Origin of the sequence: Gordonia sp. NPDC127522, assembly GCF_042672305.1 — a bacterium.
Classification (GTDB): Bacteria; Actinomycetota; Actinomycetes; order Mycobacteriales; family Mycobacteriaceae; genus Gordonia; species Gordonia hongkongensis.
Map to the genome: position 1 here is coordinate 57,672 of NZ_JBHXVK010000003.1, position 114,919 is coordinate 172,590.

Genomic DNA, 114,919 nt, shown 5'->3' on the forward strand with positions numbered 1-114,919 from the left:
ATGCGTCCGCAGTGGCCGTCGATCGATGCCCGACCCGAGGACCTCGTGGTCATCGTGGGTGCCGGCGAGCTCGGTCCGTTCGGTTCGGCCCGCACCCGCTTCGAGATGGAGGTCGACGAGAAGCTGTCGGCCGCAGGCGTTCTCGAGCTTGCCTGGAACACCGGACTGGTGCACTGGGATTCGGCGCCGAAGCCGGGCTGGTACGACACCGCGTCCGGAGACCCGGTGCCGGAGAGCGAGATCGCCGAGCGATACCACGACGAGGTCGTCGCCCGCTGCGGTATCCGCCGCTACGCCGACGACGGGGCGATGGTCGACAACACCTCTCCGCTGCTGACCTCGGTCTTCGTCGACGAAGACCTGACCTTCACGGTCAACTCCGAGGCCGAGGCGCGAGCATTCGCCAGTGCCAACCCGGAGAAGACCCGGGTGACGCAGAACGCCGACGGCGACTGGCAGGTCACCCGGTTGGCGGGCACCGAGATCCGCGTCCCGCGTCAGTTCGCGCTGACCCGGACCGTGGGCGGGCAGATCCCGACCGGATTCGACCCGACCCGCTGGGGCGTCAGCCCCGACATGGTCGAGTCGATCGATCGGGTCGCCCTGTGGAACCTGGTGGCCACGGTCGACGCCTTCCTGTCGTCGGGCTTCACGCCGAGCGAACTGATGCGCTGGGTGCACCCCGGTCTGGTCGCCAACACGCAGGGCACCGGTATGGGCGGCATGACCTCCATGCGCGACCTGTACGTCAACACCCTGCTGGGCGAGGCCAACGCCAACGACATCCTGCAGGAGGCCCTGCCGAACATCGTTGCGGCACACGTGGTCCAGTCGTATGTCGGTAGCTACGGCGCGATGATCCACCCGGTGGCGGCATGTGCGACCGCAGCGGTGTCGGTCGAGGAGGGCGTCGACAAGATCCGCCTCGGCAAGGCGCTGTTCGCGGTGGCGGGCGGCTTCGACGACCTGGGTATCGAGGGCATCGTCGGCTTCGGCGCGATGTCGGCGACCGCCGACTCGGCGAAGATGACCGCGCGCGGCATCGACGATCGCCGGTTCTCGCGTGCCAACGATCGCCGACGCGGCGGGTTCGTCGAGTCGGCCGGCGGCGGCACGATCCTGCTCGCCCGCGGCGATGTGGCTTCCGAGATGGGTCTGCCGGTGCTCGGTGTGGTCGCGTGGGCGCAGAGCTTCGGCGACGGTGTGCACACCTCGATCCCGGCTCCGGGTCTCGGTGCCCTGGGCGCGGCTCGCGGGTCGCTGTCCTCGCCGCTGGCACGCGCGCTCGGTTCGCTCGGCGTCAGCGCCGACGACGTGGCGGTCGTGTCCAAGCACGACACCTCTACGAAGGCGAACGATCCGAACGAGTCCGAACTGCACGAACGGCTCGCCGCGGCCATCGGCCGCGGCAAGGGCGCACCGCTGTTCGTGGTGTCGCAGAAGTCGCTGACCGGTCACGCCAAGGGAGGCGCGGCGGCCTTCCAGCTCATCGGCCTGTGCCAGATCCTGCGTGACGGCGTGATCCCGCCCAACCGCAGCCTCGACTGTGTCGACGACAAGATGGCGGAGTACCCGCACCTGGTCTGGCCGCGGGAGACCCTGCAGCTCGGCGAGCGGTTCCCGCTCAAGGCGGGCCTGCTGACCAGCCTCGGCTTCGGTCACGTGTCCGGACTGATCGCGGTCGTGCACCCGGAGGCGTTCATCGCCTCGCTGGACCCGGAGGAGCGCGACGCCTATCGTCAGCGCGCCGACGAGCGGACCCGCCAGGGCAGTCAGCGCTTCCTGCAGTCGATCTGCGGTGGCGAGCCTGCCTACCAGCGTCCGCCGAACCGTCGCTTCGACGAGTCGGTCGACGAGCACGACGCCGAGGCGGGCATGCTCCTCGATCCGCAGACCCGTCTGGACGGCGCCGACGTCTACGTCGCCGGTGAGCCGGTGGCGGGTGGTCGGTGACACCCGGTGACGCGAATGGCGCGAGCAATTCCCCAGGGATGAGCGTGCTCGGTGTGGGCATCGACATCGTGTCGATCCCGGAGTTCGGCGAGCAGCTCCGGCAGCCGGGTACGACGTTCGCCGACCGGTTCACGGTCGGCGAGCGTCGGGACTCGGCCGCCGGGACCGGCGACGACGCCCGGCATCTGGCCGCCCGCTGGGCGGCGAAGGAGGCAGTCGTGAAGGCGTGGTCGGTGAGCCGTTTCTCGCGGTCGCCGCTGCTGCCGCTGATCCGGCACAGCGACATCGAGGTCGTCACCGACACGTGGGGACGCCCGGCCATCCGGCTGTCCGGCGAGATCGGCGAGCATCTGCGCGACACGACCGTGCATGTGTCGCTGACCCACGACGGGGACACCGCTGCGGCGGTGGCCATCCTCGAGGGCAGGTAGCCCCGCACGGCTCTCAGACCGTCGTCGACTCCTCGAGCAGCAGATAGCCCGCGAGCATCCGCTTGAGTTCGGCGACGGTCTCGTCGTGGTCGTGGCCGTCCTGTACGGAGAAGCTCAGGAGCGAGTAGGCCGTGTGGACGAGCACCTGGGACATCATCTCGCGGCGTTCGCGCTGTGACGGCGTGAGCGGCGCGATGATCCGCGCGACCTGTTCGGCGAGCACCCGTTCGTTCAGCGATGCCGTGGCGCGGGTCGCCGGCGTCGACTGGACCGCCAGCCACACCGCCCGCCGCGACGGATCGGTGCGCCACAGCGCCGCGAGGTGGTCGAGGAATTTCTCGAGCAGGCTCGGCCACTCCAGGGACGGCACCTCTGAGGAGAAGGCCGTGAGTTCCTCGCGGACGTCGACGGTGTCCTGGCGGTCCAGCTCGCACACGATGACGTACTTGTTCGCGAAGTACTGATAGAGGGTGCCGATGGGGACCTCGGCCCGGGTCGCGATCTCTTCGCAGGTCAGCGACTCGAACCCGACGTCGATCAACAGCTCGCGGGCCGCTTCGAGCATCGCCTGGAACTTGCGCTTGCTGCGCTCCTGGGTGGGCCGCTTACGCGGCACCAGCGGTTCGGCGGACTCGGGCATCGGGGCCGGGCTCAGACGGACAGGTCGCGGCGCAGCTTGGCGACGTGTCCGGTGGCCCGGACGTTGTACTGCGCGAGTTCGATCGTGCCGTCGGCGTCGACCAGGAATGTCGACCGGATGACGCCGGTGACGGTCTTGCCGTACATCTTCTTCTCCCCGAATGCGCCCCACTCGGTGAGCACCTTCTTCTCCGGGTCGCTGAGCAGCGGGAACGTCAGGCCCTCGGTCTCGACGAACTTCGCCAGCTTCGCGGGCTTGTCGGGGGAGATGCCGAGGACCGCGATCCCGGCCTCGTTCAGCTCGTCGAGGTTGTCGCGGAAATCGCACGCCTGCTTGGTGCACCCGGGGGTGGCCGCCGCGGGATAGAAGTAGACGACGACCTTGCGGCCGGCGTAGTCCGACAACGAGACCGGGTCGCCGTTCGCGTCGGGCAGCGTGAACGACGGCGCCGTGTCGCCCACGGACAGTCGGGTGGTGGTCTCAGCCATGAGAGCCAGGCTAGTGCATGGCGACATGCCCGGATGCCGGGATGTCGTAGCATCGAGACGCTGCCATCTGGCGGTTCGTCCCCGGCGCCGAGAGGTCGTGCGGCGGCCGGGAAGTGAGAAGACCAACGAGAAGCGCCGGAAGGATGCAACGTGGCCGGAGATACCGAACGTATCGAGCAGGACATCGCCAAGGCCCGTGAGGACCTCGCCAGCACGCTCGACGCGCTGGCCGAGCGTGCCAACCCCCAGCGGCTCGCCGACGACGCCAAGTCGAAGGCCCTGGCGACACTGCAGACGCCCGCGGTGAAGTACGCACTTGCCGGGGTCGGCGCACTGGTCCTGCTCGTCGTCGTCCGCAAGGTCGCCTCGAGATGACCCGCTGATGCAGCAACCGGCGGCGCGAGCTCGTCCGCGCGGGCCCGTCGATCGGCAGAAGCCGCTCCGACCAGGCGATTTCACTTCTGCCGCGGGGGTCCTGTAAGGTTCCTTCTCGCACCGCCAAGCGCCATTAGCTCAATTGGCAGAGCAGCTGACTCTTAATCAGCGGGTTCGGGGTTCGAGTCCCTGATGGCGCACAGAGTACTCAAGACGCCTCGCGTGGAGCGAGGCGTCTTGTGGCGTCTCAGACGGTTTCGACCGCGGCCGGTGGTCGATGAACGGCAGATGAACGTTCGGCGTTTCGGGTGCGCAACACGCCGCTCGAATGGATGACGGCGGAAGCGTTCGGTCCGATTTCTCGTACACTGGTCCGCGACATCGGGGTTCGGAATGTCCGTTTCGGATTCGGGGTGTGCAGTGTTCTCAAGGTTGCGGGGCAGCGTGACCGACCGGTTCGGGGTCGGGGCGTCGACAGGCGGGAGTGAGATGGGGATCGGTCGTACTCGGCGGATGCCGCTGATCGTCAGCGGTGTGATGTTGGCAATCGTCGCGCTGGTGACGTCGTGCACGCAGGAGGCGTCGTACTCCGACAACGTCAGCAGTTCGAGTCTCTTCGACGACCTGCTCAAGCCGGGTCTCGAGATCACCGAGTGGGCCGAACGTCCCCTGAACGACAACGCCGTCGGCGTGCAGCCCGGTGCGCCCATCAAGGTGAAGACCAGCGAGGGCACCATCAGCCGGGTGCTGATCAAGAAGTCCGACGGCACCCCCGTGAAGGGCACCCTCGCCGACAACGACACGGTGTGGGTCAGCAACGAGGCCCTCGGTTACAACCGCACCTACACTCTCGAGACCGACGCGGTGGGCATCGGTGGTGCGGTCACCAAGAAGGTCACCTTCACCACGAGCAGCCCCAACAACCTGACGCAGGCATACCTGACACCGAGTCCCGGCGAGACCGTCGGCATCGGACAGCCGGTCGCGGTGAAGTTCGACGAGCCGATCGCGGATCGTCGTGCGGCGCAGCGCGCCATCCGGATCACCACCGACCCTCCGGTCGAAGGTGCCTTCTACTGGATCAGCCCGAGCGAGGTCCGGTGGCGGCCGGCGGAGTACTGGAAGCCGGGCACCAAGGTGCGGGTCGCGGTCAACACCTACGGCATCGACCTGGGTGACGGCCTCTTCGGCCAGGAGAACGTGCGGACCAACTTCACCGTCGGACGCTCGATGATCGTCACGGCCGACGACAACACCAAGCAGGTCGTCTTCGAACGCGACGGCAAGGTCATCCGGACCATGCCGACGTCGATGGGCAAGGCCGGCGACGAGACCGACAACGGTATCTACCTGGTCTCGGACAAGCACGACCACATCATCATGGACTCGTCGACCTACGGCGTGCCGGTCAATTCGTCGAACGGCTACCGCACCCCGGTCGACTACGCCACCCGGATGTCCTACAGCGGCATCTTCTTCCACTCCGCACCGTGGTCGATGTGGGCGCAGGGCAACACCAACACGAGCCATGGCTGCCTGAACCTGAGCCCTCAGGACGCGCTGTGGGTCATGGAGAACACCCTTCGGGGCGATCCGGTGGTCGTGAAGAACACCACGGGCGGAACTCTGTCGGGGACCGACGGTCTCGGTGACTGGAACATCCCGTGGTCCGTCTGGCGTAAGGGCAACGCCGACAACACCTGACGATCTCCAGGCATCCGGACGCCACCGAACCGCAGCGCGGTCGGTGGCGTCCGTGCGTCAGCGGGCCCCGACGCGGAACGTGCGACTCGTACCGGTGATGGGTCTCGTCGAGCCGCTCGCCTCCCTGCGGTCCCCGAAGTAGCGGATCCTGTACACCCCGGATGTGCTCGCGGGCGGCCGCCACGTGACCGTGATCCGCGACGTGTCCGGGCTGCCCGCCGGCCGCGCCCATCGGAACTCCGTGGACCAGTCGTTGTCGTCGGCGACCGTCGTCCACTCGTTTCCGGTACGGCGCTGCACCGCGAGGTAGGTCCGGCCGTGCCGGAAGTCGTTGTTGGGATGCGCGCCGACGAACTCGACGGTCACCGTCGCACCGGGCCGGTACGCGGGGTCGGGCTGGCGAAGGACATCGCCGTAGCGTCGGCCCGGCATCGGACGGTCGGCGGCGACGGGGGGCACCAGGTCGGGTTGCAGTCCGGACTTGTCGACGGGCGCCGGACCGCGGCCGACCTTCCGGCCCGACGACATCGCGGCCGCGAGCGATGCGAATTCCTGGAGATAGGCCGACAGCGTGTAGCGGCCGTACTGGGTCTCGCCGCCCTCGTAGTGCTGCAGGTCGTATTCCTCGGGCGTGGTGACGTACTGGGTATAGGCGTTGGCGAAGCCCTGCACCACCACGTTGTCGATGTCGGTGCGTAGTTCGTCGGCGACCACCTGACGAAGCCGACGTCCCGCGACGACGGTGACCTCGGCGGGCACGCCGATGAGGACGAGTTCGCCGATGCGCATGAGCTGCAGCGGCACCACCGACGGAATCCAGCCCGAGGGCGGCAGCAGGCCGAGTGGGAACGCGATCAGCTTGGGTGCCTGCATGTCTCGCATCCACGGTGCGATCGGTGGAATGCGGTCACCGCCGAGTGCGGTCACGAGGGGGTTGGTCATCCCCTCGACGAGGAAGGGGAGTGGCTGCTCGTAGTTGTCCTCGCTGCTGGTCGCGACCGCGCCCGCACCCATCATCGCGGGAGTGGTCGAGGCGGGCCGGCCGTCGGGCGTGTACGTGCCGGAGATCTTGACAGAGGACATGTCGACATACTTGACGATCGAATCGACGCCTCCTCGTGTCATCGGCCGGGCTGCATCGAATCCGCGGCGGCCCGCGACATACTGGCGCTCGCCGATCAGTTCGCAGTTCCGTCTGTTGTTCGACGTCGGGCCGCTCGGATCGAACGCCGCCAGCGCGAGATTCGGCGTCATGTCGCCGGAGTTGGTCTGTGGGAACGCGGCCACGAATCCGGGCTGGGTGCGCTCCCACAGGTGGCTCGCGTAACCCTTGTTGTCGCCGGCGATGAGGTCGTTGCGGTCGGTGAGGGACGTGCCGTGTGTCGGGAACCAGGTGATGGCACCGACGTCCCGGCCGCCGGAGGTGTCGTGCTGCCGCAGTCGTAGCACCGTGACCTGTGGGTCGATCGCATCGGGGAAGTGCCGCTTGTCCGACAACGGGTTCGCGTCGAAGGCGACCCGGGATCGATTCCGGCTGGCGTCGTGCAGCTCCTCGCGGCCGATCGTGATGGTGCCGGGTGCGAGATTCTCGTGCGCGCGGACGATCGCGGCGAACATGCCGTCGACCTCGGCGTCGTAGGAGTTCTTCTTGAATCCGAACGCGGCAAGCGAGTAGGCGTAGTCCCAGGAGGTGCCGCCGCAGGAGGCGTGCGTGTGCTGTGCGTTCAGATTCACGTTCGACTCGGTGTACAGGGTGCCGAATCGGTTGCGCAGCTTGGCCATCAGACCCATGTGGTGCGACTGGAACAGGCACGCGAGGTCGGCGGTCAGGAAGACGACGCGCTGACCGGTGGCGGGATCGACGATGATGTAGGCCCGCGCCCAGCAACGCTGGAGGAGTCCGGCCGCGACCTGCTCGGGATTCGAATAGCCCATCATGCCCTGGCCGGCGACCGCGCCGGTGACATCCCCGATGCCGCAGCCGACGAGGTACTTCATCGATTCTGCCGGCAACGCGCCGGCCGGGGCGGCAGCAAAGGCGGAGCCGAGTCCTACCGTGGCGGCGCTCGCCGCGGCTCCGGCCATCAACTGTCTGCGCGTGAGGTCCACGTGCCGTCCTTCCGGGCGTCGGACGACGCCGGCAGATGTGCGGTGTTATCGCGGCACACACCCTGACGGCGCGGCCGTGTGGTCGAGATCAGTTCAGGGCGTCGAACTCAGTCGTTGTCGTCGCTGCCCGGGATCCCGATGATGAACCCGATCCCGATGATGATGCACGAGATCAGGGCAACGGCAGGCATGACCCAGTAGGAAGGCATGTGGTGAACGTTACTGCGAGGCACGCCCATGCGCCCGGCTTCGAGGACTTTCGGGTACGAAGGTCCCCCGGTCTCTGATCGGCTGACGGGCCGGTTCACGGTGACGGGCGGTCAGTCGGCGTCGTCTGCCCGAGCAAACGCGCCGGAGAACTCGCTGACATCGATCTCCTCGGACACCACGGTCTTCTTGTCGTTGTAGACGTCGCGGTCGATCTCGTCGTCGGCGTTGGCCACGAGCATCGCGACGAACGTGTCCCCGTTGACGTTGAGGAAGGTCCGGAGGATGCCGGCGAACCAGTCCACGGCGATCAGAATGCCCACGGCCTCGAGCGGGAGATCGAGGGAGGTCGCGAGAAACGTTGCGATGACCGGGAATCCGCCGGGGACCGTGATCGTGCCCATGTTGAGCAGAATGGCCAGACCCATACCCAGTGCGATGTCGCCGACGGAGAGTTCGACGTTGCCGGCCTGGGCCAGGAACATCACCACGATCATGTAGTTCAGCACGGCGCCGTACGAGCCCATCGTGAGGCCGATCGAGAGGGTGAAGTTCGCGATCTTCTGACTCACGCCCACCTTTTCGACCGTGTTCTTGAGAACGGTGGGGAAGGTGACCGCCGAACTCGTGGTGGTGATCGCGATGGTGGTCTGTTCGGCGAGCTTGCCCGGCAGCTTGGCCGGGTTGAGGCGTGTCCGTGCGCTGACCACCACCACGAACAGCACGAACAAGATCGCGACGCCGAGCGCCGTGGTGCCCAGATACTTGGCACCAGTGGTGACCACCGAGAAGCCGACGTCACCGGCGAGTGAGGCGAGCAGGCAGAACACCCCGACGGGTGCGATGTGCATGACCAGTCGGATCATCGTCAGGACGATCTGTTGGACCTGGTCGATGAACGTCAGGACGCGATCATCGCCGGACTTGGTGATCTGCATCCGAAGTGCGATCCCGAACAGCAACGCGAAGATGATGATGGGCACCATCGTGGCCGTGGACATCGCTTCGAAGATGTTCTTGGACACGAAGTTCAGCAGGGTATCCTGCCAGCCCGTGGTCTCCCCGGCCTCGTCTTCGAGGGTGGGGTCGAGCTCGCCGTCGAACACCATCCCGGCGCCGGGCCTGATGAGCGCGCTCAGTGCCCAGGCCAGCACGGCCGCCACGACCGAGAACCCGAGCATCCACTTGACGGTCCGGAAGGCGATCCGGCCGGTCCCGGCGCCCGACATCGACGCCGTCGCGACGATGACCGACGCGAGAACCAGTGGGACGATGGACATCTGGATCAACCGGATGAACATGTCGCCGACGAACTTCAGGTTGGCCGCCCATTCGCCGACGGCCAACCCGAACAGCACACCGGCGATCGCACCGATCCCAATCTGTAACGCCGGGTGTTTCAACGCTTTCATTGGCTCTCTCCTCGCACGCAGGATGCGGCCGGGAGCCGCATTCATGCTCCTCGCAGAACTGGGGCGAGACGCTAATGCGGTCGCGCGGCGCCGGTGTGACCTCGGAATTACGGCCCGATTTCGTCGCAGGTCATGGCGTGGAGAGGGGTTGGTTCCCGGGGTCGTCTGCATCGGGACGCGGCGGGTCGGTGACGAGTCCGGACAGTGCGTCGGCAAGATAGTCGTCCTCGGCGCCGTTGCCGGGCAGTTCGAGCGCGCGACGGTACGCGATCGCCGCGCCGCTGTCGTCGCCCAGTTCGCTCAGCGTGAGGGCACGGGCGATGTGAAAGGGCCGGAACCGGTCGAGTTGTGTGTCCGACTGCAACCGATCGAGCATCGCGATACCGCGCGCCGGACCGTATGCGCGTCCGATGGCGACCGCGCGACCGACGCGCACCACAGGTCCGGGATCGTGCACTTCGAGTAGTCGATACAGGACGGCGATCTGGGTCCAGTCGGTCTCGCCCGCGTTGGCTGCCTCGGCGTGGACGGCCGCGATCGCCGCCTGGATCGTGTACAGACCGGCGTCTGCTTGCGCCGCAGCGTGTTCGGCGAGCGCGATGCCCTCGGCGACGAGGGCCCGGTCCCAGAGCCGGCGATCCTGGTCATCCAGCGGAACCGGCCGGCCGTCGGAGTCGAGCCGAGCCGGCCGGCGCGACTGGGTGAGCAACAGAAGGGCGAGCAGTCCGGTCGTCTCGGCGTTGGGGAGCAGTGCGCGCAGTGTCCGAGCGAGGGCGACGGCCTCGTCGGTGAGGTCGTCGCGGATGTGCGCGTCCCCGGTCGAGCGCGCGAACCCCTCGGAGAACAGTAGGTAGATGACCCGCAGGACCCCGCCGAGCCGACGGGGGAGATCGCCCTCGCGCGGCGGCGCGAACGGGACGCCCAGCGCGCCGATCCGCTTCTTGGCGCGCACGATTCGCTGCTGGGTCGTCGGTACCGGGATCAGCAGCGCATGCGCGACCTCCGCGGTGGTCAGCCCGGCGACGAATCGTAGGGTGAGCGCGATCCGGTCCTCGGCGCGTAGCACGGGATGGGTGCAGGCGAAGAACATGCCGAGGCGTTCATCGGGCAACCCCGGTGGCGGTGCCTCGGCCGGGTCTGCGAACTCCGCAGGGGTGGAGGCACGTTCGGTCTCGGTGTGCAGCCGGGCCAGTTTCCCGGCGAGGACGGATTCACGCCGCACCACGTCGAGCGCCTTGCGTTTGGCCGTCGTCGTCAGCCACGCCTCCGGTGAATCCGGGACTCCGGTACGCGACCAGGTGATCAGGGCCTGCGCGATCGCGTCCTGCAACGCGTCCTCCGCGAGGTCGAGATCGCCGAACTTCTTCGTGAGCGTGGCGAGTACACGAGAACGGACGTCGCGATCGACGGCCGACACCGCCCGGCGGGCCACGGACTCCGCGGAATCCGTGGCCGCCGGACGGTGCGCGTTGTTCGTCATCGCTCAGTACGGTGCGAGCGGCCGGATCTCGACATGGCCGCCGGGCGCCGAACCGGGGCTGCGGCGGGCCCACTCGATCGCCTCGTCGACGTCGGCGACGTCGATCACATAGACACCGCCGACGAACTCCCGGACTTCCGCGAACGGCCCGGACGACGCGACCACCCGCTCGCCGCTGTCGTCGGTGTGCACCACCGCGCGCTCGTCCTCCAGCGCGAACGAGCTGACCACGACGCCGGCCTTGGTGATCTCCTCGTCGAAGGCGAAGAACTCCTCGGGGCTGGCGCCGCCGTCCTCACCACACGCCGGATCGTTGACATGTCCCATGAGCAGCAGTGCGTATTTCATCGTTCCTCCAGTTCTCGGCCGTCTGCACGGCTGTGCCGATGTGCCCATCGTGCCGAACCGGATCGGTCCGACACCATGGTGACGTACGGGGATTCCGGATATCGACAGCAAGCCGGGGAAGAGACCGCGGCCACGAGAAAGCCCCGCCTGCGGATCGCAGACGGGGCTTCGTCGGGGTGGATGACGGGACTCGAACCCGCGACAGCCAGGATCACAACCTGGTGCTCTACCAACTGAACTACATCCACCATCGGCGTCGGAAACCTGGGCGTCAGCGCCGGGTCTCAGAGCCATCAACACTCTAGCGGGTCGGTGCCGCAGAACTCCAATCGGTTACCCGACCTGCGTGTTCAGGCGGGGCCGAGGTCTTTGACGATCTCGGCGAGGGCATCGGTGTCCGGGCCGGGGGCGGGCACGAACGCCGCGGCGCGGTAGTAGCGGAGTTCCCGGATCGACTCGCGGATGTCCGCGAGGGCCCGGTGCGCAAGCCCCTTCTCGGGCTGGCCGAAATAGACCTTGGGGTACCAGCGCCGGCACAGCTCTTTGATCGAGCTGACGTCGACCATGCGGTAGTGCAGGTAGGCGTCGAGTTCGGGCATGTCCCGAGTGATGAATCCGCGGTCGGTACCGATCGAATTGCCCGCGAGGGGGACCGCGCCGGCGGTGGTCACATGCTTGCGGATGTAGTCGAGCACCAGCTTCTCGGCTTCGGCGAGGGTGACGGTGGACGCCCGCACCTCCTCGGTGAGACCCGAGGCCGCGTGCATCTTGGTCACCACGTCGGGCATCGACGCCAGCGCCTCGTCGTCGGCGTGGATCACGACGTCGACACCGTCGCCGAGGATGTTGAGGTCGCCGTCGGTCACCAGGGCCGCGATCTCGATGAGTTTGTCCGACTCGAGGCGGAGTCCGGTCATCTCGCAGTCGATCCACACCAATTTGTCCTGCACCCGACAACCTTAGCCAACCTCGCGCGCGAATCCGCGGGACATCGGCCCGGAGGTCTATCGTGTGCTCGTGACCGAAGGCTCCAGTCCTGCGCAGCACATCGCCGCCGCGTACGCGTTCAGCACCGCACTCGAACCGGGCGCAGTCTCGACAACGGGGCCGATGTCGGAGGAGACGGGGCTCCTGACCGAGGTGCTCACGAGCAAGCCGATGTAGAAGTTCCTGCGATCGGCGGCGCGCGCGGCCGGACGCGAGTTCAGTCGCGCGATCTTCGGCACGGGGCGTCGCCGGCGGCGCTGAACGGCGCCCAGACGACTCCTACTCTGCGCTGAACTTGCGGTAGAACCCACCGACGATCGGGGCCACCACCCCGCGCGGTGTGTACCCGCCGGCCACCGACATCGCCTTGGACAGGGTGCCGGGCACGACGCGCATCTTGTTGTGCGCCAAGGCATCCAAGCTCATTTCGGCGACCTTGGCCGAGGAGTGCCACAGGAAGTCCGGGACGACCTTGTCGATGATGGACGCCTCGTCCGGGGTAGGTGTGTGCGTGCGCACCGGGCCGGGCGCGAGCAGGGTGACGTGCACGCCCTGCCCGGACACCTCGCCGCGTAGCGACTCGCTGAAGCTGTTCACGAAGGCTTTCGATGCCGCGTACGTCGCGTTGTTCGGGATCGGCATGTTTCCGGCGGCCGACCCGACCATCAGGATGCCACCCGAGCCGCGCCGCACCATCTGCGGGAGCACCGCCAGGGTGAGGTCGTGGACGGCGTTGACGTTGAGCCGGACCTGCGCGCGTTCGTGGTCGGCGTCGAGGTTTGCAACCGGTCCGAAGGTCGCGATGCCCGCGTTGTTGCAGAGGATCGAGATCTCACGGCCGGCGAACTCGGCGGCGAGCACTTCCACCTTCGTCGGGTCCGACAGGTCGACCGCGCGGACCTCGACCGAGACCTCGTGTGCCGTGCGGAGTTCGCCGGCGAGTTCCTCGAGAAGATCGCCCCGGCGGGCGACGAGGATGACCGAATGACCCCGGGCGGCCAGCGCGCGTGCGAGTTCCCGTCCGATCCCGGACGAGGCGCCGGTGACGACGGCACGGGCGGTGGCGGAGGGCGGCGGTACCGGCATGTCGCAATGGTAGCCGCCGCCCCTCGCGCCGAGACCGAGCGTCAGTCGATGCCGGCGGCGACCTCGGTGCCCTGCCGGATCGCGCGCTTGGCGTCGAGTTCGCCGGCGTAATCGGCCCCGCCGATCACGTGCGTCGTGACCCCGGCCAAGGTCAGCGGATCGACCAGATCGCGTACCGACTCCTGGCCCGCGCAGATCACCACGTTGTCGACCTCGAGCACGCGGGTGTCGGTGACGTTGCCCTCGTCGTCGCGGAAGCTCAGATGCAGGCCCTGGTCGTCGATCTTGTCGTAGGTGGCGCCGCTGATCTGCTCGACGCCCTTCATCTTCATCGTCGCGCGATGGACCCAGCCGGTGGTCTTGCCGAGGGACTTGCCCTGCTTACCGACCTTGCGCTGGACCAGGTAGACCTGACGCACCGGCGGAAGCGGCCGCGGCTTGGTGACGAAGCCGGGCTTCTCCGGGTCCTCCGTCACGCCCCATTCCTGTTCCCACTCTTTGAGATTCATCGTCGGCGACTCGTCGGTGGTGAGGAACTCGCTGACGTCGAAACCGATGCCGCCGGCACCGATCACGGCCACGCGCTTGCCGATCTCCCGATGTCCGAGCACGGCGTCGGCGTACGACATCGCCATCGGGTGATCGACGCCGGGGAAGCTCGGGATGCGCGGCACGACACCGGTCGCGACGATCACGTCGTCGAACTTCTCGGCGATGATCTGCTCGGCGTCGGCGCGGGTGTTCAGTCGGACCTCGATACCGAGCACCTCGATCTGACGGGTGAAGTAGCGGATCGTCTCGCTGAACTCCTCCTTGCCGGGAATGCGTGCGGCGATGGAGAACTGGCCGCCGATGGAGTCGCCGCCCTCGAACAGGGTGACCTTGTGGCCGCGCTTGGCGCCGGCGACGGCGGCCGACAGGCCGGCCGGGCCCGCGCCGATCACGGCCAGGCGCTTGGCCTTTCGCGTCGGACCCAGGATGAGCGTGGTCTCGCGTCCCGCGATCGGATTCACCAGGCACGACACGTGCTTGCCGACGAAAGCGTGGTCGAGGCAGGCCTGGTTGCAGCCGATGCAGGTGTTGATCTCGTCGGAGCGGCCCTCGCGGGCCTTGTTCGCCAGGTGGGGATCGGCGAGGAAGGGCCGGGCCATCTGGATGGCGTCGACGCGTCCGTTCGCGAGGATCTCCTCGCCGAGTTCCGGGGTGTTGATGCGGTTGGCCGCGATCAGCGGGATCGACACTTCGTCGCGGAGCCGTTCGGTGAACTTCACGAATGCGCCGCGCGGCACCGAGGTGACGATGGTGGGGACCTGGGCCTCATGCCAGCCGATGTCGGTGTTGATGGCGTCGACGCCGTACTGCTCGGCCTTGCGGGCCATCAGCGCGACCTCGTCCCAGGTCTGTCCCTTGCGGATCAGGTCGGCGATCGACTGACGCAGGATCACCGGGTAGTCGCGGGGTACCTGACGGCGGATCTCCTTGATGACCTCGACCAGAAAACGCTGGCGGTTCTCGGTGTTGCCGCCCCATTTGTCGGTGCGGTCGTTGGTGTGGGGGCAGAGGAACTGGTTGATGAGGTAGCCCTCGCCGCCCATGATCTCGATGGCGTCGTAGCCGGCCTTGCGTGCCAGCTTGGCGGACTGCCCGAACGACCTGATGACGTGGCGGATGATCGGCTCGGTCATCTTCAGATGCTTGAACGGGTGGATCGGCGACGGATCGGTGCCGGGAGCGACTTTGAACGGCGTGTATCCGTAGCGGCCGGCGTGGATCAGCTGCATCGCGATCTTGCCGCCCTCGTCGTGCACGGCCTTGGTCACGCGCTTGTGGCGGGTCATGTCGACGACGTTGGTCATCTTGCCGCCGGCGAAGGCGAGCAAACCCGTCCGGCTGGTGCCGAAGCCGCCGGTGATGATCAGTCCCGCACCGCCTTTGGCGCGTTCGGCGAAGTACGCGGCCAGCTTGTCGGTGTCCCAGAACCGGTCCTCGAGACCGGTGTGCATCGAACCCATGACCAGTCGGTTCTCGATGGTCATGCCGCCGATCTGCAGGGGCGTGAACAGGTGCGGATAGTGCTGGTTCGGTTGTGCCGTCGGGGCTGACATGGCGCGACCTTTCATCTCGGTGAACCTGGGTGGACGGATTGGCGGTATCGAAGGTGTTGCGGGACCGGCGAACTCAGCTCTCGGTCAATTCCCGTTCGAGTCCGTGGATGACCTCGTCGCACCATTCGATGTATCCCTGCTCGTGGCGGATACCGCCGCGGAGGACGAGGTACTGGTGCAGCTTGCGGCCGGTGAGCGTGTCGGGATCGGGGTAGTAGTCGGCCTGGAAACCGGTGTAGAGCTTCAGCTGCGCGAGGTGCTCGTCGCGGTGGGCCTTGAGTTCGCCGATGATGGCGGCGAGGTCGCCGAACTCCGCGGCCCGCAGCTTCACGCCGATGTCGCTGCGGAGCGGTTGCAGTGGGGTCGGACTCATCGCCCAGTCGGCCAGGGCGTCGCGCCCGGCATCGGAGATCGTGTAGACCTTCTTGTCCGGACGGCCGTCCTGGCTGATCGACTCGACGCTGACCAGTTCGTCGTCGAGGAGCTTCTTCAGCGTCCGGTAGATCTGCTGGTGCGTGGCCGACCAGAAGTAGCCGATGCTGCGGTCGAATTGCTGACCGATCTCATAGCCCGTTCCCGGTCGCTCGGCCAGCGACACCAGAATCGCGTGTTCGAGCGCCATGAGAGCAAGCTAACACTGCAACAACGCACTATGCAACAAGGTGTATATGAGTCGAGTTGCATATGCCGTCCGTGCAGCATCGGCGGAGGAGACCCGAAGTGAGGCGTCGTCAGCATCCGTGCCGCAGACTGTTCGGCATGGGTGAACCGGAGACGAGGTCTCGGAATCTGCTGTCCTGGAAGCTGACCGACAACGCGGTCGTGGCACCGGAGGAACGGCTGACCTGGCCTCGGACGGTCAGCATCGGCCTGCAACACGTGGTCGCCATGTTCGGCGCGACCTTCCTCGTCCCGGTGCTGACCGGGTTCCCACCGTCGACGACGCTGTTCTTCTCCGGCGTCGGCACGATCCTGTTCCTGCTGATCACCCGCAACCGCCTGCCCAGTTACCTGGGTTCGAGTTTCGCCATCATCGCGCCGGTGACGGCCGCCGTCGCCTCCGACGGGGCGTCGTCGGCGCTCGGCGGGCTCGTGGCGGTCGGCGCTCTGCTCGTCGTCATCGGGCTCATCAGTCATTTCGCGGGTGTGCGATGGATCGAGACCCTGATGCCACCCGTCGTGACCGGCGCGATCGTTGCGTTGATCGGGCTCAATCTGGCGCCGGCGGCCAAGAACAACTTCGTCGCCGATCCCGTCCTGGCGACGATCGTGCTGGTGCTGCTGGTGGCCTCCGCGGTGCTGTTCCGCGGGCTGCTCGGGCGCCTGGCGATCTTCCTGAGCGTCGTGGCCGGATATGTCCTCGCGCTGATCCTCGACCGGATCGACAGCGACAACGACTACATCGACACCTCCGCCATCGGTGACGCCGCCTGGATCGGACTGCCCGACTTCCAGACGCCCACGTTCGACCTGGGTGTCCTGCCGTTGTTCCTCCCCGTGGTGTTGGTCCTCGTCGTCGAGAACATCGGCCACGTGAAGTCGGTCGCGATGATGACCGGGAAGGATTACGACGCCACCATGGGTCGCGCGCTGGCCGCGGACGGCGTGGCCACGATGCTGGCCGGCAGCGGCGGCGGGTCGGCCACGACGACCTACGCCGAGAACATCGGCGTGATGTCGGCGACCAAGGTGTACTCGACGGCGGCCTACTGGGTGGCCGGCGGCGCGGCGATCCTGCTCGGACTGTCGCCCAAGGTCGGCGCCGTGATCGCCGCGATCCCGCCTGGCGTGCTCGGCGGTGTCACGACCGCGCTCTACGGTCTGGTCGGTGTCATCGGTGTCCAGATCTGGGTGACCAACAAGGTCGACTTCTCCAAGCCGATCAACCAGTTCACCGCGGCGATCCCGCTCATCATCGGCATCGCCGACTACACCTGGCAGGTCGGCGACCTCGTGTTCGCCGGCATCTCGCTGGGCTCGGTCGCGGCACTGGTCATCTATCACTCCATGCGCCTCATCGGCGGGTGGCGGGGGACGGTCGACGTCGGCCGGACGGGCACTCACCACGGCGACGCATAGGCGTCCGACCGACGAACCTCAACTCGACTGATGGACTTCGATCGAGGTCCAGGAGTCGAGTTGAGGTTCGCAGGTGGACGGTCGCGAGGGGACCGAGATGGAACAGACGACTACTCGAAAGCCTGGCGTGTGTGCGAGTCGTGGCTCACCAGGGCAGCCTTAGCGGGATGTCGGGAATCGGCCCCGGCAGGTCGATGTCCCCGTCGGCGCGATCGTTGAACAGATAGAGCCACCACAGCGGAACGGGTGCGCCGACCGGTGGTGGGAGTTCGGCGACGTCGGGCTTGCGAGGGACGTAGAGGTCGGGTTCGGCGCCGACGACGACCTTCACCATGTTTTGGAAGGCCGTGGATTCCGGGTCGTTCCAATAAGCACCGTGGGTGACCAGACCCCCGTCGACTGTGCGTCGATCTGCGTCGACTGTGCGCTCGTCGAGGTCGACTGTGCCGGTGTCGAGCCTGATCACGCCGGGCGCGGTGTCGGGGTCGTGGCCGTGCGGGTTCCCGGGGAAGGATTGGACGTAGTGGATCGGGTCGCCCGGGAAGGTCAGCGAGTATCGATCCACGCCGTCGGGATGCGGGGTGTCGTAGATGCCGGTGCCCGCCGACGACGCGTAGATGACGCGGTCGGGCGCGAGACCGAGTTGTTCGGCCGAGCCCACGACCGACCCGCCGTAGCTGTGACCGATGTAGGTGGTGGTCGCGCCGGGTGCGAGGTGCGCGATCTCGGCGTCGAGTTCTGCTCCGAACAGCGCCAGGCGGTGCGCCATGGCTGCGGCGAAACTCGGACTCGCCGCCGAGCGGAGGTCGGGCGGGAGGTCGCCGTCGAGGTAGAGGAACACCGGACCGCCGGTGCGTACCGCGAGTTCGGTTGCGGCCGTGCGGTTGTGGCCGACAGCGGTGTCGAGGTCCGTGCCGGTCCCGGGCACGTAGGTCGCCGTGTTCGGGGTACCGGGCCGCAACGATCCGATCATCTCGACCAGGCGTCCGCGTGGAGTGTTGACGAAGGTGATGAAGGTTCGCTCGACGAGTCCGTCGTCACCGCGGGGTGTCTCGCCGGCCATGGGGTCGGGGATGGGCGCGAGGAGTCCGCGCAGGGTCCGAGCTCGACGGCCGTGCCCGCGACCGGCCGCGATCTCGTCGAGAAGTGCGTTGCGGATGTTGATCTCGTTGGCCTGGGCGCGGATCGCGAACGGGACGCCCGGTAGGTTCCCGATGACGTGCGGGTCGGCCTGCACCAGACGTCGGACGTCGTCGGCACCCATCTGTTCGATGACGTCGCGGACCTGGGTCGGCGTGAGCGTCTCCAGCATGCGGACGGCCTGATCCGCGTCCATCTCGGCGCCCCCGGGCAGTGTGACGTCGGGTTGACCCGCCGTCATCGACGCGAGGTCGGCCGCGAAGGTCTCGAGTCGTGCACCGTAGCGCTCGTCGAGGGCGTCGACGGTGTCGAGAGCCTCGGCGATGGATTCCGCGAGAAGGGCGGCCTGACCGTCGAATTCGTGCTCTGGATGTGTCACCTCGCCGTCGTCGAAGACGGTGAAGCCCAGCCCCTCGGCTCCCCGGACGACACCAAGTGCGAAGTCGCGGGCGTAGCCGAGGTCGGCGGCGGCATCGGTGGCCTCGTCGGCGATCATCTGCACCACGTTGCGGACCTCGCCGGCATGATCGTGTTCCGCCCAGATGGCTTGGTGCGCAGCATCGTGCGTGCCGCCCGACCACCTCGAGGCGTTGTCGAAGGCACGCACTGCGCGACCGATGCCGGTGTCGATGCGCTCGGCGAGCGTCGAGGCAGCGGACCCGGCGACGGCGATCGACTGCGGATCCCACGCGCGCAACTGCGAGAGGGTGGGTCGCATCAGCGGTTCCGAAGCGAGCGGAACCGGGTGCCCGACCGCGCGTCGGCGTCTGCCGTCGTCGCGTCGAACGCCCGCAGCATCTGACTCATTGTCGTCAGGCGTTCACCGATGGAGTCCACCGCCGACCGTGCGGGCCCGATCGTGGCGGCGAGGGCACGCACGACGCGACTCGAGGGTCCGAGCGCCGCTCCGACGGCCTCGACATCCGCGGCGTGGATCGCGATCGCGGCGGCCCGCCAGGTGCGCGCGATGCCCTCGACCTCGGCGGGATCGACACCGAACAGCGATGCTTCTGAACCCTTCTGGTCTCGTCGACCAGATGAGAGGGGCGGAAAACCGGACAGAGAGCGGGGGAGCGTCATGATCCTCCAGGGAGTCGCGACCCACCGAGGTGTGGGGCAGGACTATGACGCACGGCGTGCCCTGAACGGTTCCCGATCCGCTTTGAGCGGTCGGCGACAGGCAAATGACGTGCCCCCGGCAGGACTCGAACCTGCGACCTAGGGATTAGAAGGCCCTTGCTCTATCCACCTGAGCTACGGAGGCTGACCGGCGAGCGTGACGTGGCGCACGAGCGGCCGGGCAGAGAGAGTCTACGACACCGTCGTCGCTATGCCGTGCGCCACGGCGGGCCAGGTCGAATTGGGATCACGTCAGTGGCCGGTCCTACAGTTGGAGGATGACCCGCACGTCGACGCCCGCCTCCGCGGAGCAGCATCGCGACGCGATGAACGAACCGCGCGGCGTCGTCACCGCGATCCTGTGGGCATCGGGTTGGCTCGCCGCGATCGTCGCCGTCGCCGTCACCGCGATCTCCGCGGCGTCGGCGCTCCGGTTGACCGGTGTGCCCGATCCGGGGCCGCTGACCACCTACGGCGCACCTGCTCTGACCGCGATCGGCGAGTTCGCCGCGGCGATCGCGCTCGGGTCGGCCGTGTTCGCCGCGTTCTTCGTGCCGCCCCAGGCGAGCGGCGTCCTCGACGTCGGGGGTTACCGCGCCATCCGGATCGCGGCGGCGAGCGCGCTGACGTGGTCGGTGTCCGCGCTGCTGTTGATGCCGTTCTCGGCGTCGGAGGTCAGCGGGGCGCCGCTGGCGGAGGCGATCCGCCCGGCGAACCTGCTGACCGCCTACGGCCAGGTCGCGGAGGTGCGCACCTGGTTCTGGACCGCTGTGTTCGCACTGGTCGCGGCCATCATCGCCCGGATGACCCTGCACTGGGGCCCGACGATCGCGGTCATCGCGTTCTCCGTGTTCAGCCTGATGCCGTCCGCGCTCGCGGGCCACTCCTCGTCGGGTGGCAACCACGACGTCGCCACCAACAGCCTGATCCTGCACATCATCGGCGCGACCCTGTGGCTCGGCGGTCTCGCCGCGGTCGTGGTCTACGCCCTCGCCGACGGACGATGGCGCGCCCTGGCGGTGCGCCGGTTCTCGCGCGTCGCGTTCTGGTGCATCCTCGTCGTGGGCGCCAGCGGTGTCGTCAACGCCCTGGTGCGGGTGCCGCTCGGCGACCTGTTCACCGACACCTACGGCCGTCTGATCGTGGCCAAGGTGGCGGCCCTGGTCGTGCTCGGCGGACTCGGCGCGTGGCATCGTCGTGTCACCATCGCCCAACTGGACGCCGACGACAAGCCGTCGCTGTTCGTCCGCTTCGGACTGGTCGAACTCGCCGTGTTCGCCGCGACCTTCGGCCTGGCCGTCGGCCTGAGCCGTACGCCGCCTCCACTCGTGGACACCACCCAGATCTCGGCGACCGAGAACGCGATCGGTTACGACCTCGACGGGCCGCCGACGTTCGTCCGCCTTCTCACCGAGTGGCGCTTCGACCTGATCTTCGGGCTCGCGGCGATCGTGCTCGCCGTCGTGTATCTCCGGGGAGTCATCCGCCTGAGGCGCCGGGGTGATGCCTGGCCGGTCGGTCGCACCGTCGCGTGGCTCCTCGGGTGTCTGCTGCTGTTGCTGGCGACGTCATCGGGATTGGGCCGCTACGCCCCGGCGATGTTCAGCATCCACATGATCGCGCACATGCTGCTGTCGATGATGGTGCCGGTCCTGCTGGTGCTCGGTGGCCCGGTCACGCTCGCCCTGCGGGCACTGCCGCCGGCCGGTCGGGGCAATCCGCCGGGCCCGCGCGAGTGGATTCAGCTGGGCGTGCACTCGGCGCCGTCCCGGATCCTGACGCATCCGCTGATCGCCGCGGTCATGTTCGTCGGCAGCTTCTACGTTCTCTATCTCGGCGGTCTCTACGAGTCCGTGGTCCAGTACCACGCGGCGCACCTGTTGATGAATCTGCACTTCCTGATCAGCGGCTACCTCTTCTACTGGCTGGTGATCGGCATCGACCCGGCCCCGCGTCAGGTGTCACCCGTGGCAAAGCTGGGCCTCGTGATGGCCTCGATTCCGTTCCACGCGTTCTTCGGCATCGCCCTCATGATGACGACCGCGGTCATCGCCGAGACCTACTACCGCGGGCTCAATCTCCCGTGGAACTACGGCCTCTTCGACGACCAACGTGTCGGGGGCGGAATAGCTTGGGCCGCAGGCGAGATCCCCCTGGTGGTGGTCTTACTGGCGCTGTTCGTGCAGTGGCAGCGCAGCGACACGAAGCAGGCGCGACGCTTCGACCGCAACGCGGACCGCGACCACGATGCGGACCTCGGCAGCTACAACGAGATGCTGAAGGAACTCAACAAGCGCGGTTGAGCGGCAACAGGTCTCAGCCGGACCCCGTCGACACCGTGCAGACCGACGACCCGGCCTGGATCAAGGCGCCGGTGTGCAGGGGATCGAAGCCGAAATCGGCAGCGGTGCGGCCGGTCGCAGTGATCAGCTCTGGAGGACACCGGAAGCTCGTCACGAGTTCGCCTGCGGCGGCAAGCTGGTCGACGATGGCCACGGTGAACTCGTTGATCGCGGTCCGGACCGGACCGAGATCGGACGTCGCAGGTGGAGCAGTCTGCCCAGGCAGCCGCCACTGCGCAAACAGTCCGCGTTGGACGGTCTTGCTAGCCTCGATCTGATCGCGGAACACACCGCGTACGTAGGCGGGGTCGAGACCGCGGTCGGTGGCCAGCTGCGACACGGTGTCGAGGACCACCTGTTCGCGCGCCGGGTCGTCGATGGCCGCGCCGGACGCCCATTTCGTCGCGGCGACGGTGTCGGCCAGTGCGAGCCGGCCCGCGATCGCCTCGGTCAGACCGGTCAAGGTCGGCGAAGCGACCGGCGCAGCGCCTGCGAGGGGCGGGGCAACCAGCATCGTTGCCGCTGCGATGAGACCTACCAGGAGCCTTCGGATGCGCACCCTGCGAAGTCTATGGGCGGCGAGCGTCAGGTGCATCGCGATCTGTGGGTAACACGTCGAGTTCTCCACAGCGGCACGAGGCCGGCTCTTCCAGTCCCCGCTGCGGGTGATGCTGGTGCGGCCACATCTTCCCGTGGCCGACAACCGTAGGAGACGACCATGTTTGAGACGTACACGACCGTCATCGGAACCGTAGTGTCCGATCCCCGTCGGCGGCAGACGACCACCGGGGAGGACGTGATCTCCTTCCGCGTGGCGTGCACGTCGCGCCGTATCGACAAGAGCACCGGCGAGTGGTCGGACGGACCCACGTTGTATCTCACGGTCAGCTGCTGGCGGCGTCTGCTGACCGGCGTCGGCCTGGCGATCGCGAAGGGGCGGCCGGTGATCGCGCACGGTCAGATCAAGACCAACGAGTACCCATCGGCGGACGGCTCACGTCGCTCCGATCTCGAGATGACGGCCGTGGCCGTCGGACTCGACCTGAGTCGCTGCGTCGTCACGTATCGGGGCACGCCCGCCCAGGGGCGCGCGGCCGACGCACCGGTCGTCGCGACCGCGCCCGAGACCCGCGAGTCGGCGGCGTGAACGCACGATCGTGGGGTTGAGCCGACTACAACTCAATCCGAACGGTTCCGGACCAGTCGCCAGTGGTTCTTGCCGTCGGCACGACGATAGGCGAGTTCGTCGAGGACGTTGATCGCGATGGCCAGGCCGCGGCCACGCTCGGCGAAGTCGTCGGGCAGGCTCACGGCGTCGAGATCGACGCGGGCGGGACTGCCGTCGTCGGAGTAGCGGGCTTCGATCCGGTCCGGTGCGACCTCCAGCTCGAGGCGCAGGGTGACGGTTGTGCCGTCCCCGGCGTGTTCGATGATGTTGGCGCCGATCTCGGCGACTGCGAGCTCGAACTGCATCGCGTCCATGTCGTCGATGGGGCACTCCGCGAGGAGATCGGCGAGGAGTGCGTGGATGTGGTCCATGGTCTCGAGGGAGGTGATCTCCTCGAGGGTGCGGGTCGCGGTGTTCTCGGTCATCGCCGGGTCCTCGATCTCTGGGTGAGTGGGACGGTTCCCGTCAGGCCCCGTCGAAGGCGTCGTCGGCCGACGGGTGGACGCGCAGAACGCGATTGAGATTGGTCAACTCCAGGACGGTGACCACCTGCGGCGTCGGGGCCGCAATCCGGAGGTCGCCGCCGGCCTGGCGTGCCACCTTCAACCCGGAGACGAGTGCGCCCAGGCCCGAGGAATCGATGAAGTCGGTGCCGGACAGGTCGACGACGATCCGGGCCGAACCGGACCCGACCAACTCGTGCAACTGGTCTCGGAGTCGCGGGGCGACAACCATGTTGAGCCGGCCCTCGGGCCGGATCGCCACGGCGCCGCCGTCGACGCTACGTGTTGCGAAATTCGCCATCACTGCCCTTCCTCATCGGGACCGCGGTACCGCACCGCGGTGATGACAACGCTCAGGATCACCAGATCGAACACTACCCAGAACAGGTTCACGCCGACGCCGAGAACGGAGACGGCGCCCCGGTACAGCTGCACGATACCGATGACCGAGGCCACCACGAGCAACGCCATCGCGATCAGCTGTGGCCGAACGATGTGCCAGGGCAACGCATCCTGCGACTGCTTGGTCTTCGGGGTCACCGCGAAACCGAGCGGACGGTTCATGTAGACGTTGCGAAATGCGGTGTTGCACGCCTTGATCCAGACGGGGAACAGAGCGAGGCTGTACTGCTGGCCGCGCCACGTCGGCGTGCCTCGTGCCACCACCAGGAACAGTATCTGGTTGACCACCAGGAACGGGATCAGCCGCAGGAAGAAGTCCCAGCTGTAGGCCTCGACCGGCAGGATGCCCAGCACCAGGTAGACCACCGGTGCCGCGATGTAGGCGATGGCCGCGAAACCGGCGAGGTAGCTCCACATCGTCGCCCAGTACATGAGTCGCTGAGTGAGGGTGAGGCCCTTCTGTACCAGCGGGTTCTCCCGCAGCATCACCTGGATCGTGCCCTGCGCCCACCTAAGCCGTTGCGTCACCATGGTTTTCAGGTCCTCCGGCGCCAGGCCGAAGGCAAGATTCTCGTGATGGTAGGCGGAGTTCCAGCCGAGGGCGTGCAACCGCATACAGGTCGCCATGTCCTCGGTCACCGAGATGGTGGCCAGGGGCAGCATGGGCTGGGCCTCGTCGGATCGCCCGACGTCGACCGCCGCGACCATGGCGCGGATGGATTCGATGGCGCCGAGCGGCGACCACTCCCGCTCGGCGAGGACCGCGAGCGCGTCGTAGTCGACGGCGCCGGCACCGGCTTCCTGCTCGCTCAGCTCGGTGAGCGCCTCGATGGCCTCGAGGTCGGCGCGCATGGCCTCGACGTCGGCGTCGACGAGCCCGCGTGCCGCCTCGTCGACGCGAGCCTGGAAGCGATAGGTGATCTCGGCCAGTGGTTCTTTCTTCTTCAGCTGCGCGCGTGCGTCTTTCACGGCCTCGTCGACGGCGTCGAGCGCGGCCGAGGCGGTGGGGTTGTCCTTCCCGACCTGCTTGCGCGTCGACTTGAGGACAGAACGTGCGGTGCGCAGGGCGCGATCGATGCCGTCGGAGACGGCGGAGACATACTGGGTGATGCCGAGCTGCATCAGCGCCTCCCGGCGCAGCACGGCGTTGGATCCGCAGAAGAACGCGGCGTTCCACCCGTCCTTGCCCTGCTGGATCGGTCCGTAGAACAGCGGGGCCTGGCTGCCGAGCGGGTCGCCGGGCGGCACGTTCACGAAATACTGCGGCGTCTGGACGAGGGCCATCTTGTCGTCGTGGAAATAGCCGAGCGTGCGGTCGAGGATCTGCGGTTCGGGGATCTGATCGGCGTCGAGGATGAGCAGGAACTCGCCGTCGGTCTGCATCAGGGCGTTGTTCAGGTTGCCGGCCTTGGCGTGCCGCGGTTTGTCGAGCCAGTTCGACGATCGCGTGATGTACTCGATGCCCGCCCGGGCCGCGGCCTCGGCGAGCTCGGCTCGATCACCGTCGTCGAGGATCCACGTGGTGTGCGGGTAGGTGATCGCCTTCGCGGCGACCGCAGTCTTCATCACCAGATCCAGGGGTTCGTTGTAGGTGGTGATGAAGACATCGACGGTGGCGCCCTCGGGCGGGGGAGGCGGATCGGGGCGGTGTTGCAGCCGCCACATCGTCAGCCCGAACAGCAGCGAGTCGATCAGGCTGTAGGTCTCGGCGACGACCAGGGGAACCGCGATCCACCAGGCGTCCCAGTTCACCGAGGCCAGCCAGCGCCACACGATGTAGTTGATCCCGAGGATCGCGGCGGCGACGATCACCAGCCGCAGCCACGGCGACGGGGCCGTGCGTGCGAGGGTGGCCTCCTCGACGCTCTCGCTCATCCCGCATCGTCTCGACGAATGGCCACGACGGTCACATCGTCGATCGGCGGCCGTGAGGCGACCAGTTCGCTCACCATCGAGCACACCTCCGACGGGGTCGAGGTGTCGGCGAAGAGCGCCTGCAACGCCGACTCGTCACCAGACGGCAAGAGGTCCAGCAGCCCGTCGGAGGTGATGACGACCATGTCGCCGGGATCGAGGTGGACCCGGGCGGAGTCCCAGGTGTCGTCGCGCAGGATGCCGATCGGCAGACCGCCCCCGGGGAGCGACTCCACACCTCCGGCGGCCCGGCGGACGATCGACAGACCGTGGCCGGCGTCCACGTACTCGAGCTGCCCCTCGTCGGTGTGCAGGCGTGCATGGAACGCGGTCGCGAACGTCTCGGTGCCGGCGAAGTCGTCGGCGAGCTGATCGGCCACCGTCTCGACCACCTTCGCGAGGTCGGCGTCGGCCGCACCATGTCCGGCGGCGTCGAGTGCGCGGGATGCGGCTCGGATCGCCGACCGGACCGTCGCCGTGAGGATCGCCGCGCCGAGTCCCTTCCCCATGACGTCGGCGACGGTGAACACCAGGCCGTCGCTCCAGGGGTAGTGATCGTAGAAGTCCCCGCCGACCGCGAAGGCGGGCAGGCACATCGCCGCGATCGACCAGCCGGGGACGACTCCGAGAGGCGGCGGCAGCAATTGACGCTGCACCAGTGCCGCGCGTTCCAGGTCGTCGCTGTTCGCGATCTCCCGCTGCGCCCATGCGGCGAGCTCGCGGAACGCCGCCTCCTGATCGGTGGTGAGTTCCCGCGGCCGGGTGTCATAGAGACAGAAGGTCCCCACGGGATGTCCGCCGGGGCCGTACAGCGGATATCCCGCGTAGAAGCGGATTCCGTCGTCGGCGGCGATCTGCGGGATCGCGGCGAAGGCCGGGACCTTCGACACGTCGGGGATGATCAGCGCTGGATCGTCGGGGTGGTCGTAGGCGCGCGCGACCGTCACCTGGCACACCGTCTGTTCCCGCGGCAGGTTCTGCAGCTCGATGCCGTCGACCGCCTTGAACCACTGCCGGTCTCGGTCGAGCAGCGACACCGTCGACATCGGTACGCCGAACACGGCTTTCGCCATCCGGGTGATCTGCGCGAACCGATCCTCCGGGGGCGAGTCGAGTACGTTCAACTGCTGCATCGAATGCAGTCGTGCCTCTTCGATGTCGGCATCGATGTGCGCGTCCACCAGGGTCACCTCAGTCCCGCTTTCTCGAGTGCGTGCGCCATCGCGGTGCCCGCTGCTGCCGTGCTGCCCAATCTCCAGTCCGCTTCTTTGTCGTGGTCGAACCAGACGAAGCCGGTGACGTCGTCGGCGTCGTCGAGGTAGGTCACCAGGTCGGCGATCCAGTCGGCTTTGGAACCACCGGCTTCTGCCGACCCGACCTCTGTGACGAGTATCGGTGTGTCGGAGGACAAGTTACGAAGCTGTGCAAACGAATCGGCGAACAACTCCGCCGGCGGAGTCCATCGGTGGCCGGGCACCGCGCCCCAGTTGTAGCCGTCGATCCCCAGGACGTCGACGTAGGTGTCGCCCGGGTACCAGCGTGACAGCGGAGCGTCGTCGGAAAGGGGGACATTCGGGGCCCACACCCACTTCACGTTGGTCGCGTTCTTGGACGCGAAGAGGGCGTGGACATGGCGCCACGCGGCGATGTACAGCTCGGGGGAGGTCCCGCCGGCGGGGCTCCACGGGTACCAGTCGCCGTTCGGCTCGTGCGCGAACCGGAGGTAGACGATCCCGCCCCAGGCGACGAGTTCGTCGGCCCAGCGGTACAGGTAGTCGTCGTGGGCTCCGGCCACGATCGACGACATCGTGAACGCGCCCCAGTCGTAGTCGTCACCACCGAGGTGGCGCCACGGCTCCCAGGTGACCACCGGTTCGGCACCCGAGGCGACCACGGCGTCGAGTGCGGCGATCGGGGGGATCGCGGTGAAGTCCTCGAAGAACAGGTTGACGGTCGGCCGGACCCCGACGAGGTCGGTGACCGCGGCGACCTCGGCCGGGCGGAGCGGGCCGCTCGGGGTGCTGACACCGAACCGCAGGCACTCCCCGGCCGGGCCGTCCAGGGGAGAGATGGTCGGCGGACACTCGCGCGGCGCCGGCTCGCAGGCGACGAGGCCCATCGACCCGACCATGACACCCAGGACCACGGACACGATCGTCCATCTGGGTACCGCACCCATCGACCGCTCCCATCGCCTCGCCGCCGCACACCGGCACGGCGCTCACCCATTCCCCCGTTCTTGTCCCCACGACATTCTCTCGGCAAACCTGCCCACCCGCGCGTCAACCCGCGAAAGACGGTGCACCGAACCGGCGCAGACGCACCGGACCGTCGCCCGGCATGCGACGGCGACTAGGCTGGTCCCCATTGTGTGTGCGCCCGCGCGCGCACCCCCCGCGTCCGCGGCAGACAGATCACACAGCATCGAGCAGGTCCGAAGGAGTTTTCACGTGGCTGAGTTCATCTACACGATGAAGAAGGTTCGCAAGGCGCACGGCGACAAGGTCATCCTCGACGACGTCACCATGTCCTTCTACCCCGGCGCCAAGATCGGCGTCGTGGGACCCAACGGCGCGGGTAAGTCGTCGATCCTGAAGATCATGGCCGGCCTGGACCAGCCGTCGAACGGCGAGGCGTTCCTCGACCCCGACGCGACCGTCGGCATTCTCCTGCAGGAACCGCCCCTCAACGAGGAGAAGACGGTCAAGGAGAACGTCGAAGAGGGCATGGGCGAGATCAAGGTCAAGCTCGACCGCTTCAACGAGATCGCCGAACAGCTCGCGACGGACTACTCCGACGAGCTGATGGAAGAGATGGGCAAGCTCCAGGAAGACCTGGACAACAACGACGCCTGGGACCTCGACTCCCAGCTCGAGCAGGCGATGGATGCGCTGCGCTGCCCGCCGGCCGATTCGCCGGTCACCCACCTGTCCGGTGGTGAACGTCGCCGCGTCGCACTGTGCAAGCTGCTGCTGCAGAAGCCCGACCTCCTGCTGCTCGACGAGCCGACCAACCACCTCGACGCCGAGTCGGTGCTGTGGCTGGAGCAGTTCCTCGCGAACTACTCGGGCGCCGTGCTGGCCGTGACCCACGACCGGTACTTCCTCGATCACGTCGCGCAGTGGATCTGTGAGGTCGACCGCGGCAAGCTGCACCCCTACGAGGGCAACTACTCGACCTACCTGGAGAAGAAGGCCGAGCGTCTCGAGGTCCAGGGCAAGAAGGACCAGAAGCTGCAGAAGCGGCTCAAGGAAGAGCTCGCCTGGGTCCGCTCCGGCGCCAAGGCCCGCCAGACCAAGAACAAGGCCCGCCTCGCCCGCTACGAGGAGATGGCGGCCGAAGCGGAGAAGACCCGCAAGCTCGACTTCGAGGAGATCCAGATCCCGACGCCGCCGCGCCTGGGCGACGTCGTGGTCGAGGTCTCGCACCTGGACAAGGGCTTCGAGGGCCGGGTTCTCATCAAGGACCTGTCGTTCACCCTGCCGCGCAACGGCATCGTCGGTGTGATCGGTCCGAACGGCGTCGGCAAGACGACCCTGTTCAAGACGATCGTCGGCCTCGAGCAGCCCGATTCGGGCACCGTGAAGGTCGGCGAGACGGTCAAGTTGAGTTACGTCGACCAGAGCCGCGCCAACATCGACCCCAAGAAGACGGTGTGGGAGGTCGTCTCCGACGGGCTCGACTACATCGAGGTCGGCCAGAACGAGATGCCCTCGCGCGCCTACGTCAGCGCCTTCGGTTTCAAGGGCCCTGACCAGCAGAAGCGCTCGGAGGTGCTCTCCGGTGGTGAGCGCAACCGCCTGAACCTCGCGCTCACCCTGAAAGAGGGCGGCAACCTGATCCTGCTCGACGAGCCGACCAACGACCTCGACGTCGAGACCCTGGGCTCGCTGGAGAACGCGCTGGAGCAGTTCCCCGGATGTGCCGTGGTCATCAGCCACGACCGCTGGTTCCTCGACCGCACCTGTACCCACATCTTGGCGTGGGAAGGCAACGTCGAAGAGGGGCAGTGGTTCTGGTTCGAGGGCAACTTCGAGGCCTACGAGGCCAACAAGGTCGATCGCCTCGGCGCCGATGCCGCCCGCCCGCATCGGGTCACGCACCGCAAACTGACTCGCGATTAATCCCGGTTCCGCCCGGCGCGGGTGACTAGCATCGGCAGATGTGACGTCACTCGTTCCGGACGCGGTGGACCACTACTTCAAGTCGCGGACCGACGGGTCGGCAGGTGAGTCGGCCGCCGACCGGGTACGCAGACATCTCGATGACGCGCGGGTCCGCCGGCGCGGAGAGGCGCTCGTCGGGGTGACCGCGGGCGAGGGCGGCACCGTCGAGATCCTCGTCGTCAACGACGACATGCCGATGCTCGTCGAAGCCGTCCTGGCCACGGTCGAGGCGCACGACCTCACCGTCGACCGTATAGACCACCCGGTGATACCCGTCCAGCGGGATCCCGACGGCACACTCGTCGCCGTCGATTCCGGCGAGACGACCCCGGAGTCCTGGATCGCGGTCTGCGGTCTCGCACGTCATCCGGGCATCGATCCGGAGCCGCTGCGCGACGATCTCCGCGAGGTCGTCTCGCGGGTCATCGACGTCGACGCCGATGCGTCGGCGATGCGTTCGCGGATGGCGGAGTGCGCCGCCGGGATGGCCGACGCACCGCTGCCGGGAGCCGGAGTCTCCGACGCCGACCGTGGTGAGTACGCCGCGCTGCTCGAGTGGTTCGCCGGCAACCACTTCCACCCGCTGGGCCATGTGCGGGTGGGCGGGGACGGGCCCGCCGGGGGCGCCGACCGCCTCGGTGTGTGGCGAACCGACTCCATCGACCGCGACTTCCCGTCGGTGACTGATCGTCCGCTGGTGCCGCGGGTCAGCCGGGTGTTCGTGGCGACCGGCATCCAGCGCACCAATTTCCCTGTGCTCGTGCAGGTTCCGACGTTCGATGCGAATGGCGAACACGACGGCGAGCATCGTTTCCTGGGTACCCTCACCTCCGCCGGCAATCATCAGGCGGTGCTCGACGTCCCGGTCCTGCGCGCCAAGGTGCACGACGTCCTCGCGCAGGCGGGCGTCGAGGAGGATTCCTTCGCCGGTCAGTCCATGATCGAGCTGCTGCAGAACTATCCGCTGGTGGAGATGTTCTCGTCTACTGACGACGAGCTCGAACGCCGTCTGACCGAGATGCTGGACGCGGTGGCGACGCGGTCGCTGCGGCTGTTCCTGCGCACCAACTTCGACGGACGCACCGCCGTCGCCCTCATCTACCTGCCCCGGGACCGCTACAACACGTCCACCCGGCTCGCCCTCGAGCGCGCGCTCGTCGCCGAGGTGGACGGAACCGGGCTGGAGTACACGGCGCGTGTCAGCGAGATGCCGTTGGCACTGTTGCAGGTGCTGGTCTGTATCGACCCGACGACGGCGGCCGAACTCGGCTCGGTCGACACCGGATCGCCGGCCCACGCACGCGTGCAGGCGGCGCTGGTCGCCGCCATCCGGGGTTGGGACGAGCGGGTGCGCGAACTGGCTGTCGCAGAGGACATCCCGGGACTCGACGGCGGCCCGGACGTGCTGCTGCGCCAGTTGTCCTCGTTGTCAGAGGACTACAAGGAGCTCCGCGAGCCGCACGCCGCCCTCGCCGACCTCATCCGCGTCGTCGGTCTGGAACCGGGTGAGATCGACGTGACCCTCGACGCCGCCGAGACGGCGACCGACGGGCGAGAGCCGGACCGGTGGATCTTCACGCTGTACCTCTGCGGTGCGTCGGCGACACTGACCGATGTCCTGCCGGTGTTGCACAGTCTCGGTCTCGACGTCCTCGAGGAGCACCCGTACGAGATCCACCGGCTCGACGACACCGTCTGCTGGGCCTACGAATTCAGCGTCCAACTCGCGGCCGGGATGACCGTCGACCTCGACCACGCCGACGACCTCGCCGACCGGTTCACCGAGGCGTTCCGCCGGATCTGGCTCGCCGGTGCGGACGTCGACGCCTACAACGAACTCGTCATCAGGTCGGGCCTGAACTGGCGGTCGGCGGCGATGCTGCGCGCCTACGGGCAGTACCTGCGCCAATGCGGGTTCTCGTACAGTTCGGCCCACGTCGCCAGCGTCCTCGGCCAACACCTCGCCATCACCCGCGGCCTCGTCGACCTGTTCGTCGCGTCGTTCGATCCCGACACCGCCGACGAACAGCGCCGAAAGCGGGTACGCGACAAGCTCGACGAGGAGATCGGACTCGTCTTGAGCCTCGACGCCGACCGCATCGTCTCCGCGTTCGCGGCGGTGCTTTCGGCGACCGACCGCACGAACTACTTCGTCGACGGCGGGTCGTCGGACTCCGATCACTGTCCGGTCATCTCGTTCAAACTCCGTCCGCGCGACATCCCGCAGACCCCTAAACCCCGTCCGCTGCACGAGATCTTCGTCTACTCACCGCGCGTGGAGGGGGTGCACCTCCGATTCGGCTCGGTCGCCCGTGGCGGCCTGCGATGGTCGGACCGCCGGGAGGATTTCCGCACCGAGATCCTCGGCCTGGTCAAGGCGCAGGCAGTGAAGAACGCGGTGATCGTGCCGCTCGGCGCCAAGGGCGGCTTCGTCGTCAAACGGCCGCCGCCGCCGACCGGTGACGCCGCGCGGGACCGGGAGGCGCAGCGGGAGGAAGGGATCGCGTGCTACCGGCAGTTCATCGCCGGCCTGCTCGACATCACCGACAACATCGACCTCGCGACCGGTGAGGTCATCCCCGCCCGCGGGGTCGTCCGGCTCGACTCCGACGACACCTACCTGGTGGTGGCGGCCGACAAGGGCACCGCGTCGTTCTCCGACATCGCCAATGACGTGTCGAAGTCGTACGGGTTCTGGCTCGGCGACGCCTTCGCCTCCGGCGGGTCGGCCGGATACGACCACAAGGCCATGGGTATCACTGCCCGGGGCGCGTGGGAGTCGGTCAAGCGGCATTTCCGCGAGATGGGGACCGACACACAGTCGCAGGACTTCACCGTCGTCGGGATCGGCGACATGAGCGGCGACGTGTTCGGCAACGGCATGCTGCTCAGCGAGCACATCCGGCTCGTCGCCGCGTTCGATCACCGGCACATCTTCGTCGACCCCGATCCGGAGGCGGCGGCGTCGTTCACCGAACGGAAGCGGTTGTTCGGCCTACCGCGGTCGTCGTGGGCGGACTACGACACCGACCTCATCAGTGCCGGCGGCGGGGTGTGGGAGCGCGACCGCAAGTCGATCCCGATCACCCCCGAGATGGTGGACGCGCTGGGTATGGAGGACGGCACGACAGAACTCTCACCACCCGAATTGATTCGCGCGATCCTGCTCGCTCCCGTCGACCTTTTGTGGAACGGCGGCATCGGGACCTACGTGAAGGCGTCGACCGAATCACATGCGAGTGTCGGCGACAAGTCCAACGACATGATCCGCGTCGACGGAAACGAGTTGCGTGCCAAGGTGATCGGGGAGGGCGGCAACCTCGGGGTCACCGAACGTGGGCGCATCGAGTTCGACCTCGCCGGGGGCCGGATCAACACCGACGCCCTCGACAACTCGGCCGGGGTCGACTGTTCCGACCACGAGGTGAACATCAAGATCCTGCTCGACGCGGCGGTCTCGGCGGGCGGCCTCGACGCCGACGAACGCGACCCCCTGCTGGAGTCGATGACCGACGAGGTCGCCGAACTCGTTCTCGCCGACAACATCTCGCAGAACTCCGAGCTCGGGTTCTGCCGCACATTCGAGCTGCTGCGGGTGGAGGTGCACGCCCGCATGCTCGAACACCTCGCCGCCAAACGGGGCGTCGACCTACGCCTGGAAGCACTGCCCGAGCCACGCGAGCTGCGCAAACGGGTCGGCGGCGAGCTCCACCGCGGTCTCACCTCACCCGAGTTCGCGACGCTCATGGCGCACGTCAAGCTCGAGTCCAAATCCGACCTGCTCGCCACCGACCTCCCCGACAACGACGTGTTCGCACCCCGCGTCGCGCGCTACTTCCCGGACGCGGTGCGCACCGAATACTCCGACGCGATCAGCGGACACCGATTGCGGCGTCAGATCGTGGCGACGACCCTCGTCAACGACGTGATCGACCACGCCGGGATGACCCACCTGTTCCGGTTGAGCGAGGGGAGCAGCTGTAGCACCGAGGAGGGCGTTCGCGCCTATGTGGTGTCCAACAAGGTGTTCGGCATGAACGAGGTGTTCGAGGGTATCCGGCATGCACCGGCTCCGGTCGAGGCCGTCGACGAGATGATGTTGTACGCACGCCGTCTGCTGTTCCGCGCCTCGCGATGGTTGCTCGCCTTCCGGCCGCAACCATTGGCCATGGCCGCCGAGATCACCCGTTACGGCGAGCGGGTGGCAGCACTGTCCGAGGTCATCGACGACTGGTACGGGCCGAGCTCGGCACGCGACGTCGCCGAGCGCGCCGACACCTACGTCGAACACGGCGTTCCCGAGGACCTCGCCCACACCGTCGCGGCGAGCCTGCACCGCTTCTGTCTGCTCGACATCATCGACGCGGCCGAGATCGCCGACCGGGACGCTGATGAGGTCGGCGACCTCTACTTCGGGGTGATGGAGCACTTCGGTCTCGAACAGTTGCTCACGGCGGTGTCGGGACTCGAATTCGGCGATCGATGGCATGCGCTGGCCCGGTTGGCCGTGCGTGACGACATGCACGGTGCGCTCCGTGCGCTGACCCTGCGGATCCTGGAGGTCAGCGAACCCGGGGAGAGCACGGCCGACAAGATCGCCGAGTGGGAGTCGTCGCGGTCGAACCGGCTGAGCCGGGTACGTAGCGTGCTCCGGGAGATCGAGGAGACCGGGACCGCGGACCTGGCCACCCTCTCCGTCGCGGCCCGGCAGCTGCGGAGCGTGATCCGCTGATGCGCAAGCGACGGCTGCCGTCACCGAATCCGTCGCAGTCAGGTGTTCCGAGCGCCTAGCCTGAGCACATGACCCGAACCGCACCGCGCATCTGCCCGCTCTGCGAGGCCACCTGCGGTCTGACCCTCATCATCGGCCGGGACCGCTCGACCGGCGGCGAGATCGTCACCGCCGCGCGCGGTGACGCCGCCGACGTGTTCAGTGCCGGCTACCTGTGTCCGAAGGGTGCGAGTTTCGCCCAGCTCGACAACGACCCCGATCGTCTTGACCATCCGCTCATCCGGCGCGATGGTCGGCTCGTCGAAACCGATTGGGACACAGCGCTCACCGTTGCGGTCGACGGGCTGCGTGAGGTGATCTCGACCTCCGGCGGCGAGTCGATCGGCTTCTACCTCGGCAATCCGTCCGCGCACACCGTCGCCGGCACGATGTACGCGCCCTTGCTCATCCGGGCACTCGGTACCCGCAACGTGTTCAGCGCCAGCACCCTCGACCAGATGCCGAAGCAGGCGGCCACCGGTTACCTCGTCGGTCATGCCGGGACCTTCGCCGTTCCGGACCTCGACCGCACCGATCATCTCGTGATCATCGGAGCGAACCCGGTGGTCTCCAACGGCAGTGTGACCACCGCCGCCGACTTCCCCGGGAAACTGACCGCGCTACGCCGCCGGGGCGGGCGCCTGACCGTCATCGACCCGGCACGCACCCGCACGGCGAAGCTCGCGGACACCCACATCGCGCCGCGGCCCGGGACGGATGCGGCGCTGCTGTGCGCGGTGGTGCAGTGCCTGTTCGACGAGGATCTCGTCGCCGCCGACCTCGGCGGAATCGCCGCGCATGTCACCGGCGTGGAGGCGCTGCGCGACGAGCTGAGCGGCTTCACTCCCGAACGGGTCGCCTCGTTCTGTGGTGTGACGGCCGCCGACATACGGGCGCTCGCCCGGTCGATCGCCGCGTCGGAATCGGCCGCCGTCTACGGCCGGATGGGCACCACCACAGTGCAATTCGGGACCATCGGCAGTTGGCTCATCGACGTGGTGAACATCTTCACCGGCAACTTCGACCGGCCCGGGGGAGTGATGTTCCCGCTCGCACCGACCGCTCCATCGCCCCGCCCGGCCCGTGCGGGCCGGGGTTTCCGTACCGGGCGGTGGCGCAGCCGGGTGTCCGGTCACGCGGAGGTCGGCGGCGAGCTCCCCGCCGTCGCGATGGCCGAGGAGTTCGAGACGCCCGGCGAGGGGCGGCTGCGGGCGCTGGTGACGGTCTCGGGTAACCCCGTCCTGTCCGCACCCAACGGCGCGCGACTGGGACGCGCACTCGACGACGCACAGTTCGTGGTCTGCGTCGACCCCTATCTGAACGAGACGACGCGGCACGCACACGTCGTGCTGCCGCCGCCGCGCCCGTCGCAGAGTCCGCATTTCGACGCCATCCTGAACAACCTGGCGGTCCGCGCCTCTGCCCGCTACTCGCCGCCCGTGCTGCCGCTCCCAGCAGGGCGTCCCGACGAGATCGAGATCGTCTGCCGGCTGATCCTGGGCCTGTCCGGAGCCGGGGTCGACGCCGACCCGGGCCTCGTCGACGAACAGGTCATCGCGGCCACGCTGTCGAAGGAGGTCACCGACCCCTGTTCGCCCGTCGCCGGCCGTGACGTCGCCTCGCTCGTCGCGATGTTGCCCGACGCGCCCGGACACCAGCGTCGTCTGGACATGCTCTTCCGCCTCGGGGCGTACGGCGACGCCTTCGGCTCCCGCGACGGCCTCACGTTCGCGGATGTGCTGGCCGCGCCACACGGCATCGACCTGGGACCGATGCGGCCGCGACTGCCCGGGGTGCTCCGCACGGCGTCCGGCAAGATCGAACTCGCTCCCGACCCGCTCATCGGCGACCTCGCGCGCCTGAGCGCAGCGGTGGACGCCGGGGGCGACCCGGCCCCGGCCGCCGACGGCAGCCTGCTGCTGGTCGGTCGCCGCCACCTGCGGTCCAACAACAGCTGGATGCACAATCTCCCGGCCCTCACCGGCGGTACCAATCGATGCACCCTGCTCATGCATCCCGACGATGCCGACCGACTCGGCATCTCCGACGTCGCCAAAGTCCGTGGTGCGGGCGGTTCGCTGACCGTGCCCGTCGAGATCACCACCGACATCCGGCCCGGGGTCGCGTCGCTGCCGCACGGGTGGGGTCATGATGTCGAGGGCATCAGACTGGGCGTCGCCGCCGCCGATCCGGGTGTGAACGTGAACGACCTGAACGACGGGGCCATGCTGGACCCGCTCTCGGGGACCGTCGTCCTCAACGGTCTGCCGGTGGAGATCGCGCCCGCCTGACCCCACCGGGGAGTGCGTAGGGTTGGGCCGGGGTGGCCGCGAGGGCTGCACGCCGACGCCGATCAGACAGGGGATGACGCACGTGCTCAACGAGGACGCCGGGACCACGACCGCTGACGGATACCTGGTCAAGGTGCCGGTGCGCTGGTCGGACATGGATGTCTACGCGCACATCAATCACGCCCGGATGGTGACGTTGCTCGAAGAGGCGCGCATTCCCTGGCTCTTCTACGACGGCCGACCGACCGCGCCCCTGCGCGACGGCTGCCTCGTCGCCGACCTACACGTGAGATATCAAGCGCAGCTGCGTCATTCCGAGGGGCCGATCGAGGTCACCATGTTCGTCGAACGCCTGCGGGCCGTCGACTTCACCGTCGGCTACGAAGTGCGCGCGGCGGGTGCCGACCCCGCCTCTCGCCCCGCCGTGGTCGCCAGCACACAGCTCGTCGCCTTCGACGTGGCGGCCCAGCGCATCGCCCGGCTCACCCCGGAACAGAAGGACTACCTCGCCGGATTCCGCCGCCCCGCCGGGGAATCGGCCACACGCGGCGGGCCGAGTTGATGGAGCGGTTCATCGAGTTCGCGTCCTCGGACCGATCGAACGCCCTCGCGTTCCTCTCGCACGCAGTACGTCTCGACGATGCCGCCGTCGTCCGGGTGGTCGCGCGTTCGGACGGTCTGGTGGCCTTGTGGGCACATACCGGGTTCGACGTCCTCGCCACCCGGTCGGTGACCGGACGAATCGCGCCGACCGACATCGTGTGCGACGCTTCGACACTGCGTGCGACCGTCGAATCGGCCGGCCCGGGCACCGCGGTCGATCCCGGCTTCTCACTCGACAGTGCCTGGCGCGGAGCGCTTCCCGCTGCGGTCGGGTTCCGGCACATCGACGACGTACCCGCCCGCAGCGTGGTCGAACTGTCCCGGGAAGGCGCCCGGGTGGCGCGCGAGGAGGGGAGCGGACACGGTCCCGCAACGGGTTTGCTCGATCAGGATGTCCTCGAGGTCACGTCGGAGGAGGGTGCGCTGCGGGCCGCGGTGAGCATGCGATCGGTCTTCGCCCTGACCGGCATGGGATTCATCCGCGACGCGGACGGACGGGCGGTCACCGAGACGTCCGACACCGGGGCTATCGCAGCCGACGAACCGGTACGAATCCGGATGTCGGCGGCGTGGATCCGGATCGACGCACGCTTCGGCTCGGTGTACCAGCGCCGACACCGCGATCTCGCGGTGACCGTCCTGAACTAGTCGGTGTGTCCTGGTGATTCGCACTGGCCGCCACGCAGACACGCTCACCTCGAAGTCGGAGGCCTGTCAGTACGTCGTGGTCCGATTTGTAGCACGTCCGGGACTTGGAAGAATCAACCCTTGACTCGAACGTATGTTCGAGTACTCTGGTGTCATGTCATCGGGGGCGGGGGACGGATCCACTACATCGGTGGACCCATCACAGCATTCGGTAGAACCACGACTGCGCCCTGACCATGAACTCTCCGCTTCTGAACTCGTCGAGGTCCTCAACCATTGCGCGGGCCTGGCGGCGGCGTCCGCGCATCGAATGATGGTCGTGGCCAGTCTCATCCACGACGAACGCGAGATGGACTACGCGCAGCGGCGCGCCGAGACGCACAGCGGCGAACTCGACTCCATCGAAGCCTTCGAGCACCTGTCCGCGCGAGTGGCCGCGGGCGAGAACCCCTACGAGCAGTTCGGGCCCAACGGCCTCGAACAGGCCATCGCCGAAGTCGGCGCCACCCTCACCGTGACACCGGCCGAGGCGAAAGACCTCATCGAAGCCGGCGACGCACTGCGCTACCGACTCTCCTTCACCGGACACGCACTGGCGTGCGGGCGAATCGACAAACGCCGCTTCCTCATCGCCCTCAAGCACACCGACCTCATCACCGACGACGAAGAGATGCAGACCGTCGACGCCCATCTCGCCGAAGCGATCTTCGCCCGCGCACCGATGTCGACGGCACGATTCACCGCCATGGTCGATTCCATCGTCGCCAAGTGGGCACCCGACGCGATCCGCCGCCGCAAGGAACGGGTCAAGTCCGACCGCAAGGTGACCGTCACCCCCGACCGCTTCACCCCCGGGCAGTCCCGGATCTCCGGCACGCTACCCGCCGCTGATGCCGCCGAGTTCGACGCACGCCTGACGGCGATCGCCACCGCCGTCCACGCCGGTGACCCTCGAAAGTTGGCCAACCGCCGGGTCGATGCTCTGAAAGCGCTCGCGCGGGGCGAAGCTTCTATCGCGTGTGAATGCGACGACTGCCGACCTGCCGCAATGGACATTGACGCCGACACCACCGCCGACGTCGACGCAGCGACAGTGGACACCGCCGACCACACGACTGAGGCACCCGCGCGCCACTCCGGAAGCGATGACACCGACACCCCGGACATCGACACCGTTGTCGCCGACCCTCCGGGTCCGGACGCGTCGCCCTCGTCATCGCCGGCGCCGCGCGCGACCTTCCACATCGTGGTGAACCTGTCGACCCTGATCGGTCTCGACGACGACCCTGCCTTCCTCGACCGACACGGCATCATCGACGCCGACACCGCCCGAACACTCCTCGCCGAAGCCCGCCGCACCTACATCCAGCCCGTACCTACCGCACCCGACGGTTCACCGGCTCCCGGCGCGGACAGTTCGACAACGCGGTACACCCCGTCGAAGAAGCTGCAGGCGCTGGTTCGTGCCGGTGAACTGTGCTGCACCTTCCCGGGCTGCAACGCGCCGGTCTGGCAGATCGATCTCGACCACACCGAACCCTTCGATCACACCGACCCGCGGCGCGGCGGCCCGACCGATGCGCGCAACCTCAAACCGCTGTGCCGGTTCCATCACCGCATCAAGACCTTCACCAGCTGGCAGGACCACCAAGACGAATTCCAGACCGCGTGGTTCACCACACCCACCGGACACATGTTCGTCGGCAACGCCTTCAGCGGACGCGACCTGTTCAACAAGCTCTTCCCCAGACGGTCAACCGATCACCCCGCCCGCGACCGACTCACCACGCAGCGCGACAACGACTTCCGACGCCACCAACGCGCCGAGAAGCGCTGGAACGACGCCAACCCACCGCCCTTCTAGCAGCGTTTCACGATCGTCTTGCCTGCTTGCGGCGGCGGTGAGGTGCCTGCGTGCCCCTCACCTGGGTCGCGGTCGGCTGCCCGAGTTCAGTCACACCAGCCAGGCAGCTGCGTCCGGCGCCAGCATCCCGTCGACGAGAGGCGAACTGACGAGCAGCAATTCGCCGGGCGGAAGAGGCACCGGCTCATCGCCGGCGTTCAGCGCACAGACCAGCTGACCCTCGGAACGACGGAACGCCAGGCATCCCTCCGGCGCGCCGTACCACTCGAGGTGCTCACCGGTGAACTCCGGACGGATCACCCTCAGGTCGATGGCGGCCCGGTAGAGCGACAACATCGACCCCACGTCCTCGAGCTGGGCCTCGACGGTGAGCGCGCGCCACGACTCCGGGATCGGCAGCCAGGTCTCGGACGTCGCACTGAATCCGAAGGGCGGCTCGGTCCCCTCCCAGGGGATCGGGACGCGGCAGCCGTCCCGCCCGCGTTCGGTGCGTCCGGACCGTTCCCATACCGGGTCCTGGAGTGCGTCGTCGGGCAGGTCGTCGACGTTCGGCAGTCCCAGTTCGCTGCCGTTGTAGAGGAAAACCGTTCCGGGCAGGGCCATCTCGACGACGAGCATCGCTCGTGCGCGCCTCGTGCCGCGCTCGAGGTCGAGTGCCCCGGTCTCCGGGTCGGCGACGGCGTATCGCGTGACCTCGCGGGCGACATCGTGATTGGACAGCGTCCACGTCGGAGTACCCGACACCGACAACACCGCGTCGAGTGAGTTCTCGATGGCCTCCCTGATCGCGCCGGATTCGAACGGCGCCTTGGCGAGCCGGAAGTTGAACCCGAGGTGCAGTTCGTCGGGCCGCAGGTACTCGGCGAATCGCTCGTTGTCGCTGACCCAGATCTCACCGACGTTGGCTGCCCCGGGGTACTCGTCGAGGACCTTGCGGATCTTGCGGTGGATCTCGTGCACTGCATAGTTGTTGAAACGCGGGTCGTCGTCGGAGTTCTGCAGCAGTTTGGTCGCCGACAGATCCATGTCGGGCAGGTCCGCGGGTTTGGCCATGCCGTGCGCGACGTCGATGCGGAAGCCGTCGACACCCCGATCGAGCCAGAAACGCAGCGTCTTCTCGAGATCGGCGAAGACGTCCGGGTTCTCCCAGTTCAGGTCCGGCTGCTCCTTGGCGAAGATGTGCAGGTACCACTGACCCGGCGAGCCGTCGGCCTCGGTGACGCGGGTCCAGGCGGGTCCGCCGAAGATACTGTGCCAGTTGTTCGGCGGCTCGTCGCCGTCGTCACCGAGGCCGTCCCGGAAGATGTACCGCTCGCGTTCGGGACTGCCGGGGGCCGCGGCCAGCGCGGCCCGGAACCACTCGTGCTGGTCACTCGTGTGGTTGGGGACGAGGTCCATCGTCACCCGGATGTCGCGTTCGTGGGCCTCGGCGATGAGCTCGTCGAAGACGTCGAGGTCGCCGAAGAGGGGATCGACGTCCCGGGGATCGGAGACGTCGTAACCGTGATCTGCCATGGGAGAGGCCATGATCGGACTGAGCCAGATCGCATCGATCCCGAGGAGTTCGAGATAGCCGAGCTTGTCGATGACACCGGCGAGATCGCCGACGCCGTCACCGCTGACATCGGAGAACGAGCGCGGATAGATCTGATAGAACACCGCGGACTTCCACCACGTGGTGTCGGCCGGATCCAGCTGCGAGACAACGGGTGGTGCGACCGGTGCGTCGGCGGCGACGACGGCCTCGCCGGCAGCCGGCTCCTCGAGCGCATCGACGTCGGACTCGATCGCTCCGTCGTCGAACGCGACGTCGTCGGGCTGACCCCCGTCGGATGGCTCGGCGGGGACGACCTCTGGTGTCTCATCGCTCACCGTGGTCATTGTGCCCTACCTGAGTTTTCTCGGAGAAATCCAGGTCAGTCGGCGAGTCGGGCGGCGTGACGGGACAGAAAACGCTCTCAGATGGGTGAATTCATCATCGATTGCGCCGCCATCTCCATGTAGTCGATCAGCGCCTGGCGGTGGGGTGCGTCGAGCGTGTCGTCGTCGATGGAGGCGATTGCGGTGTGCATACAGCGCAGCCACGCGTCCCGCTCGATCGGCCCGACGCGGAAGGGGTTGTGACGCATGCGGAGTCGGGGGTGGCCGCGCTCATCGGAGTAGGTTCGCGGACCGCCCCAGTACTGTTCGAGGAACATCCGCATCCGACGCTCGGCCGGACCCAGGTCCTCCTCGGGATACAGCGGGCGCAGCACCTCGTCGCGCGCCACCTCGCGATAGAACACAGCCGTGAGTCGCCGGAACGTCTCGGCACCGCCGACCTCGTCGTAGAAGGTCCGCGCGGGGGTTGCCGGCGTCGGTGGGGTCGGAGGGGATGTGTTGGGTTCGCCAGTCACCCTCGCCATTGTCCTCACCCGGGCGCGGTGTCTCAACGCCGACGCCGGGTCGACCCCGTGAGCTGGCCGGACACCGTGAAACACCTGTCACGGGGACCGTCACCGTGGTGGACTTGTGCTGTCGGGTGGCGGGAGGCGAGATGACGCACAGATCACACGCGAAGACGGGACGCGGGCAGATCCGGCCCGCTCGCTCCGCTCCCGGCGCCGGTGACATTCGGCCCGCTCGCTCCGCTCCCGGCGCCGGTGACATTCGGCCCGCTCGCTCCGCTCCCGGCGCCGGGACCTGGACACGACGGCGAGTGCTGCTCCTCAACGCCACGTACGAGCCGCTGACGGCCGTGACGGTCCGGCGTGCGGTCGTCCTCATCCTCCGTGATCGCGCCGATCTGGTGCACGCCGACGAACAGGGCGAGGCGGTGCACTCCGTGGGTGGTGCGGTCCCGGTTCCGACCGTGATCCGGCTCCGCAGATACGTCCACGTGCCGTACCGGGCGACCGTGCCGATGACCCGGGCCGCTCTGATGCGTCGTGACCTGGCCCGGTGCGGCTACTGCGGTGCGCGGGCGACGACGATCGACCACGTGGTCCCGCGGAGCCGGGGCGGAACGCACACCTGGGAGAACTGCGTGGCGTGCTGTGCCTCGTGCAACCACCGGAAGGCGGATCGTCTGCTCGGGGAGCTGGGGTGGACGCTGCGGACGGTTCCGACCGTGCCGAAGGGCAGGCACTGGCGTCTGCTGGCCACCATCAAGGACATCGATCCGGCATGGCTGCAGTACCTCGATGCCGGCGCCGCGTGAGGGGCATGATCCGGTCGCACGGGATCGCCTCACACGTCTACGACGCGCTGTAGGCCCCCGTGGGCCGGGCGGCGGCCAGTGGGTTAGATTGATCAACGATGACCTGCGCCGACAACCGGGCGGGTCCGGCGCGACCATCGAAAGGGTGACATGGACGTCGACAGCCTGATCGTCCCCATCGGAGTGCCAGTCACGATTCTCACGGTGCTTGCTGTTCTGCTCTGTGTTGTCGCGATGGTGTTCTCCTCCGGGGTCAAGTACCCGAAGGTCGAGGAGTACACCCTCGACCAGCAGTGGGAGCACGCACCGCTTCTCTTCAGTGCCACCGACATCGAACCGATGGCACTTCCGCGGCATGCGGAACCCGGCGACGTCGATGGGAGCTCGGCCAGTGGCAAATGGTGAGGTTACGCACGCAAATGTGAGCGCCGAGGTCGCGGCCCGGTCGGCCGCCGAACTGCCGCTGGGCGCCGTCTTCACCAACAGCGGTCGCATCTCTGCGGCACGCTACCCGGCCGACGCTCCGACCACGCCGCCGTTCAGCAAGAAGGATCTGATCGCGCTCGACGAGACGCTCAAGGCCGCCAGCGAGAAGGCCCTCGTGCGCTTCTCGGTCTACATCGGCGACCTCGACGGTGAGCCCGAGACCAGCGCCCGTGCGATCCTCGCGAAGTCGCCCGAGCCCGCGTACGGCACCCTCATCGCCGTCTCGCCGAACTCGCGTGATGTGGTCATCGTCTCCGGCAACAAGGTGTCCACCCGCGTGAACGATCGCGTCGCGGCTCTCGGTGTCACCGCCGCGGTCACCGGCTTCCGTCAGGGCAACCTGATCGACGGGCTGATCGCCTCACTGCGCGTGATGGCCACCGCCGCTGCCGGCGGTTGATCGCTCGCACACCCCGGACGTACGAAGGCCGCCCCACCATTCCGGTGGGGCGGCCTTCGTCGTCGCGGGTCGTCAGTGAGTGAGGACCTTCTCGTGGGCTCCGCGAACGGTGGTGTCGTCATCGAGTTCGTCGTCGACCATGTTGCTCTCGTCGAACGGATCCCGGCCGGACAGCACGTCGTCGACGCGCTGCTTGTCGATGGTGCTGGTCCACGAGCCGACGAGCAGCGTCGCGACCGCGTTGCCGGAGAAGTTGGTGACCGCGCGGGCCTCCGACATGAACCGGTCGATGCCGACGATGAGGCCGACGCCGTCGAGCATGTCGGGGCGATGGGCCTGGAGTCCACCGGCGAGCGTGGCCAATCCCGCACCGCTGACGCCGGCGGCGCCCTTGGACGCGATGATCATGAACGCGAGCAGGCCGATCTGCTCACCGACCGACAGCGGGTCGCCCATCGCGTCGGCGATGAAGATCGACGCCATCGTGAGGTAGATGGCGGTGCCGTCGAGATTGAACGAGTACCCGGTCGGCACCACGACGCCGACGGTCGTCTTCTCCACGCCGAGGTGCTCCATCTTCGCGATCAGGCGAGGCAGCGCGGACTCCGAGGACGAGGTCGCGAAGATCAGGATGTACTCGCGGGTGAGGTACTTGACGAGTTTGAAGATCGAGACGCCCGACACGGTGCGCAGCAGCACTCCGAGCACGCCGAACACGAACACCAGGCAGGTCAGGTAGAACGCGAGCATCAGCGTCAGCAGCTGTTGGACCGCGGCCCAGCCGGTCTGTCCCACGACGCTGGCGATGGCGCCGAACGCGCCGATCGGGGCCACCCAGAGCACCATGGTGAGCACCTTGAAGACGAGCTTCTGGAAGTAGGAGACCGCGGTGAGGATCGGTTCGCCGGTGCGCCCCATCGCCTGGATCGCGAACCCCACGAGCAGCGCGACGAACAACGCCTGCAGGACGCTGCCCTCGGTCAGCGCGGACAGCATCGATTCCGGGATGATGCCCTGGATGAAGTCGAGGGTCCCGCCGGACTCGTGTGCGTCCTCGGCGAGTTCCTGGCCCTTGCCCGACACCGAGTCGATGTTCAGTCCGTCGCCCGGCTGGATGATGTTGCCGACGACCAGGCCGATGGCCAGCGCGACCGTCGACATCGCCAGGAAGTAGACGAACGCGAGTCCGCCGACCTTGCCGACCGTCGCCGCCTTGCGAACCGAGCCGATGCCCAACACGATCGTGCAGAAGATGACCGGGGCGATCATCATCTTGATGAGGCTGACGAACATGGTCCCCAGCACTCCGAGGTCCTTGCCGACGCCCGGCGCGACGAGCCCGACCACGACGCCCGCGATCACCGCGATGATGACACCGATGTACAGCCAGTGGGTGCGGTCGCGCTTGGCCTTGGATGGCGTGTCGGCCGTATCGTCGGGCGTGGTCGCGATGGGATCGGAACCGTCCCCGGCCGGTGAGTCGCCGGACCTACCTCGAATGTTCATCGGTGATTCTCTCCTCGTACACCTCGGACAACAGTGATTAGGATTGTGGCCCGATGTGGTGACGCGGGTCACGATTGTGTTCATTACGTTCATACCCAGCACGTCCGGAGTCATCACTTCGGACAGGAACGAGGTCGGCAGGGATGCGGTGGTACCCGCGAACGCTCGCCGGACAGGTCGCCGCGCTCGCACTGGCGGTCTTCGCGGTGGTCGTCGTCGCCGAGAGCGTTCTGGCGGCCGTCGACGCCCGCATCGACGCGGACCGCGCGGCGAGGGCCGAGGTGACAGCGGTGGCGGTCAGTCTGGCGGAGTCGCCGTCGACCGTCGCCGCCCTCACGTCTCCGGATCCCAGCGCGGTGCTGCAGCCGGTCACCGAGCGGGTGCGCGCGGCAACCGGGATCGCGTTCATCACCGTGCTGGCGCCCGACCGGACCCGCTACACCCACACCGACCCTGCGCGAATCGGCGAACCGTATCTGGGGAGCATCGACGCGGCACTGCGCGGGCAGACCGTGACCGAGAACTACACCGGCACGCTGGGCCCGTCGATCCGGACGATCGTCCCCGTCCGTGATGCCGACGGCCGGGTGGTGGGGATGGTCGCCGCCGGGATCACCCAGCGCTCGCTGACGTCGGCGTGGCGTGGCCAGCTGCCGATGATCGCCCTCGCCGCGTTCGCGGCACTGCTCACCGCCGTAGGCGGCGTGTGGTGGATCCGTCGACGACTGCTGCGGCAGACCGGTGGACTCGCGCCCGACGAGTTGCGGCTGATGTACGACCACCACGACGCCGTGTTGCGTTCCGTACGCGAGGGACTGGTCGTCGTAGAGGACGGGCGACCCGCCCTGGTCAACGCCGAGGCGCAGCGACTGCTCGAGATCGGACCCGACACGGCCCCGGCGGACCTGCCTGCTTTCCTCACAGACGGTGACGAGGAGACGGACGTGACCTACGCCGACCGCGGCCGGGTGCTGCTGGTGAGTCGTTCCCCGGTGGCCGGCCGACGCGCGTCGTCGGTGGTCACCATCCGCGACCGCACCGAGCTCTCGGAGGCGATGGGCGAACTCGACTCCATGACGCGGTTTGCCGAGGCCCTCCGATCGCAGGCGCACGAGGCCGCCAACCGGTTGCACACGATCGTCGCCCTCGTGGAGATGGGCCGGCCCGACGAGGCGATCCGGCTGGCGACGACCGAGTTCGAGCTGTCCCAGCAGCTCATCGACAGGATGGCCCAGGCGGTGGCCGAGCCCGCGCTGGTCGCCCTCCTGCTGGGGAAGACCGCGCAGGCGGCCGAACGCGGGATTCCGCTGTCCCTGACCGAGGATTCGCAGGTGAGCGACGCCGCCACCGGGCTCCTCACGCCCGGTGAGATGATCACGGTCGTGGGCAACCTGATCGACAACGCCCTGGACGCCTGCGACCCCGCGGACCCGTGGGTGGAGGTGACGGTCGTCGGGGACGACCGCGTGCTCGACATCGTCGTCGCCGACAGCGGCAGCGGCATGGATGCCGACCTGCTCGCCCTGGCGACCACTCGGGGCTACACGACGAAGCCGGGAGGTGACGCCGCCGGGCGCGGCCTCGGTCTCGCCCTCGTCGCCCAGGTCGTCGCCCGCCGGCACGGGACGATGAGCGCCGAGAACACCTACGGCTCGGTCATCTCGGTACGCGTGCGCGCCGACACGGGGGAGCGCGCACGATGATCCGCGTCCTGATCGTCGAGGACGAACCCGTGATCGCCGAGGCGCATCGCGATTATCTCGTCCGGCTGGGCGGATTCGAGGTCGTCGGTGCCGTGTCCACCGCGCAGGAGGCGCTGCGGATGGCCACCGCCGGACCGGTGGACCTGGTGCTGCTCGACCTGGGTCTGCCCGACGCGCGTGGCGTGGACCTCGCCTCGGCGCTGTCGGGTGTCCGCCCGGCGCCCGACGTCATCGCGATCACCGCCCAGCGCGACCTCGCCACCGTCCGCAGCGCGATGTCGCGCGGGGTGCTGCTCTACCTGCTGAAACCCTTCACCTTCGCCGCGTTCCGGGAGAAGATCGAGCAGTACCTGCGCTACCGCGAAGCCCTCACCGGCGACGCCGACGCGGTCAGTCAGCGCGACGTCGACCGGGCGCTCGCCGAGCTGCGCACGAGCGACACCCGTCGATCGGCGAAGAAGGGCGCGGCGCCGCAGACCGAGGACGCGGTCAGCCGGGCGGTCCGTGACAGCCCCGACGGGCTGACCGCCTCGGAAGTGGCGCGCGCCCTCGGGTCGTCGCGGGTCACCGCATGGCGCTACCTCGAGCGGCTCGCCGACGACCACGTACTCGAACGCGAGACCGAGTACGGCTCGGCGGGCCGGCCGCAGGTGCGCTACCGGTGGCGACGGCGCTGACGATCGGCGGGCCGGGATGCCTTCCGCCGCGGGGCGTTCGCGCGCGTGGTCGATGCCCGCGGCTAGCGGTAGGTCCGAACCAGCGGACAGGTGAATGGATCGCGCTCGCCGATACCCACCTGGTTCAGGTAGCGGATCACGATGCCGTAGGACGCGAGGAGTGACGTCTCGGTGTAGGTCACGCCGTGCCGGGCGCAGTGGGCGCGGACAAGGGGCTGCAACTTGGACAGATTGGGTCGCGGCATACTCGGGAAAAGGTGGTGTTCGATCTGATAGTTCAACCCGCCCATCATGAAATCGGTGAGCCTTCCACCCCTGATGTTGCGGGACATCAGGACCTGGCGCCGGAGAAAGTCAACGCGTAAGTCCTTCGGCACCAACGGCATTCCTTTGTGGTTCGGGGCGAAGGCGCCGCCGAGCAGCATACCGAAGACGCCGAGTTGAATGCCGATGAAGCACACGGCCTGGACCGGCGACATCACCGCGAACGGCACCGCCACGCCGAGAGAGATGCGCGCCACGATGAGGCAGATCTCCAAGGCGCGGTGGGGTACCGATGTGCGCTCGGCGAGCCCCCTCAGGCTGGCGACGTGCAGCGACAGGCCCTCGAGAGTGAGCAGCGGAATGAAAAGCCATCCCTGGCGTCGCGCGAACCAGCGGGAGAAACCGGTGCGTGCCGCGGCGTACTCGGGCACGAACGCAATCGCGCCGTCGGCGATGTCGGGGTCCACCCCGATCTGATTGGGCGCCTTGTGATGCTTGTTGTGTTTGCCCCGCCACCAGTGCAGCGACAGCCCCGCTCCCGACGCGGCGATGAGTCGCGCCGCCCACTCGTTGGCACCTGCGGAGCTGAACATCTGCCGGTGAGCGCCGTCGTGGCCGAGGAAACCGAAATGCGTACTGATCACGCCGAGGGCGACGGCGAGGACGAGTTGCCACCAGGTGTCGCCGAGCACGACGACCAGAGTCCAGGCACCGAGGAACGCGAGGACGGTGATGACGATCCGGTGGATGTAGAAGATCTGTCGGCGGTCGAGGAGTCCGGATTCGCGGACCTCTGCGGCCAGGTCCGTGTACGAACTCACGAACTTTCGGTTGACGGCGGGCGTGTCGATCGGGGACATGACGGTCCTCGTGGCCTTCTGTGGGGGCCTGGTGCACCTTCGGTATCGGAAACCGGAGCGCTTCACGAAATTCATGAACCGGACAGCTGTGGTCACGGCGGCCTCTTCAGTATGCCAAAGATCGGCAGATGCGGCGGGTGGAGGTACTTCGCGATCTCGGATGAGGCGTACAGTGGTGGCCCAGGACCGGAACGAGTTCGGCGGAATCACCGCCCGCAGCATCGGTCCTCCGCTCGCGTTTTCCGCGGCGGAGTCAGGAAATCACATGATGACCACTTCCCGGGTGCGCACCACCATTCCCACGAGCCGTGTCGATGAAGACGAGCATGACGACCCCCGTGCGGCGTCCGACATCGTCGAACAGGGTGGGACTTTCTCAGATGTGCCTCTCGAACAGCATGAGCAGGCGCAGTGATTCAAGCGCACCCGATCCCGGGTAGTAGACGGAACGACCGGGCTTCGAGGTAGGCGCCACCACACCTCGAAACCCGGTGCTGTTCTCCGCTTTCTCTCGCGGTCGGTGTCGACGACGTCCCGGACGTCAGCTCTGCCGGGCGTCGTAGGCGCGCGCCCGCAGCGAGCGGGCCACGCCGTCGCGGCCTTCGGAGATCAGCCGCTTCAGCGCGGACGGATGGTCCCCGGCCAGGAAGTCCTCGGCGAGGTCGAGAGCATGCTGCGACATCGCCCAACTCGGGTACAGGCCGATGACGACGGTCTGCGCGACCTCGCTCGACCGGCGTGCCCACACCTTCGGAACCGCCTCGAAGTACTTCTCCACGTAGGGCTCGAGGAGTTCGCCCTGGCCGGGACGGGCGAATCCGCCGATCATGGTGCGGGTGTACACGTTCGAGAGCGTGTCGTCCTCGATGGCGCGAGTCCAGGTGTCCGCCTTGGCCTCTGCCAGCGGACGCGCCGCCCGCGCCAGCGCCGCCGAACGCGTGCCGGTGGCGGTGTTGTCCCGCTCGGCCTCGGCGTCGATGACCGGGGTCGACTCCGGATCGGTGTCGATCGCCCCGGCGGTGGCCAGTGCGGTCACCAGCTTCCACCGCAGGTCCGTGTCGACGGCGAGACCCTCGAGCCCGTGGTCGGCGGGATCAGCGCCCTCGAGCAGCGCCCGGGCCACCTCGATCTGGTCGTCGTTGATCCGGCCGCCGAGCCAGGTGTTGACGAACGCCAGCTGATGGTCGGAACCCGGGTCGGCCGCGCGGGCGAGTTCGAGCATCCGCGAGCCGAACCCGGGACGGCCCGTGGTGGCCGCCCACTCCGGGTCGGCGTAGGACTCGATGGCGGTCGTCGCCTGTAGCAGAACTCGTTGCACCACACCGATTTCCGACTCCCCGGCGATGCCCTGCCGAACGAGTTCGACGAAGTCACGGGCGCGCATCTCGGCCTGGCGGGTCATCTCCCACGCCGCCGACCAGACGAGGGTGCGTGGCATCGGATCGCTGATGTCGCCGATCCGGGCGGTCGCCGTCGCCAGCGACTCCGGATCGAGCCGGACCGAAGCGTAGGTGAGGTCACCGTCGTTGAGCAGCACCAGATCTCCACGATGCACACCGACGAGGTCGGCGACGTCGGTGCGTTCACCCTCGATGTCGAGTTCGACGCTGTGCGTCTGCTCGATGGCACCGGATCCGTTGTCGGCGTAGACACCGACGCGCAGTCGGTGCACCCGGGTCTCGCCGGCGCCCGGGGCAGCGCCGTCCTGGACGATGGTGAACCGCGTGAAGGCGCCGGAGTCGTCGATCTCGAAATCGGGCCGGATGACGTTGATGCCCGTGGTGCGCAACCACTGGTCGCCCCAGTCCGACAGGTCCCGGCCCGACGATTTCTCCAGTGCGCCGAGGAGGTCGGCGAAGGTGGCATTGCCGAACTGGTGGGCGGCGAAGTAGCTCCGCAGCCCGGCGAGGAAGTCCTCGAGACCCACGTACGCGACCAGCTGCTTGAGAACCGATGCGCCCTTGGCGTAGGTGATGCCGTCGAAGTTGACCTCGACGGCCGCGATGTCGGGGATGTCGGCCGCGACCGGGTGGGTCGAGGGCAGCTGGTCCTGCCGGTAGGCCCAGGACTTCTCGACGTTGGCGAAAGTCGTCCAGGCGCTGGTGTACTCGGTCGCCTCGGCCTGGCACAGCACGGAAGCGAAGGTCGCGAACGACTCGTTGAGCCACAGGTCATCCCACCACTGCATGGTGACCAGGTCGCCGAACCACATGTGGGCCATCTCGTGCAGGACGGTCTCCGCGCGACGCTCGTAGAGGTACTTGGTCACGCGGGACCGGAAGACGTAGTCCTCCAGGAAGGTCACGGCGCCGGCGTTCTCCATCGCGCCGGCGTTGAACTCGGGGACGAACAGCTGGTCGTATTTGCCGAAGGCGTACGGGATCCCGAAGTTCTGGTGATAGAAGCCGAAGCCCTGTTTGGTCTCGGTGAACAGGCGCTCGGCGTCCATGTGCTCGGCGAGCGATGCGCGGCAGTAGATGCCGAGCGGGATGTCGCCGTGCTCGTCGGAGTAGATGTCGGTCCACTCCGCATACGGCCCCGCGATGAGTGCGACGAGATAGGTGCTCATCGGTACTGTTTCCCGGAAGCGGTGCACCACAGCGGATGTGGAGCCGTCCGGTTCGCCAGGAGCCTCCGCGTGCGCGGCGTTGGAGATGACCTTCCAGTCCGCGGGAGCGGTGACGGTCATCGTGTAGGTCGCCTTGAGATCGGGCTGATCGAAGCAGGCGAACATCCGCTTGGCGTCGGCCGTCTCGAACTGTGAGTACAGGTACACCGAATCGTCGGACTGGTCGACGAACCGGTGCAGTCCTTCGCCGGTGTTGGAGTACGCGCAGTCGGCGACCACGGTGAGCGTGTTCTCGGCGGCCAGGCCCGACAGCGGGATACCCACTGATTCGTCGAAACCGGAGACGTCGAGGTCGGCTCCGTTGAGCGTGGCCGAGATCAGGGTGGGTGCCACGAGATCGACGAACGTCTCGCTGCCCTCCGTCGCGGTGAACCGCACCGTCGTCGTCGAGCGGAAGGTCTCGGTCCCGGGCGCCCCGGAACCGTCGGTGAGGTCGAGGTCGATCTGGTAGTTCGACACGTCGAGAATCGCAGCGCGGTCGCGGGCCTGGTCTCTGGTGAGGTTCGGAGCAGTCACGCAGGCCAGCTTATCCAGGTCAGGACTCCGGCGGTGCTCCATGCAGTCCGGCGGGGTTCAGGATCGCCCGCGCGATCGTCTCGAGTTCGGCGGTGACCCCGGGCCGGGACCGCAGCTGCGGCGACTCGATGATCTCGCACGTGTACCCGAACAACGCCTGGGCGAGCGCATTCGCGTCAGCCGCGGTCAGCAGTGGGTTACGGGACCGGATCGCGTCGATCCATTCGGCCCGGTAATCCATCTGCGCGTTCCGGAGCTGCGTCTGCTCGGTGTCCGGGAGATACATGAGGTCGCTGGTGAAGACGGGCAGGATGCGGCCGTGGACGTCGAGTGAGTACTCGACGAACACGGGGATGAGCACGTCCAGCGGGTCGTCGGAACCGGCGCGGCTCAACGCATGGGCGGTGACGTAGAGGATGCCCTGCACACCGCGCCACAGCACCGCCCGCAGGAGATCGGATTTGCCGGAGACCTCCTGATAGAGCGTCGCGATCGAGACATCGGCGGTACGGGCGATCTCGTCGATGCGGACGTCGGTGAAGCCCCGCTCGGAGAACAACTGGGTGGCGGCGTCGAGAATCCGCTCGCGACGGGAGGCGGGGCGACGGTGCGCGGGCGCGCGCTCGGCATCGGGGTCCGGCTCCGGTGGCCCCGGCAGCCGGCACGCGAGGATCGAGTCCGCCACGGCGCGCTGGACCTCCATGAGGCGGGCGGGCGACAACGAGCCCCGCATCCCGGAGGTGTTGGAGTACACGCTGAGTGCAGCGGCACCCAGCATCGCCGCCTCCGACGGCGCGACGTCGGGACGCGCCGCGACGATGAGTGAGGCGAAGTGTTCGCTCAGCTGGCCGAAATAGCCTCTCATCACATCGAGTTCGGCCGGCTGCAGATGGCGTTGCTCGCGACGCCACAGCGTCGACACGTCCCGATGGGCAGTGAGGTCACCGAGCCCGTCGAGCAGAAGTGCGAGCTGCTCGACCGGCGAGCGGCCGTGCTCCTCGGCGTCGGCCATGAGTGTCGCGACGAGCTCCACCTGCGTCGTCAGCGCTTGCGAGAGGATGTCGTGTTTGCCGGGGAAGTGTCGGTACACCGCCGGCCCGGTGAGACCGACCGCGGCGCCGATCTGCTCGATGCTGACGTTTCGGAATCCCGCGTCCTGGAACAGCTTCGTGGCGGCCCGGACGATCTGTGCCGAGCGCTGTCCGAGAGATCGGGGTTCGAGCGGCCGGAGACGCGCGACCACCCGGGCGGGTTCGTCCGGATCGGACGGTGGCGACGACGACATCCCGGGTCCTCTTCCTCGGCGGTTCTTGCACCATCTCACACCGTGCTCGGACCGGGCCCCGCGAATCCACAGCGCCGGCGACTGCTCCGCGCATCGGGAACAGTTCGAACCGCCGGGGTGTTGAGCCGTCCGACGGCGCCACCGGCCGATCGTCGGCGGCCCGTGCTCATTGTCGACTCTCGAGAGGATGTTCCATGTCAGAGCAGGCCCAGCCCACCGATCGCGTCGACTTCTGGTTCGACCCGCTCTGCCCGTGGTGCTGGATCACCTCACGCTGGATCTTGGAGGCCGAGAAGGTCCGGCCGATCGAGGTCGACTTCCACATCATGAGCCTCGCCGTCCTCAATGAGGGCAAGGACGTCCCCGAGGAGTACCGCGAGGGCCTCAAGCACGCCTGGCGTCCGGTTCGGGTCATCGCCGCCGCCGCGGCGCAGAAGGGTGACGAGATCCTGGCGCCGCTCTACACGGCGATGGGGACCCGCATCCACAACCAGGGCATCAAGGATTTCGACGAGGTCATCGCGGGCGCGCTCGAGGAGGTCGGCCTCGACGCCTCGCTCGCCGAGGCCGCCGACGCTACCGAGTTCGACGAGGTCATCCGCGAGAGCCACCACGCCGGAATGGACAAGGTGGGCGACGATGTCGGGACGCCCACCATCCACGTCAACGACGTCGCCTTCTTCGGCCCCGTGTTGTCGCGGATCCCGCGCGGTGAGGACGCCGGGACGGTGTGGGACGGTGCGCGCGCGCTCGCGTCCTACCCCCACTTCTTCGAGCTCAAGCGCACGCGCAACGAGGATCCGCAGTTCGACTGATCGGGTTCGATTGCGCGACAGCGGTTCCGTACGTCAGAAGCGTGGTGGCGGTTCGATGCCGTTGGGCAGTCCGTCGGGCGCGAGCGTCGCCGGATGGGGAGGCGGCGGCACCGCCACCACGTTTCCGCTCCCGACGCCCCGGACGATCTGGCTCGGACGCAGCAGCATCGCCCCCGCGCGGGTCCGGTCGCGAAGTGCGGCTGCCCGCCAGGTCAGCACCGGATGCGACGACATCGCGTTGGTCAGAAAAGTGAAGAATCCGCGCTCGTGGGTCGCCCGGTCGGCGAACTGGTCGAAGTCCACCGCCGAGAGCATGTACTTGCCGGCGGCCAGGACGCCCATCGCGCCGGGCGCCCCGCCGGGTCTGGCGTAGTACCCGTAGTTGTCCGCGCTGTACTCCTGCGCGCGGGACAGGGCGGCGCCGAGCACCGGGATGTTCATGCCGACGATCGTCGAGAGCTGTCGCCAGTACGAGGTGTGCCCGGCGGCGATGTGCCCGACCTCGTGGCCGATGATGAACTCGAGCGCCTGCGGGTCCCGGGCGGCGCCGCCCACCTCGAACAGGTCGGAGTACACGACGACGAATCGCCGGAACCCGTGCCCGGAGGCGAATGCGTTGATCGCGCCGTTGCCGAGGACGACGTAGGCATCCGGCACGTACTCCAGTCCGAAGCGGGCTGCGGCTTCGACGACCATCCGGTGTCCGTCGGGGAACTGGGTCGGCGTCATCTGTACGCCGTTGACCCGCGGTGATGCATAGGTCAGGCCGCGGATCACGAACAGCAGGAGCGGGAACAGCAACGCGCCCAACAGGAGTTGGTCGAGGGTGCCCAGCGCGACGAGGACGATGATCGCCGCGTACCCGACGACCGTCGCGAGGATCACCAGCACGAGGGTGGGGATCTCCCAGGGGTGCAGCCGCGGCCGCGCGGCGTAGTGCGCCGGGCGCAGCCACCGTCGACCGGGATCGGCGGACGCGGGTGGCGGCGGGTCGGCGACGCCGGGCACGTTGGGAATCGGCGTCCCGGAGGCGGGGGTGCCGGCGGCCGGCTCGCGGGGGACGGGCAGGGGCGTGTCCACGCCCTCAATCTATAGTGACGCCATGCGTGTCTACCTCGGTGCCGACCATGCCGGATTCGAACTCAAGAACCAGATCGCAGACCACCTCGAGGCCACCGGCCACGAGGTCGTGGACTGCGGTGCCCACGAGATGGACCCCGCCGACGACTACCCGGCGTTCTGCATCGCCGCCGCGACCAAGACCGTCGCCGACCCCGGCAGCCTGGGAATCGTCCTCGGCGGCAGCGGCAACGGCGAACAGATCGCCGCGAACAAGGTCCCCGGCGCGCGCTGCGCACTCGCCTGGAGCGTCGAGACCGCCCAGCTCGCCCGTCAGCACAACAACGCACAGCTCATCGGCATCGGCGGCCGGATGCACAGCACCGCCGAGGCGCTGGCCATCGTCGACGCGTTCCTGGCCACCCCGTGGTCGGAAGAGGCGCGGCACCAGCGGCGCATCGACATCCTCGCGGAGTACGAGCGCACCGGCGAGGCTCCCGAGGTGCCGGGGGCCCCGGCCCAGTAGGTCTCGGCCGAGTCCGTGCCCGAGGGCCACACTCTCCATCGACTGGCCCGCCGGCAGCAGCGACTGTTCGGCGGGCAGCGGGTCCGCGTCAGCAGCCCGCAGGGTCGCTTCGCCGACGGTGCGGCGATGGTGGACGGACTCACCTTCCACGCGGCCGAGGCCTGGGGCAAGCATCTCGTCCATCGTTACCGGGACGGGCGTACCGAACGAATGGTGCACATCCACCTCGGGCTGTACGGCTCGTTCACCGAACTCGCGGTGCCCGTGCCGGAACCGGTCGGGCAGGTTCGACTCCGCATCGCGACCGAGACCGCCGGAACGGACCTTCGGGGTCCGACGGCGTGTGAGATCTACCACCCCGCCGACCTCGAGGCGTTGGTCGCCCGACTCGGCCCGGACCCGCTCCGACGTGACGCCGATCCCGACCGGGCATGGTCGGCGATCTCGCGGTCCGCGCGGCCCGTCGGCGCCCTGCTGATGGACCAGAAAGTCATCGCCGGGATCGGCAACGTGTATCGCGCCGAGATCCTCTTCCGCGCCGGCATCGATCCGATGAGACCCGGAAAGCGTGTTCTCCGAGACGAATTCGACGCTCTGTGGTCCGACCTGGTGACTCTCATGAAGATCGGCGTGCGTCGTGGACGCATCCACGTGATCCGGCCCGAAGACGATTCCGGGGCGCCGTCCTACGCCCCGAACCGTCCGCGGACCTACGTGTACCGGCGGGCGGGCGAGCCATGCCGGATCTGTGGGACACCCGTCCTCATCGCCGACCTGGAGGCCCGAAAACTGTATTGGTGCCCCGTCTGCCAGACCTGACAGGTTACCGCCCAGTCGGTGTGGATAGCCGAACCTTAGTAGCATGTGCGGAGCCGTGAGGTTCTTACTCATGCGAACAGTCGGGAGACAAGAGGGGGCAGTGTGACAATCAGCGAAAGCATCCGGTCTCATGCCGGACTGATCTCGCGGGGCGAGGTGTCCCCACTCCGAGACGTTCCGTTCCACGGCGCGGCCGACGCGCCGATCACCCGTCGTGTGCTGGCCGGGGGGGACCTTTTCCCGGAAGCGGAGAAACGCGTCGTGGCACACGAGATGAGGGCCGTCTCGGCGGCTTCACGTGACTACTGCGAGCCGCACGTTCACGACTGCCCGGAGATCAACATCCTGCTGTCGCTCGACCGCCTGGTCTACGAGATCACGCTCGGGGACGAGGTCTACGAGGTCGAGGCGCCCGCGAGCATCTACATACCGGCCGGCCTGGTGCACAGCGCCAACGTGATCGAGGGCAGCGGTTTCTTCGTGGCGATCATCGAGACCGCCGACTACGTCGCCAAACCGCCACCGGCGCAAGCGTCCTGATCGGTCACGGCTGCGGCATACGGGCCGCGGCCCCGTGACGCGGTCGACGTAGGAATCTCAGGGAGCCCTCAGCGCACCTGCGGGCGGTTCACACAACCGGGACCCACCATGGGTGAGGTGCAGCAGGTCAGAACCCGGCGGCCCCGGCCCGGCAGGACGCCGACGATCACCGTCTTCGTGGTCGGCGGGACGGGGGAGTCGTACCCGGGTGATCCACGGACCGAGGTGTCCGGGCTCCTCACCGGAGTGGCCGACGAACTCGATGACCGCTTCGACTGTCGGTGGATCGGATACCCGGCGAGCTATGGTCCCGCGCCGCGTCCGGGCGGGATGAGTTTCGTCGAGAGCGTCGAGATCGGCGCGCGCCGACTGCGGGCGGCCATCCGCGCCACGGCAGGACCGATCGCGCTGGTGGGTTACTCGCAGGGGGCCGTGGTCATCCGATCCGCGGTCGCCGATCTGACGACCGGGGATGCCGAGAGTGCATCCGACCTGGACCGGGTACTCGGTGTCGGGCTGGTCGCCGACCCGCACCAGCCGCCGGGCGTGGTGCCCGGTTGCGACGGGTGGGGAGTCGCGGGCCCGGGAGCGGATCTGCCGACCGGGCTGCCGGTGTACTGGGTGGGCGCGTCCGAGGACGTGATCTGCAACGCCGACGCGGACTCGCTTGTCCGCGACGTCGCCGACCTCACCGGCTCGATGGCGCTGGCCGGGCTCGGCCGATGGGGGAGAAGTGCGTGGGATGTGTTGCGCGCCAACGAATTGCAGAACGCGCGGCGGACGTCGGTCCGGCCGGCGCAGTGGCGGCGCGACCCCGGGCGGATGCTGGCGGCCTGGCGTGAGGTCAGGTGCTACCTCCCGTCGCGCATCCGGGTAGGTGGTCTGTGGCTGACCAACGCCGTGGGTGGTCGGCACACGTCGTACCGGACCGACCCCTATCGGCGGACCTCGGTCACCGATCCGGCGTCCACCGGTTGTCAGGTCATCGCCCAGTGGCTTCAGGTCCAGGCGACGTTCGCCGACCCGGCCGCCACCTGGTCACACGACAGAGGGCCGGTCACCTGGAGGTGACCGGCCCTCTGTCGTCTGCTCGAGACTACGTGTTCTGGTACTTCCCACCGATGGTGTTGCGCACCACGATCGGGGTGTTGCGCGGGACGTTGTCGTAGACCCACTTGGCGTGATCGTTGGTGACGTTGATGCAGCCGTGGCTCACGTTGCTGCGACCCTGCTGATTGACCGACCAGGGGGCGCCGTGGATGAAGATGCCGTCCCACGACATCCGGGTCGCGTACTCGACGTAGGTGCGGTATCCCTCCGCGGAGTCGACCGGGACGCCGTACGTGGACGAGTCCATGTACATGTCGCGGTACTTCTCCTTGGTGTAGTACACGCCGTTCGAGGTGGGGTTCTTGTCCGAACCCATCGAGATCGGCATCGTCCGGACGACCTTGCCGTTGTGCCACCAGGTGATGGTGTGGGTGTTGTCGTCGGCCAGGGCGATGTAACCGGTCTCGGTCTTGACGTTCGGGATGACCGGCCCGGCCGGCTTCTCCTCGGTCGTCGACGGCGGCGGCTGCGGAGCTTCGGGGGTGGTCGGCGCCGGCGGGGTCGGCAGACCGGGGACCGCGGGGATCTCGACCGGCGGCAGGCCGGGGATCACGGTGACCGGGACGGCGTTCGCCACGCCGGGAAGTGCGAGGGCCATGGCCAGGACGCCGAAGACGACAGCCGTGAGTCGTCGAGCCGAACGGCGGCGCGAGGCGCGCGGGGTCGGCAGGTGAGAGTTCAACACAGGTCGTACCTTCGGTTCGATGATTCGTTCGCGCATCGGCCTGAGCGCGGAACCATCGTTACACAACCGTTGCCTTGGGTCCAAGGAGCGGGTCACGCCGAATGACGCCGCCATCGCGAACCCTCAGTACGACGTGGCAAAACCCGAGGTAGCGTCGTTGTCGACTCCGCGTGTGACGGTCGTCACATTCTAGGTCGCGCATGCGCAGCGGGTTCCTGGGTGGGACTCATTGTGGCCGCTGGACCCACGTTCGCAACAGGATCGTTTGTCCCACTGGGACTGCTCGCTCGGGGCGCGCCGTGTTCCCGCTCAGGCGGGTTGTGGATGCTCGGTGCGAAGGTGTTGCGCAGGTTGCGAACACGCCTCGTCTCGGCAGACGAGCATCACGTCGACGCGACCGATGCCGGCCTCGGACTCGGTCACGTCTCGGCGGACGTACAGGGGGGCGCCGCAGGATTCGCACCGGCGTTGGGTTTTCGTGTGGCTGGAGGACATGGGTCAACGGTACGCCTGGTGTGGCGTGGATCACAGGGCGAGTCGAGACCGGCGGGATGTGGTCCGGTCGGGTGACTTGGGCGGGGATCTGTGACATCGCCGACCCGAATCGCATGCCGTTGCCGTGGAACAAGCCGCCGGAGCCGCCGGAGTAGGCGCACGCCCTGTCCGGCATCGACGAAAAAGGCTCGGAGACAAGGCCTCCGAGCTGGTGGAGCGGGTGACGGGAATCGAACCCGCGTAGCTAGTTTGGAAGACTAGGGCTCTACCATTGAGCTACACCCGCGTTGCTTGCGGCGACCGTCGAGAACCCGGCATCGCGTGCGATGAGTGACTGTACCGGCAGCGGCGCCGGAACCGAAATCGGGGTGGATGCGACGAGGTGGCATCCGACGGACGACCATCGGTTCCGGCGTGCCGCGGCACCCGTGCGCGGGCCCGGCCGCGGTGGCACGTACTATCTCTTGTTGGCCCTGATGCGCGGTCGCCCTCCGGGGTCTGCTCGCGTGTTCGGACCCCGGGATGTGGCGCAGCTTGGTAGCGCATCCGCTTTGGGAGCGGAGGGTCGCAGGTTCAAATCCTGTCATCCCGACTTGATCGATGTGGCCCGACCGGTCACCCGGTGCACGGCCCGCGACCGACCGAACTTCCCACCACCGTAGATATAAGGAGTATTCAGGCGTGAAGAGCACTGTCGAGCAACTCACCCCGACCCGGGTCAAGCTCAACGTCGAGGTCCCGTTCGAGGAGCTGTCGGCAGACTTCGACCGGGCCTACCGGTCGTTGGCCCAGCAGATCCGGATCCCCGGATTCCGTCCGGGCAAGGCGCCCGCGAAGCTGATCGAGGCCCGTGTCGGCCGTGATTCGATCCTTGCGCAGGTCGTGAACGACGCCATCCCGGCCAAGTACTCCGAGGCCGTCGCCGAGACCGAGACCAAGGCCATCGGCCAGCCCGAGATCGACCTGTCCGAGCTGAAGTACGGCGAGTCGGTCACCTTCACGGCCGAGGTCGACGTCCGTCCCGAGATCACCCTGCCCGACTATTCGACCCTGTCGGTCGAGGTCGACGCGATCGCAGTCGACGAGGCGGCGGTCGACGAGCAGCTCGAAGGCCTGCGGGCCCGCTTCGGCACCCTCAAGGGCGTCGAGCGCGGCGTGGAGAACGGCGACTTTGTCTCGATCGACCTGGCCGCGACCGTCGACGGGGAGGCCGTCGAGGAGGCCACCACCGAGGGGCTGTCCCATGAGGTCGGCTCCGGCCAGCTCATCGACGGTCTCGACGAGGCGCTCATCGGCCTGAAGGCCGGCGAGGACAAAGAGTTCACGACCAAGCTCGTCGCCGGCGATCACGCGGGCGAGGAGGCCCTCGTGAAGGTGACCGTGCAGTCGGTCAAGGAGCGCGAGCTGCCCGAGGTCGACGATGAGTTCGCCCAGATGGCCAGCGAGTTCGACACCGTCGAGGAGCTGCGCGCCAGCCTCGCCGAGCGGGTCGAGCAGTCCGCGAAGCTGGAGCAGGCCAACAAGATCCGCGACGCGGTGCTCGACAAGCTCCTCGAGACCGTCGAGATCCCGCTGCCGGAGAAGGTCGTCGACGAAGAGGTCGAGGGCCAGCAGCACCAGGTCATCCACGCGCTCGGGCACGACGACGAGCAGGTCGCCAAATTCCTCGAGGCGCAGGGTAAGACCCGCGAGGAGTGGGATGCCGAGTCCCGTGCCGAGGCGGAGAAGTCGGTCAAGCAGCAGCTGCTGCTCGACGCGATCGCAGATCAGCAGGACACCGAGGTCAGCCAGGACGAGCTGACCCAGCAGATCATCTTCACCGCCCAGCGCTACGGCATGCAGCCGCAGGAGTTCATCCAGCAGCTGACGCAGGCCAACCAGGTCGGTGCCGTCTACGCCGACGTCCGGCGCGGCAAGTCGCTGGCGAGCATCGTCGGCGACGTGACCGTCACCGACACCAACGGCGCCACCGTCGACACCGCCGAGTACTTCGGCGGCAATGACGACGCCGACGAGTCCGCTGCGGACGAGTCCGACTCCGACAACTGATCGGGCTCCCGCGGTCCAGCACAGCCGCACCTCTTCTCCGCGATCGCCGGTCCTCGAAGTACGGGGGCCGGCGATCGCCGTCGGTCCACCATCACGCACGGGCCGTTCACGGTGCCGAAGGCCGTTCTGCTCTCAGCGAAGAGGCGTGTCCTCGGGAGTGTCCGCGGGTGTCGATTGGTTAGTGTCGGTGAGGACGTCATCAGAGAAGCATTCGATGTGCGTGCGCGTCACCCGCGGGTGACGCGCAGGTCATGACAACAAGGCAAAGGTAGGAACCCGTGAGTGAGCCGACCATCCACACACCCACGATGAGTTCGGGTGTGGCTGGGTTGAACCTGACCGATTCGGTGTTCGAGCGTCTGCTGCGCGAGCGCATCATCTTCCTGGGCACCCAGGTCGACGACGACATCGCGAACCGGCTGTGCGCGCAGATCCTGCTGCTCTCGGCCGAGGACCCGCAGAAGGACATCCACCTCTACATCAATTCGCCCGGCGGATCGGTGACCGCCGGAATGGCGATCTTCGACACCATGCAGCTCGCGGAATGCGACGTCGCGACCTACGCGATGGGTATGGCGGCGTCGATGGGCCAGTTCCTGCTCGCCGCCGGCGCCAAGGGCAAGCGACATGCACTGCCGCACGCGCGCATCATGATGCATCAGCCGTCCGCCGGCATCGGTGGTACCGCCGCCGACATCGCCATCCAGGCAGAGCAATTCGCGCTCACCAAGAAGGAGATGAACCGGCTCAACGCCGAGTTCAGCGGTCAGCCGCTCGAGAAGATCGAGGCCGACGCCGACCGCGACAAGTGGTTCACCGCGGAAGAGGCCAAGGAGTACGGCTTCGTCGACAAGGTGATCGCGCGCCCGGGTCGGTGAGACCCCGGTCCGACGACCGCTCCCGTACCCACCGCCGAGCCACCTCTACCCAATGGAGCAACAGATGACCAACTCCCTTTCCTTCGACGGCATGCCCGCCGAGGTCGCCGCCGGCATCCCCGCGTCGGCCTTGGCGCTGAAGAACATCGAAGCGCGGTACATCCTGCCGTCGTTCATCGAGCACACCCCGAACGGCCAGCGACAGTACGACCCGTACGCGAAGCTGTTCGAAGAGCGGATCGTGTTCGTCGGCACGCCGATCGACCAGGTCGTGTCCAACGACGTCATGGCGCAGCTGCTCGTGCTCGAATCGCAGGACCCCGACCGCGACATCACGATGTACATCAACTCGCCCGGCGGCAGCGTGCCCGACATGCTCGCCATCTACGACACGATGCAGTACGTGCACTGTGACATCGTGACCGTCTGCCTCGGTGAGGCGGCCTCGGCGGCGGCGATCCTCCTCGCCGGCGGAACCCCGGGCAAGCGTGCGGCGTTGCCGAACGCCACGGTCCTGATCCACCAGCCGCGCACCGGCGGCGCCTACCAGGGTCAGGTCTCCGACCTCGAGATCCAGGCCGCCGAGATCGAGCGCATCCGCGATCGCCTCGACGAGATCCTGGCCGGCCACACCGGTCAGGACAAGGAGAAGATCCGCAAGGACACCGACCGCGACAACATCCTGACCGCGGCCGCGGCCAAGGAATACGGCATCGTCGACGAGGTCTTCGAGTACCGCAAGAAGTCGATGAAGAAGTAGTCCTGGCCAAGAAGTAGTTGTGGCAGTGCAGAAGTCCCGGTGATTTTCTGCCGCGACATTTGGCCTTATCGGTCGAAGTTCGAGCGGCACGCGGGTACCGTCGGGTTACTGGGCATTCGAGTGTCGATCAAATGACCCATGCCCGGCTGCGTGCGACGCGACGGACCAGACACGACAGTCCGGCAACGAGGAAGTAGGTACAGCGCGAGATGGCACGAATCGGAGACGGCGGCGACCTGCTCAAGTGCTCTTTTTGCGGCAAGAGCCAGAAGCAGGTGAAGAAGCTCATCGCCGGCCCCGGCGTGTACATCTGCGATGAGTGCATCGACCTGTGCAACGAGATCATCGAAGAGGAACTGGCCGAGAACGGCGACGTCAAACTCGACGAGCTGCCGAAGCCGACGGAGATCCGTGACTTCCTCGAGAAGTACGTCATCGGCCAGGACACGGCGAAGCGGACGCTCGCGGTGGCGGTCTACAACCACTACAAGCGCATCCAGGCGGGCGAGAAGAAGGACGCCCGGACGGGTGAGACCGTCGAGCTGATGAAGTCGAACATCCTGATGCTCGGCCCCACCGGATGCGGCAAGACGTACCTGGCGCAGACCCTCGCGAAGATGCTCAACGTGCCGTTCGCGATCGCCGACGCCACCGCGCTCACCGAGGCCGGATATGTCGGCGAGGATGTCGAGAACATCCTGCTCAAGCTGATCCAGGCCGCCGACTACGACGTCAAGCGCGCCGAGACCGGAATCATCTACATCGACGAGGTCGACAAGATCGCCCGCAAGAGCGAGAACCCGTCGATCACGCGCGATGTGTCCGGTGAGGGAGTCCAGCAGGCGCTGCTGAAGATCCTCGAGGGCACGCAGGCGTCGGTGCCGCCGCAGGGTGGACGCAAGCATCCGCATCAGGAGTTCATCCAGATCGACACGACGAACGTGCTGTTCATCGTGGCCGGCGCGTTCGCCGGCCTGGAGAAGATCGTGTCCGAGCGGATCGGCAAGCGCGGTCTCGGCTTCGGCAACGAGGTGGCGAGCAAGGACGAGGTCGACACCTCGGATCAGTTCGCCGACGTCATGCCGGAGGACCTGATCAAGTTCGGCCTGATCCCGGAGTTCATCGGCCGTCTGCCGGTCGTCGCCTCGGTGACGAACCTGGACAAGGACTCGCTGGTGAGCATCCTGTCGGAGCCGAAGAATGCGCTGGTGAAGCAGTACACCCGGCTGTTCGACATGGACAATGTCGAGCTGGAGTTCACCAGGGACGCCCTCGAGGCGGTCGCCGATCAGGCCATCCACCGCGGCACCGGGGCCCGCGGCCTGCGGGCCATCATGGAAGAGGTCCTGCTGCCGGTGATGTACGACATCCCGAGCCGCGACGACGTCGAGAAGGTCGTCGTGACCGGGGAGACCGTCCGCGACAACGTCCTCCCGACGATCGTGCCCCGCAAGGCTTCCAGCGACGAGCGTCGCGACAAGAGCGCCTGACGCCCAGCACGACGGACGTCGAGAAAGCCCCGCCCGGGTCGACCCGGGCGGGGCTTTCTCTTGTCCATCTCGCCCCGCGGCGGTGTCGCATCGAGCACACTGAGCGATGTGACTCAACACGGATCGGATACCTCGGTGCTCGCCGGCCTGGTGCTGGCGGGCGGACGTTCGCGACGGATGGGCAGCGACAAGGCCGCGCTCGACTGGGACGGTGAACCCATGCTCGCGCGAGTGGTGCGGGTGGTGTCCCAGCGCTGCGATCCGGTGCTGGTCGTCGCGGGCGAGACGTCTGCGGCATTCCGCGGCGTCGACGACATCCGCGACCGGGCGGCGCCGGGGATCGATTCGTCGAAGGTGCACTGGGTGACCGACGAACAGGAGGGGACGGGTCCGCTCGGCGGGCTCGTCGCAGGCCTGTCCGCGGCGGCTGCCGCGGGTGCCGAGTTCGCGTTCGTCTGTGCCACGGACATGCCGCTGATCGCACCGGAGCTGATCGACGAGCTGCGGCTGGGGCTGACCGACTCGACGCAGGCGGTCATCGCCCACGACGCCCAGCGGGATCATCCGATGGCGGGGATCTACCGCACGGATGCCGCGGCGATGATCGCGGATGTCGTCGCCGGCGGTGAACGGCGCATGCTGGGCGCGATCGAGACGCTCAACACCCATCGGGTGGGGATCTCCGATCCGGACTGGCTGGTCAACGTCAACGCGCCCGAGGACCTGCACAGACTGCGGGTGTCGGCGGGTTAGCGGGGGGCCACGATCCCGAGTTCTCCGGCGGCTGTCATCCATTCGCCGAACTCACCGAGGACATCGGCGTACAACTGGTCGTCCGAGCGCTCGTCGATGTCCTCGACCTGAAAGAAGCCGGCGTTGTCGACGACCCTGCCGGTCATCGTGTCCAGCGACGTGAGCGTCCCGAAGTTGTTGTCACCCAACCCGATGAACTGCCAGAACACAGGCCGGGTCGCCGCTTCGGCGATCAGCGCTCGAATGGCGGCGACCCTGGAGTGGAACCCGCCGTCGGTGAAGAACAGGACCAGGACGGGCTGGTCGCCGTGCAGATCGTCGAGGATGGCCCGCATGATGGGCAGTTCTTCGTTGGCACCGCCGATGGTCTTGTCGTAGTCGATGTCGGGGCACAGCGGCGCCCCGTGTCGTCCGCGGAGGTGGACGAAGGTGTCGATCCACAACTCGGCATTCGCGACGGTCACATCGGGCAGCTTCGCGAATCGGCGGGCGTAGAGGTAGGTTTCGAGATTCCCGTCGCTGTCCAGTTGGGTGGCGACGGGAATCATCCGCTCGACGACCCGGTGCACCGTGCGGCGGCGGTACAAGGCGCTCATCGAGAGCGTCTTGTCGATGACCATGATCACCCGAGCGTCCCGGCCCGCGACCCCTTTCGTCAGCAGAACCCGGTGCACGGCTTTCTTGCGTAGGTCCAGAATCTGGCGCTTCTCCAGTGAGAGCCTGTCCTCGCCGTGAACCTTTCGGATCGTTGGATCCCGGTCGGGAGTTCCCGGCTGTTCGGCGGGGGAGACGTCGGGCTCGTCGTCCACGGCGACTCCGAGCGAGCGGACGAGTGCCGGAAGCCCGGCGTCCCAGCCGGCAGATTCGCTGCGTGCCTTCCACGAACCGTTCCGGCGGTAGATCTCGACCAACACGGCGGCGTGCTCGGTGGTGAGGCCGTCGGCGGGCGCATCGATCACGACGTCAGCTGCCCGGATCTGAGCGGTGGGAGTCGCCGCGCCGAGCGGACGATCCGATGCGACGGCGACCGCGATGCGTTCGACGTCTTCGGGCACGGCGTGAAGCCGGATCTCGATCTCACCGCCGTCGGCGAGTCGGACCGCACCTTCGGGCGATGAACGCTGGTTGTAGAAGACGAAGTCGTGGTCGTCGCGGACCCGGTTGCCGGTCGTGAGCTGGAACGCGAGCAGATCGAGCCCGGTCCCGGAGAACGACACCGTGACGAGATCCGTCGGGGGGAGGCCGACGTTCTGACCGCGGGCCAGGGTGAGAGTCGCCACAGGGTCCTTCGGTGCCGTCGATGAGGGAGGACCGCCGGCGAGGTCCGGCCCGGCGAAAACATAGAATAGCGGCCGTGACATCACCCGACCAGACATCCGCGTTGCCCGAGACAGCGTCGCCCCGGACTGCCGTACCCGAGACCGGGTTGCCGAAGTCCTGGGACCCCGCTGAGCACGAGGCGTCGCTCTACCAGGGCTGGGTGGACGCCGGGTACTTCACCGCGGACGCGGCGAGTGACAAGCCGCCGTTCTCCATCGTGATCCCGCCGCCGAATGTCAACGGCTCGCTGCACATGGGCCACGCCTACGAGCACGTCCTGATGGACGCGCTCTCGCGCCGCCGTCGGATGCAGGGCTACGAGGTGCTGTGGCTCCCCGGCATGGACCACGCGGCGATCGCGATGCAGACGATGGTCGAGCGCAAACTCGCCGCCGAGGGCAAGACGCGCGACGACCTCGGCCGGGAGGCGTTCATCGACCGGGTGTGGGCCGAGAAGGCCGAGATCAGCGGCAACATCGGCGAGCAGATGCGCCGCCTCGGCGACAGTGTCGACTGGACGCGCGAACGCTTCACGATGGACGAGGGCCTGTCGCGCGCGGTGCACACCGTCTTCAAGAAGATGTTCGACGACGGGCTGATCTATCAGGCCGAGCGCCTCGTCAACTGGTCGCCGGTCCTCAAGACCGCCGTCAGCGACATCGAGGTGAGTTACGCCGACGTCGAGGGCGAACTCGTCAGCTTCCGCTACGGGTCACTCGACGACACCGAGCCCCACATCGTCGTCGCGACGACCCGACTCGAGACGATGCTCGGCGACACCGCGATCGCGGTGCACCCCGACGACGAACGGTATGCCCACCTGGTCGGCACCGCACTGCCGCACCCCTTTGTCGACCGGATGATCCCGATCGTCGCCGACGATTACGTCGACCCCGAATTCGGTAGTGGCGCAGTCAAGATCACGCCGGCACACGACCCCAACGACTTCGCGCTCGGGCAGCGGCACAACCTGCCGATGCCGACGATCATGGACGAATCCGCCCGGATCGCCGACACCGGAACCGAATTCGACGGCATGGACCGCTTCGAGGCGCGCGTCAAGGTGCGCGAGGCGCTGGCCGAACAGGGCCGGATCGTGAAAGAGGTGCGTCCGTACCTGCACAGCGTCGGGCATTCGGAGCGCACCGGCGAGCCGATCGAACCGCGCCTGTCGATGCAGTGGTGGGTGGCGGTCTCCACGCTGGCCGCGGCGGCCGGCGACGCGGTGCGGGACGGGTCCACGGTGATCCACCCGAACTCGATGGAGCCGCGCTGGTTCAGCTGGGTCGACGACATGCACGACTGGTGTATCTCCCGTCAGCTGTGGTGGGGTCACCGCATCCCGATCTGGTACGGACCCGACGGCGAGGTGGTGTGCGTCGGACCCGACGAGCAGGCCCCCGAGGGCTACGTCCAGGAGACCGACGTCCTCGACACCTGGTTCTCCTCCGGGCTGTGGCCGTTCTCCACGATGGGCTGGCCCGATCAGACCGCGGATCTCGAGAAGTTCTATCCCACCTCGGTTCTCGTCACCGGGTACGACATCCTGTTCTTCTGGGTGGCCCGCATGATGATGTTCGGCACGTACGTGGGCAAGGATCTGGGTCCGGGCAACGAGATCCCGTTCCACAACCTGTTCCTGCACGGCCTGGTGCGCGACGAACACGGTCGCAAGATGTCGAAGTCGAAGGGCAACGGCATCGACCCGCTCGACTGGGTGGAGCGCTTCGGTGCCGACGCCCTGCGCTTCACGCTCGCCCGCGGTGCCAACCCCGGTTCGGACATCTCGGTCGGCGAGGACCACGCCCAGTCGTCGCGCAACTTCGCCACCAAGCTCTACAACGCCACCAAGTTCGCGTTGATGAACGGCGCGAAGGTCGGGGAGCTCCCCGACGCCGAGACGCTGACCGACGCCGACCGGTGGATCCTCGGCCGGCTCGACGAGGTGCTCGCCGAGATCGACGCCGGGTTCGAGTCCTACGAGTTCTCGAAGGCCTGCGAGGCGCTCTACCACTTCGCGTGGGACGAGGTCTGCGACTGGTACCTCGAACTCGCGAAGGTGCAGTTCGCCGAGAACGACGAGAAGCGTTCGGAAGCAACGTCGCTCGTGCTGGGCGCGGTCCTCGAGCCATTGTTGCGCGCGCTGTCGCCGGTGATGCCGTTCGTCACCGAGGTGCTGTGGAAGGCGCTCACCGGGGGTGAATCGCTCGTGGTCGCCCCCTGGCCGACCACTTCCGGACGCGATTGGTCGTCGGACTCGGCCGCTCGTGTGGACGATCTGCAGCGGCTGATCACCGAGGTCCGGCGTTTCCGCAGCGATCAGGGCCTCCGTCCGGGCCAGCGCGTCGCCGTGCAGTTCGACGGACTCGGCGAAGCCGGGCTCGAACACCTGCTGCCGTACGTGACGTCCCTCGCGCGTCTGGACCCGGCCGGGCCCGACTTCGGCGCGACCGCGACCATCGAGGTCCGCCTGAGCGTGGCCACCGTGGTCGTCGCGATCGACACCTCGGGCACCGTCGACGTCGAAGCCGAACGCAAGCGGCTCGTCAAGGACCTGGCGGTGGCCGAGAAGGAACTGTCGACGACCTCGGCGAAACTGGGCAACGAACAGTTCCTGTCCAAAGCTCCCGACCACGTGGTCGCCAAGATCCGGGACCGTCAGCGGATCGCGACCGAAGAGGTCGAACGGTTGAACGCGAAGCTGGCGAGTCTGGCCGGCGCGTGAGCGACGACACCGGTTTCCCCGAAGAGGATCCAGCCGTCCTGGGAATGGATGCGGCGGGCGACCCCCTGGGTCTGTCGGCGATCCTGGGGGAGGACGAACCCGATCCGGATGCCGAGCCGGCGCGGCTGCGCGTCACCGACAGTGCCGACGATCTCGCCGAACTCGCTGAGGTCGAGGCCGAGCTCGACACCCGGTGGCCCGAGACGAAGATCGAGCCGTCGCTGACCCGCATCGCGACGCTCATGGATCTGCTCGGATCCCCCCAGCACGGATACCCCGCGATCCACATCGCCGGGACCAACGGCAAGACGTCGGTCACCAGGATGGTCGACGCGCTGCTGTCCGCGCTGCACCGGCGCACGGGCCGGATCACGAGTCCGCACCTGCAGCGCGTCACCGAGCGGATCTCGGTCGACGGCAAGCCGATTCCGGCACGCACCTACATCGACACCTATCGGGAACTCGAGCCGTACATCACCATGGTCGACGATTCGTCGACGGCGGCGGGTGGACCCCGGATGAGCAAGTTCGAGGTGCTGACCGCGATGGCGTATGCGGTCTTCGCCGAGGCGCCGGTGGACGTCGCCGTCGTCGAGACGGGCATGGGCGGTCGATGGGATGCGACCAACGTCATCGACGGCACGGTCTCGGTCATCACACCGATCGCGATGGACCACGCCGACTATCTCGGCGACACCCTGACCGCCATCGCGGGGGAGAAGGCCGGCATCATCAAGCCCGCCGAACCCGACGGTTCTGAACCCGATTGGGCCGACACCGTCGATCCCGTCACGGTGATCGCCGAACAGAGCCCCGAGGTCATGGACGTCCTACTGCGCGCGGCCGTCGATGCGGGCACCATCGTCGCCCGCCAGGGATCGGAGTTCGCGGTCCTCGACTCGGTCATCGCCGTCGGTGGGCAGATGCTCACCATCCAGGGGCTCGGCGGTGTCTACGACGAGATCTTCGTGCCGCTGCACGGTGCACATCAGGCGGCCAACGCCGCGCTGGCCCTCGCGGCGGTGGAGGCGTTCTTCGGTGCGGGGGCCGATCGTCAGCTCGACATCGACGCGGTGCGTACGGGTTTCGCGTCCGTCGCCAACCCCGGACGGCTCGAGCGACTGCGCAGCGCCCCGACGGTGTTCGCCGACGCGGCGCACAATCCCCACGGCGCCGCGGCGCTGGCCCAGGCGCTGGCCGAGGAGTTCGACTTCCGTCGGCTCGTCGGCGTCATCGGCGTGCTGGGTGACAAGGACGCCCGCGGAGTCCTCGAAGCCCTCGAGCCGGTGCTCGACGCGGTCGTCGTCACCGACAACGGGTCGCCACGGGCCCTGGAACCCGAGACGCTCGCGGAGTACGCGCGCGAGGTGTTCGGCGAGGACCGCGTGGTCGTCAAACCCTTCCTGCCCGACGCCGTCGAGGAGGCCATCGCATTGGCCGAGGAGGCCGACGGCGAGCGCGTGTCCGGTGCGGGCGTGGTCATCACCGGGTCCGTCGTGACCGCCGGTGCCGCGCGAACACTCTTCGGTAAGGAACCCTCATGACCCGGTACACCCCACCCACGACCGATCCGTGGAAGGGGCTCCGCGGCGTGATGGCCGGCACGATGATCCTGGAGGTCATCGTCGTGATCCTGGCGTTCCCGATCGTGTGGCGCCTCGGCGACGGGCTGACCTGGTTGTCCGGCGGATACCTCACGCTCGTCGTCATCGCGATGATCCTGGCCGCCGGGATGCAGGGCCGGCCGTACGCGATCAACCTCGATCTCGGCCTGCAGGTCGTCCTGATCGTCGGCGGTCTCTTCCACTGGTCGATCGCGGTGGTGGGAGTGGTCTTCGGGTCGGTCTGGCTGTACATCCGCTACATCAAGGCCGACGTCGAGAAACGGGTCGAACGCGGGATGCTGCCCGGCCAGGAGCCGATCGAGTAATCGGACCGGCGGCCCCGTCGTCTCGCCGCCGGCTGCCCACCAGCGGTGTTCTCGTTGCTCAGGGCGGGGTTTGGTGGCCGCAAGACCTGTGGCCGGACCGTTATCGCCGAACCCGGGCGGCCAGGTGGGCTTGCTGTAACAATGGCCCATGCCGCGGGGGGCGACAAGTCGATCCTCGCAGCTTGTCGAAACCCTTCCCGAGACACCCGATGTGAGGACATACGTGCAGTTCCAGCTCTTCCGGACCACCTCCGCCCGAACCCGACGCCCCGTGCTCCCCGTCGTCGTCCTCGCGGGCGCGGCGCTCGCACTGACCGTCCCGGCCACGGCGGCTGCCGATCCGGAGCAGGACCAGGCACCGATCGGGATCGCGAACCTCGTGGGGATACCCGCCGCGGACGCGCCCGTTCCCGTCGGGCCGGGGGAGTACAGCTATGTCGCCACCCACGAGATCACCCAGCGTGCCGCGACCATGAAGGCCCCCGAGGCCATCGCCAGCCTCCCGGTGCCCGCCCAGTACCGGCCCGCGAATCTCGGTCTGGCGCAACAGTTCGATCTCGCGCTCGCCGGCGCGCTCGCCTCGCCGGGCGGCTGTCTGCAGGTGGTCGTCGATCCGCGTTCGCGCACCGGCAGCCTCTTCGACTACGGCTTCTTCCCGGTCGCAGGTGAGTACTGCTCCTGACCGGTACGTGACCGTGGCCGGTCGATAGGGTGTCAGTCGTGACTGAACGCACTCTCGTACTCATCAAGCCGGACGGCGTCGAACGCAACCTCGTCGGCGACATCATCAGCCGTATCGAGCGCAAGGGGCTGACCCTGGTGGCTCTCGAACTCAAGACCGCGAGCGACGAGGTCGCTCGCGGGCACTACGCCGAGCACGAGGGCAAGCCGTTCCATCCCTCGCTGCTCGAGTTCATCACGTCCGGCCCGCTGGTAGCGGCCGTTCTCGAGGGGCCCCGCGCGGTGGCCGCGTTCCGCCAGATCGCCGGCGGTACCGACCCGGTCGAGAAGGCCGTGCCCGGAACGATCCGTGCCGACTTCGCGCTCGACACCCAGTACAACCTGGTCCACGGGTCCGATTCGCCCGAATCGGCACAGCGCGAGATCGCTCTCTGGTTCCCCGGACTCGAGGGCTGAACGCGAGCGCCTCGGCTCGACGCGCAACGTCAAACGCTCATCCTTTGCGGTCATCCGACCGCGGTGTGGGATACTTGCACAGTTATCGCCGACACACTTTGTCGACGACGACCGGATGACGCGCCCCGGTACCGGCGCGTCGCGGTGCGGCACCGATGCACCGCGACGCCACGGAACCGCAGCTGACCCCACCGAGTTCGCCCTGCTGCCAGCGGGCGAACACTCAGGTTTCCGCCTGTGCCCGGTGGCGTGGAAGGCGATCAGGGACGCGGTCATCGACACAGCAAGAGCGTCGTCGGACGATCCGTGAGACGGACCGCAGCGACGACGCGCAGACCACACAACACCGGTCCGACGAGGACCGGGACACAGAGCAGACCCTCGCGTGGCCGCGTCAGCCCGACGCGCCCGGGGGTTCGAGGAGACTGAGTGACCGACAACGGGTCGCCGGCTGACGCGAACGCAGCGTCGGAATCGGCGGAAGAATTTCCCAGCAAACTTCGTGTGCACGCCCTGGCCCGCTTCCTGGGCCTGACGAGTCGACAGGTACTGGCTCACCTGGCGAATCTCGGCGTGCAGACCCGCAGCCCGCAGTCCAGCGTCGATCGTGAACTGGCGAAAGCCGTGGCCGAACGGGTGCGTTCCGGCGTCGACGAGACCGGCGAGACGCCCCCGCAGGCCGCCCCGGCCGACGACGCGGCTCTGCCTGACGCCGCTGCCGACACGACCCCGGCCGAGGCCCCTGCCGATACCGCGCCGACAGACGCAGCCCACACCGAGGCGGCATCGGTCGAAGCCGCACCGACCGAGGCGGTGTCCGCCGAAGCGGCGCCCGCCGACGACGCACCGACGGCCGAAGCCGCATCGACCGAGGACGCTGCACAGACCACCGCCCAAGACTCGCCCGCGGGATCGACCGCGCCCGAGGCCCCGACGTTGTTCTCGGCCGCCCAGTACGACGCACCGGTGGCGACCCCGGCCGCGGAGACCGACGCCTCGACCGGCGCGCAGCCGCTGTTCCTGCAGCCTCAGGCCCCGGCCGACAAGCCCCGCGCCGCCCGCTCGGCTCGTGCGAAGACCCGCGCTGAGACGGGCGCGAAGGACGAGTCGGCGGACACTCCGGCAGACGAGTCCGCCGCTGGCGAGACCGCGACCTCAGCGGACGCGCCCGCCCGCTCGGACAGGTCGAGAGCCGATGGTTCGACCACAGCTGACCGAGACGCCGACGTCTCGACCCCGGACGAATCCGGCGCCGACGACGCTGATGATTCCAACGCTGATGATTCCAACGCTGATGATTCCAACGCTGATGATTCCAACGCTGATGATTCCAACGCTGATGATTCCAACGCTGATGATTCCGGGTCGGGTCGGAGTCGCCGACGTCGACGCGGACGTCGTGGACGCGGGCGCGGTCGGGGTGATCAGGGCGGCGACGGAGATTCGGACACAGACGACTCCGACGCCGAGGCGTCCGATGCCGATGAGTCGACCGGTGACGGGGCAACCGATGCCGGCACGGACTCGGAGGACACCACGTCCGAGGAGTCGGCCGAGGACTCGCGCTCGGAGGAGGGCCGTCCGTCGGGCAAACGCACCCGCCGCCGCAGCCGTCGTTCGGGTGCGGACAAGGCGGAGGACTCCGAGGCGTCCGGCGCCGCGGGCGACCGCGCCGACGAGTCCGGCGACGATGCCGACACGGCCGACGCCGAAGACGCATCCGATGACGACGACTCCGGTGACTCCTCGTCGACTCGCCGCCGCCGTCGTCGTCGTCGTCGCAAAGGTGGCGGCGAACCCGATGAGGCGTCGCCCGACGATCCGCCGAACACGGTGGTGCACGAGCGCGAGCCGCGCAGCAAGCGCGCCCGCGACGAGGTGCAGGGCATCTCGGGATCGACCCGACTCGAAGCCAAGCGTCAGCGCCGGCGCGACGGGCGCGATGCCGGCCGGCGTCGTCCGCCGATCCTGACCGAGTCGGAGTTCCTGGCGCGGCGCGAGGCGGTCGACCGTGTCATGGTCGTCCGGGAGCGCAGCGCGAACAGCCGCATCTCCGGCAACGACGGGCACGAGCACGCCGCGGTCGAGGACTACACGCAGGTCGCGGTCCTCGAGGACGGTGTCCTCGTCGAGCATTTCGTGACGACCGCGACGTCGTCGTCGATGGTCGGCAACATCTACCTCGGACGCGTCCAGAACGTCCTCCCGGGTATGGAAGCCGCGTTCGTCGACATCGGTCGTGGACGCAACGGGGTGCTCTACGCCGGTGAGGTCAACTGGGACGCTGCCGGACTCGACGGCGGTTCGCGCAAGATCGAGCAGGCGCTCAAGCCCGGCGACAACGTGCTCGTCCAGGTCAGCAAGGACCCGGTGGGTCACAAGGGCGCCCGTCTGACCACGCAGATCTCCCTCGCCGGCCGCTACCTGGTGTACGTGCCCGGCGGTTCGTCGACCGGGATCAGCCGCAAGCTGCCCGACGTCGAGCGCAAACGTCTCAAGCAGATCCTGGCGAAGCTCGTCCCCGACGAGGCCGGGGTCATCATCCGCACCGCGTCGGAGGGAGTCAGCGCCGAGGAACTCGGTGCCGACATCGCCCGCCTCGAGTCGCAGTGGAAGTCCATCGACGAGGCGGTGGCCCAGGCCAAGAAGGGCGGGTCATCGAGCCCGAAGCCGCTGTACGAGGAGCCCGACCTCCTGGTTCGCGTCGTCCGTGACCTGTTCAACGAGGACTTCAAGAAGCTCGTCGTCGAAGGTGACAAGGCCTGGAACCTGGTCGAGGGTTACGTCAGCTCGGTGGCCTCGGATCTCATGGAGCGGGTTGAGAAGTTCGACAAGCCGCACGCCGACGCGCCGGATTCGTTCGTCGTGCACCGCATCGACGAGCAGCTCGCGAAGGCGCTCGACCGCAAGGTGTGGTTGCCCTCCGGCGGCACGCTGATCATCGAGCACACCGAGGCGATGACCGTTGTCGACGTCAACACCGGCAAGTTCACCGGCTCGGGTGGCAACCTCGAGGAGACGGTGACGCGCAACAACCTCGAAGCCGCCGAGGAGATCGTGCGGCAGATGCGGTTGCGCGACATCGGCGGGATGATCATCGTCGACTTCATCGACATGGTGCTGGAGTCGAACCGGGATCTGGTGCTCCGTAGGCTCACCGAGGCGCTCGCCCGTGATCGCACCCGTCACCAGGTGTCCGAGGTGACCTCGCTGGGTCTCGTCCAGATGACGCGTAAACGTCTGGGAACCGGTCTGCTGGAAGCGTTCTCGACCACCTGTACCGCCTGCAGCGGCCGAGGCATCATCGTGCACGCGAATCCCGTCGAGGTGAAGACCGACGACTCTTCGCGCGGCGACGGTGCCGGCTCGAAGCGGTCCCGTCGAGGCAAGAAGAAGGCCGACGCGCAGCCGGAGGCAGCCGCACCGACCGCCGCGCCCGCTCACAAGCCGGCCGAGCACCCGATGTTCCGGGCGATGGCGGCGCACGCGCACGACGACGAACACGGCGAGGAGTCCGGTTCGACCACCGACGGTGACACCACGGGTCGGGCCGAGGATGCGCCGGAGCCCGTCGTCGAGGCGTCGTCGCCGCAGCACACGGCCGACAGCCGGGCGGACACCGCTGTTGCCGAGCCGGCCGAGACCCTGCCGTATCCGGTGGCGACGGAACCCGCCGCGACGGAGGCGGCTGAGACCGAACCCCCGGCGGTCGAGACGGTGCCCGAGCCGGCCGGCTCGGCCACCGACGGACAGGCTCCGGCGGCCGCACGGCGTCGTCGGCGGGTCGTCCGGCGTCCGGCGCAGACGACCACACCGCCCGACTCCGTGGTGATGACTGCGGCGGACACGACCACGGACACCCCGATGACCACCTCGGGTCCGGTCTCCACCGGGACCTCGGAGGCGGCGGTCGCGGTCCGGCGCCGGCCGCGCAAGCGCAGCGCGGGCCGTCCCGCGGGACCGCCACCGGCCGACGACTGACCTGGGTGACCGGGCCGCGCTGGGCCCGGGTCGGGCGAGTTTGACCCGACCGCCGACGTTCCCGTAACCTTGGAAAGTCGCCTCCCGCGGAGGGTCTGCGCTGTTCTGCCCGCTTCGGCACAGCAACGGTGCGTAGTCCGTCGGCAGGCCCTCTGGTGCGAACCGCAGCTTCCCCGGCCACATGCCCGGGTGCCCTGCGGCCCGCCCCGGCACGCACAACACAAACGCCCCAGGAGCGCTCGCGCCCCCAGGGTCCGAGTAGACGAGTAAGAGGAATACTTCGATGGCAACGTACGCGATCGTCAAGACCGGCGGTAAGCAGTACAAGGTCGCTGAAGGCGACACTGTGAAGGTCGAGAAGATCGACGGAGAGATCGGCAGCACGGTGAGCCTGCCGGTCGCGTTGGTCGTCGACGGGTCGAACCTGACCACAGATGCCGACAAGCTGGCCAAGATCTCGGTCACCGGCGAGGTCGTCGACCACGTCAAGGGCCCCAAGATCCGCATCCACAAGTTCAAGAACAAGACCGGCTACCACAAGCGCCAGGGTCACCGTCAGAAGCTGACGGTCCTCAAGGTCACCGGCATCAAGTAGTTCGACCCGCTTCGAGAAGACCTCAGGAGGACTGACACATGGCACACAAGAAGGGCGCGTCCAGCTCGCGCAACGGTCGCGATTCCAATGCGCAGCGACTCGGCGTGAAGCGCTTCGGCGGCCAGCAGGTGAGCGCAGGTGAGATCCTGGTCCGCCAGCGCGGCACCAAGTTCCATCCCGGCGTCAACGTCGGTCGCGGTGGCGACGACACCCTGTTCGCGCTGGCCGCGGGCGCGGTGGAGTTCGGCTCCAAGCGTGGCCGCAAGACGGTCAACATCGTCCCGGAAACTGCTTCGGTCTGACCTGAGCAACCGGCACGACAAGCTCTTACACAGGGCGGGCAGGGTCATCGCGTACCCCGCCCGCCCTGTTCTTTTTTGACGGAAGAAGGATTTCGATGTCTCGGTTCGTCGACCGCGTGACCATCCACGTCGCCGCGGGGAACGGCGGCCACGGCTGCGCGTCGGTCCATCGCGAGAAGTTCAAGCCTCTCGGCGGACCCGACGGCGGCAACGGCGGCAACGGCGGGTCCGTGCGGCTCGTCGTCGACCCCCAGGTGCACACGCTCCTCGACTTCCACTTCCACCCGCACGCGAAGGCCTCCAACGGCAAGCCCGGGGCCGGCGACAACCGCGACGGCGCCACCGGCGGCGACCTCGTCCTCAAGGTTCCCGACGGCACGGTCGTCCTCGACGAGCGCGGCACGATCCTCGCCGATCTGGTCGGCGAGGGGACGGTCTTCGAGGCCGCGCAGGGCGGCCGCGGCGGGCTGGGGAATGCGGCGCTCGCGTCGAAGGCGCGCAAGGCCCCCGGCTTCGCCCTGCTGGGCGAAGAGGGGCAGCAGCGTTCCCTCGTCCTCGAACTCAAGTCGGTCGCCGACGTCGGGCTCGTCGGTTTCCCGTCGGCAGGCAAGTCGTCCCTGGTGTCGGTGCTCTCGGCCGCCAAGCCGAAGATCGCGGACTACCCGTTCACCACGCTGGTCCCCAACCTCGGGGTCGTGCAGACCGCGGGCGACGTGTTCACCATCGCCGACGTCCCCGGTCTGATCCCGGGCGCCTCGACCGGCCGCGGGCTCGGACTCGAATTCCTCCGCCACCTCGAGCGCTGCGCGGTGCTCGCGCATGTCGTCGACTGCGCCACACTGGAACCCGGGCGCGACCCGATCTCCGACATCGATGCGCTCGAAGCCGAGCTGGCCGCGTACGTCCCGGCACTCGACGACGACCACGGACTGGGCGACCTCGCCTCCCGCCCCCGCGTGGTGATCCTCAACAAGCTGGACGTACCCGACGCCGCCGAGCTCGCCGACCTCGTCGAACCTGAACTGGCCGAACGTGGTTGGCCGGTGTTCCGGATCTCGGCGGTCTCCCACGAGGGTCTGCGCGAGCTCACCTTCGCACTGGCGCGGATGGTGCGCGAATACCGAGAGGCCCAGCCCGCCAAGGTCGCTCGGCGCGCGATCATCCGCCCCAAGGCCGTCGACGACACCGGCTTCACGATCGAGACCGACCCGGACAACGAGGGCGGCTTCATCGTCCGCGGTTCCCGCCCGGAGCGGTGGATCGCGCAGACGCAGTTCGACAACGACGAGGCCGTCGGTTACCTCGCCGATCGGCTCAACCGGCTCGGCGTCGAAGACGAACTGGTGAAGCGCGGTGCACAGCCTGGCGCGCCCGTCACCATCGGTGCGGTCACGTTCGACTGGGAACCGTCTACGCCGATGGGCGACGACGTCCCGATCACCGGGCGCGGCACCGACATCCGGCTCGATCGCTCCGATCGCGTCGGCGCCGCCGAACGCAAACAGGCTCGTCGTCTGCGGCGCGGGCTGCCGGACGAGGACGGCGGGGAGCGGGACCTCCCGTGAGCACCGGTTCCGCCGACCGCGTTCACGAGGGGTCGGTACGCGACCGGATCGCGCACGCGCGCAGCGTGGTCGTGAAGATCGGGTCGTCGGCACTCACCGACCTCACCGAGGGACTCGACCGCAACCGCCTCGACGCACTGGCCGACGCCCTCGAGGCCCGGATGCGGGCCGGGTCGGATGTGATCGTCGTGTCCTCGGGGGCCATCGGGGCCGGGATCGCCCCGCTCGGACTCAAGAAGCGACCCACGGATCTCGCCACCAAGCAGGCGGCGGCAAGCGTCGGACAGCTCGCTCTCGCGCATGCGTGGGGTACGTCGTTCGCGCGCTACGGCCGCACGGTGGGTCAGGTCCTGCTCACCGCCGACGACATCTCCAACCGCGGTCACCACGCGAATGCCCAACGGACACTTGACCGTCTGCGTTCACTCGGCGCCGTGGCGGTGGTGAACGAGAACGACACCGTGGCCACCAACGAGATCCGTTTCGGGGACAACGACCGGCTGGCCGCGCTCGTCGCCCACCTGTCGGGTGCCGATGCGCTCATCCTGCTCTCCGACGTCGACGGGCTCTACGACGGTGATCCGCGCCGGGTCGACGTCGACGGCCGTCGCGCCCGGTTGATACCCGAGGTCAACGGCCCCGAGGACCTCGACGGGGTGATCGCCGGCTCCGGCGGCGCGCTGGGTACGGGTGGTATGGCGTCGAAACTCGCCGCGGCCCGGTTGTCGGCGGATGCGGGCGTGCCCGTACTGCTGGCGGCCGCCTCGTCGGCGGCGCAGGCGCTGGCCGACGCCTCGGTGGGCACGGTGTTCGCCGCCCGGCCCGAGCGGCTGTCCGCGCGTCGGTTCTGGGTGCGACACGCCGCCGACGCGCGGGGTCGGATCGTGCTCGACGACGGCGCCGTGGACGCGGTGTCGCGCAAGCGGCGTTCACTGCTCGCCGCGGGGATCGTCGGCGTCACCGGCAGGTTCTACGAGGGCGACGTCGTCGAACTCGTCGACCAGTACGACACGGTGCGGGCCCGGGGCGTCGCGGCCTACGGCGTTGACGACATCGCGTCGATGGTCGGCCGCTCCACCGGCGACCTCCCTCCCGAACTGCAGCGTCCGGTGGTGCACGCCGACGATCTGGTGGTCGTGGGTCGCTGACCAGTGGTCAGAACGTCGTCAGCGCCGGGATCACGAAGCCGGCCTCGTGATCGATCTTCAGGGTCGCGATCTCGTCGGCGCGGGTGACCCCGCGGTTCACGATGATCAGCGGCTTGCCGGCGCGGTGTGCGCGCCGGGCGAAGCGCAGGCCGGACATGACGGTGAGCGACGACCCCACGACCATCAGTGCGTCGGCCTCGTCGACCACCGAATAGGACTCGTCCACAACGTCTTTCGTGACCGTCTCGCCGAAGTAGACGATGTCGGGCTTCAGGATGCCGCCGCAGTTCGGGCAGTCGATCATCACGAAGTCGGACGTGTCGGACAGCGTCGCGTCGGCGTCCGGCGCGACCTCGATGGCACCGCGGCCGCTGACCCGACGCGCGAACTCGGTGTTGATCTCCTCGAGTCGTCCGGCGAGCCGGTGACGGGAGATACGCCAGTCGCAGTTCAGGCAGCGGACACGGCCGTAGCATCCGTGGAGTTCGATGACTCCGCGGGTGCCGGCCTTGGTGTGCAGCATGTCGACGTTCTGGGTGAGCACCCGCGACATCCACCCGCGCTGCTGGAGTTCGGTGAGCGCCAAGTGGGCTCGGTTGGGGACCGCGGCGTCCATGTGCCGCCAGCCGAGGTGGTTGCGTGCCCAGTAGTGGCGTCGGAAGTCCGCCGACGACAGGAACATCTCGAGGGTCATCGGCGTCCGCGGCGGGGAGCCGGGACTCCGGTAGTCGGGGATGCCGGAGTCAGTGGAGATGCCGGCGCCGGTCAGAACCGCGAAACGGCGTCCGGCGAGGATGTCGGCGGCCAGCGCGATCCGATCCGCGACGTCATCGTCGAGGGGCGTGTGTTCGGCCGGGGCGGAGCCGAGCTGGAGACGAGTACGCACCCTGCCCAGGATAGGCAGGGTGCGTACTCGAGGTGTCTGCAGAGCCGTCAGGTGACGGGGGTCTCCGCGTGCTTGCCGGCCGGCTGCGGCACGGTCACCAGCGGATACACGCCGTTCTCGTCGTGGACTTCGGTGCCCACGACAGGCGGGTTGAACACACACAGCATGCGCATCTCGGTGTCGGCGGTGACGGTGTGCCGCTCGTGGCCGTTCAACAGGTACATCGTCCCCGGCGCGAGCGGATAGGTCTCGCCGGTCTCCCGGTCGAGGAGCGTACCGGTGCCTTCCACGAGCCAGACGGCCTCGACATGGTTGGCGTAGTGGAACTCGTTGACCGAGCCGGCCTTGATCGTGGTCTCGTGGAACGAGAAGCCCACATTGTCGCCGCCGAGGATGATGCGCTTGGAGACCCAGTTGCCCTTGGGGTCGGCGACGTCGCGGTCGGTCCCGGTGATTTCTTGAGTGGTTCGGACGATCATCCGATCACCTCCTTGACTGCATCGGACAGGATGGACAGGCCGCGGTCGAGGTCCTCGCGCGAGATGGTCAGCGGCGGGAGCAGCTTCACCACCTCGTCGGACGGGCCCGACGTCTCGGCCAGGAGTCCCGCGCCGAAGGCCTGCGCGCAGACCTTGCCCGCGGCGGTATGGTCCTCGAACGCGAGTCCGCGCACCATGCCACGCCCACGGGTGGAGATGCCGTCGTAGCGGTTGCACAGGTCGGTGAAGACCTCGTGGATCCGCTCGCCCTTGGCATGGACGTCGCGGGTCAGCGCGTCGTCGGCCCAGTAGGTCTCGATCGCCTTGGCGGCGGTCACGAAGGCCGGGTTGTTCCCGCGGAAGGTGCCGTTGTGCTCGCCGGGGGTCCATACGTCGAGCTCGGGCTTGAACAGGGTCAGCGCGAATGGCAGCCCGTAGCCACTGATCGACTTCGAGAGGGTGACGATGTCGGGCTTGATGCCCGCTTCCTCGAACGAGAAGAACTCGCCGGTGCGGCCGCAGCCCATCTGGACATCGTCGACGATCAGCAGGATGTCGCGTCGCTCGCAGAGATCCGACAGTGCCCGCAGCCACTCGGCACGAGCGACGTTCACGCCGCCCTCGCCCTGGACGGTCTCGACGATCACCGCGGCCGGGCGGTTCAATCCGCTGCCGGAGTCGTCGAGCACACGCTCGAACCAGGCGAAGTCCTCCATGACGCCGCCGAAGTAGTTGTCGAAGGGCATGGGCGTCGCGTGGACGAGCGGGATACCAGCGCCGGCACGCTTCATCGAGTTACCGGTCACCGACAGCGATCCGAGCGTCATGCCGTGGAAGGCGTTGGTGAAGCTGATGATCGACTCGCGACCGGTCACCTTGCGCGCCAGCTTGAGTGCCGACTCGACGGCATTGGTACCCGTCGGGCCGGGGAACTGGATCTTGTAGTCGAGTCCGCGCGGCTCGAGGATGTGGCTGGTGAACTTCTCGATGAAGTTCCCCTTGGCGACGGTCGCCATGTCGAGACCGTGGGTGATGCCGTCGGCCTCGATGTACTCGAGGAGGGCCTTCTTCAGAACCGGGTTGTTGTGGCCGTAGTTCAGGGACCCGGCGCCGGCGAAGAAGTCGAGGTATTCGCGGCCGTCCTGATCGGTGATGTAGGAGCCCTTGGCGGTGGTGAACACAGCCGGCCAGTTACGGCAGTAGCTGCGCACCTCCGATTCGTGGGCGGTGAAGACGGAGTCGTCCATGTGGGTGTCGAGAAGTGGCATGTCGTGTGCTTCCTTCTGGTGTGACAACGTGGGGCTTCTGTGCCCGGCTCAGATTCGCCTGTTCGCGATGGCCGGGAGTGGCTGGGCCCCACGGTCTGGGGTCGGCCTTTGGTCGGGATGTCATGCGGGACAACCGATTACGGTGTCGGCAGGATGGAAACGCTGCGCGCGTGCCGCATCTGAGGCGTCGGTCCTGGGTCCAAGACGACGATCGGAGTCGCGCAGGACTCAGGGTTCGGGGATCTCCGGCTCGAGCATGTAGAGATCTTCCGGCTCGTGGGAGTCGGGAAATGTGTTCGCCGCGAACAGGTCCCGACGTTCGAAACGAAGTCCGCGGGCCTTGGCCACCGAGGCGAACAGGCGTTGGGATGGGACGTTGTCCGGGCTGATCGTCGTGTGCATGGCGACCATGCCCTGACGGTTGACGCGGTCGAACAGCTCGTGCAGCATGGTCGCCGCGATGCCGTGTCCGCGCACCTCGTCATCGACGGCGACCTGCCAGACCATCAGGGTGGAGGGGTCGCTCTGACGCCGGTAACCGGTGACGAAACCGACTGCGCGACCATCGACTTCGGCGACGATAGAGGTGGTGGCGAAATCGTGGCACCACAAAACGTAGGAGTAACTCGAGTTGACGTCGAGAACCTGTGAGTCCGAAGCGATTTCCCAGAGGCGGATGCCGTCGTCGACCGTGGGAACCCGGTAGTCGACGGCAAGGGTGGTTGTCGGGGCCGTTCTTGTTTGGGAAGGGCTCATAACGCACTCGACGTTAACAACGCGTGTCGGGGAAGTCATGTACCTGCGGAAATTGGTCCGCGGAACGCCTACCTTGTCCCTGTTCAGACACACAATGTGAAGCGGGTCACAAAGACGTGATTCCGGATTGGTTCGGGCGGCTTCCGGGGTTGCAGAATGGCCTCATGACGAGGATCATCGCCGGCCGGCTGGGCGGGCGCCGACTGCGTGTCCCGGGTGAGGGCACCCGGCCCACCTCTGACCGGGTTCGCGAATCGTTGTTCAACATCTTGGCCGCCCGATCCGATCTGGACGGACTCTGGGTGCTCGACCTGTACGCGGGATCGGGGGCGCTGGGGCTCGAGGCCATCTCGCGTGGTGCCGCGGGGGTGACGTTCGTCGACTCCGGGCGCCGGGCCGCCGTCACGATAGCCGCCAACGTGCGCGCCTGTGGGGTGACCCCGATCGCCACCGTACATACGCGCACGGTGTCCGCCTACCTCGCCGGCGCCGCGGAACGGCGGTTCGGCCTCGTCTTCTCCGATCCGCCGTACGACCTCCGGGCCGACCGGATCACCGCGGACCTGGAGATGCTGCGGTCACACCTGGACGACGACGCGCTGATCGTCGTCGAACGCTCGACGCGGTCCACCGGCGAGATCTGGCCATCCGAGTACGAGGTGGTCGTCGACAAGTCCTATGGCGACACCCGGGTGGAGATCGCCCGCCTGGTCTGACCGGTAAGTTCGGGCCATGACGACGGCAGTGTGTCCCGGTTCCTTCGATCCCTTCACCCTCGGCCACCGATACGTGGTGGAACGCGCGGCGGCGTGTTTCGACGAGGTCGTGATCACCGTGGTGGTCAACCCCAACAAGCGCGGCATGTTCGCTGTGGACGAGCGGATCGAACTCATCGAAGAGGACTGTGCGGACCTGGCGAACGTGCGGGTGGACCGGTGGGAGGGCCTGCTCGTCGACTACCTGCGGCAGGAGTCCATCCACACCATCGTGAAGGGGCTTCGCTCCGCCGTCGACTTCGACTACGAGGTGCCGATGGCCCAGATGAACCGTGAGCTCGCCGATGTCGAGACGATCTTCCTGCTCACCGACCCGCGATTCGCCCATGTCTCGAGCTCGCTGGTGAAGGAGGTGGCGAAGTTGGGCGGAGACGTGACGCCCTTCCTGTCCGAGCACGTCCACACGAGCCTGATGAGCCGGTTGTCCGGCGAACTCTCGGCCTGACCCCTCGGTCGGGCGCGACACACCCCACGCGCTTCACGAGTCACAAGCGCAACATTCGGCACAATAGTCACAGAATCACCAACTGTTGCAACCAGGCAAGCGCCGGATTGGGGTGGCTGTGTACCGGGTATTTGAGGCTCTCGACGAGCTGGTCGCGATCGTCGAAGAGGCACGGAGTGTGCCGATGACCGCCGGGTGCGTCGTGCCGCGCGGCGACGTGCTGGAACTCCTCGACGACATCAAGGACTCCATCCCGGGCGAGCTCGACGACGCACAGGACGTCCTCGATCAGCGTGACACGCTGATCGGTGATGCCCGCGAGCACGCCGAGACGACGGTGTCCAAGGCGGATTCGGAGTCCGAGGCGGTTCTCGCGCACGCTCGCGCCGAGGCCGACCGGATCCTCTCCGAGGCGAAGGCGCAGGCCGACCGTATGGTCGACGAGGCGAGCGCGCACTCCAGTTCGCTGGTGGAGGACGCCGCAGAGGAGGCGCACCGCCTGCAGACCAGCGCGGCGCGCGAGTTCGAGGCCGTCACCGGCCGGGCGCGGGCCGAGGCGCAGCGCACCATCGACGCCGCCAACAACTCCTACGACAAGTCGGTGGCCGACGGTATCGCCGAGCAGCAGCGCCTCGTCTCCGAGACCGAGGTCGTCGGCGCGGCGAAGTCCGAGGCCGAGCGGATCATCGACGCCGCGCACGCCGAGGCCGACCGCCTGCGCGGTGACTGTGACGTCTACGTGGACGAGAAGCTCGCCCAGTTCGAGGAGATCCTGACCGGCACGCTGCGATCGGTGAACCGGGGCCGGCACCAGCTGCGGACCGGCGCCGGCATGCACGACTATGTCGAGTACCCCCGCGGTGTCGACGAGTCCGGGCGTGGCGACGGTGCGCGGTCGCGCGAGTCCCGTGGCGACGATCCGCGCTCGCGCGAGACCTCGGCCCGCCACACCTACGACCGCGACCACGGTTCGCCGCTCGCGGTGTGACACGCACGTCGACCCGGCTGTCCACACGCCGCCGGCGTCGGTCGATCATTCCCGAGTGCGAGCGTATGGTGGGCGTTTGTGGCTGATCATGCTGTGACATCAGAGCCGTCGCACGGTCCCGGTTCTACTCCCAGGCGCGAGCCCTTCGTGCTGGATGTGCGTTCGATGGGACGCCGCCCGGGCACGATGTCCGAGGTGCACCGTACTGTCCGGACCCCCGACCGGCTGGGCGTCGAGATGGTCGGGATCCCAGCGGATTCCGATGTCGACCTCGACCTTCGTCTGGAGGCGGTGTCCGAGGGAATCCTGGTGACCGGGACGGTGTGCGGTGAAACCGTCGGTCAGTGCTCGCGCTGCCTCGAGCCGATCGACGGCACGGTGACGGTCTTCCTCACTGAGTTGTTCGCCTACCCGGACAGCGCGACCGAGCAGACCACCGACGCCGACGACATCCATCGCATCGCCGACGACCGAATCGACCTCGAACAGTCGATCATCGACGCCGTGGCACTCGAACTGCCGATGTCGCCCCTCTGCTCGTCGGACTGCGAGGGTCTGTGCCAGACCTGCGGGGTGCGTCTGGCCATCGCCGAACCGGGTCACTCCCACGAGGTCATCGACCCGCGCTGGGCCGGACTCGCCGACAAGTTCGCCGACCTCGGGAAGGACGATTCGCCGACGGACGGTGCCGCAACCGACCCCGACCGGGAACGACATCGTGACTGAGGCCGTGCGTGCCGACGGTCCGCGTGCGGCCCTGCTCGACGCGCTGGACACCGACATTCCCGACGACCTGCTGACGCTGGCACTGACCCATCGTTCCTACGCCTATGAACACGGCGGTCTGCCGACCAACGAGCGCCTGGAGTTCCTCGGGGACTCGGTGCTCGGTGTCGTCATCACCCAGCGTCTCTACCTGCGTTATCCCGATCGCCCCGAGGGCGAACTGGCGAAGATCCGGGCCAGCGTCGTCAACATGCACGCGCTCGCCGACGTCGCGCGTGGTCTCGGGGACGAGGGCGGTCTGGGCAAGTACCTGTTCCTCGGCCGCGGCGAGGAGATGACCGGCGGACGCGACAAGGACTCGATCCTGGCCGATGGTCTGGAGTCGCTGTTCGGCGCGGTCTTCCTCAGTCACGGACTCGAGACCTCGCAGCGCGTCATCCTGCGTCTGTTCGACGAGCGTCTCGAACGTGCCGGCAACCTCGGCGCGGGGCTGGACTGGAAGACGTCGCTGCAGGAGTTGAGTTCGGAGCGCGGGTTCGGTCCGCCGCAGTATCAGATCAGCGCGACCGGTCCCGACCACAACAAGGAGTTCACCGCGACCGCGCTGGTCGCCGGCGAGAGCCTCGGCGAGGGTGTCGGCCGGACCAAGAAGGAAGCGGAGCAGCAGGCCGCCGCACACGCCTGGAAAGTGCTGACCGAGCGCGCGTCAGCGTCGTGAACCCTTCTCCCGACCGGCTTTTCGCGATCCGACATGCCTGAACTCCCCGAGGTCGAGACCGTCCGCATCGGTCTCGAGGCCCATCTCGTCGGTCGGGTGGTGGCCTCGACCGAGGTCCTTCATCCGCGCGCGGTCCGTCGTCACGCCGGCGGTGAGCCGGATCTGATCGGTCGGCTCGCCGGCAAGCAGGTGATCGGCGTCCGGCGCCGCGGCAAGTACCTGTGGATCGATGTCGCCGACTCCGCCGACCGGGCGGCGCTCGTGGTCCACCTCGGGATGAGTGGCCAGATGCTCATCGCCCGGACCGGAACCCCCGACCACACGCACTTGCGGATCCGCGCGGTCCTCGACGACGAGAACGAACTCCGCTTCGTCGATCAGCGGACCTTCGGTGGCTGGCATCTCGACGACTACACACCCGATGTGTACGCGCTCGAGAACGACCCGTCGCCGGCCGACATCCCGGTCTCGGTGGCGCACATCGCAACCGATCCGTTCGACCCGGCCTTCGATCCCGTCCGCGTGGTGGATCGCATGCGCGCCAAACACTCCGAGATCAAACGGGTCCTCCTGGACCAGACGGTGATCTCCGGCGTCGGCAACATCTACGCCGACGAAGCGCTGTGGCGCGCACGTCTGCACGGCTCGCGGATCGCCGAGACGATCAGTCGCAAGAAACTGCGCGAACTCATCGATGCCGTCACCGAGGTGATGGCGGATGCGCTGACGGTCGGCGGTACCTCGTTCGACGCGCTGTACGTGAACGTCAACGGACAGTCCGGCTATTTCGAGCGGTCCCTGAACGCCTACGGGCGGGCGGGGGAGCCGTGTCGCCGGTGCGGCGCGATCATGCGCCGCGAGCAGTTCATGAACCGTGGCTCGTTCTCGTGCCCGCGGTGCCAGCGCCGACCACGGTGATCTGTACGCTCAAACAACCGTTCGATTCAAACGGCCCGCTCACACGGACACTCTGGCGTTGCCTTGCAGCGTGCGAACTGAGATCTGCTGAACATCTGGGAACGATTCGCGCCGAGGTCTCAGGTCCCAACTGGACGTGTCACGACCGCTTATGTAAGCCATGCGCTTCACGGCCCTCGCTCACCGGCTCGGCGGTGTCTATCCTCAGGCCGTGATCGAACGCGTACTCATCACCGCAGAGACCACCACGATCAACTACGCCGCCCGATTCGGCTACCCTGGCCGGACCCTCGCCGGCTATCTCGACCAGCTCGGCGGATGGGACGGCTACATCGACGACCCGTTCGGCACACGGCCGTGGATCTCCCTGCGCGCCTTCGACGGAGCCGATCCGAGCTTGTTCCTTAAACTCATGTTCTCCGTCCCCCAGATCCCCGGCGATGACTTCCCACCCGTCTACGGCGACGCGATGATCCTCTCGGAGTACGAGCTACCGCCAGGGGTTGTGGTGCCTCGGTAGCTACGCCGGTGGCGTAGCTACCGAGGCCGGGCTGGCAGCGCGTCTAATCGTTGAGGACTGTGGTCACCCAGGGATCTCGCTGCGTTGCTGACCTCTGTCGAGGGCTGTCATATGCTCTCGGACAGCGGCCTCAGCAGCGGCTGCGTCGGTCTCCGAAACGAGCAGCCAGCTCAGTTCGAGTGCATGCCGCGATCGATCGGGTGCGCGGTCCGGGTTCTCGGCCCCCCACTGCGCCATCGAAGTGTCGGCCGCTACCGCCCTCGACGTCGTGATGGTGGGAAGTTCTATCGGTCGGTCCAATCGCCGACGTCAGAGCGGCCGCCAGACGGTCGGCCACCGGGGGCCGTCGTGTACAGGTCGACTGGTGTCGGCCTCGCAGTCAGCGACCGCCGGACAGCGCGGCAGGGATCACTTGCTCGACTCGATCAAAGGATCACAGGCCCGCATTGCTGGCTGAAGCCGAACCGACCCGATCCACGTCCGTCTTACCTCCCTGACTCTTGGCGCCTGCGTCTGAGCATGACGTCGCCCGCAAGGCGACTAGCGCCGGCAGACCAAAGCGCGGCCGAACCCGCCGCATCGCCGAGCCCGTCGCTGCTTATCCCGCTCTCCTAATGGCGTTCCGTCGACGGCGCAGGTTCGCTGACCCGTCACGTTTGGCGTCATGGCTCCGGTTGCAGTCGAACTGACACTGGACGGATTGTGGATCGCTGCCTCGATCACAGTCGATCAGCGGCCTTGCTTGCGATAGGCCGACAACGAGCGCGGCTTACCGGCCACGCGTGGTGGGCGCCTTATAGTCTAGCGAGTCGTTGCTCTCCTCGGACTGACATGCAGCGTCTGAGTGCAGCGCGCCACGATATCGCCGGATTCGCAGTAGATTTCAGCGGTGTGCTCGGTCGTTGAATGCCCTTGGGTTTTCGCCGTCGCGGCAATCGCCGCAGCCACGTCTGCGGAAAGCCGCATTTCACAGGACATCACGCGTCTGCCCGGGCGGATAAACTCGATCTCGGCACGCGTGTTCGCAGCAAAATACGCCTCTCCGAGTTGTCCCAGCGCCATCAAAGCGAAGAACGGATCAGTCATGGAGAACAACGAGCCGCCGAAAGCTTTACCATTCATGTTCCCGTTCCATCGTCGGACGTGCATGCGGACCCGAACGAAGGTCCAATCGTCGGAGATGGTGTCGATATGAATTCCGGAGAACGAGAACGGCGGCCAGATATTCATCAATGTTCGCGCATGCCGCGCCGATGTGATCACATATCTCCCGGGGATCGTTGTCAGAACTGCGGTGCAAAGTACCTCGCTACCGGGGGAGTCGCTTGCCCGGGTCGTAGATCGGACAATGGGCGACTGCGCGGATCGTTGTTGCCGCGTCGTCGGGGGTGACCGCAGTTATATCGATGACGCAGTTTTGGATGATCGGGCGTTGAAAGACCTCGCGAGTTGTCATTCGGTCACCGAGCACGCGGGCGCAGGCGGCGAGCGGGAACTGTGCGATGAAGTTCAAGCCGAGGCGGAATTCCTTGTAGAAGAATCGTTTTCACCCCCCGCTGGGGTTGATCGCAGCGAGGGATCGCGCGCGGCCCCGGCGTTCGAGTTCGAACCCGATCTCCCCGCCCAGTGAGGTCCCGGCTATATGACAGGTTTCCCAACCGAGTTTGTCGAGTTCGCGTTCGATGCCTTCAGTGATGCCGCGTACCCCGACATCGCGGAGGCGCAGTCGTGGTCCGCCCCAGTGTCCTGGCATGGTCATAGCGATGACGTCGTAGTCGCGCGAGAGGTTGTCGACAACTCGGTGCCATGAATGATGGGACAGGGTGTATCCGTGGAGCAGCAGTTCAGGCTCACCTGATCCAGCCCGGTTCATTGGCGTCACAACGCCCCCTTCGTTGACACCGTGAACACTACCGCCGTCGGGGCCGGCCCCGCCCTGGGCGCGTGACGGGTTGCGGGTATGGGCAGGTATGCGGGTGTGCAGCTCGTGGGGTAGCAGTCCGGCCGGCAGCAGGATCTGGGCTTTCGGGCCGGTGATGGTGAGCACGGCGATCCCGCGACGCACTCGCACGGCGGCGATCCGGTGCCAGGGGACGACAACGCGGTTCAGGTCGGATTCGATGATCAGCCCGTAATCGTTACTGCGGGTGGCCATGTGCTGACTACATGCACGTAGGACCGCCTAATCGACCAGTAGCTCAATGCCGTCATCACGATGAGATCTGCGGGTACCAGCGCCACCGCCGCCACGATCATCAACGCCGTGACGACGACCACCGCCACCACACCCCCCGGGTTGACATTCGCAGCCGCACTGCTTCGGCGGTGTAGCGGTGCACATCCCCAGGACGAAACACCGCCCGGTAGGTCGCCGCAGACGATTGTGGCTGTCCTGCACTGTCGTTGGTTGACATCGCTGATCGCTCTCTCGAGCGGTATGTGCTGTCTGGCGTCGATGAGCGCCCGTCATCAACCACGGTTTGCGCGAGGCATCACGCCGAGTCGCCGCCAGCGGCCGGACCACTATACTGTGACCGCCCGGGGCCGTCGGCAAATTGAGTACCAGATGCGCGTAGTTTACTGCCCGCCAGGGGATCTCGGTGTCGACGCGCAATCTGCTCGAAAGAGTAACAACCTCGTCGATACTCGTCGCTGCGATTCGACACCTACACGTTGATCGGAGGTCCGTCGTTTGCAGTCGCGGCGAGCTGGAGCTATGCGCAGGCGTAGAGAGGGCACCTCTGCAATCGTCATGGCGGCAACTATCAACATGAATGTCAAATACTGCGGTTTGTCCGGCTACTTCGAGCGGTCCCTGAACGCCTACGGACGGGCGGGGGAGCCGTGTCGCCGGTGCGGCGCGATCATGCGCCGCGAGCAGTTCATGAACCGTGGCTCGTTCTCGTGTCCGCGATGCCAGCGGCCGCCGAAGGCGAACCCGGGCTGACCGTCCCGGTATTCGCGGCGATGCTGCAATTGGAGTATCAGGCCTGCTGCTCGAGGCGGTAGTGCAGGCGAAGAGCGCGGAATCGTCCGACCCTCAACTCATGATCGGTGCGGAGTACGCCTTCCTCGTCGACATACACCCGGAAGGACTCCCGCAGCGGCGGCTGCGCCGAATACCACTGGTCGCCGAACCGCACCGACACGTAAGCGCCGTCCGCCCCGAATCGCCGAGATCGCGACGTCAGTGTGAGCGCCCCGTCGGCCTCGGCTCGCGGTGCGAGGAAGACGTGGATGTTGCCGAGTTCGAGGGGAAACGCTACGGCGACGTGCGGCTGCCGTTGCCCTGGAAGCAAAGCCGATCGATAGAACCCGCTGTACACCGGGGAATCGTCCAGGCGGAGCCGTCGCAGCCACGCCGCGCCCACTGTGCGTCCTGACTGGTCGGTGACGATCCGGATCTCGCTGGACATGCCACGGCTGACCGACAGCGGTTCGGTCGGTAGAGCGAGCTGTTCGACGCGCCGCCCGAACAGCGCTGCGACAGCCACTCCACCGGGGGCGAACAGGGGGTTCCACTGCGACCACACCTCCATCCGCCACGATCCGGTCTGTTCGTAGAAGTCGCGCACAGTGGGGTGCAGTGCTGCTGCCCGGAAGTCTGGCCCGTCGAGCACTGCCATGTCTTCGAACAGGCCGGCGGTCGGCGACGGCGGCGCGACCGCACCCTGCTCCTCGTACTGGCGCAGCCAGGCGTCGCCGACCTCGTGCCGGCCGTTGTGCGGCGCGCCCAGGAACGCGAACTCAGGCGTCGACATGTCGACCCGCCGGCCGACCGCTCGCCACCACCGACGGCTCAACGGATCCAGCACGTGCATCGTCGGTCGGTGAGTCCTCGTGACTGCGGTTCTGCGACGCATGCGGAAGACCTTAGCCACCAGGCCGACTCACCTCGGCAGACATGCGCTGGGAACAATCGATGTGCCGGGGCTCCTACTATTGGTCGCGATGCCGGCGGCGCCGGCCGACAACATCTCGAGAGGACCCGCCTTCGATGACCACCGAAGCAACTGCCCCCGCGTCCGGGGTTCCCGCCGACCAGGCCCACACCGACCTGTGGGTCGAGCGAACCGGCACGCGCAGGTACACCGGTCGCAGTTCGCGCGGCGCGGAGGTGCTGATCGGCTCGCAGGACGTCGAGGGCGTCTTCACCCCGGGTGAGCTGCTCAAGATCGCGCTGGCCGCCTGCACCGGCATGTCGTCGGACCGGCCGCTGGCGCGACGCCTCGGTGACGACTACGACGCGACCATCCGGGTCAGCGGTGACGCCGACCGCGAGAACGAGGTGTACCCGCGCATCGAGGAGATCCTCGAGATCGACCTGTCCGAACTCGAACCCGACGCCGCGGCCCGGTTGCTCGTCGTCGTCGAACGCGCCATCGACGCGGTGTGCACGGTCGGGCGCACGGTGAAGGCCGGCGCCGAGGTGAATCTGCGGATCGAGACGGAGTGACCGCATGAGCGAGGACGGCACCGACCACGCCCGGCTCACCGCGCATGTCCACGGGCACGTGCAAGGTGTGGGCTTCCGCTGGTGGACCCGAACGCGTGCGCTCGAACTCGGGCTCGTCGGCTATGCGTCGAACCAGGCCGACGGCCGGGTGCTGGTCGTCGCCGAGGGGCCGCGGGACAAGGTCGTCGCCCTGCTCGACGCGCTCCGGTCCGGAACCACGCCCGGACAAGTGGACCTGGTGGTCGAGCGTGTCGATGAACCGCGCGGGGACCTCGACGGCTTCGTCGAACGGTGAGGAGAACCGAAACACGTCGCGATGGTGAGTAGTCTGTACCGTCGTGCACCTCAAAAGCCTGACCCTGAAGGGCTTCAAGTCGTTCGCCTCGGCGACGACCCTGCGCTTCGAGCCGGGTATCACGTGCGTCGTCGGCCCCAACGGCTCCGGTAAGTCGAACGTCGTCGACGCCCTGACCTGGGTGATGGGCGAGCAGGGAGCCAAAGCGCTGCGCGGGGGGAAGATGCAGGACGTCATCTTCGCCGGCACCTCGGGCCGTCCGCCGCTGGGTCGCGCCGAGGTCACCCTCACCATCGACAACGCCGACGGTGCGCTGCCGATCGAGTACTCCGAGGTGTCCATCACGCGCCGGATGTTCCGCGACGGCGCCGGTGAGTACGAGATCAACGGCAGCTCGTGCCGATTGATGGACGTGCAGGAGCTGCTGTCGGACTCCGGTATCGGTCGCGAGATGCACGTGATCGTCGGCCAGGGACGGTTGTCGGCGATCCTCGAGTCCCGGCCCGAGGACCGCCGCGCGTTCATCGAGGAGGCGGCCGGAGTCCTCAAACACCGCAAGCGCAAGGAAAAAGCGGTCCGCAAGCTCGACGCGATGCAGGCCAACCTGGCGCGTCTGAACGATCTGACGGCCGAACTCCGTCGTCAGCTCAAACCACTGGGACGCCAGGCCGAGGTCGCCCGCCGGGCCCAGACCGTCCAGGCCGATCTCCGCGACGCCCGGTTGCGCCTGGCCGCCGACGACCTCGTCACCCGCCGCGCCGAGATGGCCGAACACGCCGCCGTCGAGGACGAGGTCCGGCGTCGGCAGGACGAGGTGGCCGCCGAACTCGACCGTGCGAACGCGGAAGTGACCGAACACGAACAGCATCTCGCCGAGATCACGCCCGCCGCGGCCGCGGCCAACCGCGCCTGGTTCCGGTTGTCGGCGCTCGCCGAGCGCGTCGACGCGACCCGCCGGGTGGCCGCCGAACGCAGCCGGTACCTCAGCGAGCCGTCGAGCGAGGCGTCCGGGCCCGACCCGGAGGAGCTCGACGAGCAGGCCCTCGAGGCCGCCGAACTCGAAGCCGAGCTGACCGAGGGTGTCGAGATCGCCGCCGAACAGCTCGAGAGCGCCCGCGAGGTGCTCGGCGAACGCGAGTCGATCGCGGAGGCCGCGGAGGCGGCTCACCTCGCGGCTGTCCGGGCCATCGCCGACCGTCGCGAGGGTCTGGCGCGCCTCGAAGGGCAGGTGGACAACCTGCGGACGCGCTCGGAGTCGGTCGACGCCGAGGCGCAGCGCCTCACCGCGGCCATCTCGGCCGCCACTGAACGCGCCGAAGTCGCAGTCACGCAACAGGATTCGGCGGCAAGCGAGCTGGCGCAGTTGGAAGCCGCCGAACAGGCGCTCGACGAACACCACGAACGATGCGTGGCCGCGCTGAACCTGTCCAACGAGCGCGTGGCCACCTTGCAGGCCGCACACCGCGACGCCGAGCACGCCATCGCCTCCTTGTCGGCCCGGGTGGACGCACTCGCCATGGGACTCGAGCGCGGCGACGGCGGCGCGTGGCTCCTGGAGAACGCGCCCGACGGCCTGCTCGGACCGATGTCGGAGCTGGTCACGGTCGAAGCGGGTTTCGAGACGGCCATCGCCGGGGCGCTCGGACCCGCCGTGGACGGCATCGTCACGGTCGACGGATTCGCCGCGGTGCGGGCGCTGGCGGCCCTGAAGTCGGGCGACGGGGGACGGGCCGCATTGATCTGCGGCGGACTCACCGGGCCGGACCGATCGAGCGACGTCGCGCTGCCCGACGGGGCGAGGTGGGCGGCCTCGGTGGTCGACACCCGCCCGGAGATCCGCGGTGCGATCGACACCGTTCTGGCCGACACCGTCATCGTCGACGATCCCGCGCAGGGGCTCGAACTCGTCCGCCGTCTCGGGGTGCGCGCGGTGACGCCCGCCGGCGACCGCATCTCGGCGGCGTCGGTCGAGGGCGGTTCGTCGCGCCGCCCCTCCACGCTGGAGGTCCAGTCGGCGATCGATGCCGCGACCGCCGAACTCGCCTCGACCCGCCGGCGCGTCGAGGAACTCGAGGCGGCGCTCGCCGGTGCGCTCACCGAGCAGCACGATCGGCGGGAGGCGGCCGAGGAGGCGCTCGCCGCGCTGCACGAGTCCGACGCCGGCGTCGGCGCCGCGTATGAGCAGATGGCCCGGCTGGGCCAGGAGATCAGAGCCTCGCGTGCCGAGGCCGACAAGCTGACCCGACAGCGGAATCTGCTCGAGAAGGGCCGCGAGGAGACCCTCGAGAACCTGCAGGAACTCACCGAGCGATTGCGTCTCGCCCGCGATGAGTCCGAGGTGGGAACCGAGATGTCCGCCGATGACACCGACCGCGCGAACGCCGCGACCGCCGTCGGCGTGGCACGCAGTGCCGAGATGGAGGCGCGCCTGACCTTGCGGACAGCCGAAGAACGCCTGGCGTCGGTCCGGGGCAAGGCGGACTCGCTGCGGCGGGCCGCCCAGCGCGAGCGCGAAGCACGCGAGCGGGCCCGTCGGCAGGACGAGATCCGACGCCAGGCCGCCGGCGTGGCGGCAGCCGTCGAACGCGCCGGTGCACAGGTCAGTGAGCGTCTCGCCGCGGCGGTGGCCTCGGCGCAGGCCGGGCGCGACGAACTCGAGGAGATCCGGACCGCCCGCACCGCGACCCTCGACGCGCTCCGGGTCCGGGCGGGCGAACTGACGACCACGCTCAATTCGCTGCGCGACACCGTTCACCGCGACGAGGTGGCGCGGGCCCAGGTCGCGTTGCGGATCGAACAGCTCGAGGAGCAGGTCCTCGAGACCTTCGCGATGGCGCCCGACGATCTGATCGCCGAGTACGGTCCCGACGTGCCGATGCCCCCCTCGGCGCTGGAGATGGCCGAGTACGAGCAGGCCCGGGAACGCGGCGAGCAGGTCGTCGCACCGGCCCCGATGCCCTACAACCGGGCGACGCAGGAGGCCCGCGCCAAGAAGGCGCAGAAGGATCTCAACACGCTCGGCAAGGTGAACCCGCTCGCGCTCGAGGAGTTCGCCGCTCTCGAAGAGCGGTACAACTTCCTGTCGTCGCAGCTCGAGGACGTCAAGGCGGCCCGCAAGGACCTCCTCGACGTCGTAGAAGAGGTCGACGCCCGGATTCTGCAGGTGTTCACCGAGGCGTACGCCGACGTGGAACGCGAGTTCGGCCAGGTCTTCCAGACCCTGTTCCCCGGCGGGGAGGGCCGGCTCGTCCTGACCGAACCCGGCGACATGCTCACGACGGGCATCGAGGTCGAGGCGCGTCCGCCCGGTAAGAAGGTCAAGAGGCTCTCGCTGCTGTCGGGCGGAGAGAAGTCGCTGACCGCGGTCGCCATGCTGGTGGCGATCTTCCGCGCCCGCCCGTCGCCGTTCTACGTCATGGACGAGGTCGAGGCCGCGCTCGACGACACCAACCTGCGGCGACTGATCACGTTGTTCGCCCAGCTGCGGGAGAAGTCCCAGCTCATCGTCATCACCCACCAGAAGCCCACGATGGAGGTCGCGGATGCGCTCTACGGAGTCAGCATGCGCGGCGACGGCATCACGACGGTCATCTCGCAACGCATGCGCGGAGTGAACATGCCCGTCGGTCAACAGGAGGACACCAGCCAGTGAACACCGGAATCATCATCGGCATCGTCGTCGCGGTGCTCGTCGTGATCGCGCTGATCGTGCTCGGGCTGGTGCTCTCGCGCCGCCGGCGCATCTCGCTGACCGACGAGCGGCAACCGGAGATCGTCGACGGGACGACCCGCCAGGTCGACCGGTCCGGGGGCTACCAGGCCGGATCGGGGTTCAGCTTCAGTCGCGGGGAGGCCGCGGGTGACACCGCCCTCGCGGAACCGCCCCGACGGAGGCCGGAACCCTCGGCTCCGGAGTCCGCGACGCCGGCACCCGAGGTGGTCCGGCCGCCCGGAGAGCGCACCGATGTCGACGGTCAGCCGGGCGTCGGTGACGACTCCGCGGTGCCGCGGGATTCGATCCGGCGCGGCGTCACCGAGGTGTCGCTGCCCGAGCCGGACACCACCGAACCCGAGGCCGCAGAACCCGCGACCGCCCGCCCCGAAACCGTCGAGCCGGAAACCGTCGAGCCCGAGACGGCGAAGCCCGACGTCGCCGAGCCCGCGTCCGCCACAGCCGCAACCGCGCAACCCGAGGTCGCCGAACCCGAACCGGCCACCGCCGAGCCGGCAACTACCGAGCCCGGGACCCGGGTACCCGACGATGTCGCGGAGGCGACCACCGCGCCGCCGCTGGACGAGATCGCACCGACGGCGGGCCGGATCGGTCGTCTGCGCGGCCGGCTGTCCCGGTCACAGGGCGCGATCGGCAAGGGCGTGCTGGGCCTGCTCGGCGCCGGCGATCTCGACGAGGACAGCTGGGAGGAGATCGAGGACACGCTGGTGATGGCCGATCTCGGTGCGTCCACGACGGCCACCGTCGTCGAGACGCTGCGCACCGAGCTCGCGGCCAACCCGGTCCGCACCGCGGGCGAGGCCCGGGCGTTGCTCAAGCGGGTCCTGGTCGAGCAACTCGACCCAACGCTCGACCGGTCGATCCGGGCGCTGCCACACGCGGGCCGTCCCGCGGTCGTCCTCGTCGTCGGCGTCAACGGCACCGGCAAGACCACCACGACCGGCAAGCTGGCACGCGTCCTGGTCGCCGACGGGCGTCGTGTCCTGCTCGGCGCGGCGGACACGTTCCGCGCGGCTGCCGCCGACCAACTGCAGACGTGGGGCGAGCGGGTCGGCGCCGAGATCGTGCGCGGCAAGGAACAGGCAGATCCCGCCGCCGTCGCATTCGACGCCGTCGACCGGGGCATCGAGAGCGGCGTCGACGTGGTCATGATCGACACCGCCGGCCGGCTGCACACCAAGACCGGCCTGATGGACGAATTGGGCAAGGTCAAGCGCGTCGTGGAGAAGAAGGCGCCGGTCGACGAGGTACTGCTGGTGCTCGATGCGACCGTCGGACAGAACGGACTGATGCAGGCCCGGGTGTTCGCCGAGGTCGTCAACATCACCGGCGTGGTGCTGACCAAGCTGGACGGCACCGCCAAGGGCGGCATCGTGTTCCACGTACAGAAGGAACTCGGCGTGCCGGTCAAGCTCGTCGGATTGGGGGAGGGCGCGGACGACCTCGCGCCCTTCGAACCGGACGCATTCGTCGACGCCCTGCTCTGACGCTGGCGGACGCTGCCGTGAAGTCGGGATCTGTGATCGAAAATGTCGGGTCTGACATCGGCCGCGGAGTCTGAGAGACAGCTCAGAGCCGAACTGGGATGTTACGTGGGCGAAATACAAACCGCCCAGGGGGTTACGCGCCCGAAACGTCAGGGCACCACGGCCGAAACCGACTGCCGACAATCTCTTTGGAGGCGCCGAGCCGTCGGCGCATCCTGAGGAGGTTTCGTAGTGGAGTTGGCTCAGTTGCCAAACGAATCGTTTGGCCCGATCGACACGGGTAACACGGCATTCATGCTCGTGTCGGCCGCGCTCGTGTTGCTGATGACCCCAGGCCTCGCGTTCTTCTACGGGGGGTTGGCGCGAGGCAAGTCCGTCCTGAACATGATGATGATGTCCTTCGGAGCACTGGCGTCGATCAGCGTCGTGTACGTGCTGTGGGGCTTCTCGATGTCGTTCAGCGACGGGATCACCGGCAGCAGCGACATCGGCGGGATCTTCGCGAACCCGTTCGCGCTCTTCGGGTCCGACCAGCTGATGAGCACCATCGGCGAGGGCGACACCGAGATGTACGTCACCGGCGGCCTGACCATCCCGGCGATCGTCTTCATGGGATTCCAGCTGACCTTCGCGGTCATCACCGTCGCCCTCATCAGCGGTGCGCTCGCCGAACGCGTGAAGTTCTCCACCTGGATGGTCTTCACCGTCCTGTGGGCGACGATCGTGTACTTCCCGCTGTCCCACATGGTCTGGGGCGGGCTCGTCGGTGGCGGCGGCCTCCTCGGCGGCGGTGAGGACGGTCTGGCGGCCAAGATGTTCGGCACCACCGACGGCGAGGCCAACGTCGCGCCGATCGACTTCGCCGGCGGCACGGTCGTGCACATCAACGCCGGTATCGCGGCGCTGGTCCTGGTCCTCATCATCGGCAAGCGCGTCGGCTTCGGCCGCACCGCCTACCGTCCGCACAACATCCCGTTCGTGATGCTGGGCGCAGCACTCCTCTGGTTCGGCTGGTTCGGGTTCAACGTCGGCTCCGAGCTGGGCGCCGATCTGCTCGCCGGGCAGGTGTGGGTCAACACCACCGCTGCCACCGCCGCGGCGATCCTCGGCTGGCTCGCGGTGGAACTCATCCGCGACAAGCACGCCACCAGTGTCGGCGCCGCCTCGGGTGTGGTCGCCGGTCTGGTCGCCATCACCCCCGCGTGTGGTTCGCTGACCCCGGTCGGCTCGCTCATCCTCGGTGTCATCGCGGGTGCTCTCGCCGCCGTCGCGATCGGGTTGAAGAACAAGTTCGGCTACGACGACTCGCTCGACGTCGTCGGTGTCCACCTCGTCGCCGGCCTCTGGGGCACGGTGGCCATCGGCCTGATCGGCGAGGACGTGGGCCTCTTCTGGGGCGGCGATTACAAGCAGCTGGTGGTCCAGGTCGTGATCGCCTTGTTCGCGCTCGTGTTCACCGGTGTTCTCACCGCGATCATCGCCCTGGTGCTCAAGCCGCTGGGTTGGCGCGTCAGCGACGAGGACGAGAAGAGCGGCATCGACGAGGCGGAACACGCCGAGACGGCCTATGAGCTGGCATGACGCTCGAAGCCATTCGCTACTACGCTGAATCCTGTGGAGAGGGATAACTAATGAAGCTGATCACTGCAATCGTCAAGCCGTTCACGCTCGAGGATGTCAAAGCCGGGTTGGAGCAGGCCGGCATCCTGGGCATGACCGTGAGTGAGGTCCAGGGCTACGGCCGCCAGAAGGGTCACACCGAGGTCTATCGCGGCGCCGAGTACTCGGTCGACTTCGTACCCAAGGTCCGCGTCGAGGTCGTGGTGGACGACGCCGCCGTGGACAAGGTCGTCGACGTGATCGTCGAGGCCGCCCGGACCGGCAAGATCGGTGACGGCAAGGTGTGGGTCTCGCCGGTCGAGTCCGTGGTTCGCGTCCGAACCGGCGAGCGCGGTGGCGACGCACTGTAGCGAGCCCCCCGAGGCGTCGACGAATTCCCGGTGAACGGCCCCGTGCCCGACGACCAGTCGGGCGCGGGGCCGTCGGAGTTCCACACCTCGTGTTCCCTTCTCTCCCACACACTTTGGAGGCAGTCGTAAGCGCCGCAGACCTGGCCAAGACCCGACGGCAACTCACCGAGTCCGGCCGATCGGGAAAACTCGACGCACCGGCACTGCGCCAGGTGCTCGTCGACCTGCACGAATTCTGGCTGACCAGCAAGGGCGCCGAACTCGGCATCAAGCCGCACAGCGGGTTCGCGATCGTCGCCGTGGGCGGACTCGGTCGCGGTGAGATGCTCCCGTATTCCGACCTCGACCTGATCCTGCTGCACGACGACATGCCCGCCGAGCGGGTGTCCGAGGTCGCCGACGGACTCTGGTACCCGTTGTGGGACGCCAACATCCCGCTCGACCACAGTGTGCGGACGGTGCCGCAGGCGCTGCAGGTCGCCGGCGACGACGTCACCGCGGCCCTCGGCCTCCTCGAGGCGCGCCACATAGCCGGCGACGAGGATCTGTCCACGCTGCTGATCGGTGGTGTCCGCCAGCAGTGGCGCAACGACATCCGCAATCGGTTCCCCGAGGTGGTCGCGCACGCGCAGGACCGCTGGCGGCGAGCCGGCGACATCGCACATCGCGCCGAACCCGACCTCAAGAGCGGCCGGGGAGGCCTGCGTGACGTCCAGCTCCTGGGGGCGCTGGCGATCGCCCAGCTCACCAGCGGGATGGCGAGCCTGCGACCCGATTCGCCCGGTGCCGGACCGCAGGTCGCCTACACGCGGCTCCTCGACATCCGTACCGAACTGCACCGCATCGCCGGGCGCCCCCGCGAGCACGTGCAGGCCCAGGACGCCGACGAGATCGGGGCGGCCCTCCGGATCGGGGACCGGTTCGATCTCGCCCGCGTCATCAGCGACTCGGCCCGCACCATCAGCTACTCCATCGACGTCGGCCTGCGGACCGCGGGCAACGCCCTGCCGCGTCGCGGACTGGCCAAGCTGCGGCGTTCGCCGCTGCGCCGTCCGCTCGACGAGGGCGTCGTCGAGCACAGCGGAGAGATCGTGTTGGCGCGCAACGCGATTCCGAGCAAAGACCCGGGACTCATCCTGCGGGTGGCCGCCGCGTCGGCCCGAACCGGCCTGCCGATCAGCGCGTCGACGCTGAGCCGGTTGGCCGATTACGCGCCGGAACTGCGTGAGCCGTGGCCGGCCGAGGCGCTCAGCGATCTGCTGGTCCTGCTCAGTTCGGGACATCACATGGTCGACCCGATCGAGGCACTCGACCGCACCGGCCTGTGGGGCCGGCTCCTGCCGGAATGGGGTGCGGTGCGCGACCTCCCGCCGCGCGATGCCATCCACACCTGGACCGTCGACCGGCATCTCGTGGAAACCGCGGCGTACGCGAGTGCGATGACCACCCGGGTGTCCCGACCCGACCTGCTCGTCCTGGGTGCGTTGATCCACGACCTCGGCAAGGGCCGGGGTGCCGACCACAGCATCGTCGGCGCCGATCTGGCGGTCCAGGTCGGCAACCGGTTCGGGCTCTGGCCGCAGGACGTGGCGATCCTCTCCGACATGGTGCGGCACCACCTGCTGCTGCCGCAGGTCGCCACCCGCCGGGACCTCGACGACCCGGCCACCGCCGAGTCGGTCGCCGACACCCTGGGACACAACCGGGTGTTGTTGGAACTGCTTGCCGCACTTGCCGAAGCGGATTCGCTGGCCACCGGCCCGGGGGTGTGGGGGGAGTGGAAGGCCTCGCTCATCCACGACCTCGTCCGCCGGTCGATGCGACTCATCGACGGCGAAGAACCGAGCGCGCCCGAGCCGCTGACGGCCGAGGACCTGGCCACGGCGGCCGAAGGGGACTACGCGGTCCGGCTCGTCCGGGCCGACGGGCAACACACGTACCGCGTCACCATGGTGGCGCCGGATCAACCCGGCCTGCTGTCGAAGATGGCCGGGGTCCTGGCCCTGGGCGGGTTGCGGTCCCACTCGGCGTGTGCCCAGAGCGCCGACGGGAAGGCGATCAACTCGTTCCTGGTCGTCCCGATGTTCGGCAGTCCGCCCGATGCCGGCCTGCTGCGCCAGCAGCTGATCGCGGCCATCGACGGCAAGATCGATGTCCTCGCGCGGCTCGACGCGCGCGAGCGGGACTCGCCGATCCCGACGATCGGCACCGTCACCACGATTCCCGGCACCGTGGTGACCATCGGCGCCAGCGCCGGGAGCACCGATCCCGAGGTCGACGGGGCCGGGCATCCGAAGAACGCGGTACCCGCGCTCTTCGCCGTGGCGCCACCACGGGTGACGTGGCTGGACGCCCCGGTGGGGGAGGCGGTGCTGGAGGTCCGCTCGGACGACCGGATCGGCCTGCTCAGCCGGGTCAGTGCAGTCCTGGAACGCCACGGCGCCGACATCCGGTGGGCCAAGGTGGCGACCCTGGGCGCCACCGGGGTCGACATCTTCGGCCTCCGGCTGGCGACCGACACCGCAGACGCACGGGCGGAGCTCGCCGAGGCCGTCGTCGCGGTCTGCCCGCCACCGCAGCCCGCGCGCGAGGAGGACGGCGACGGGCCGCAGTCCTTTGGCGGGACGGGACGGTCCGGAGTGCCGATCTCCTAGATGTTCTGTCCCGGGACCCGCATGGAAGGATGGGACCATGTTCGATTCCCTATCCGACCGGTTGACCGGTGCCCTGAAGGATCTGCGTGGCAAGGGGCGGCTGTCCGACGCCGACATCGACCGGACCTGCCGCGAGATCCGGCTCGCCCTGCTCGAGGCGGATGTCTCGCTCGCGGTGGTCCGGTCCTTCATCGCCCGGATCAAGGAGCGCGCCAAGGGCGCCGAGGTCTCCGCGGCGCTCAACCCGGCGCAGACGGTCGTCAAGATCGTCAACGAGGAACTCATCGGAATCCTCGGCGGGGAGACCCGGCGGGTGCGGTTCGCCAAGAACCCCCCGACCGTCATCATGTTGGCCGGTCTCCAGGGCGCCGGTAAGACGACACTCGCCGGAAAGCTGGGCAACTGGCTCAAGCAGCAGGGTCACACGCCGCTGCTCGTCGCCTGTGACCTGCAGCGTCCGGGCGCGGTCTCCCAGCTGCAGATCGTCGGCGAGCGCGCCGGCGTGCCGGTCTTCGCGCCGCATCCGGGCACGAGCGTCGGCGGCGAGGGTGTGCTCGGCGTGACCTCGGGCGATCCGGTCTCGGTCGCGCAGGCCGGTGTCGACGAGGCGCGGAGCAAGCACTACGACGTGGTGGTCATCGACACCGCCGGCCGGCTCGGCATCGACGCCGAACTGATGAAGCAGGCGTCGGACATCCGCGACGCCACCTCGCCCGACGAGGTGCTGTTCGTCGTCGACGCGATGATCGGTCAGGACGCCGTGACCACCGCCGAGGCCTTCCAGGAGGGTGTGGGATTCACCGGTGTCGTGCTGACCAAGCTCGACGGCGATGCGCGCGGTGGTGCGGCGTTGTCGGTGCGCGAGGTGACCGGCCAACCGATAATGTTCGCGTCCTCGGGCGAGAAGCTCGAGGACTTCGACGTCTTCCATCCTGACCGCATGGCCAGCCGCATCCTCGGCATGGGCGACGTGTTGTCGCTCATCGAGCAGGCCGAACAGCATTGGGATGCGCAGCAGGCCGAGGCCGCGGCCGCCAAGATCACGCAGGGCGAGCTGACCCTCGAGGACTTCCTCGAGCAGATGCTGATGATCCGCAAGATGGGTCCCATCGGCAACATCCTGGGGATGCTGCCGGGCGCCGGCCAGATGAAGGACGTGCTGTCGCAGGTCGACGACAAGCAGCTCGACCGCGTGCAGGCGATCATCCGCGGCATGACCCCCGCCGAGCGCGACAACCCGAAGATCATCAACGCCTCACGCCGGATCCGGATCGCCAACGGGTCGGGTGTGACCGTCAGCGAGGTCAACCAGCTCGTCGACCGGTTCTACGAGGCCCGCAAGATGATGGCCCAGATGTCGGGTCGCATGGGCATGGGCGCGATGAACCGCAAGTCCAACCGCAAGGGCAAGAAGGGCAAGAAGGGCGGCGGGAAGAAGAGCACCGGTCGCGGCCCCACCCCGCCGAAGGCGGCGCGCGGCGGCTTCCCGGGGATGCCCGGAGGCATGCCGGCCGGGTTCCCGGACCTGTCGAACATGCCGGCCGGTCTCGATCAGCTGCCCCCGGGTCTCGAGGGCATCGACGTGTCGCAGTTCCAGCAGCCCAAGAAGAAGAAATGACGTTGGGTGGCCCGGAAAAGGGTGCAATGGCCCGCCACTACCGGGGCACCGATCCGCTCACGTCCGAACCGGTCGAGTTCTGGGTGTCCGACGACACCATCAGCCTCACCGCGGTTCCCGACGCCGAGACGGCAGTCGACGGTGGCTGGATCCTGCCGGGTCTCGTCGATGCCCACAACCACGTGGGGATCGCGCCGGGCCTCGGGGTCGACATCGAGCAGGCCCGTGGGTACGCCTACGCCGATGCGCGCGCCGGCACCCTGCTGATCCGCGAGGTCGGGTCGCCGCTCGACACGCACCCGCTCGACGACGATCCGGCCTGCCCGCGCTTCATCCGCTCGGGCAAGCACATCGCCCGGCCCAAACGGTATCTGCGCGACTACGGCGTTGACCTCGACGATCCGGACGAACTCGCGGCCGAGGTGGCCCGGCAGGCGCAGGCCGGCGACGGCTGGGTGAAGATCGTGGGCGACTGGATCGACCGCGAGGTCGGCGACCTGGCCCCGTTGTGGACCCGTGCGCAGATCGAGTCGGCGGTGGCGGTGGCGCACGAGCACGGCGCCCGGATCACCGCGCACGTCTTCGGAACAGATGCTCTCGTCGACCTGATCGGGGCCGGTGTCGATTGCATCGAGCACGGCACGGGGCTGACTCCCGATCTCGTCGACCAGCTCGTCGACCGCTCGATCGCGTTGGTGCCCACCATGATCCAGGTCGAGAACTTTCCCGGGATCGCTGACGGCGCCGAACGCTTCCCGATTTACGCCGCGCACATGCGGGCCCTGCATGCGGGCGCCCCGGCGGTGTTCGCCGCCGCGCGTGAGGCCGGCGTCGCGATCTTCGCCGGGACCGACGCGGGCGGATTCGTCGAGCACGGACGCATCGTCGACGAGATCGAGGCGCTCTCGGACGTGGGCCTGGGCCCGGCGGGTGCGATCGCGGCGGCGTCGACGAATGCGCGCGCCTGGCTGGGCGCCGACCTCCTGGAGGACGGTCACCGCGCCGACTTCGTCGTGTACGCGGACAACCCGTGCGACGACCTGGGTACGTTGCGACACCCGGTAGCAGTGGTGTCGTCTGGTCGCCACCTCGTGTGAGCAAAGCCACACGATAGTGGCTGGTTGCCTTTCTTACCGCCGCGTAACGTAGCAACGGCGTTGCAACGGTTCGGCCAGAACGAACCGGATCAGTCCACCTCGGATCCGCGGCCCGGATCCGAGAGCGCGGGCCCGTCGGAGCCGGGGGTCGAGGGAGGCTCCGGCGGTGTCGCGCATCAGGACGCGGATGAGCCGACACCGACAGAGTGACGGAAGTGACGTTCGGCATGTGGTCGTCCTCGCGGGGTGGGTGACCACATGCCGGCCCATCGGCTGTTCCCTGTGCAGGCCGATCACCGGATTCGGTACTCACCGCCCGGTCTGGCACAATGATTCGCTGGTTCGTCGGATCCGGTCACGGCCGCCCGACGGTCACACCACTACAGACGCAAAACCGGGTCCGCCGCTCCGGGCGGATTGCTGAATTGCGCAGTGACCACACGAAAGAGAAGTAGACATGGCTGTCAAGATCAAGCTCACGCGGCTCGGCAAGATCCGCAACCCGCAGTACCGCATCGTCGTCGCCGACGCCCGCACCCGCCGCAACGGCCGGGTCATCGAGACCATCGGCAAGTACCACCCGAAGGAAGAGCCCTCGCTGATCGAGGTCGACTCCGAGCGCGCGCAGTACTGGCTGGGAGTCGGTGCGCAGCCGACCGAGCCCGTGGCCGCGATCCTCAAGGTGACCGGTGACTGGCAGAAGTTCAAGGGCCTGCCGGGCGCCGAGGGCACCCTGAGGACCGCCGAGCCCAAGCCGTCGAAGCTCGACCTGTTCAACGCCGCGCTCGCCGCCGCCGACAACGAGCCGGTCGCCGCCGCGACCACCCCCAAGAAGAAGGCCGCCAAGAAGGACGACGAGGCCGCTGAAGCTCCCGCCGCCGAGGGCGACGCGTGAGCGCAGTCGTCGCCGACGCGGTCGAGCACCTGGTCCGCGGAATCGTCTCCAACCCCGATGACGTCCGGGTCGACCTCGTCACCGGCCGTCGCGGCCGGCTCGTCGAGGTCCACGTGAACCCCGACGACCTCGGCAAGGTGATCGGCCGCAACGGTCGTACCGCCACCGCGCTGCGCACCCTGGTCTCCGGGATCGGCGGCCGCGGGATGCGTGTCGACATCGTCGACACCGACCGCTGACCGAGAACCCGAATACCGAGCGCATCGTGGATCTCGTCGTAGGCCGTGTGGTCAAGTCACACGGAATCCGTGGTGAGGTCGTGGTGGACGTCCGCACCGACGAGCCCGAGATGCGTTTCGCTCCGAACTCGGTACTGCGTGGCCGTCTGCCGCGCGGCGCCGGGGATCGGGACTTCACCGTCACAGCCGCCCGGGATCATTCCGGGCGGCTGTTGGTGTCCCTGGCCGGCATCGCGGACCGGGATTCCGCCGACGCCCTGCGCGGCACCCTGTTCCTCATCGACAGTTCGCAGGTGGAGCCCTCCGACGACCCGGACGAGTTCTACGACCACGAACTCGAGGGCGTGCCCGTACAACTCACCGACGGCTCCGCGGTCGGCGTCGTCGAGTCGGTCCTGCATCTGCCCGGCGGCGAGTTGCTGTCGGTACGCACCACCGACGACCGTGAGGTGCTCGTGCCGTTCGTGCGCGAGATCGTGCCGAGCGTCGGTCGCGAGCTGATCGTGATCGACCCCCCGGAGGGGCTGCTGGATCCGGATTCGCTCGACGAGGCGCCGTGATGCGCCTCGACGTCGTGTCGATCTTCCCCGAGTACCTCGATCCGCTCCGAGTTGCCTTGCTGGGCAAGGCGATCGACGCCGGACGGATCAGCGTGGCGGTACACGACCTACGCAACTGGACGCACGACGTCCATCGCAGCGTGGACGACTCGCCGTACGGTGGCGGGCCCGGCATGGTGATGAAGCCCGACGTCTGGGGGCCGTGCCTCGACGAGGTGTGTCCCGACGACGCACTCCTGATCGTGCCGACCCCCGCCGGTGTGCCGTTCACCCAGGAGACCGCGCGTCGCTGGAGCACCGAGCAGCATCTGGTGTTCGCCTGCGGCCGGTATGAGGGTATCGACCAGCGTGTCTTCGACGACGCGGCCCGACGGGTGCGCGTCGAAGAGGTCTCCCTCGGGGACTTCGTCCTCATCGGGGGAGAGGTCGCGGTCATGGCCATGATCGAGGCGACCGTCCGGCTGCTCGACGGCGTACTCGGCAATCCCCGCTCGCATCAGGAGGATTCGTTCTCCGACGGGCTGCTCGAAGGTCCGAGTTACACGCGGCCGGTGTCCTGGCGCGGTCTGGACGTCCCGCCCGTACTCCTCAGCGGCGACCACGCGAAGGTGGCACGCTGGCGTACCGAACAGGCCCTCGAGCGGACGCGCGCGCGCCGGCCTGACCTCCTCCCGGACCCTGTGGACTCCTCCGCGGACCATCCGGGCGATACCGACTAGGATTCGGCGGAGGTTCGACTCGGACGGGGGTCCAGCAGACGATGCAGGGGTATTCGGCCATGGTCGAGGAACTCGACCGGCAGCGCACCGAACTCGAACGGGTCCGGAAGTCGTTGTCGCAGCTGACCTCCCGGGCGACCAGTCACGACCGGCTCGTCGCGGTGACGGTCGACGCGCGCGGCCGCGCGGTGGACATCACGATCGAACCTTCCGCAATGCGTCGATACCGCGCGGATCAACTGTCCGCTCTGCTGACCACGCTGATCGCCGAGGCGGACACCGCGCTGCGCACCAGAGCCGCCGACATCATCTCCGACGCACCGGATCTGCCGATCGACTACGCCGATGCCCGTCTCGACAGTGTGGTCGCCGATGGCCGACCCTGACCTCTCGCCGGCGACCGACGCCGGTCCCCGGGTCGCCGCCGACCCCGGTGCCGCCGCCGTCGTGGCGACGCGACTGCAGGAAGCGGCGCTGGAACTCGCGGCGATACGGACCGAGCTCGCCGCCCTGCTCGTCGACGTCGACACGGCAATGGGCACCGGGGAATCGGCGGGTGCGTTCCGGGCGGGATTCTCGCCGGCGGCCGCGGCGTCGACGGATCGTCTGCACGACGTCGAGAACCGTCTCGGAGAACGCCGCCGCGCCCTCGCCGCCGGCATCGACGACCTCCTCGACCGAGATGCCGAGGCGTCGGCGCGTATCGGCCGGGCCGACGCATGACGGCGCGTGGCGAGGCCGAGCGGATCGCCGAGGAACTGGCCCCGGGGGTGTGGCCGACCGCCGACGCGGCGGCACTGAGCGACTCGGCCCAGCGCGTGCGGGCACTCGCCGAGAGAGTGGCCGGCCTCGCCGAGGCGGTGGCGTCGGTGACCGACTCGTATGCGACGGAGGACTCGACCGCGGGCGGGTTCCACGAGGCCGTCGTCGACGGGCTCGGACGGATCGCCGGTGCCGATCTGCCCGGAGCGGCGGAACGGCTGCGCACGCTCGGGACGTCGCTGGACGCGTATGCCCGGACGGTGACCGACACGCAGCAGCAGATGTCGGTGGTCGCACTGATCGCCGACCGCGACATCCGGCGTGCCGAGGTGAACGCCGCGATCGGTGACGACACGTGGCGGGTCGAGGCCGCGAGCACCGGCCGGATGGCCCTCACCGCGGCAGGGGACGATCACACCGAACGGTCGGGTGAGGCCGGGCAGAGCGCCGCTGCACCCGCGGCGACGAGCGGGATGATGCCGATGATGCCGCTCGGGGCGCTGGGTGCGGCGGGTGCGATGGCCGCCGGTCTCGGGGGTCTGGCCGGCGCGCGGGCTCGCGCCGACCGCGACGGGATCGGCGCGAACGACCTGACCTGGTTGCGGGGGCGAGCCGAGCGACTCCAGACCACGGTCCCGGCATCGATCGCCGGCTGGTTCCGGACGGCAGTGGGCGTCGGGACGGGCCCGCGGGGAGCCCGGGTGGTCGTCGTCGGGACCAACGACCCGCAGCCCTATCAGCGGGCGGGGGTGGAACTCGCCGACGACGAGGCACTGACCGCCGACGGCCGGGCGCCCGAACTCGCGATCCTCGACCACATGGCGCATGCCGGTGTGACGCCGAGAGCGATCGCCGCGGCGACGCCGATGGAGCCCGCCACCATCTCGGCATTGCAGGCCGACGACGTCGTGATCGTGGCGCCACGGATGTAGCGGCTCCGCGATTTCGTCGGCCCGGGGTGTCTCTGGCACAATAGTCGGGTTGCCTGCCGACGATGCCCCGTGTCCGGGGCTGTCTCTTCGACACAGCCGGCTGCGACGCCAACGACTCGGAGCACGAACCGGTCGAGCCCGCGGGCCGCCAGGTTCCTCTGCTCAACGTTCTCCGCCAGACAAGGACCACGACACATGAACACGCTCGACTTCCTCGACAAGCAGTCCCTCCGCGACGACGTGCCGGACTTCGGCCCCGGTGACACCCTCGACGTCCACGTCAAGGTCATCGAGGGCAGCAAGGAGCGCGTGCAGGTGTTCAAGGGCGTCGTCATCCGTCGTCAGGGCGGCGGCGTGCGCGAGACCTTCACCGTCCGCAAGGTGTCCTTCGGCGTCGGCGTCGAGCGCACCTTCCCGGTGCACAGCCCGAACATCGCCAAGATCGACGTCCTCACCCGCGGTGACGTCCGTCGCGCCAAGCTCTACTACCTGCGCGATCTGCGCGGCAAGGCAGCCAAGATCAAGGAAAAGCGCTGACGCGTCTAACCTGACGAGGTGGCCGACACACAGCGACCCCACGATGCCCCCGACGGCGACCGCGCCGACGACGCCAAGCGTCCGTGGAGGTTGAAGACCGACCCGGCCGAATCCGATGCCGACGAGCGCGGCAAGCGCAAGTCCGGCTCGGGTTCGCTCCTGCGCGAAGTCGTCATCATCGTGGGGTGCGTCCTTCTCCTCACCTGGGTGCTGCAGACCTTCATCGGTCGGCAGTACGTCATCCCGTCGGAGTCGATGGAGTCCACCCTCATCGGGTGCGACGGCTGCACCAACGACCGCATCGTGATCGACAAGCTCACCTACCGGTTCGGTGATCCGCAACCCGGCGACGTCGTCGTCTTCAAGGGCCCGTCGGAGTCGTGGAACGGCGCCTGGGTGTCGCCCCGATCGACGAACCCGGTCATGCACAAGGCGCAGGATGCGCTGTCGTGGTTCGGTTTCGCGCCGCCGGACGAGAACAACCTCGTCAAGCGGGTCATCGCGACCGGCGGTCAGACGGTGGAATGTCGCAACGACGAGGGCGTCGGTGTGAAGGTCAACGGTCGCCCGCTGCGCGAGCCCTACATCGACATGAAGCTGCAGGAGGAGACGGTCGCGTCGTTCGGGCCCGGTGTCGCCGGGCCGGGTGACCAGGTGCCTCCGTGTCTCGGGCCCGATTTCGGTCCGATCACCGTGCCCGAGGGCAACGTGTGGGTCATGGGTGACAATCGACTGAACTCGCAGGACTCGCGCTACCACGTCGAGGACCAGTACCAGGGCACCGTCCCGGTCAGCGACATCCGCGGCAAGGTCCGGTTCATCATCTACCCCTTCTCGCGGATCGGTGGTGTCGGTTCGTTCAATCCGCAGCAGGGGTGAGACAGCTGTGACGACTCGATGGCCACCCCGCTCACCCGTCCGCCGTGCCGCGGGTCTGCGGACGTTCGAATTCGCCCTGCACCGGCAGGGTCTGGGGCCCGTGGCGGGGGTCGACGAAGCCGGCCGCGGAGCGTGCGCGGGCCCGCTGGTCGTGGCGGCCTGCGTCTTGAAGCCGACGCAGCTCGTCTCCCTCGCCGACCTCGACGACTCGAAACGTCTGACCGAGCGCACCCGCGAGGAGCTGTACCGCTCGGTGACGCGCTACGCGCAGAGCTGGAGTGCGGTGATCATCGACGCCGCCGAGATCGATCGCATCGGCATCCACGTAGCGAACATCGAGGGCATGCGCCGGGCGGTGGCCGCCCTCGACGTGAAGCCGGGGTACGTGCTGTCCGACGGTTTCGCGGTGCCGGGACTGACGGCGCCGTCCCTGCCGGTGATCGGGGGAGACGGGGCCGCCGCGTGCATCGCCGCCGCCAGCATCCTCGCCAAGGTCACCCGAGACCGCATCATGGTCGCCATGGACGAGGACCTGCCCGGGTACGACTTCGCCATCCACAAGGGCTACAGCACGGCGTTGCACATGTCGCGCATCGACGCCGCCGGCCCCTCACCACAACACCGCATGTCGTACCGTAATGTCGCGGCACGTGTGGTCACCAGCGCAAACGACAACAGGGATAGGCTGACAGGATGAGTGCTGAGGATCTCGAGAAGTACGAAACCGAGATGGAACTCTCTCTGTACCGCGAGTACAAGGACATCGTCGGGCAGTTCACCTACGTGGTGGAGACGGAGCGGCGCTTCTACCTCGCCAACGCGGTCGAGATGATCCCGCGCAACACCGACGGCGAGGTCTACTTCGAACTCCGTATGAGCGATGCCTGGGTGTGGGACATGTACCGCCCGGCGCGCTTCGTCAAGCAGGTCCGCGTGATCACGTTCAAGGACGTCAACATCGAAGAGCTCGAGAAGTCGGAACTCCGCCTGCCCGACGAGCCCTGACCACGCGCAATCTGTTGACAACGCCCTGATCGTTCACAGATCAGGGCGTTGCTCGCTTTCGGGAGGTCGGCGAAATCGATTCTGCGCGAATCTGATCAGCATGAGTGCACAAGCGCGCGACCATCCTCGACCCGATCGCCGCGGTCATATCGGCCGGCTCGGTGAGGACGTGGCAGCGGACTACGCGATATCCCTGGGCTGGACTGTCCTGGAGCGCAATTGGCGTACCCGCTATGGCGAACTGGATCTGGTGGCCACAGATGGGTCGGTCCTGGTGATCGTCGAGGTCAAGACCCGCGCGAGCCGCACGTACGACGATCCGGTCATGGCGGTCACGCCGACGAAGCTCGCCCGGATGCGCCGACTCGCCGGTATGTGGCTGGCGGCGCAGGACCGGCGATGGTCGCAGATCCGGTTCGACGTCGTCAGCGTGCGCCTCGATCAGGCCGCTCCCGACGATCTGGCTCGTGCGCAGGTGCGGCATCACCAGGGTGTGCACGTGTGAGCCCGGGTGTCAGAGCTTGCTCAGATCGGTCCGGATCAGCATCACGTTGTAGTCGCTCCACCGCGACGCGTTGAAGTAGAGCTCCTTCGATTCCCCCTGCAGCGCGGGGGAGTTGGGGAGCATCATCGGTCCGTAGACGACGAGCGCACCTCGGGGCACGATGGTCTTCGGCGCACTCCACGGGCCCTCGGGATGATCGGCGGTGCGCAGCGTGATGTCGTTGTCGCCATCGAGCATGACGTACTTCTCGAGGTACGGGCTCCAGGCGACCGAGAGTTCGGTGACCGGTTGTCCGACGACGACCGCCGAGCCGTCGTCGGGGATCGCGGCGATGTCGTCCACCCAACCGCGACTCTTCCCGGCCCAGTACTCGTACGCGTCGAGGTCGAGGATGTCCGTGGGTGTGAACCGCGCGAGGAAGGCGGCGCCGAATCGTCCGTTCGGGGTGCCGTATTGGTAGACGTACTCGGCTTCGGGTGTCCCGGGCCGGCCGCGGACGTACGCGTTCTGCTGGAACTTGCCGTTGTTGAACTCGATCGGACGGAACTCGCCGGGCAGTCGGAGCGAGACCGGCGCATTGATGAGGATGGTGTCCTGGTCGGTGACCCAGGTCTGGCCGTTGTCGTCGGAATGGGCGATCGCCGAGAAGTTGGTGACCCAGTTGCCCGGTGAACCCCACGAGCGCACCGACATGTAGTTGATGTACTGGCGGTAGCCGTCACCGTGCGGGAGGGAGATGGCCGCCGTCGGGATGGTGGTGACCTCGACGTTGGAGATGCCCAGCGACGGGATCAGTTCCTGCGCGTAGTTCGGTTGGCCGGGCGCGATCACCGAACCCGACGTCACGTCGCCGGCGCGGCCGGCCGGGACGGAGAGTCCGTTGGCGAGGTTGTCGTCGTCGGTGCGGAGCAGCACGTTGTGCCGCCACTGCTGTCCCGGCGCGTTGCAGTTGCCGAAGGTGTCTCCGAACGCCATCAGGGTCTGGCCGCGGCCGTTGTCCCAGGAGACGCCGAGATCGGTGCCGCCGATACCGAACCGGCTGAATGTGCGGTTGGCGCTGAGCGGGCCCGTCACCCACCCGACGGTGCGGGACTTGGACCCGACGTAGGGGATCAGCGGCCGCTGCGGGCCCGGGTTCGGAATGCTCGAGCTGCCCGACGAGCCGTCCGACCCGCTGGAGCCACTCGAACCGCTGGAACCACTGGACCCGAACCCCAGGAAGCTCGAGCCCGTGCCCGCGTTGCCGCACGGCGCGGCGTGCGCGACGCCGGCACCGGTCGTCAGCGCGACCGCGGTGCCGCTGAATGCGATGACCCCCGCGAGGGCCAGTCGGACACTCGTGGTGAGACGGCTCGACACGCGCGTCCTCCAGTTACTCTTGTGGCAGAAGTGATTGACGTGACTATTGTTACTGGAGTTACGTGCGGATCGCGCGGTCCGCGGGATCACGATCTGGTGTCAGCGCACGAAGTAGCGTTCCCCGGGGAACGTCCGCGACTGCCAGCCGACACGTTCGAGTTCCGGTGTCTCCGAGTCGTGGGCGGGGTAGCCGAC

Annotated in this window: 105 protein-coding genes, 5 tRNA genes and 1 pseudogene (2 of these 111 only partly in view); 71 read left to right on the forward strand and 40 right to left on the reverse strand. The window is 67.9% G+C overall.

Annotated elements, in window-relative coordinates; all coding sequences use genetic code 11:
* Positions 1 to 1,953 carry the 3' end of a fatty acid synthase subunit beta domain-containing protein gene (locus ACFVHY_RS07795; RefSeq protein ID WP_390270503.1) on the forward strand. 7,311 nt of this gene lie to the left of the window's left edge, so the window shows 1,953 of its 9,264 coding nt (coding positions 7,312-9,264); its start codon lies beyond the left edge, outside the window; the stop codon is at positions 1,951 to 1,953.
* Positions 1,954 to 1,991: 38 nt separating this feature from the next.
* The gene (locus ACFVHY_RS07800; RefSeq protein ID WP_055474732.1) at positions 1,992 to 2,384 is read left to right on the forward strand and encodes a holo-ACP synthase; all 393 of its coding nucleotides are present in this window, start codon (positions 1,992 to 1,994) and stop codon (positions 2,382 to 2,384) included.
* Between the two features lie 13 nt (positions 2,385 to 2,397).
* Here ACFVHY_RS07800 and ACFVHY_RS07805 read toward each other — a convergent pair whose 3' ends face one another.
* Together ACFVHY_RS07805 and bcp are read right to left on the reverse strand one after the other, a co-directional pair.
* Complete coding sequence (locus ACFVHY_RS07805) at positions 2,398 to 3,024, reverse strand: TetR family transcriptional regulator (protein WP_055474733.1); 627 nt, start codon at positions 3,022 to 3,024, stop codon at positions 2,398 to 2,400.
* Positions 3,025 to 3,035: 11 nt separating this feature from the next.
* Complete coding sequence (gene bcp, locus ACFVHY_RS07810) at positions 3,036 to 3,512, reverse strand: thioredoxin-dependent thiol peroxidase (protein WP_390270508.1); 477 nt, start codon at positions 3,510 to 3,512, stop codon at positions 3,036 to 3,038.
* Between the two features lie 150 nt (positions 3,513 to 3,662).
* Here bcp and ACFVHY_RS07815 point away from each other — a divergent pair, with 150 nt between their 5' ends.
* The 3 genes from ACFVHY_RS07815 (at position 3,663) to ACFVHY_RS07825 (ending at position 5,591) form a co-directional block, all read left to right on the forward strand.
* On the forward strand, positions 3,663 to 3,887 hold the full coding sequence (locus ACFVHY_RS07815) for a DUF3618 domain-containing protein (RefSeq protein WP_058250014.1): 225 nt from the start codon (positions 3,663 to 3,665) through the stop codon (positions 3,885 to 3,887).
* 127 nt (positions 3,888 to 4,014) lie between these two features.
* Positions 4,015 to 4,087: transfer RNA gene (locus ACFVHY_RS07820), tRNA-Lys, on the forward strand.
* 313 nt (positions 4,088 to 4,400) lie between these two features.
* The gene (locus ACFVHY_RS07825) at positions 4,401 to 5,591 is read left to right on the forward strand and encodes an Ig-like domain-containing protein (RefSeq protein ID WP_390271476.1); all 1,191 of its coding nucleotides are present in this window, start codon (positions 4,401 to 4,403) and stop codon (positions 5,589 to 5,591) included.
* Positions 5,592 to 5,648: 57 nt separating this feature from the next.
* On the opposite strand, the gene ACFVHY_RS07830 is transcribed toward ACFVHY_RS07825, so the two are convergent.
* From ACFVHY_RS07830 to orn, 6 genes are all read right to left on the reverse strand, one after another.
* On the reverse strand, positions 5,649 to 7,700 hold the full coding sequence (locus ACFVHY_RS07830) for a neutral/alkaline ceramidase (protein ID WP_390270511.1): 2,052 nt from the start codon (positions 7,698 to 7,700) through the stop codon (positions 5,649 to 5,651).
* A 320-nt stretch (positions 7,701 to 8,020) separates the two neighbouring features.
* Positions 8,021 to 9,319 (reverse strand): dicarboxylate/amino acid:cation symporter, encoded by a 1,299-nt coding sequence (locus ACFVHY_RS07835; protein WP_390270514.1) that lies wholly within the window; start codon positions 9,317 to 9,319, stop codon positions 8,021 to 8,023.
* A 130-nt stretch (positions 9,320 to 9,449) separates the two neighbouring features.
* Positions 9,450 to 10,799, reverse strand: a complete 1,350-nt coding sequence (locus ACFVHY_RS07840) for an RNA polymerase sigma factor (protein ID WP_390270517.1) — start codon at positions 10,797 to 10,799, stop codon at positions 9,450 to 9,452.
* 3 nt (positions 10,800 to 10,802) lie between these two features.
* Positions 10,803 to 11,147, reverse strand: a complete 345-nt coding sequence (locus ACFVHY_RS07845) for a YciI family protein (protein WP_390270520.1) — start codon at positions 11,145 to 11,147, stop codon at positions 10,803 to 10,805.
* A gap of 175 nt (positions 11,148 to 11,322) precedes the next feature.
* Positions 11,323 to 11,395: transfer RNA gene (locus ACFVHY_RS07850), tRNA-His, on the reverse strand.
* 102 nt (positions 11,396 to 11,497) lie between these two features.
* Positions 11,498 to 12,097, reverse strand: coding sequence for an oligoribonuclease (orn, locus tag ACFVHY_RS07855; RefSeq protein WP_078113579.1), 600 nt, complete (start codon positions 12,095 to 12,097; stop codon positions 11,498 to 11,500).
* 67 nt (positions 12,098 to 12,164) lie between these two features.
* Here orn and ACFVHY_RS07860 point away from each other — a divergent pair, with 67 nt between their 5' ends.
* Positions 12,165 to 12,311 (forward strand): hypothetical protein, encoded by a 147-nt coding sequence (locus ACFVHY_RS07860; RefSeq protein ID WP_390271526.1) that lies wholly within the window; start codon positions 12,165 to 12,167, stop codon positions 12,309 to 12,311.
* 102 nt (positions 12,312 to 12,413) lie between these two features.
* Here the strand turns inward: ACFVHY_RS07860 and cmrA are convergent, their stop codons facing one another.
* The 3 genes from cmrA to ACFVHY_RS07875 all read right to left on the reverse strand — a co-directional run bounded on the left by cmrA (position 12,414) and on the right by ACFVHY_RS07875 (position 15,947).
* Positions 12,414 to 13,220 (reverse strand): mycolate reductase, encoded by an 807-nt coding sequence (gene cmrA, locus ACFVHY_RS07865; protein ID WP_390270524.1) that lies wholly within the window; start codon positions 13,218 to 13,220, stop codon positions 12,414 to 12,416.
* Positions 13,221 to 13,261: 41 nt separating this feature from the next.
* Complete coding sequence (locus ACFVHY_RS07870) at positions 13,262 to 15,325, reverse strand: NADPH-dependent 2,4-dienoyl-CoA reductase (protein WP_137809303.1); 2,064 nt, start codon at positions 15,323 to 15,325, stop codon at positions 13,262 to 13,264.
* A gap of 73 nt (positions 15,326 to 15,398) precedes the next feature.
* Positions 15,399 to 15,947, reverse strand: a complete 549-nt coding sequence (locus tag ACFVHY_RS07875) for a PadR family transcriptional regulator (protein WP_390270528.1) — start codon at positions 15,945 to 15,947, stop codon at positions 15,399 to 15,401.
* A gap of 137 nt (positions 15,948 to 16,084) precedes the next feature.
* On the opposite strand from ACFVHY_RS07875, the gene ACFVHY_RS07880 reads away from it, so the two are divergent.
* A complete protein-coding gene (locus ACFVHY_RS07880; RefSeq protein WP_137809305.1) occupies positions 16,085 to 17,404 on the forward strand; it encodes a uracil-xanthine permease family protein in 1,320 nt (439 codons plus the stop codon).
* 145 nt (positions 17,405 to 17,549) lie between these two features.
* Here ACFVHY_RS07880 and ACFVHY_RS07885 read toward each other — a convergent pair whose 3' ends face one another.
* The 3 genes from ACFVHY_RS07885 to ACFVHY_RS07895 form a co-directional block, all read right to left on the reverse strand.
* Positions 17,550 to 19,262 (reverse strand): hypothetical protein, encoded by a 1,713-nt coding sequence (locus ACFVHY_RS07885; protein ID WP_390270532.1) that lies wholly within the window; start codon positions 19,260 to 19,262, stop codon positions 17,550 to 17,552.
* Entirely contained in the window at positions 19,262 to 19,624 is a 363-nt protein-coding gene (locus tag ACFVHY_RS07890) for a hypothetical protein (protein ID WP_390270535.1), read from the reverse strand. The genes ACFVHY_RS07885 and ACFVHY_RS07890 overlap by 1 nt, the downstream gene beginning before the upstream one ends.
* Positions 19,625 to 19,734: 110 nt before the next feature.
* Positions 19,735 to 19,808, reverse strand: a tRNA-Arg gene (locus ACFVHY_RS07895).
* Positions 19,809 to 19,941: 133 nt separating this feature from the next.
* Here ACFVHY_RS07895 and ACFVHY_RS07900 point away from each other — a divergent pair.
* Entirely contained in the window at positions 19,942 to 21,966 is a 2,025-nt protein-coding gene (locus tag ACFVHY_RS07900) for a cytochrome c oxidase assembly protein (RefSeq protein ID WP_390270537.1), read from the forward strand.
* Between the two features lie 13 nt (positions 21,967 to 21,979).
* Here ACFVHY_RS07900 and ACFVHY_RS07905 read toward each other — a convergent pair whose 3' ends face one another.
* A complete protein-coding gene (locus ACFVHY_RS07905) occupies positions 21,980 to 22,564 on the reverse strand; it encodes a chorismate mutase (RefSeq protein ID WP_068972493.1) in 585 nt (194 codons plus the stop codon).
* Between the two features lie 159 nt (positions 22,565 to 22,723).
* Here ACFVHY_RS07905 and ACFVHY_RS07910 point away from each other — a divergent pair, with 159 nt between their 5' ends.
* A complete protein-coding gene (locus tag ACFVHY_RS07910; RefSeq protein ID WP_390270540.1) occupies positions 22,724 to 23,152 on the forward strand; it encodes a single-stranded DNA-binding protein in 429 nt (142 codons plus the stop codon).
* Positions 23,153 to 23,184: 32 nt separating this feature from the next.
* Here ACFVHY_RS07910 and ACFVHY_RS07915 read toward each other — a convergent pair whose 3' ends face one another.
* Genes ACFVHY_RS07915 through ACFVHY_RS07935 form a run of 5 tightly spaced genes read right to left on the reverse strand, consistent with a single transcriptional unit; the run spans position 23,185 to position 28,171 of the window.
* A complete protein-coding gene (locus ACFVHY_RS07915; protein ID WP_390270543.1) occupies positions 23,185 to 23,598 on the reverse strand; it encodes an ATP-binding protein in 414 nt (137 codons plus the stop codon).
* A 40-nt stretch (positions 23,599 to 23,638) separates the two neighbouring features.
* Positions 23,639 to 23,977 carry an STAS domain-containing protein gene (locus tag ACFVHY_RS07920; RefSeq protein ID WP_058250027.1) on the reverse strand — a complete coding sequence of 113 codons (339 nt, stop codon included), beginning with the start codon at positions 23,975 to 23,977 and terminating at the stop codon, positions 23,639 to 23,641.
* Entirely contained in the window at positions 23,977 to 25,953 is a 1,977-nt protein-coding gene (locus ACFVHY_RS07925; RefSeq protein WP_390270546.1) for a glycosyltransferase family 2 protein, read from the reverse strand. Before ACFVHY_RS07925 ends, ACFVHY_RS07920 begins: the two co-directional genes overlap by 1 nt.
* On the reverse strand, positions 25,950 to 27,182 hold the full coding sequence (locus ACFVHY_RS07930) for a PP2C family protein-serine/threonine phosphatase (protein WP_390270549.1): 1,233 nt from the start codon (positions 27,180 to 27,182) through the stop codon (positions 25,950 to 25,952). The genes ACFVHY_RS07925 and ACFVHY_RS07930 overlap by 4 nt, the downstream gene beginning before the upstream one ends.
* Positions 27,179 to 28,171 carry a glycoside hydrolase family 26 protein gene (locus ACFVHY_RS07935; RefSeq protein ID WP_390270552.1) on the reverse strand — a complete coding sequence of 331 codons (993 nt, stop codon included), beginning with the start codon at positions 28,169 to 28,171 and terminating at the stop codon, positions 27,179 to 27,181. Before ACFVHY_RS07935 ends, ACFVHY_RS07930 begins: the two co-directional genes overlap by 4 nt.
* A 271-nt stretch (positions 28,172 to 28,442) precedes the next feature.
* Between ACFVHY_RS07935 and ettA the strand changes: the two genes are divergently transcribed.
* From ettA to ACFVHY_RS07965, 6 genes are all read left to right on the forward strand, one after another.
* Positions 28,443 to 30,116, forward strand: coding sequence for an energy-dependent translational throttle protein EttA (gene ettA / locus ACFVHY_RS07940; RefSeq protein WP_065629023.1), 1,674 nt, complete (start codon positions 28,443 to 28,445; stop codon positions 30,114 to 30,116).
* Positions 30,117 to 30,156: 40 nt separating this feature from the next.
* Entirely contained in the window at positions 30,157 to 34,890 is a 4,734-nt protein-coding gene (locus tag ACFVHY_RS07945) for an NAD-glutamate dehydrogenase (RefSeq protein ID WP_390270555.1), read from the forward strand.
* A gap of 68 nt (positions 34,891 to 34,958) precedes the next feature.
* Positions 34,959 to 37,220: a molybdopterin-dependent oxidoreductase gene (locus ACFVHY_RS07950; RefSeq protein WP_390270558.1), complete on the forward strand. Its 2,262-nt coding sequence runs from the start codon at positions 34,959 to 34,961 to the stop codon at positions 37,218 to 37,220.
* Between the two features lie 73 nt (positions 37,221 to 37,293).
* Entirely contained in the window at positions 37,294 to 37,782 is a 489-nt protein-coding gene (locus ACFVHY_RS07955; RefSeq protein WP_226513042.1) for a thioesterase family protein, read from the forward strand.
* The gene (locus ACFVHY_RS07960) at positions 37,782 to 38,471 is read left to right on the forward strand and encodes a hypothetical protein (RefSeq protein ID WP_058250035.1); all 690 of its coding nucleotides are present in this window, start codon (positions 37,782 to 37,784) and stop codon (positions 38,469 to 38,471) included. The genes ACFVHY_RS07955 and ACFVHY_RS07960 overlap by 1 nt, the downstream gene beginning before the upstream one ends.
* Before the next feature lie 154 nt (positions 38,472 to 38,625).
* The gene (locus tag ACFVHY_RS07965) at positions 38,626 to 40,335 is read left to right on the forward strand and encodes a DUF222 domain-containing protein (protein WP_390270562.1); all 1,710 of its coding nucleotides are present in this window, start codon (positions 38,626 to 38,628) and stop codon (positions 40,333 to 40,335) included.
* Positions 40,336 to 40,425: 90 nt separating this feature from the next.
* On the opposite strand, the gene ACFVHY_RS07970 is transcribed toward ACFVHY_RS07965, so the two are convergent.
* A complete protein-coding gene (locus ACFVHY_RS07970) occupies positions 40,426 to 42,216 on the reverse strand; it encodes a glycoside hydrolase family 13 protein (RefSeq protein ID WP_390270565.1) in 1,791 nt (596 codons plus the stop codon).
* 77 nt (positions 42,217 to 42,293) lie between these two features.
* On the reverse strand, positions 42,294 to 42,740 hold the full coding sequence (locus ACFVHY_RS07975; RefSeq protein WP_254661142.1) for a globin: 447 nt from the start codon (positions 42,738 to 42,740) through the stop codon (positions 42,294 to 42,296).
* Between the two features lie 131 nt (positions 42,741 to 42,871).
* Here ACFVHY_RS07975 and ACFVHY_RS07980 point away from each other — a divergent pair, with 131 nt between their 5' ends.
* The 3 genes from ACFVHY_RS07980 to ACFVHY_RS07990 all read left to right on the forward strand — a co-directional run bounded on the left by ACFVHY_RS07980 (position 42,872) and on the right by ACFVHY_RS07990 (position 44,420).
* Positions 42,872 to 43,534 (forward strand): HNH endonuclease, encoded by a 663-nt coding sequence (locus ACFVHY_RS07980; protein ID WP_390270569.1) that lies wholly within the window; start codon positions 42,872 to 42,874, stop codon positions 43,532 to 43,534.
* 150 nt (positions 43,535 to 43,684) lie between these two features.
* Entirely contained in the window at positions 43,685 to 43,939 is a 255-nt protein-coding gene (locus ACFVHY_RS07985) for a hypothetical protein (protein WP_058250036.1), read from the forward strand.
* Positions 43,926 to 44,420 carry a DUF5130 family protein gene (locus tag ACFVHY_RS07990; protein ID WP_390270572.1) on the forward strand — a complete coding sequence of 165 codons (495 nt, stop codon included), beginning with the start codon at positions 43,926 to 43,928 and terminating at the stop codon, positions 44,418 to 44,420. The genes ACFVHY_RS07985 and ACFVHY_RS07990 overlap by 14 nt, the downstream gene beginning before the upstream one ends.
* Before the next feature lie 72 nt (positions 44,421 to 44,492).
* Here ACFVHY_RS07990 and ACFVHY_RS07995 read toward each other — a convergent pair whose 3' ends face one another.
* On the reverse strand, positions 44,493 to 45,926 hold the full coding sequence (locus ACFVHY_RS07995; RefSeq protein ID WP_390270575.1) for a cation:dicarboxylate symporter family transporter: 1,434 nt from the start codon (positions 45,924 to 45,926) through the stop codon (positions 44,493 to 44,495).
* 143 nt (positions 45,927 to 46,069) lie between these two features.
* Here ACFVHY_RS07995 and ACFVHY_RS08000 point away from each other — a divergent pair, with 143 nt between their 5' ends.
* Positions 46,070 to 47,629 (forward strand): ATP-binding protein, encoded by a 1,560-nt coding sequence (locus ACFVHY_RS08000; RefSeq protein ID WP_390270582.1) that lies wholly within the window; start codon positions 46,070 to 46,072, stop codon positions 47,627 to 47,629.
* Positions 47,626 to 48,306: a response regulator gene (locus tag ACFVHY_RS08005; protein ID WP_390270585.1), complete on the forward strand. Its 681-nt coding sequence runs from the start codon at positions 47,626 to 47,628 to the stop codon at positions 48,304 to 48,306. The genes ACFVHY_RS08000 and ACFVHY_RS08005 overlap by 4 nt, the downstream gene beginning before the upstream one ends.
* Positions 48,307 to 48,368: 62 nt before the next feature.
* Here ACFVHY_RS08005 and ACFVHY_RS08010 read toward each other — a convergent pair whose 3' ends face one another.
* Positions 48,369 to 49,430: a fatty acid desaturase family protein gene (locus tag ACFVHY_RS08010; RefSeq protein ID WP_390270588.1), complete on the reverse strand. Its 1,062-nt coding sequence runs from the start codon at positions 49,428 to 49,430 to the stop codon at positions 48,369 to 48,371.
* A gap of 172 nt (positions 49,431 to 49,602) precedes the next feature.
* On the opposite strand from ACFVHY_RS08010, the gene ACFVHY_RS08015 reads away from it, so the two are divergent.
* Positions 49,603 to 49,845 (forward strand): hypothetical protein, encoded by a 243-nt coding sequence (locus ACFVHY_RS08015; RefSeq protein WP_390270591.1) that lies wholly within the window; start codon positions 49,603 to 49,605, stop codon positions 49,843 to 49,845.
* Positions 49,846 to 49,971: 126 nt separating this feature from the next.
* On the opposite strand, the gene pepN is transcribed toward ACFVHY_RS08015, so the two are convergent.
* Both pepN and ACFVHY_RS08025 read right to left on the reverse strand, forming a co-directional pair.
* Complete coding sequence (gene pepN / locus ACFVHY_RS08020) at positions 49,972 to 52,575, reverse strand: aminopeptidase N (protein ID WP_390270594.1); 2,604 nt, start codon at positions 52,573 to 52,575, stop codon at positions 49,972 to 49,974.
* Positions 52,576 to 52,594: 19 nt separating this feature from the next.
* Complete coding sequence (locus tag ACFVHY_RS08025; protein WP_390270597.1) at positions 52,595 to 53,860, reverse strand: TetR/AcrR family transcriptional regulator; 1,266 nt, start codon at positions 53,858 to 53,860, stop codon at positions 52,595 to 52,597.
* A 194-nt stretch (positions 53,861 to 54,054) separates the two neighbouring features.
* Between ACFVHY_RS08025 and ACFVHY_RS08030 the strand changes: the two genes are divergently transcribed.
* Positions 54,055 to 54,675, forward strand: a complete 621-nt coding sequence (locus ACFVHY_RS08030) for a DsbA family protein (RefSeq protein WP_390270600.1) — start codon at positions 54,055 to 54,057, stop codon at positions 54,673 to 54,675.
* 33 nt (positions 54,676 to 54,708) lie between these two features.
* Here ACFVHY_RS08030 and ACFVHY_RS08035 read toward each other — a convergent pair whose 3' ends face one another.
* A complete protein-coding gene (locus tag ACFVHY_RS08035; RefSeq protein ID WP_390270603.1) occupies positions 54,709 to 55,755 on the reverse strand; it encodes a M48 family metallopeptidase in 1,047 nt (348 codons plus the stop codon).
* A 22-nt stretch (positions 55,756 to 55,777) separates the two neighbouring features.
* Between ACFVHY_RS08035 and ACFVHY_RS08040 the strand changes: the two genes are divergently transcribed.
* The 4 genes from ACFVHY_RS08040 to ACFVHY_RS08055 all read left to right on the forward strand — a co-directional run bounded on the left by ACFVHY_RS08040 (position 55,778) and on the right by ACFVHY_RS08055 (position 58,690).
* Positions 55,778 to 56,260, forward strand: coding sequence for a ribose-5-phosphate isomerase (locus ACFVHY_RS08040; protein WP_390270606.1), 483 nt, complete (start codon positions 55,778 to 55,780; stop codon positions 56,258 to 56,260).
* Between the two features lie 15 nt (positions 56,261 to 56,275).
* Entirely contained in the window at positions 56,276 to 57,079 is an 804-nt protein-coding gene (locus tag ACFVHY_RS08045) for an Fpg/Nei family DNA glycosylase (protein WP_390270609.1), read from the forward strand.
* Between the two features lie 102 nt (positions 57,080 to 57,181).
* Positions 57,182 to 57,619, forward strand: a complete 438-nt coding sequence (locus ACFVHY_RS08050; protein ID WP_078113594.1) for a homocitrate synthase — start codon at positions 57,182 to 57,184, stop codon at positions 57,617 to 57,619.
* Positions 57,620 to 57,727: 108 nt separating this feature from the next.
* Positions 57,728 to 58,690, forward strand: coding sequence for a PE-PPE domain-containing protein (locus ACFVHY_RS08055; protein WP_390270612.1), 963 nt, complete (start codon positions 57,728 to 57,730; stop codon positions 58,688 to 58,690).
* Positions 58,691 to 58,715: 25 nt separating this feature from the next.
* Here the strand turns inward: ACFVHY_RS08055 and ACFVHY_RS08060 are convergent, their stop codons facing one another.
* From ACFVHY_RS08060 to ACFVHY_RS08070, 3 genes are all read right to left on the reverse strand, one after another.
* Positions 58,716 to 59,450, reverse strand: coding sequence for a L,D-transpeptidase (locus ACFVHY_RS08060; RefSeq protein ID WP_390270615.1), 735 nt, complete (start codon positions 59,448 to 59,450; stop codon positions 58,716 to 58,718).
* 273 nt (positions 59,451 to 59,723) lie between these two features.
* Positions 59,724 to 59,909, reverse strand: coding sequence for a hypothetical protein (locus ACFVHY_RS08065; protein WP_390270618.1), 186 nt, complete (start codon positions 59,907 to 59,909; stop codon positions 59,724 to 59,726).
* Between the two features lie 212 nt (positions 59,910 to 60,121).
* Positions 60,122 to 60,195, reverse strand: a tRNA-Gly gene (locus ACFVHY_RS08070).
* Positions 60,196 to 60,427: 232 nt separating this feature from the next.
* On the opposite strand from ACFVHY_RS08070, the gene ACFVHY_RS08075 reads away from it, so the two are divergent.
* The 6 genes from ACFVHY_RS08075 (at position 60,428) to ACFVHY_RS08100 (ending at position 65,839) form a co-directional block, all read left to right on the forward strand.
* Positions 60,428 to 60,501, forward strand: a tRNA-Pro gene (locus tag ACFVHY_RS08075).
* Positions 60,502 to 60,590: 89 nt separating this feature from the next.
* Positions 60,591 to 61,958, forward strand: a complete 1,368-nt coding sequence (gene tig / locus ACFVHY_RS08080; protein ID WP_390270621.1) for a trigger factor — start codon at positions 60,591 to 60,593, stop codon at positions 61,956 to 61,958.
* Positions 61,959 to 62,236: 278 nt separating this feature from the next.
* Positions 62,237 to 62,836 (forward strand): ATP-dependent Clp protease proteolytic subunit, encoded by a 600-nt coding sequence (locus tag ACFVHY_RS08085; protein WP_078113597.1) that lies wholly within the window; start codon positions 62,237 to 62,239, stop codon positions 62,834 to 62,836.
* Positions 62,837 to 62,900: 64 nt separating this feature from the next.
* Complete coding sequence (locus tag ACFVHY_RS08090; protein ID WP_390270625.1) at positions 62,901 to 63,596, forward strand: ATP-dependent Clp protease proteolytic subunit; 696 nt, start codon at positions 62,901 to 62,903, stop codon at positions 63,594 to 63,596.
* A 209-nt stretch (positions 63,597 to 63,805) separates the two neighbouring features.
* A complete protein-coding gene (gene clpX / locus ACFVHY_RS08095) occupies positions 63,806 to 65,086 on the forward strand; it encodes an ATP-dependent Clp protease ATP-binding subunit ClpX (RefSeq protein WP_390270627.1) in 1,281 nt (426 codons plus the stop codon).
* A gap of 177 nt (positions 65,087 to 65,263) precedes the next feature.
* A complete protein-coding gene (locus ACFVHY_RS08100; RefSeq protein WP_390271478.1) occupies positions 65,264 to 65,839 on the forward strand; it encodes a molybdenum cofactor guanylyltransferase in 576 nt (191 codons plus the stop codon).
* Here the strand turns inward: ACFVHY_RS08100 and ACFVHY_RS08105 are convergent.
* Positions 65,836 to 67,119, reverse strand: coding sequence for a VWA domain-containing protein (locus tag ACFVHY_RS08105; protein WP_390270630.1), 1,284 nt, complete (start codon positions 67,117 to 67,119; stop codon positions 65,836 to 65,838). The two genes, ACFVHY_RS08100 and ACFVHY_RS08105, sit on opposite strands and share 4 nt — an antisense overlap.
* 20 nt (positions 67,120 to 67,139) lie before the next feature.
* Here ACFVHY_RS08105 and ACFVHY_RS08110 point away from each other — a divergent pair, with 20 nt between their 5' ends.
* The 10 genes from ACFVHY_RS08110 to proB all read left to right on the forward strand — a co-directional run bounded on the left by ACFVHY_RS08110 (position 67,140) and on the right by proB (position 80,542).
* A complete protein-coding gene (locus tag ACFVHY_RS08110) occupies positions 67,140 to 69,884 on the forward strand; it encodes a valine--tRNA ligase (protein WP_390270633.1) in 2,745 nt (914 codons plus the stop codon).
* A complete protein-coding gene (locus ACFVHY_RS08115; protein ID WP_390270636.1) occupies positions 69,881 to 71,428 on the forward strand; it encodes a bifunctional folylpolyglutamate synthase/dihydrofolate synthase in 1,548 nt (515 codons plus the stop codon). Before ACFVHY_RS08110 ends, ACFVHY_RS08115 begins: the two co-directional genes overlap by 4 nt.
* Complete coding sequence (locus tag ACFVHY_RS08120) at positions 71,425 to 71,814, forward strand: DUF4233 domain-containing protein (RefSeq protein WP_390270639.1); 390 nt, start codon at positions 71,425 to 71,427, stop codon at positions 71,812 to 71,814. The genes ACFVHY_RS08115 and ACFVHY_RS08120 overlap by 4 nt, the downstream gene beginning before the upstream one ends.
* Before the next feature lie 223 nt (positions 71,815 to 72,037).
* Entirely contained in the window at positions 72,038 to 72,496 is a 459-nt protein-coding gene (locus tag ACFVHY_RS08125) for a hypothetical protein (protein WP_390270642.1), read from the forward strand.
* Between the two features lie 38 nt (positions 72,497 to 72,534).
* A complete protein-coding gene (ndk, locus tag ACFVHY_RS08130) occupies positions 72,535 to 72,951 on the forward strand; it encodes a nucleoside-diphosphate kinase (RefSeq protein ID WP_058250057.1) in 417 nt (138 codons plus the stop codon).
* A gap of 429 nt (positions 72,952 to 73,380) precedes the next feature.
* Positions 73,381 to 76,932: a translation initiation factor IF-2 N-terminal domain-containing protein gene (locus tag ACFVHY_RS08135; RefSeq protein ID WP_390270645.1), complete on the forward strand. Its 3,552-nt coding sequence runs from the start codon at positions 73,381 to 73,383 to the stop codon at positions 76,930 to 76,932.
* Between the two features lie 283 nt (positions 76,933 to 77,215).
* A complete protein-coding gene (rplU, locus tag ACFVHY_RS08140) occupies positions 77,216 to 77,527 on the forward strand; it encodes a 50S ribosomal protein L21 (protein ID WP_004019625.1) in 312 nt (103 codons plus the stop codon).
* A gap of 38 nt (positions 77,528 to 77,565) precedes the next feature.
* Positions 77,566 to 77,829, forward strand: a complete 264-nt coding sequence (gene rpmA / locus ACFVHY_RS08145; RefSeq protein ID WP_004019626.1) for a 50S ribosomal protein L27 — start codon at positions 77,566 to 77,568, stop codon at positions 77,827 to 77,829.
* A 95-nt stretch (positions 77,830 to 77,924) separates the two neighbouring features.
* Complete coding sequence (gene obgE / locus ACFVHY_RS08150) at positions 77,925 to 79,394, forward strand: GTPase ObgE (RefSeq protein WP_390270649.1); 1,470 nt, start codon at positions 77,925 to 77,927, stop codon at positions 79,392 to 79,394.
* On the forward strand, positions 79,391 to 80,542 hold the full coding sequence (gene proB / locus ACFVHY_RS08155; RefSeq protein ID WP_159370623.1) for a glutamate 5-kinase: 1,152 nt from the start codon (positions 79,391 to 79,393) through the stop codon (positions 80,540 to 80,542). Before obgE ends, proB begins: the two co-directional genes overlap by 4 nt.
* 7 nt (positions 80,543 to 80,549) lie before the next feature.
* Here the strand turns inward: proB and ACFVHY_RS08160 are convergent, their stop codons facing one another.
* The 4 genes from ACFVHY_RS08160 to ectA form a co-directional block, all read right to left on the reverse strand.
* Complete coding sequence (locus tag ACFVHY_RS08160) at positions 80,550 to 81,428, reverse strand: Sir2 family NAD-dependent protein deacetylase (protein WP_390270652.1); 879 nt, start codon at positions 81,426 to 81,428, stop codon at positions 80,550 to 80,552.
* Positions 81,429 to 81,475: 47 nt separating this feature from the next.
* Positions 81,476 to 81,907: an ectoine synthase gene (locus ACFVHY_RS08165; protein WP_390270655.1), complete on the reverse strand. Its 432-nt coding sequence runs from the start codon at positions 81,905 to 81,907 to the stop codon at positions 81,476 to 81,478.
* Positions 81,904 to 83,175 (reverse strand): diaminobutyrate--2-oxoglutarate transaminase, encoded by a 1,272-nt coding sequence (gene ectB / locus ACFVHY_RS08170; RefSeq protein ID WP_390270658.1) that lies wholly within the window; start codon positions 83,173 to 83,175, stop codon positions 81,904 to 81,906. The genes ACFVHY_RS08165 and ectB overlap by 4 nt, the downstream gene beginning before the upstream one ends.
* A 228-nt stretch (positions 83,176 to 83,403) precedes the next feature.
* Positions 83,404 to 83,931, reverse strand: a complete 528-nt coding sequence (gene ectA / locus ACFVHY_RS08175; RefSeq protein ID WP_390270661.1) for a diaminobutyrate acetyltransferase — start codon at positions 83,929 to 83,931, stop codon at positions 83,404 to 83,406.
* A gap of 164 nt (positions 83,932 to 84,095) precedes the next feature.
* On the opposite strand from ectA, the gene rsmD reads away from it, so the two are divergent.
* The 7 genes from rsmD (at position 84,096) to ACFVHY_RS08210 (ending at position 89,022) form a co-directional block, all read left to right on the forward strand.
* A complete protein-coding gene (gene rsmD, locus ACFVHY_RS08180) occupies positions 84,096 to 84,647 on the forward strand; it encodes a 16S rRNA (guanine(966)-N(2))-methyltransferase RsmD (RefSeq protein ID WP_390270664.1) in 552 nt (183 codons plus the stop codon).
* 16 nt (positions 84,648 to 84,663) lie between these two features.
* Positions 84,664 to 85,152 carry a pantetheine-phosphate adenylyltransferase gene (gene coaD / locus ACFVHY_RS08185; RefSeq protein ID WP_390270667.1) on the forward strand — a complete coding sequence of 163 codons (489 nt, stop codon included), beginning with the start codon at positions 84,664 to 84,666 and terminating at the stop codon, positions 85,150 to 85,152.
* A 118-nt stretch (positions 85,153 to 85,270) separates the two neighbouring features.
* Positions 85,271 to 86,140: a DivIVA domain-containing protein gene (locus tag ACFVHY_RS08190; protein ID WP_078112236.1), complete on the forward strand. Its 870-nt coding sequence runs from the start codon at positions 85,271 to 85,273 to the stop codon at positions 86,138 to 86,140.
* A gap of 93 nt (positions 86,141 to 86,233) precedes the next feature.
* Positions 86,234 to 86,866, forward strand: coding sequence for a YceD family protein (locus ACFVHY_RS08195; protein ID WP_390271480.1), 633 nt, complete (start codon positions 86,234 to 86,236; stop codon positions 86,864 to 86,866).
* Complete coding sequence (gene rnc / locus ACFVHY_RS08200) at positions 86,859 to 87,584, forward strand: ribonuclease III (protein WP_065628999.1); 726 nt, start codon at positions 86,859 to 86,861, stop codon at positions 87,582 to 87,584. The genes ACFVHY_RS08195 and rnc overlap by 8 nt, the downstream gene beginning before the upstream one ends.
* Before the next feature lie 33 nt (positions 87,585 to 87,617).
* On the forward strand, positions 87,618 to 88,502 hold the full coding sequence (mutM, locus tag ACFVHY_RS08205) for a bifunctional DNA-formamidopyrimidine glycosylase/DNA-(apurinic or apyrimidinic site) lyase (RefSeq protein WP_390270672.1): 885 nt from the start codon (positions 87,618 to 87,620) through the stop codon (positions 88,500 to 88,502).
* A 211-nt stretch (positions 88,503 to 88,713) separates the two neighbouring features.
* Positions 88,714 to 89,022 (forward strand): hypothetical protein, encoded by a 309-nt coding sequence (locus ACFVHY_RS08210; protein ID WP_390270674.1) that lies wholly within the window; start codon positions 88,714 to 88,716, stop codon positions 89,020 to 89,022.
* An 801-nt stretch (positions 89,023 to 89,823) separates the two neighbouring features.
* On the opposite strand, the gene ACFVHY_RS08215 is transcribed toward ACFVHY_RS08210, so the two are convergent.
* Together ACFVHY_RS08215 and ACFVHY_RS08220 are read right to left on the reverse strand one after the other, a co-directional pair.
* The gene (locus ACFVHY_RS08215; protein WP_390270677.1) at positions 89,824 to 90,285 is read right to left on the reverse strand and encodes a PaaI family thioesterase; all 462 of its coding nucleotides are present in this window, start codon (positions 90,283 to 90,285) and stop codon (positions 89,824 to 89,826) included.
* A gap of 283 nt (positions 90,286 to 90,568) precedes the next feature.
* Entirely contained in the window at positions 90,569 to 91,177 is a 609-nt protein-coding gene (locus ACFVHY_RS08220) for an alpha/beta fold hydrolase (protein WP_390270680.1), read from the reverse strand.
* A gap of 633 nt (positions 91,178 to 91,810) precedes the next feature.
* On the opposite strand from ACFVHY_RS08220, the pseudogene ACFVHY_RS08225 reads away from it, so the two are divergent.
* Positions 91,811 to 91,969 (forward strand): annotated as a pseudogene (locus ACFVHY_RS08225) (zinc finger domain-containing protein); the annotation flags it as partial.
* Between the two features lie 37 nt (positions 91,970 to 92,006).
* Here the strand turns inward: ACFVHY_RS08225 and ACFVHY_RS08230 are convergent.
* On the reverse strand, positions 92,007 to 92,885 hold the full coding sequence (locus ACFVHY_RS08230) for a hypothetical protein (RefSeq protein WP_390270682.1): 879 nt from the start codon (positions 92,883 to 92,885) through the stop codon (positions 92,007 to 92,009).
* A 134-nt stretch (positions 92,886 to 93,019) separates the two neighbouring features.
* Here ACFVHY_RS08230 and ACFVHY_RS08235 point away from each other — a divergent pair, with 134 nt between their 5' ends.
* The 21 genes from ACFVHY_RS08235 to ACFVHY_RS08335 all read left to right on the forward strand — a co-directional run bounded on the left by ACFVHY_RS08235 (position 93,020) and on the right by ACFVHY_RS08335 (position 113,365).
* The gene (locus ACFVHY_RS08235; protein WP_390270684.1) at positions 93,020 to 93,478 is read left to right on the forward strand and encodes an OsmC family protein; all 459 of its coding nucleotides are present in this window, start codon (positions 93,020 to 93,022) and stop codon (positions 93,476 to 93,478) included.
* A 4-nt stretch (positions 93,479 to 93,482) separates the two neighbouring features.
* On the forward strand, positions 93,483 to 93,773 hold the full coding sequence (locus tag ACFVHY_RS08240) for an acylphosphatase (protein WP_390270687.1): 291 nt from the start codon (positions 93,483 to 93,485) through the stop codon (positions 93,771 to 93,773).
* A 43-nt stretch (positions 93,774 to 93,816) separates the two neighbouring features.
* Complete coding sequence (gene smc, locus ACFVHY_RS08245) at positions 93,817 to 97,425, forward strand: chromosome segregation protein SMC (protein ID WP_390270689.1); 3,609 nt, start codon at positions 93,817 to 93,819, stop codon at positions 97,423 to 97,425.
* Positions 97,422 to 98,993 carry a signal recognition particle-docking protein FtsY gene (gene ftsY / locus ACFVHY_RS08250; RefSeq protein ID WP_390270692.1) on the forward strand — a complete coding sequence of 524 codons (1,572 nt, stop codon included), beginning with the start codon at positions 97,422 to 97,424 and terminating at the stop codon, positions 98,991 to 98,993. The genes smc and ftsY overlap by 4 nt, the downstream gene beginning before the upstream one ends.
* A 231-nt stretch (positions 98,994 to 99,224) precedes the next feature.
* Positions 99,225 to 100,574 (forward strand): ammonium transporter, encoded by a 1,350-nt coding sequence (locus ACFVHY_RS08255; RefSeq protein WP_175401040.1) that lies wholly within the window; start codon positions 99,225 to 99,227, stop codon positions 100,572 to 100,574.
* 50 nt (positions 100,575 to 100,624) lie between these two features.
* Positions 100,625 to 100,963 (forward strand): P-II family nitrogen regulator, encoded by a 339-nt coding sequence (locus ACFVHY_RS08260; RefSeq protein WP_004572306.1) that lies wholly within the window; start codon positions 100,625 to 100,627, stop codon positions 100,961 to 100,963.
* Between the two features lie 113 nt (positions 100,964 to 101,076).
* Complete coding sequence (locus ACFVHY_RS08265) at positions 101,077 to 103,617, forward strand: [protein-PII] uridylyltransferase (RefSeq protein WP_390270697.1); 2,541 nt, start codon at positions 101,077 to 101,079, stop codon at positions 103,615 to 103,617.
* Between the two features lie 37 nt (positions 103,618 to 103,654).
* Positions 103,655 to 105,235 (forward strand): signal recognition particle protein, encoded by a 1,581-nt coding sequence (ffh, locus tag ACFVHY_RS08270; protein WP_390270700.1) that lies wholly within the window; start codon positions 103,655 to 103,657, stop codon positions 105,233 to 105,235.
* 26 nt (positions 105,236 to 105,261) lie between these two features.
* A complete protein-coding gene (locus tag ACFVHY_RS08275) occupies positions 105,262 to 106,332 on the forward strand; it encodes an amidohydrolase family protein (protein WP_390271481.1) in 1,071 nt (356 codons plus the stop codon).
* Between the two features lie 457 nt (positions 106,333 to 106,789).
* A complete protein-coding gene (gene rpsP, locus ACFVHY_RS08280; protein ID WP_390270703.1) occupies positions 106,790 to 107,227 on the forward strand; it encodes a 30S ribosomal protein S16 in 438 nt (145 codons plus the stop codon).
* The gene (locus ACFVHY_RS08285) at positions 107,224 to 107,466 is read left to right on the forward strand and encodes an RNA-binding protein (protein ID WP_004572301.1); all 243 of its coding nucleotides are present in this window, start codon (positions 107,224 to 107,226) and stop codon (positions 107,464 to 107,466) included. The genes rpsP and ACFVHY_RS08285 overlap by 4 nt, the downstream gene beginning before the upstream one ends.
* Before the next feature lie 26 nt (positions 107,467 to 107,492).
* A complete protein-coding gene (gene rimM, locus ACFVHY_RS08290; RefSeq protein WP_390270706.1) occupies positions 107,493 to 108,026 on the forward strand; it encodes a ribosome maturation factor RimM in 534 nt (177 codons plus the stop codon).
* Positions 108,026 to 108,745 carry a tRNA (guanosine(37)-N1)-methyltransferase TrmD gene (gene trmD / locus ACFVHY_RS08295; RefSeq protein WP_390271483.1) on the forward strand — a complete coding sequence of 240 codons (720 nt, stop codon included), beginning with the start codon at positions 108,026 to 108,028 and terminating at the stop codon, positions 108,743 to 108,745. Before rimM ends, trmD begins: the two co-directional genes overlap by 1 nt.
* 41 nt (positions 108,746 to 108,786) lie before the next feature.
* On the forward strand, positions 108,787 to 109,131 hold the full coding sequence (locus ACFVHY_RS08300; RefSeq protein WP_390270709.1) for a YbaB/EbfC family nucleoid-associated protein: 345 nt from the start codon (positions 108,787 to 108,789) through the stop codon (positions 109,129 to 109,131).
* Entirely contained in the window at positions 109,091 to 109,468 is a 378-nt protein-coding gene (locus ACFVHY_RS08305; RefSeq protein WP_390270712.1) for a hypothetical protein, read from the forward strand. The genes ACFVHY_RS08300 and ACFVHY_RS08305 overlap by 41 nt, the downstream gene beginning before the upstream one ends.
* A complete protein-coding gene (locus ACFVHY_RS08310) occupies positions 109,465 to 110,439 on the forward strand; it encodes a hypothetical protein (protein ID WP_390270715.1) in 975 nt (324 codons plus the stop codon). The genes ACFVHY_RS08305 and ACFVHY_RS08310 overlap by 4 nt, the downstream gene beginning before the upstream one ends.
* 195 nt (positions 110,440 to 110,634) lie before the next feature.
* Entirely contained in the window at positions 110,635 to 110,976 is a 342-nt protein-coding gene (rplS, locus tag ACFVHY_RS08315; protein ID WP_004572295.1) for a 50S ribosomal protein L19, read from the forward strand.
* 18 nt (positions 110,977 to 110,994) lie between these two features.
* A complete protein-coding gene (lepB, locus tag ACFVHY_RS08320) occupies positions 110,995 to 111,855 on the forward strand; it encodes a signal peptidase I (RefSeq protein WP_390270718.1) in 861 nt (286 codons plus the stop codon).
* A 7-nt stretch (positions 111,856 to 111,862) separates the two neighbouring features.
* Positions 111,863 to 112,552, forward strand: coding sequence for a ribonuclease HII (locus tag ACFVHY_RS08325; RefSeq protein WP_390270721.1), 690 nt, complete (start codon positions 111,863 to 111,865; stop codon positions 112,550 to 112,552).
* A complete protein-coding gene (locus ACFVHY_RS08330; RefSeq protein WP_004572292.1) occupies positions 112,549 to 112,860 on the forward strand; it encodes a DUF2469 domain-containing protein in 312 nt (103 codons plus the stop codon). Before ACFVHY_RS08325 ends, ACFVHY_RS08330 begins: the two co-directional genes overlap by 4 nt.
* A 100-nt stretch (positions 112,861 to 112,960) precedes the next feature.
* Entirely contained in the window at positions 112,961 to 113,365 is a 405-nt protein-coding gene (locus ACFVHY_RS08335; RefSeq protein WP_390270724.1) for a YraN family protein, read from the forward strand.
* 9 nt (positions 113,366 to 113,374) lie between these two features.
* Here ACFVHY_RS08335 and ACFVHY_RS08340 read toward each other — a convergent pair whose 3' ends face one another.
* The gene (locus ACFVHY_RS08340) at positions 113,375 to 114,724 is read right to left on the reverse strand and encodes a DUF4185 domain-containing protein (protein ID WP_390270727.1); all 1,350 of its coding nucleotides are present in this window, start codon (positions 114,722 to 114,724) and stop codon (positions 113,375 to 113,377) included.
* A 99-nt stretch (positions 114,725 to 114,823) separates the two neighbouring features.
* A protein-coding gene (gene bluB, locus ACFVHY_RS08345; protein WP_390270730.1) for a 5,6-dimethylbenzimidazole synthase crosses the window boundary here: on the reverse strand, positions 114,824 to 114,919 show its 3' portion. It continues 543 nt past the right edge of the window; the window shows 96 of its 639 coding nt (coding positions 544-639); the start codon falls outside the window, past its right edge; it ends in the stop codon at positions 114,824 to 114,826.

Bases quoted from the DNA above. Each gene is read 5' to 3' on its own strand.
- ACFVHY_RS07885 (WP_390270532.1), bottom strand. From the start codon at position 19,262: ATGCGACCCACCCTCTCGCAGTTGCGCGCGTGGGATCCGCAGTCGATC.
- ACFVHY_RS08335 (WP_390270724.1), top strand. From the start codon at position 112,961: ATGAGTGCACAAGCGCGCGACCATCCTCGACCCGATCGCCGCGGTCAT.
- ACFVHY_RS08030 (WP_390270600.1), top strand. From the start codon at position 54,055: ATGTCAGAGCAGGCCCAGCCCACCGATCGCGTCGACTTCTGGTTCGAC.
- ACFVHY_RS08010 (WP_390270588.1), bottom strand. From the start codon at position 49,430: ATGTCCCCGATCGACACGCCCGCCGTCAACCGAAAGTTCGTGAGTTCG.
- ACFVHY_RS08220 (WP_390270680.1), bottom strand. From the start codon at position 91,177: ATGGCCACCCGCAGTAACGATTACGGGCTGATCATCGAATCCGACCTG.
- ACFVHY_RS08100 (WP_390271478.1), top strand. From the start codon at position 65,264: ATGGGCAGCGACAAGGCCGCGCTCGACTGGGACGGTGAACCCATGCTC.
- ACFVHY_RS07975 (WP_254661142.1), bottom strand. From the start codon at position 42,740: ATGGCGAGGGTGACTGGCGAACCCAACACATCCCCTCCGACCCCACCG.
- ACFVHY_RS07925 (WP_390270546.1), bottom strand. From the start codon at position 25,953: ATGAGCGAGAGCGTCGAGGAGGCCACCCTCGCACGCACGGCCCCGTCG.
- ACFVHY_RS07800 (WP_055474732.1), top strand. From the start codon at position 1,992: ATGAGCGTGCTCGGTGTGGGCATCGACATCGTGTCGATCCCGGAGTTC.
- ACFVHY_RS07880 (WP_137809305.1), top strand. From the start codon at position 16,085: ATGGGTGAACCGGAGACGAGGTCTCGGAATCTGCTGTCCTGGAAGCTG.
- ACFVHY_RS08300 (WP_390270709.1), top strand. From the start codon at position 108,787: ATGCAGGGGTATTCGGCCATGGTCGAGGAACTCGACCGGCAGCGCACC.
- coaD (WP_390270667.1), top strand. From the start codon at position 84,664: ATGACGACGGCAGTGTGTCCCGGTTCCTTCGATCCCTTCACCCTCGGC.
- trmD (WP_390271483.1), top strand. From the start codon at position 108,026: ATGCGCCTCGACGTCGTGTCGATCTTCCCCGAGTACCTCGATCCGCTC.
- bcp (WP_390270508.1), bottom strand. From the start codon at position 3,512: ATGGCTGAGACCACCACCCGACTGTCCGTGGGCGACACGGCGCCGTCG.
- ACFVHY_RS07935 (WP_390270552.1), bottom strand. From the start codon at position 28,171: ATGGGTGCGGTACCCAGATGGACGATCGTGTCCGTGGTCCTGGGTGTC.
- clpX (WP_390270627.1), top strand. From the start codon at position 63,806: ATGGCACGAATCGGAGACGGCGGCGACCTGCTCAAGTGCTCTTTTTGC.
- ACFVHY_RS07875 (WP_390270528.1), bottom strand. From the start codon at position 15,947: ATGGCGCTCGAACACGCGATTCTGGTGTCGCTGGCCGAGCGACCGGGA.
- ACFVHY_RS08230 (WP_390270682.1), bottom strand. From the start codon at position 92,885: ATGCGTCGCAGAACCGCAGTCACGAGGACTCACCGACCGACGATGCAC.
- ACFVHY_RS08260 (WP_004572306.1), top strand. From the start codon at position 100,625: ATGAAGCTGATCACTGCAATCGTCAAGCCGTTCACGCTCGAGGATGTC.
- ACFVHY_RS07890 (WP_390270535.1), bottom strand. From the start codon at position 19,624: ATGACGCTCCCCCGCTCTCTGTCCGGTTTTCCGCCCCTCTCATCTGGT.
- ACFVHY_RS07980 (WP_390270569.1), top strand. From the start codon at position 42,872: ATGACGCACAGATCACACGCGAAGACGGGACGCGGGCAGATCCGGCCC.
- ACFVHY_RS07910 (WP_390270540.1), top strand. From the start codon at position 22,724: ATGTTTGAGACGTACACGACCGTCATCGGAACCGTAGTGTCCGATCCC.
- ffh (WP_390270700.1), top strand. From the start codon at position 103,655: ATGTTCGATTCCCTATCCGACCGGTTGACCGGTGCCCTGAAGGATCTG.
- ACFVHY_RS07955 (WP_226513042.1), top strand. From the start codon at position 37,294: ATGACGCACGTGCTCAACGAGGACGCCGGGACCACGACCGCTGACGGA.
- ectB (WP_390270658.1), bottom strand. From the start codon at position 83,175: ATGCCACTTCTCGACACCCACATGGACGACTCCGTCTTCACCGCCCAC.
- ACFVHY_RS08040 (WP_390270606.1), top strand. From the start codon at position 55,778: ATGCGTGTCTACCTCGGTGCCGACCATGCCGGATTCGAACTCAAGAAC.
- ACFVHY_RS07985 (WP_058250036.1), top strand. From the start codon at position 43,685: ATGGACGTCGACAGCCTGATCGTCCCCATCGGAGTGCCAGTCACGATT.
- ACFVHY_RS07870 (WP_137809303.1), bottom strand. From the start codon at position 15,325: ATGTCAGCCCCGACGGCACAACCGAACCAGCACTATCCGCACCTGTTC.
- ACFVHY_RS08305 (WP_390270712.1), top strand. From the start codon at position 109,091: ATGCCCGTCTCGACAGTGTGGTCGCCGATGGCCGACCCTGACCTCTCG.
- ACFVHY_RS07825 (WP_390271476.1), top strand. From the start codon at position 4,401: ATGCCGCTGATCGTCAGCGGTGTGATGTTGGCAATCGTCGCGCTGGTG.
- rpsP (WP_390270703.1), top strand. From the start codon at position 106,790: ATGGCTGTCAAGATCAAGCTCACGCGGCTCGGCAAGATCCGCAACCCG.
- rpmA (WP_004019626.1), top strand. From the start codon at position 77,566: ATGGCACACAAGAAGGGCGCGTCCAGCTCGCGCAACGGTCGCGATTCC.
- obgE (WP_390270649.1), top strand. From the start codon at position 77,925: ATGTCTCGGTTCGTCGACCGCGTGACCATCCACGTCGCCGCGGGGAAC.
- ectA (WP_390270661.1), bottom strand. From the start codon at position 83,931: ATGAGCCCTTCCCAAACAAGAACGGCCCCGACAACCACCCTTGCCGTC.
- ACFVHY_RS08025 (WP_390270597.1), bottom strand. From the start codon at position 53,860: ATGTCGTCGTCGCCACCGTCCGATCCGGACGAACCCGCCCGGGTGGTC.
- ACFVHY_RS07970 (WP_390270565.1), bottom strand. From the start codon at position 42,216: ATGACCACGGTGAGCGATGAGACACCAGAGGTCGTCCCCGCCGAGCCA.
- ACFVHY_RS08065 (WP_390270618.1), bottom strand. From the start codon at position 59,909: ATGTCCTCCAGCCACACGAAAACCCAACGCCGGTGCGAATCCTGCGGC.
- ACFVHY_RS08165 (WP_390270655.1), bottom strand. From the start codon at position 81,907: ATGATCGTCCGAACCACTCAAGAAATCACCGGGACCGACCGCGACGTC.
- ACFVHY_RS07805 (WP_055474733.1), bottom strand. From the start codon at position 3,024: ATGCCCGAGTCCGCCGAACCGCTGGTGCCGCGTAAGCGGCCCACCCAG.
- ACFVHY_RS07995 (WP_390270575.1), bottom strand. From the start codon at position 45,926: ATGAACATTCGAGGTAGGTCCGGCGACTCACCGGCCGGGGACGGTTCC.
- cmrA (WP_390270524.1), bottom strand. From the start codon at position 13,220: ATGCCGGTACCGCCGCCCTCCGCCACCGCCCGTGCCGTCGTCACCGGC.
- ACFVHY_RS07840 (WP_390270517.1), bottom strand. From the start codon at position 10,799: ATGACGAACAACGCGCACCGTCCGGCGGCCACGGATTCCGCGGAGTCC.
- ACFVHY_RS07835 (WP_390270514.1), bottom strand. From the start codon at position 9,319: ATGAAAGCGTTGAAACACCCGGCGTTACAGATTGGGATCGGTGCGATC.
- ACFVHY_RS08110 (WP_390270633.1), top strand. From the start codon at position 67,140: ATGAGGGAGGACCGCCGGCGAGGTCCGGCCCGGCGAAAACATAGAATA.
- ACFVHY_RS08275 (WP_390271481.1), top strand. From the start codon at position 105,262: ATGGCCCGCCACTACCGGGGCACCGATCCGCTCACGTCCGAACCGGTC.
- ACFVHY_RS08120 (WP_390270639.1), top strand. From the start codon at position 71,425: ATGACCCGGTACACCCCACCCACGACCGATCCGTGGAAGGGGCTCCGC.
- ACFVHY_RS07915 (WP_390270543.1), bottom strand. From the start codon at position 23,598: ATGACCGAGAACACCGCGACCCGCACCCTCGAGGAGATCACCTCCCTC.
- ACFVHY_RS07960 (WP_058250035.1), top strand. From the start codon at position 37,782: ATGGAGCGGTTCATCGAGTTCGCGTCCTCGGACCGATCGAACGCCCTC.
- rsmD (WP_390270664.1), top strand. From the start codon at position 84,096: ATGACGAGGATCATCGCCGGCCGGCTGGGCGGGCGCCGACTGCGTGTC.
- ACFVHY_RS08090 (WP_390270625.1), top strand. From the start codon at position 62,901: ATGACCAACTCCCTTTCCTTCGACGGCATGCCCGCCGAGGTCGCCGCC.
- rplU (WP_004019625.1), top strand. From the start codon at position 77,216: ATGGCAACGTACGCGATCGTCAAGACCGGCGGTAAGCAGTACAAGGTC.
- ACFVHY_RS07900 (WP_390270537.1), top strand. From the start codon at position 19,942: ATGACCCGCACGTCGACGCCCGCCTCCGCGGAGCAGCATCGCGACGCG.
- ACFVHY_RS08330 (WP_004572292.1), top strand. From the start codon at position 112,549: ATGAGTGCTGAGGATCTCGAGAAGTACGAAACCGAGATGGAACTCTCT.
- ACFVHY_RS08005 (WP_390270585.1), top strand. From the start codon at position 47,626: ATGATCCGCGTCCTGATCGTCGAGGACGAACCCGTGATCGCCGAGGCG.
- ACFVHY_RS08310 (WP_390270715.1), top strand. From the start codon at position 109,465: ATGACGGCGCGTGGCGAGGCCGAGCGGATCGCCGAGGAACTGGCCCCG.
- mutM (WP_390270672.1), top strand. From the start codon at position 87,618: ATGCCTGAACTCCCCGAGGTCGAGACCGTCCGCATCGGTCTCGAGGCC.
- ACFVHY_RS07950 (WP_390270558.1), top strand. From the start codon at position 34,959: ATGACCCGAACCGCACCGCGCATCTGCCCGCTCTGCGAGGCCACCTGC.
- ACFVHY_RS08000 (WP_390270582.1), top strand. From the start codon at position 46,070: ATGCGGTGGTACCCGCGAACGCTCGCCGGACAGGTCGCCGCGCTCGCA.
- ACFVHY_RS07920 (WP_058250027.1), bottom strand. From the start codon at position 23,977: ATGGCGAATTTCGCAACACGTAGCGTCGACGGCGGCGCCGTGGCGATC.
- ACFVHY_RS08235 (WP_390270684.1), top strand. From the start codon at position 93,020: ATGACCACCGAAGCAACTGCCCCCGCGTCCGGGGTTCCCGCCGACCAG.
- ACFVHY_RS08060 (WP_390270615.1), bottom strand. From the start codon at position 59,450: ATGCGCGAACGAATCATCGAACCGAAGGTACGACCTGTGTTGAACTCT.
- ACFVHY_RS08240 (WP_390270687.1), top strand. From the start codon at position 93,483: ATGAGCGAGGACGGCACCGACCACGCCCGGCTCACCGCGCATGTCCAC.
- ACFVHY_RS08055 (WP_390270612.1), top strand. From the start codon at position 57,728: ATGGGTGAGGTGCAGCAGGTCAGAACCCGGCGGCCCCGGCCCGGCAGG.
- ACFVHY_RS07845 (WP_390270520.1), bottom strand. From the start codon at position 11,147: ATGAAATACGCACTGCTGCTCATGGGACATGTCAACGATCCGGCGTGT.
- rplS (WP_004572295.1), top strand. From the start codon at position 110,635: ATGAACACGCTCGACTTCCTCGACAAGCAGTCCCTCCGCGACGACGTG.
- ACFVHY_RS07965 (WP_390270562.1), top strand. From the start codon at position 38,626: ATGTCATCGGGGGCGGGGGACGGATCCACTACATCGGTGGACCCATCA.